Annotated in this window: 109 protein-coding genes, 1 other RNA gene and 1 riboswitch (1 of these 111 cut by a window edge); of the genes, 51 read left to right on the plus strand and 59 right to left on the minus strand. The window is 59.0% G+C overall.

Annotated features, from left to right (window positions below; genetic code table 11):
* Positions 1-371: the 3' portion of an SDR family oxidoreductase gene (locus VHB22_RS07680; protein WP_325456373.1), read on the plus strand. Its footprint begins 271 nt before the window's first position; the window shows 371 of its 642 coding nt (coding positions 272-642); its start codon lies beyond the left edge, outside the window; it ends in the stop codon at positions 369-371.
* Positions 372-438: 67 nt separating this feature from the next.
* On the opposite strand, the gene clpA is transcribed toward VHB22_RS07680, so the two are convergent.
* Both clpA and clpS read right to left on the minus strand, forming a co-directional pair.
* Complete coding sequence (clpA, locus tag VHB22_RS07685) at positions 439-2889, minus strand: ATP-dependent Clp protease ATP-binding subunit ClpA (protein ID WP_325456374.1); 2451 nt, start codon at positions 2887-2889, stop codon at positions 439-441.
* Positions 2890-2896: 7 nt separating this feature from the next.
* A complete protein-coding gene (gene clpS / locus VHB22_RS07690) occupies positions 2897-3262 on the minus strand; it encodes an ATP-dependent Clp protease adapter ClpS (RefSeq protein WP_325456375.1) in 366 nt (121 codons plus the stop codon).
* 656 nt (positions 3263-3918) lie between these two features.
* Between clpS and VHB22_RS07695 the strand changes: the two genes are divergently transcribed.
* The gene (locus VHB22_RS07695; protein ID WP_325456376.1) at positions 3919-5664 is read left to right on the plus strand and encodes a D-alanyl-D-alanine carboxypeptidase; all 1746 of its coding nucleotides are present in this window, start codon (positions 3919-3921) and stop codon (positions 5662-5664) included.
* A 19-nt stretch (positions 5665-5683) separates the two neighbouring features.
* Here the strand turns inward: VHB22_RS07695 and putA are convergent, their stop codons facing one another.
* Positions 5684-8860, minus strand: coding sequence for a bifunctional proline dehydrogenase/L-glutamate gamma-semialdehyde dehydrogenase PutA (putA, locus tag VHB22_RS07700; RefSeq protein WP_325456377.1), 3177 nt, complete (start codon positions 8858-8860; stop codon positions 5684-5686).
* A 170-nt stretch (positions 8861-9030) separates the two neighbouring features.
* Here putA and panC point away from each other — a divergent pair, with 170 nt between their 5' ends.
* Both panC and parE read left to right on the plus strand, forming a co-directional pair.
* A complete protein-coding gene (gene panC / locus VHB22_RS07705) occupies positions 9031-9891 on the plus strand; it encodes a pantoate--beta-alanine ligase (protein ID WP_325456378.1) in 861 nt (286 codons plus the stop codon).
* Between the two features lie 162 nt (positions 9892-10053).
* Complete coding sequence (gene parE / locus VHB22_RS07710) at positions 10054-12063, plus strand: DNA topoisomerase IV subunit B (protein WP_325456379.1); 2010 nt, start codon at positions 10054-10056, stop codon at positions 12061-12063.
* 30 nt (positions 12064-12093) lie between these two features.
* Here parE and VHB22_RS07715 read toward each other — a convergent pair whose 3' ends face one another.
* Positions 12094-13527: a fatty acid desaturase family protein gene (locus tag VHB22_RS07715; RefSeq protein ID WP_325456380.1), complete on the minus strand. Its 1434-nt coding sequence runs from the start codon at positions 13525-13527 to the stop codon at positions 12094-12096.
* 313 nt (positions 13528-13840) lie between these two features.
* Here VHB22_RS07715 and VHB22_RS07720 point away from each other — a divergent pair, with 313 nt between their 5' ends.
* Entirely contained in the window at positions 13841-14515 is a 675-nt protein-coding gene (locus tag VHB22_RS07720) for an aquaporin (protein ID WP_325456381.1), read from the plus strand.
* A 328-nt stretch (positions 14516-14843) separates the two neighbouring features.
* Positions 14844-16460, plus strand: a complete 1617-nt coding sequence (locus VHB22_RS07725; RefSeq protein WP_325456382.1) for a DEAD/DEAH box helicase — start codon at positions 14844-14846, stop codon at positions 16458-16460.
* A gap of 56 nt (positions 16461-16516) precedes the next feature.
* Here the strand turns inward: VHB22_RS07725 and VHB22_RS07730 are convergent, their stop codons facing one another.
* From VHB22_RS07730 to VHB22_RS07760, 7 genes are all read right to left on the minus strand, one after another.
* Positions 16517-16903 (minus strand): HesB/IscA family protein, encoded by a 387-nt coding sequence (locus VHB22_RS07730; RefSeq protein WP_414652719.1) that lies wholly within the window; start codon positions 16901-16903, stop codon positions 16517-16519.
* Positions 16904-16972: 69 nt separating this feature from the next.
* On the minus strand, positions 16973-17431 hold the full coding sequence (locus VHB22_RS07735; RefSeq protein WP_325456514.1) for an SUF system Fe-S cluster assembly protein: 459 nt from the start codon (positions 17429-17431) through the stop codon (positions 16973-16975).
* A gap of 23 nt (positions 17432-17454) precedes the next feature.
* Entirely contained in the window at positions 17455-18738 is a 1284-nt protein-coding gene (locus VHB22_RS07740; RefSeq protein WP_325456383.1) for a cysteine desulfurase, read from the minus strand.
* 9 nt (positions 18739-18747) lie between these two features.
* Positions 18748-20082, minus strand: a complete 1335-nt coding sequence (gene sufD, locus VHB22_RS07745; protein ID WP_325456384.1) for a Fe-S cluster assembly protein SufD — start codon at positions 20080-20082, stop codon at positions 18748-18750.
* A 1-nt stretch (position 20083) separates the two neighbouring features.
* Positions 20084-20839, minus strand: a complete 756-nt coding sequence (gene sufC / locus VHB22_RS07750; protein ID WP_325456385.1) for a Fe-S cluster assembly ATPase SufC — start codon at positions 20837-20839, stop codon at positions 20084-20086.
* Positions 20840-20878: 39 nt separating this feature from the next.
* The gene (sufB, locus tag VHB22_RS07755) at positions 20879-22348 is read right to left on the minus strand and encodes a Fe-S cluster assembly protein SufB (RefSeq protein ID WP_325456386.1); all 1470 of its coding nucleotides are present in this window, start codon (positions 22346-22348) and stop codon (positions 20879-20881) included.
* A 59-nt stretch (positions 22349-22407) separates the two neighbouring features.
* A complete protein-coding gene (locus VHB22_RS07760; RefSeq protein WP_325456387.1) occupies positions 22408-23976 on the minus strand; it encodes an aminotransferase class V-fold PLP-dependent enzyme in 1569 nt (522 codons plus the stop codon).
* A 269-nt stretch (positions 23977-24245) separates the two neighbouring features.
* On the opposite strand from VHB22_RS07760, the gene VHB22_RS07765 reads away from it, so the two are divergent.
* Positions 24246-25028, plus strand: a complete 783-nt coding sequence (locus VHB22_RS07765) for an alpha/beta hydrolase (RefSeq protein WP_325456388.1) — start codon at positions 24246-24248, stop codon at positions 25026-25028.
* A 12-nt stretch (positions 25029-25040) separates the two neighbouring features.
* Here VHB22_RS07765 and VHB22_RS07770 read toward each other — a convergent pair whose 3' ends face one another.
* Positions 25041-26183, minus strand: a complete 1143-nt coding sequence (locus VHB22_RS07770; protein ID WP_325456389.1) for an anhydro-N-acetylmuramic acid kinase — start codon at positions 26181-26183, stop codon at positions 25041-25043.
* Between the two features lie 65 nt (positions 26184-26248).
* Between VHB22_RS07770 and tyrS the strand changes: the two genes are divergently transcribed.
* Positions 26249-27502 (plus strand): tyrosine--tRNA ligase, encoded by a 1254-nt coding sequence (gene tyrS, locus VHB22_RS07775; RefSeq protein WP_325456390.1) that lies wholly within the window; start codon positions 26249-26251, stop codon positions 27500-27502.
* A gap of 3 nt (positions 27503-27505) precedes the next feature.
* Here tyrS and VHB22_RS07780 read toward each other — a convergent pair whose 3' ends face one another.
* The gene (locus tag VHB22_RS07780; RefSeq protein WP_325456391.1) at positions 27506-31306 is read right to left on the minus strand and encodes an AsmA-like C-terminal region-containing protein; all 3801 of its coding nucleotides are present in this window, start codon (positions 31304-31306) and stop codon (positions 27506-27508) included.
* 167 nt (positions 31307-31473) lie between these two features.
* On the opposite strand from VHB22_RS07780, the gene bcp reads away from it, so the two are divergent.
* The gene (gene bcp, locus VHB22_RS07785; RefSeq protein WP_325456515.1) at positions 31474-31974 is read left to right on the plus strand and encodes a thioredoxin-dependent thiol peroxidase; all 501 of its coding nucleotides are present in this window, start codon (positions 31474-31476) and stop codon (positions 31972-31974) included.
* Between the two features lie 188 nt (positions 31975-32162).
* Positions 32163-32684: a polymer-forming cytoskeletal protein gene (locus VHB22_RS07790; RefSeq protein ID WP_325456392.1), complete on the plus strand. Its 522-nt coding sequence runs from the start codon at positions 32163-32165 to the stop codon at positions 32682-32684.
* Between the two features lie 79 nt (positions 32685-32763).
* On the opposite strand, the gene VHB22_RS07795 is transcribed toward VHB22_RS07790, so the two are convergent.
* The 3 genes from VHB22_RS07795 to VHB22_RS07805 all read right to left on the minus strand — a co-directional run bounded on the left by VHB22_RS07795 (position 32764) and on the right by VHB22_RS07805 (position 34519).
* Entirely contained in the window at positions 32764-33306 is a 543-nt protein-coding gene (locus tag VHB22_RS07795) for a GNAT family N-acetyltransferase (RefSeq protein WP_325456393.1), read from the minus strand.
* Between the two features lie 53 nt (positions 33307-33359).
* The gene (locus tag VHB22_RS07800) at positions 33360-33773 is read right to left on the minus strand and encodes an adhesin (RefSeq protein ID WP_325456394.1); all 414 of its coding nucleotides are present in this window, start codon (positions 33771-33773) and stop codon (positions 33360-33362) included.
* Between the two features lie 113 nt (positions 33774-33886).
* Positions 33887-34519, minus strand: coding sequence for a MarC family protein (locus VHB22_RS07805; RefSeq protein ID WP_325456395.1), 633 nt, complete (start codon positions 34517-34519; stop codon positions 33887-33889).
* Between the two features lie 202 nt (positions 34520-34721).
* On the opposite strand from VHB22_RS07805, the gene VHB22_RS07810 reads away from it, so the two are divergent.
* A complete protein-coding gene (locus VHB22_RS07810; RefSeq protein WP_325456396.1) occupies positions 34722-35009 on the plus strand; it encodes an usg protein in 288 nt (95 codons plus the stop codon).
* A gap of 290 nt (positions 35010-35299) precedes the next feature.
* Positions 35300-35623, plus strand: a complete 324-nt coding sequence (locus VHB22_RS07820; protein WP_325456397.1) for a cupredoxin family copper-binding protein — start codon at positions 35300-35302, stop codon at positions 35621-35623.
* 13 nt (positions 35624-35636) lie between these two features.
* Here the strand turns inward: VHB22_RS07820 and VHB22_RS07825 are convergent, their stop codons facing one another.
* Positions 35637-36650 (minus strand): sensor histidine kinase, encoded by a 1014-nt coding sequence (locus VHB22_RS07825; RefSeq protein ID WP_325456398.1) that lies wholly within the window; start codon positions 36648-36650, stop codon positions 35637-35639.
* A 56-nt stretch (positions 36651-36706) separates the two neighbouring features.
* Here VHB22_RS07825 and VHB22_RS07830 point away from each other — a divergent pair, with 56 nt between their 5' ends.
* Positions 36707-37207 (plus strand): DUF6790 family protein, encoded by a 501-nt coding sequence (locus VHB22_RS07830; RefSeq protein WP_325456399.1) that lies wholly within the window; start codon positions 36707-36709, stop codon positions 37205-37207.
* 20 nt (positions 37208-37227) lie between these two features.
* Here VHB22_RS07830 and VHB22_RS07835 read toward each other — a convergent pair whose 3' ends face one another.
* Together VHB22_RS07835 and VHB22_RS07840 are read right to left on the minus strand one after the other, a co-directional pair.
* Entirely contained in the window at positions 37228-38478 is a 1251-nt protein-coding gene (locus VHB22_RS07835; protein ID WP_325456400.1) for a sodium:proton antiporter, read from the minus strand.
* 466 nt (positions 38479-38944) lie between these two features.
* Positions 38945-40189 carry a hypothetical protein gene (locus tag VHB22_RS07840; RefSeq protein ID WP_325456401.1) on the minus strand — a complete coding sequence of 415 codons (1245 nt, stop codon included), beginning with the start codon at positions 40187-40189 and terminating at the stop codon, positions 38945-38947.
* Between the two features lie 556 nt (positions 40190-40745).
* Here VHB22_RS07840 and VHB22_RS07845 point away from each other — a divergent pair.
* Both VHB22_RS07845 and VHB22_RS07850 read left to right on the plus strand, forming a co-directional pair.
* Complete coding sequence (locus VHB22_RS07845; protein ID WP_325456402.1) at positions 40746-40955, plus strand: cold-shock protein; 210 nt, start codon at positions 40746-40748, stop codon at positions 40953-40955.
* Positions 40956-41081: 126 nt separating this feature from the next.
* On the plus strand, positions 41082-41273 hold the full coding sequence (locus VHB22_RS07850) for a hypothetical protein (RefSeq protein WP_414652720.1): 192 nt from the start codon (positions 41082-41084) through the stop codon (positions 41271-41273).
* Between the two features lie 36 nt (positions 41274-41309).
* Here VHB22_RS07850 and VHB22_RS07855 read toward each other — a convergent pair whose 3' ends face one another.
* Positions 41310-41891: a DUF1285 domain-containing protein gene (locus VHB22_RS07855; protein WP_325456403.1), complete on the minus strand. Its 582-nt coding sequence runs from the start codon at positions 41889-41891 to the stop codon at positions 41310-41312.
* A 198-nt stretch (positions 41892-42089) separates the two neighbouring features.
* Between VHB22_RS07855 and VHB22_RS07860 the strand changes: the two genes are divergently transcribed.
* From VHB22_RS07860 to VHB22_RS07915, 12 genes are all read left to right on the plus strand, one after another.
* Positions 42090-43088 carry a MoxR family ATPase gene (locus VHB22_RS07860; protein ID WP_325456404.1) on the plus strand — a complete coding sequence of 333 codons (999 nt, stop codon included), beginning with the start codon at positions 42090-42092 and terminating at the stop codon, positions 43086-43088.
* A 6-nt stretch (positions 43089-43094) separates the two neighbouring features.
* Positions 43095-44066 carry a DUF58 domain-containing protein gene (locus VHB22_RS07865; RefSeq protein WP_325456405.1) on the plus strand — a complete coding sequence of 324 codons (972 nt, stop codon included), beginning with the start codon at positions 43095-43097 and terminating at the stop codon, positions 44064-44066.
* Positions 44063-47047, plus strand: coding sequence for a DUF4159 domain-containing protein (locus VHB22_RS07870; RefSeq protein WP_325456406.1), 2985 nt, complete (start codon positions 44063-44065; stop codon positions 47045-47047). Before VHB22_RS07865 ends, VHB22_RS07870 begins: the two co-directional genes overlap by 4 nt.
* A gap of 9 nt (positions 47048-47056) precedes the next feature.
* Positions 47057-49192, plus strand: a complete 2136-nt coding sequence (locus VHB22_RS07875; RefSeq protein ID WP_325456407.1) for a hypothetical protein — start codon at positions 47057-47059, stop codon at positions 49190-49192.
* A gap of 24 nt (positions 49193-49216) precedes the next feature.
* Positions 49217-50014 carry an NAD(P)-binding domain-containing protein gene (locus VHB22_RS07880; protein ID WP_325456408.1) on the plus strand — a complete coding sequence of 266 codons (798 nt, stop codon included), beginning with the start codon at positions 49217-49219 and terminating at the stop codon, positions 50012-50014.
* 89 nt (positions 50015-50103) lie between these two features.
* Entirely contained in the window at positions 50104-51741 is a 1638-nt protein-coding gene (locus VHB22_RS07885; RefSeq protein WP_325456409.1) for a DUF4332 domain-containing protein, read from the plus strand.
* A gap of 287 nt (positions 51742-52028) precedes the next feature.
* Positions 52029-52138, plus strand: a riboswitch (TPP riboswitch).
* The gene (locus VHB22_RS07890) at positions 52131-52523 is read left to right on the plus strand and encodes a response regulator (protein WP_325456410.1); all 393 of its coding nucleotides are present in this window, start codon (positions 52131-52133) and stop codon (positions 52521-52523) included. Its footprint overlaps the riboswitch before it by 8 nt.
* Before the next feature lie 24 nt (positions 52524-52547).
* Entirely contained in the window at positions 52548-54467 is a 1920-nt protein-coding gene (gene thiC / locus VHB22_RS07895) for a phosphomethylpyrimidine synthase ThiC (RefSeq protein ID WP_325456411.1), read from the plus strand.
* A gap of 7 nt (positions 54468-54474) precedes the next feature.
* Positions 54475-55185 (plus strand): hypothetical protein, encoded by a 711-nt coding sequence (locus VHB22_RS07900; protein ID WP_325456412.1) that lies wholly within the window; start codon positions 54475-54477, stop codon positions 55183-55185.
* Between the two features lie 121 nt (positions 55186-55306).
* Positions 55307-55717 carry a hypothetical protein gene (locus VHB22_RS07905; RefSeq protein WP_325456413.1) on the plus strand — a complete coding sequence of 137 codons (411 nt, stop codon included), beginning with the start codon at positions 55307-55309 and terminating at the stop codon, positions 55715-55717.
* 5 nt (positions 55718-55722) lie between these two features.
* Entirely contained in the window at positions 55723-56178 is a 456-nt protein-coding gene (locus VHB22_RS07910) for a hypothetical protein (RefSeq protein WP_325456414.1), read from the plus strand.
* Between the two features lie 110 nt (positions 56179-56288).
* Positions 56289-56915 carry a hypothetical protein gene (locus tag VHB22_RS07915; RefSeq protein WP_325456415.1) on the plus strand — a complete coding sequence of 209 codons (627 nt, stop codon included), beginning with the start codon at positions 56289-56291 and terminating at the stop codon, positions 56913-56915.
* A gap of 652 nt (positions 56916-57567) precedes the next feature.
* Here VHB22_RS07915 and VHB22_RS07920 read toward each other — a convergent pair.
* A complete protein-coding gene (locus VHB22_RS07920) occupies positions 57568-58929 on the minus strand; it encodes a polysaccharide deacetylase family protein (RefSeq protein ID WP_325456416.1) in 1362 nt (453 codons plus the stop codon).
* A gap of 225 nt (positions 58930-59154) precedes the next feature.
* Between VHB22_RS07920 and VHB22_RS07925 the strand changes: the two genes are divergently transcribed.
* Together VHB22_RS07925 and VHB22_RS07930 are read left to right on the plus strand one after the other, a co-directional pair.
* Positions 59155-59487: a hypothetical protein gene (locus VHB22_RS07925; RefSeq protein ID WP_325456417.1), complete on the plus strand. Its 333-nt coding sequence runs from the start codon at positions 59155-59157 to the stop codon at positions 59485-59487.
* Between the two features lie 216 nt (positions 59488-59703).
* The gene (locus tag VHB22_RS07930) at positions 59704-60114 is read left to right on the plus strand and encodes a polymer-forming cytoskeletal protein (RefSeq protein WP_325456418.1); all 411 of its coding nucleotides are present in this window, start codon (positions 59704-59706) and stop codon (positions 60112-60114) included.
* Between the two features lie 90 nt (positions 60115-60204).
* Here the strand turns inward: VHB22_RS07930 and VHB22_RS07935 are convergent, their stop codons facing one another.
* Positions 60205-60519 carry a hypothetical protein gene (locus VHB22_RS07935; RefSeq protein WP_325456419.1) on the minus strand — a complete coding sequence of 105 codons (315 nt, stop codon included), beginning with the start codon at positions 60517-60519 and terminating at the stop codon, positions 60205-60207.
* A 196-nt stretch (positions 60520-60715) separates the two neighbouring features.
* Between VHB22_RS07935 and VHB22_RS07940 the strand changes: the two genes are divergently transcribed.
* From VHB22_RS07940 to VHB22_RS07950, 3 genes are all read left to right on the plus strand, one after another.
* The gene (locus VHB22_RS07940; protein WP_325456420.1) at positions 60716-61684 is read left to right on the plus strand and encodes a magnesium transporter CorA family protein; all 969 of its coding nucleotides are present in this window, start codon (positions 60716-60718) and stop codon (positions 61682-61684) included.
* A 483-nt stretch (positions 61685-62167) separates the two neighbouring features.
* A complete protein-coding gene (locus VHB22_RS07945; RefSeq protein ID WP_325456421.1) occupies positions 62168-62752 on the plus strand; it encodes a septal ring lytic transglycosylase RlpA family protein in 585 nt (194 codons plus the stop codon).
* A 121-nt stretch (positions 62753-62873) separates the two neighbouring features.
* Positions 62874-63455 carry a septal ring lytic transglycosylase RlpA family protein gene (locus VHB22_RS07950; protein WP_325456422.1) on the plus strand — a complete coding sequence of 194 codons (582 nt, stop codon included), beginning with the start codon at positions 62874-62876 and terminating at the stop codon, positions 63453-63455.
* Positions 63456-63457: 2 nt separating this feature from the next.
* Here the strand turns inward: VHB22_RS07950 and VHB22_RS07955 are convergent, their stop codons facing one another.
* Positions 63458-63841: a hypothetical protein gene (locus VHB22_RS07955; protein ID WP_325456423.1), complete on the minus strand. Its 384-nt coding sequence runs from the start codon at positions 63839-63841 to the stop codon at positions 63458-63460.
* Between the two features lie 213 nt (positions 63842-64054).
* On the opposite strand from VHB22_RS07955, the gene VHB22_RS07960 reads away from it, so the two are divergent.
* Entirely contained in the window at positions 64055-64843 is a 789-nt protein-coding gene (locus VHB22_RS07960) for a helix-turn-helix transcriptional regulator (protein ID WP_325456424.1), read from the plus strand.
* Here the strand turns inward: VHB22_RS07960 and VHB22_RS07965 are convergent.
* The 3 genes from VHB22_RS07965 to VHB22_RS07975 form a co-directional block, all read right to left on the minus strand.
* Entirely contained in the window at positions 64840-65376 is a 537-nt protein-coding gene (locus VHB22_RS07965; RefSeq protein WP_325456425.1) for a DUF3280 domain-containing protein, read from the minus strand. The two genes, VHB22_RS07960 and VHB22_RS07965, sit on opposite strands and share 4 nt — an antisense overlap.
* Before the next feature lie 78 nt (positions 65377-65454).
* Positions 65455-66540, minus strand: coding sequence for a patatin-like phospholipase family protein (locus tag VHB22_RS07970; RefSeq protein ID WP_325456517.1), 1086 nt, complete (start codon positions 66538-66540; stop codon positions 65455-65457).
* Between the two features lie 399 nt (positions 66541-66939).
* Positions 66940-67845 (minus strand): metallophosphoesterase, encoded by a 906-nt coding sequence (locus VHB22_RS07975; protein ID WP_325456426.1) that lies wholly within the window; start codon positions 67843-67845, stop codon positions 66940-66942.
* 116 nt (positions 67846-67961) lie between these two features.
* On the opposite strand from VHB22_RS07975, the gene VHB22_RS07980 reads away from it, so the two are divergent.
* The 4 genes from VHB22_RS07980 (at position 67962) to VHB22_RS07995 (ending at position 71684) form a co-directional block, all read left to right on the plus strand.
* A complete protein-coding gene (locus VHB22_RS07980; protein ID WP_325456427.1) occupies positions 67962-68387 on the plus strand; it encodes an NUDIX domain-containing protein in 426 nt (141 codons plus the stop codon).
* A 33-nt stretch (positions 68388-68420) separates the two neighbouring features.
* The gene (locus tag VHB22_RS07985; protein ID WP_325456428.1) at positions 68421-68936 is read left to right on the plus strand and encodes an N-acetyltransferase; all 516 of its coding nucleotides are present in this window, start codon (positions 68421-68423) and stop codon (positions 68934-68936) included.
* 244 nt (positions 68937-69180) lie between these two features.
* Positions 69181-71316 (plus strand): DUF1217 domain-containing protein, encoded by a 2136-nt coding sequence (locus VHB22_RS07990; RefSeq protein ID WP_325456429.1) that lies wholly within the window; start codon positions 69181-69183, stop codon positions 71314-71316.
* Between the two features lie 164 nt (positions 71317-71480).
* Positions 71481-71684: a histone deacetylase gene (locus tag VHB22_RS07995; protein ID WP_325456430.1), complete on the plus strand. Its 204-nt coding sequence runs from the start codon at positions 71481-71483 to the stop codon at positions 71682-71684.
* Positions 71685-71696: 12 nt separating this feature from the next.
* On the opposite strand, the gene VHB22_RS08000 is transcribed toward VHB22_RS07995, so the two are convergent.
* Entirely contained in the window at positions 71697-72593 is an 897-nt protein-coding gene (locus tag VHB22_RS08000) for a polysaccharide deacetylase family protein (protein ID WP_325456431.1), read from the minus strand.
* A 152-nt stretch (positions 72594-72745) separates the two neighbouring features.
* Here VHB22_RS08000 and VHB22_RS08005 point away from each other — a divergent pair, with 152 nt between their 5' ends.
* From VHB22_RS08005 to VHB22_RS08015, 3 genes are all read left to right on the plus strand, one after another.
* Positions 72746-73195, plus strand: a complete 450-nt coding sequence (locus VHB22_RS08005) for an NUDIX hydrolase (RefSeq protein ID WP_325456432.1) — start codon at positions 72746-72748, stop codon at positions 73193-73195.
* Positions 73196-73357: 162 nt separating this feature from the next.
* Complete coding sequence (locus VHB22_RS08010) at positions 73358-74011, plus strand: DUF47 domain-containing protein (protein WP_325456433.1); 654 nt, start codon at positions 73358-73360, stop codon at positions 74009-74011.
* Positions 74011-75003, plus strand: a complete 993-nt coding sequence (locus VHB22_RS08015; protein ID WP_325456434.1) for an inorganic phosphate transporter — start codon at positions 74011-74013, stop codon at positions 75001-75003. Before VHB22_RS08010 ends, VHB22_RS08015 begins: the two co-directional genes overlap by 1 nt.
* Before the next feature lie 10 nt (positions 75004-75013).
* Here the strand turns inward: VHB22_RS08015 and VHB22_RS08020 are convergent, their stop codons facing one another.
* The 7 genes from VHB22_RS08020 to glmM all read right to left on the minus strand — a co-directional run bounded on the left by VHB22_RS08020 (position 75014) and on the right by glmM (position 84051).
* Positions 75014-75664, minus strand: coding sequence for an N-acetyltransferase (locus tag VHB22_RS08020; protein WP_325456435.1), 651 nt, complete (start codon positions 75662-75664; stop codon positions 75014-75016).
* Positions 75665-75784: 120 nt separating this feature from the next.
* The gene (locus VHB22_RS08025) at positions 75785-77074 is read right to left on the minus strand and encodes an adenylosuccinate synthase (RefSeq protein WP_325456436.1); all 1290 of its coding nucleotides are present in this window, start codon (positions 77072-77074) and stop codon (positions 75785-75787) included.
* Positions 77075-77164: 90 nt separating this feature from the next.
* Positions 77165-78859 (minus strand): mucoidy inhibitor MuiA family protein, encoded by a 1695-nt coding sequence (locus tag VHB22_RS08030; protein ID WP_325456437.1) that lies wholly within the window; start codon positions 78857-78859, stop codon positions 77165-77167.
* 142 nt (positions 78860-79001) lie between these two features.
* The gene (locus tag VHB22_RS08035) at positions 79002-80180 is read right to left on the minus strand and encodes a phosphoserine transaminase (protein WP_325456438.1); all 1179 of its coding nucleotides are present in this window, start codon (positions 80178-80180) and stop codon (positions 79002-79004) included.
* Between the two features lie 275 nt (positions 80181-80455).
* Positions 80456-81328 (minus strand): outer membrane beta-barrel protein, encoded by an 873-nt coding sequence (locus VHB22_RS08040; RefSeq protein WP_325456439.1) that lies wholly within the window; start codon positions 81326-81328, stop codon positions 80456-80458.
* Between the two features lie 252 nt (positions 81329-81580).
* Positions 81581-82393, minus strand: a complete 813-nt coding sequence (locus tag VHB22_RS08045) for an outer membrane beta-barrel protein (protein ID WP_325456440.1) — start codon at positions 82391-82393, stop codon at positions 81581-81583.
* Between the two features lie 311 nt (positions 82394-82704).
* Positions 82705-84051, minus strand: a complete 1347-nt coding sequence (gene glmM / locus VHB22_RS08050; protein ID WP_325456441.1) for a phosphoglucosamine mutase — start codon at positions 84049-84051, stop codon at positions 82705-82707.
* A 316-nt stretch (positions 84052-84367) separates the two neighbouring features.
* Between glmM and VHB22_RS08055 the strand changes: the two genes are divergently transcribed.
* A complete protein-coding gene (locus VHB22_RS08055) occupies positions 84368-85276 on the plus strand; it encodes a ParA family protein (RefSeq protein WP_325456442.1) in 909 nt (302 codons plus the stop codon).
* 25 nt (positions 85277-85301) lie between these two features.
* Positions 85302-85751: a hypothetical protein gene (locus VHB22_RS08060; RefSeq protein ID WP_325456443.1), complete on the plus strand. Its 450-nt coding sequence runs from the start codon at positions 85302-85304 to the stop codon at positions 85749-85751.
* Between the two features lie 2 nt (positions 85752-85753).
* Here VHB22_RS08060 and VHB22_RS08065 read toward each other — a convergent pair whose 3' ends face one another.
* The 12 genes from VHB22_RS08065 to tolQ form a co-directional block, all read right to left on the minus strand.
* The gene (locus VHB22_RS08065; RefSeq protein ID WP_325456444.1) at positions 85754-86356 is read right to left on the minus strand and encodes a glutathione S-transferase; all 603 of its coding nucleotides are present in this window, start codon (positions 86354-86356) and stop codon (positions 85754-85756) included.
* Between the two features lie 3 nt (positions 86357-86359).
* Complete coding sequence (folP, locus tag VHB22_RS08070) at positions 86360-87463, minus strand: dihydropteroate synthase (RefSeq protein ID WP_325456445.1); 1104 nt, start codon at positions 87461-87463, stop codon at positions 86360-86362.
* Between the two features lie 83 nt (positions 87464-87546).
* Entirely contained in the window at positions 87547-89502 is a 1956-nt protein-coding gene (ftsH, locus tag VHB22_RS08075; RefSeq protein ID WP_325456446.1) for an ATP-dependent zinc metalloprotease FtsH, read from the minus strand.
* 159 nt (positions 89503-89661) lie between these two features.
* The gene (tilS, locus tag VHB22_RS08080; protein WP_325456447.1) at positions 89662-90987 is read right to left on the minus strand and encodes a tRNA lysidine(34) synthetase TilS; all 1326 of its coding nucleotides are present in this window, start codon (positions 90985-90987) and stop codon (positions 89662-89664) included.
* A 12-nt stretch (positions 90988-90999) separates the two neighbouring features.
* A complete protein-coding gene (gene ybgF / locus VHB22_RS08085) occupies positions 91000-92025 on the minus strand; it encodes a tol-pal system protein YbgF (protein ID WP_325456448.1) in 1026 nt (341 codons plus the stop codon).
* A 169-nt stretch (positions 92026-92194) separates the two neighbouring features.
* Positions 92195-92998 (minus strand): OmpA family protein, encoded by an 804-nt coding sequence (locus VHB22_RS08090; RefSeq protein ID WP_325456449.1) that lies wholly within the window; start codon positions 92996-92998, stop codon positions 92195-92197.
* 162 nt (positions 92999-93160) lie between these two features.
* A complete protein-coding gene (gene pal / locus VHB22_RS08095; protein WP_325456518.1) occupies positions 93161-93673 on the minus strand; it encodes a peptidoglycan-associated lipoprotein Pal in 513 nt (170 codons plus the stop codon).
* Positions 93674-94185: 512 nt separating this feature from the next.
* On the minus strand, positions 94186-94320 hold the full coding sequence (locus tag VHB22_RS08100) for a hypothetical protein (RefSeq protein ID WP_325456450.1): 135 nt from the start codon (positions 94318-94320) through the stop codon (positions 94186-94188).
* Positions 94321-94576: 256 nt separating this feature from the next.
* Positions 94577-95935 (minus strand): Tol-Pal system beta propeller repeat protein TolB, encoded by a 1359-nt coding sequence (gene tolB, locus VHB22_RS08105; protein WP_325456451.1) that lies wholly within the window; start codon positions 95933-95935, stop codon positions 94577-94579.
* Positions 95936-96005: 70 nt separating this feature from the next.
* The gene (gene tolA / locus VHB22_RS08110; RefSeq protein ID WP_325456452.1) at positions 96006-97166 is read right to left on the minus strand and encodes a cell envelope integrity protein TolA; all 1161 of its coding nucleotides are present in this window, start codon (positions 97164-97166) and stop codon (positions 96006-96008) included.
* A 2-nt stretch (positions 97167-97168) separates the two neighbouring features.
* Positions 97169-97621 carry a biopolymer transporter ExbD gene (locus VHB22_RS08115; protein WP_325456453.1) on the minus strand — a complete coding sequence of 151 codons (453 nt, stop codon included), beginning with the start codon at positions 97619-97621 and terminating at the stop codon, positions 97169-97171.
* Positions 97622-97625: 4 nt separating this feature from the next.
* Positions 97626-98342: a protein TolQ gene (tolQ, locus tag VHB22_RS08120; RefSeq protein ID WP_325456454.1), complete on the minus strand. Its 717-nt coding sequence runs from the start codon at positions 98340-98342 to the stop codon at positions 97626-97628.
* A gap of 703 nt (positions 98343-99045) precedes the next feature.
* On the opposite strand from tolQ, the gene VHB22_RS08125 reads away from it, so the two are divergent.
* From VHB22_RS08125 to VHB22_RS08150, 6 genes are read left to right on the plus strand one after another with little or no spacing between them, the layout of a single operon-like run.
* Positions 99046-99348, plus strand: a complete 303-nt coding sequence (locus tag VHB22_RS08125; protein ID WP_325456455.1) for a hypothetical protein — start codon at positions 99046-99048, stop codon at positions 99346-99348.
* Between the two features lie 11 nt (positions 99349-99359).
* On the plus strand, positions 99360-99746 hold the full coding sequence (locus tag VHB22_RS08130; protein ID WP_325456456.1) for a hypothetical protein: 387 nt from the start codon (positions 99360-99362) through the stop codon (positions 99744-99746).
* A 9-nt stretch (positions 99747-99755) separates the two neighbouring features.
* The gene (locus VHB22_RS08135; RefSeq protein ID WP_325456457.1) at positions 99756-99941 is read left to right on the plus strand and encodes a hypothetical protein; all 186 of its coding nucleotides are present in this window, start codon (positions 99756-99758) and stop codon (positions 99939-99941) included.
* Positions 99938-101323 (plus strand): APC family permease, encoded by a 1386-nt coding sequence (locus VHB22_RS08140; RefSeq protein WP_325456458.1) that lies wholly within the window; start codon positions 99938-99940, stop codon positions 101321-101323. The genes VHB22_RS08135 and VHB22_RS08140 overlap by 4 nt, the downstream gene beginning before the upstream one ends.
* Before the next feature lie 59 nt (positions 101324-101382).
* Positions 101383-102063, plus strand: a complete 681-nt coding sequence (locus tag VHB22_RS08145) for a hypothetical protein (RefSeq protein WP_325456459.1) — start codon at positions 101383-101385, stop codon at positions 102061-102063.
* Entirely contained in the window at positions 102060-102350 is a 291-nt protein-coding gene (locus VHB22_RS08150; protein ID WP_325456460.1) for a hypothetical protein, read from the plus strand. Before VHB22_RS08145 ends, VHB22_RS08150 begins: the two co-directional genes overlap by 4 nt.
* On the opposite strand, the gene ybgC is transcribed toward VHB22_RS08150, so the two are convergent.
* The 7 genes from ybgC to VHB22_RS08185 all read right to left on the minus strand — a co-directional run bounded on the left by ybgC (position 102347) and on the right by VHB22_RS08185 (position 108715).
* Positions 102347-102826: a tol-pal system-associated acyl-CoA thioesterase gene (gene ybgC / locus VHB22_RS08155; RefSeq protein ID WP_325456461.1), complete on the minus strand. Its 480-nt coding sequence runs from the start codon at positions 102824-102826 to the stop codon at positions 102347-102349. The two genes, VHB22_RS08150 and ybgC, sit on opposite strands and share 4 nt — an antisense overlap.
* On the minus strand, positions 102823-103758 hold the full coding sequence (locus tag VHB22_RS08160) for a metallophosphoesterase (RefSeq protein ID WP_325456462.1): 936 nt from the start codon (positions 103756-103758) through the stop codon (positions 102823-102825). The genes ybgC and VHB22_RS08160 overlap by 4 nt, the downstream gene beginning before the upstream one ends.
* 107 nt (positions 103759-103865) lie before the next feature.
* Complete coding sequence (ruvB, locus tag VHB22_RS08165; protein ID WP_325456463.1) at positions 103866-104912, minus strand: Holliday junction branch migration DNA helicase RuvB; 1047 nt, start codon at positions 104910-104912, stop codon at positions 103866-103868.
* Between the two features lie 100 nt (positions 104913-105012).
* Positions 105013-105438: a hypothetical protein gene (locus VHB22_RS08170; protein WP_325456464.1), complete on the minus strand. Its 426-nt coding sequence runs from the start codon at positions 105436-105438 to the stop codon at positions 105013-105015.
* Positions 105439-105477: 39 nt separating this feature from the next.
* Positions 105478-106092 (minus strand): Holliday junction branch migration protein RuvA, encoded by a 615-nt coding sequence (gene ruvA / locus VHB22_RS08175; RefSeq protein ID WP_325456465.1) that lies wholly within the window; start codon positions 106090-106092, stop codon positions 105478-105480.
* The gene (gene ruvC, locus VHB22_RS08180; protein ID WP_325456466.1) at positions 106089-106616 is read right to left on the minus strand and encodes a crossover junction endodeoxyribonuclease RuvC; all 528 of its coding nucleotides are present in this window, start codon (positions 106614-106616) and stop codon (positions 106089-106091) included. Before ruvC ends, ruvA begins: the two co-directional genes overlap by 4 nt.
* Positions 106613-108715, minus strand: coding sequence for a hypothetical protein (locus VHB22_RS08185; protein ID WP_325456467.1), 2103 nt, complete (start codon positions 108713-108715; stop codon positions 106613-106615). The genes ruvC and VHB22_RS08185 overlap by 4 nt, the downstream gene beginning before the upstream one ends.
* A 176-nt stretch (positions 108716-108891) precedes the next feature.
* Between VHB22_RS08185 and VHB22_RS08190 the strand changes: the two genes are divergently transcribed.
* Positions 108892-109194 (plus strand): hypothetical protein, encoded by a 303-nt coding sequence (locus tag VHB22_RS08190; RefSeq protein ID WP_325456468.1) that lies wholly within the window; start codon positions 108892-108894, stop codon positions 109192-109194.
* 23 nt (positions 109195-109217) lie between these two features.
* Here VHB22_RS08190 and VHB22_RS08195 read toward each other — a convergent pair whose 3' ends face one another.
* The 6 genes from VHB22_RS08195 to VHB22_RS08220 all read right to left on the minus strand — a co-directional run bounded on the left by VHB22_RS08195 (position 109218) and on the right by VHB22_RS08220 (position 112301).
* Entirely contained in the window at positions 109218-109967 is a 750-nt protein-coding gene (locus VHB22_RS08195) for a YebC/PmpR family DNA-binding transcriptional regulator (protein WP_325456469.1), read from the minus strand.
* An 88-nt stretch (positions 109968-110055) separates the two neighbouring features.
* Positions 110056-110871, minus strand: coding sequence for a TIGR00282 family metallophosphoesterase (locus VHB22_RS08200; protein WP_325456470.1), 816 nt, complete (start codon positions 110869-110871; stop codon positions 110056-110058).
* Between the two features lie 12 nt (positions 110872-110883).
* A complete protein-coding gene (locus VHB22_RS08205) occupies positions 110884-111474 on the minus strand; it encodes a 5-formyltetrahydrofolate cyclo-ligase (protein WP_325456471.1) in 591 nt (196 codons plus the stop codon).
* An 18-nt stretch (positions 111475-111492) separates the two neighbouring features.
* Positions 111493-111653: non-coding RNA, 6S RNA (gene ssrS, locus VHB22_RS08210), on the minus strand.
* A 105-nt stretch (positions 111654-111758) separates the two neighbouring features.
* Positions 111759-112064: a cell division protein ZapA gene (locus VHB22_RS08215; protein ID WP_325456472.1), complete on the minus strand. Its 306-nt coding sequence runs from the start codon at positions 112062-112064 to the stop codon at positions 111759-111761.
* Positions 112065-112079: 15 nt separating this feature from the next.
* Complete coding sequence (locus VHB22_RS08220) at positions 112080-112301, minus strand: hypothetical protein (protein WP_325456473.1); 222 nt, start codon at positions 112299-112301, stop codon at positions 112080-112082.
* A gap of 289 nt (positions 112302-112590) precedes the next feature.
* Between VHB22_RS08220 and gap the strand changes: the two genes are divergently transcribed.
* Entirely contained in the window at positions 112591-113598 is a 1008-nt protein-coding gene (gap, locus tag VHB22_RS08225) for a type I glyceraldehyde-3-phosphate dehydrogenase (protein WP_325456474.1), read from the plus strand.
* Positions 113599-113681: 83 nt separating this feature from the next.
* A complete protein-coding gene (locus tag VHB22_RS08230) occupies positions 113682-114716 on the plus strand; it encodes a class I fructose-bisphosphate aldolase (RefSeq protein WP_325456475.1) in 1035 nt (344 codons plus the stop codon).
* The last annotated feature ends 60 nt before the right edge of the window (positions 114717-114776 follow it).

Here is a 114776-nt window from a genome sequence, read left to right on the forward strand (position 1 = left end):
CCCGCGTCCTGGTCGACGCCATGCAAGATGCGAGGGTTCGCCGCTTGCTGATGGTGACGGGCGCTGGAGCCGGAAACAGCCGTGGCCGCATCAACGTCCTCTACGACAATCTGATTTTTCCGCTCATGCTGCAGCGGGTCTATAACGACAAGGATGTGGCTGAAGACATGGTGATGAAGAGCAATCTCGACTGGACCATCGTCAGGCCCGGCCTGCTCACAAACAAACCGGCTACGGGTCGCTATAAGGTCCTGACTGAAATGAAGGACTGGTGCGGCGGCTTGATTTCGCGCGCCGATGTCGCCGATTTTCTCATCAAGCATTTCGACGATCCGACATTGATCGGAAAGACTCCGCTGCTGGTCGATTAGCGCACCAAACGAAAAGAGCGCGGCTCACGCTGCGCTCTTTCCAGTTCAATCACATTCGTCGGTTTCGCTACTCGTCTTTCTTTTTGCGCGGCACGCTTGGAACGGCGCCCGATTCCTTCGGCTTGTCGCCCTTCTCCTTCGGACCCGGCAATGCCTTCTTCGGCGTTGCGTCGGCGAGGACAGGCTGCGGACCATCGTCGTCCGTATCCTCTTCCTCCGGCGACTTAGCCCGCTTCGACGGATCGAGCGGGAGGAAGTCGAAGGCAAGCGCGCGATCTTCTCCCTTGCCCTTCACGAGCACTTTCACCGTGCCGCCGTTTTCAAGCTTACCGAATAGCAGCTCCTCAGCGAGCGGCTTCTTGATATGCTCTTGAATTACACGTGCCAGCGGGCGGGCGCCGAACTTTTCGTCGTAACCCTTCTCCGCCAACCAGCGCGTCGCCTCATCCGACAACTCGATCGAAACGCTGCGATCGGCAAGTTGCGCTTCGAGCTGGAAGATGAACTTTTCGACGACCTGCGCAATGATCTCCGGCGACAAACCAGAGAACGGGACGATCGCGTCGAGCCGGTTGCGGAATTCGGGCGTGAAGAGCTTCGTCACCGCCTCGGTGTCCTCGCCTTCGCGTTTCGAGCGATTGAACCCCATCGGGGGCCGGGCCATGTCGGCAGCGCCCGCATTCGTCGTCATGATCAGGACGACGTTGCGGAAATCCACCGATTTGCCGTTGTGATCGGTGAGCTTACCGTGGTCCATGACCTGCAACAGGATGTTGAACAGATCCGGATGCGCCTTCTCGATTTCATCGAGCAGCAGCACGCAATGGGGGTGCTGATCGATGCCGTCTGTCAGCAGGCCGCCCTGGTCGAAACCAACATAGCCTGGCGGCGCACCAATAAGACGCGAAACCGTGTGCTTCTCCATGTATTCCGACATGTCAAAGCGCAGAAGCTCGACGCCGAGCAGGTTCGCGAGTTGTTTCGCAACCTCGGTCTTGCCGACACCGGTCGGACCCGAGAACAGGTAGCAGCCGATCGGCTTCTCCGGCTCGCGAAGTCCGGCCCGCGCGAGTTTGATCGCGCTCGAAAGAGCCTCAATCGCCTTCTCCTGCCCAAACACCAGCCGCTTCAAATCGCGGTCGATATGGGCAATGACCTCGGCATCGCTCTTGGTGACCGTCTTCGGCGGAATCCGCGCCATTACGGCGACGGTCGCCTCAATTTCTTTAGTCGTGATTTTTCGCTTCCGCTTGCCCTCCGGCAGCAGCATCTGCGACGCGCCCGTCTCGTCGATCACATCTATCGCCTTGTCGGGCAGCTTGCGGTCGTGGATGTACTTAGCCGATAGCTCGACCGCCGCCTTGATGGCTTCGTTCGTGTACTTGATTTTGTGGTAATCCTCGAAGACGGACTTCAAGCCTTTCAAAATATCGATTGCGTCCTCGACAGTCGGCTCCTTGACGTCGATCTTCTGGAAGCGACGGACGAGCGCCCGGTCCTTCTCGAAGTGCTGGCGATACTCCTTGTAGGTCGTCGAACCGATACAGCGCAGAGTGCCCGACTGAAGCGCGGGCTTCAGGAGGTTCGACGCATCCATCGCCCCGCCGGACGTTGCCCCAGCGCCGATGACGGTGTGGATTTCGTCGATGAAAAGCACCGCGCCCGGGAAGGCCTCTATTTCCTTCATCACGGCTTTGAGGCGTTCTTCGAAATCGCCGCGGTAACGGGTTCCTGCAAGCAGCGCGCCCATATCCAGCGCGAAGATCGTTGCGCCCTTCAAGACGTCGGGAACCTGGCCACCGACGATTTTGCGCGCCAAGCCCTCGGCGATGGCCGTCTTGCCAACGCCCGGATCGCCAACGAACAGCGGATTGTTCTTCTGGCGGCGGCAGAGCACCTGCACGGTGCGCATAACCTCCTGCTCGCGGCCGATCAGGGGGTCGATCTTACCGTCTCGGGCCTTCTTATTGAGATTGACGCAGTAGGTATTGAGGGCGTCTCCGGGCTTTCTCTCTTCGCCTTCTGTTGCGTTGACGTCTTCATCGACACCGCGGACGGTCCGCGGTTCAAACATGCCGGGACGCTTCGCGATACCGTGCGCGATGTACTGCACGGCATCGAAGCGGGTCATTTCCTGCTCCTGCAGGAAATAGGCGGCGTGACTTTCCCGCTCGGAGAAAATGCCGACAAGCACGTTGGCGCCGGTCACTTCCTCGCGACCCGAGGTCTGCACGTGAACGATCGCGCGCTGAACGACGCGCTGGAACGAATTCGTCGGGTGGGCATCGCGCGCCGACTTGGAGATAATGGGTTTCAGCTCGGTGTCGAGATACTCGATGAGGCGGGCACGCAGCTGTTCGAGATCGACAGAGCAAGCACGCATGACCGCCGCCGCGTCGCGATCATCGACAAGGGCCAGCAGCAAATGCTCCAGCGTCGCGAATTCGTGGTGGCGCACGTTGGCGTACTGCACCGCACGGTGCAGCGAGGCTTCAAGATTTTTGGAGAGCGATGTCAATCGAGTCCTACTCTTTCTCCATGGTGCACTGTAAAGGGTGGCCATGCTGGCGCGAAAAGTCCATGACCTGCGTCACCTTGGTTTCAGCGACCTCGTATGTGTAGACGCCGCAGATTCCGACACCTTTGTGGTGAACGTGCAGCATGATCCGCGTTGCGTCTTCTTGGCCCTTGTTGAAGAAGCGTTGCAGCACGAGCACCACGAATTCCATTGGAGTGAAGTCGTCGTTGAGAAGCAGAACCTTATAGAGGCTTGGCTTCTTCGTTTTTGGGCGCGTCTTGGTGACGATGCCGGTCTTGGAATCGCTGTCGCCGTCATCCCGGCGTGGCCCGTTCGGCACATTGTTTCCTGCAAGCCGAATAAGCGCTGCCATGCGCAATTTTTTATGCTCCTCCGCCATCCTACGCCTCGACGAAATCCCGAATCCTTCCCTTCTCCGGAATCTAGTCGGCATCAGGGACGCGCGGGAGGCAGAAAAGCTACGCTCCACTGCCCAAATGCGCGTCCAAACAGCCACTAGCGCGTTTCGCCAAATATCCAAGGGAACGCCCACACCAATCAGTCTCGTAATATAGGCACGGACCGGAACAAAAAACAGAACGACCTGAACGACGGGGCGTGCCCACGCAAAAGAATTTCTACGGTACTCGCTGGTCCCGTTCATCTGAACTCGTCCGACGGGCGTTGCGCGAGCGGCGCTGCTCGCCCCCTCAGCAGCCTTGATGCTTCATGCGCCAGGAAGCTTCTCAATCGGCGGCATGATTTTCGCCACAATCGCGCCTGGGTACCAAGACAGCGCGTAACCCCATATTTACCGGTTTTTTTAACGCTAATGCAGGCCCTCGCCGGTAGACTTTCGGCCAGCACCGAAGGACCGGCTCAACTGTCGGCGCCTAAAAGGTGCCTAAAAACAATGCTCTGCTCGTCAGGTGACGGGCCGGGGACAAGTTGCGGGAGCCGACAAGGCAAACCTGCGGCATTTGGGCAGTCAAACGAACCGCTTTTCTGGCGGTCAGAGGGAATGTCGCCGTGTTGCGTCGGGCGTTGGCGTTTACGCTCCTTGGTATGACTTTAGCCGCCGGATTTTCGGCGCAGGCTTTTGCTCGTGTCGAAAAACATGCCGCGCTGGTGATCGACGCGAATACGGGCGCGGTTCTCCATAACGACGACGCCGACGCACTTCGTCATCCGGCCTCTCTCACCAAAATGATGACGCTTTATCTGACGTTCGAGACACTCCAAAGTGGGCGTCTCAAGATGTCGGACATGGTCCCAATCTCCAAGAATGCGGCCAGTGTCGCCCCATCAAAGCTCGATCTCAAGCCGGGCGAACAAATCTCGGTCGCGGATGCCATCAAAGCGATCGTTACTAAGTCCGCCAACGACATCGCCGTCGCCCTCGCGGAAAAAGTCGGGGGCACCGAAGCCAATTTCGTTCGGCTTATGAACACCCGAGCCCGCGAACTCGGGATGATGAAGACGCACTTCGAAAATCCGTCGGGTCTTCCGAACGACGATCACGTCTCCACGGCGCGCGACATGGCGACATTAGCGCTGCACCTAATGGACGACTATCCCCGCTATTATCATGTGTTTTCGACCCACACGTTTAAATACAGAGGGAAGTCGTACCGCAACCACAACACGATGCTGAATACGTTCGCAGGCGTCGACGGTATCAAGACTGGCTATACGCGCGCATCGGGCTTCAACCTTGTAACATCGGTGCGGCGGGGCCGGCGGCATTTGATCGGCGTCGTTTTCGGCGGCCGCACGGCTGCTTCCCGAAATTCGGAAATGCGTGTCCTCCTCACCAAAGCATTCACGCGCGCGTCAACCCGCGTAACTCGCCGGCCCATGCTCGTTGCACGATCAGGGACGGGACCAAGACCCGCTCCCGCGCGCGCATCACGCTCTTCTAACGTCTCTAATATTGCTGCGGCGTCGGCCAGAAGGGCTCCTAGCGCACCTCAGCCGTCCCAAGTTGCTGCGGCCGAAGCCCGCGAAACGCCGGTCCACATTTTCAAGGTGCGGCACGTGCCCATCTTGATGAAAGCGCCTGCCGCCTCTCCCGACCAGACTACGGATATGGCAGATAGCGACGCGGCGCCCGATGGTGAAACGGTTCAAACCGCGTCCGCAGGCAATTCGCATGCCGCTTTCCTCGCGGCCGCCGAGCGGCTTGGCAAACGCGCGGAAATGTTGGGCGCATCCGACAGGGTTCCCGAAACCCCTCACCCGGCCCCCGCGGCTGGTCCCGCCGCATTTGCTCGGGCGCGCGAAATGGCAGCTTACGTGCCACCCATTCAGTCGCAGCCACAACAGCGCTTTCAACCGCCGCCTCCGGTCCAAGCTCGGACGGCTCCGGGAGGACAGCCCGCCGGCGGCTCTCAGCCTCGCCAGTTAGGATTGCCGCCCTCTACGTTGAATGCCCAGGCTTGGGCAATCCAAGCGCGGTCGAACCCGTCACCAGCGGCAAATCCGCAATCACGATATCGTCAGCCGCAAATGGCGGTTCGAGCATCGGCGGGCAACTACGAGGTTCAAATCGGCGCGTACGGATCAATCGCAGACGCCCAGCGTGCGCTCAATTCCGTACAGGATCGCGCCCAGCGCCTTCTTGCAGGCATGCCATCGGTTACGCATCCGGTGATGAAGAATGGGCATCAAATCTTCCGGGCACGCTTTGCCGGATTCGATGCAGATCGTGCCGCATCGACCTGCACGGCCCTTCGCAGCAAGGGCGTCGATTGCTTCGTGATGGCCGGAGACTAACGGCTTTCGTTGCGAGGTCTTACGCTTCGCCGCTCAGGAGCGTGTAGTTGCCGCCGGTCGCCGTAATATCGATTGATCGCGTGCGTTCTGTCGCGAAGCGCATCAGATAGTTTGGTCCGCCAGCCTTCGGCCCCGTACCCGAGAGTCCTTCTCCGCCGAATGGCTGCACGCCGACGACGGCGCCTATCTGGTTGCGGTTGATGTAGAGGTTGCCGACTCGGGCGTTCTCGGCGACGTACTCGGCAACGCTTTCGATCCGGCTGTGCAGACCGAGTGTCAAACCGTAGCCTGTCGCATTCAAGGCTGCGACGACCTTGTCAAGATGACCGCGTTCAAAGCGGATCAGGTGCAGGATCGGCCCGAAGACCTCGTGATCGACCTTTGCGAGACGATCGATCTCGTACAACGCGGGCGTAACGTAGGTTCCGACGCGGCATCGCTCGGGCATGGCGAGATCGATGATTTCACGCGCCTCGCGCTGCATGCGGACCTTATGGCTTTCGAGCATGTCCTGCGCAGTTTCGTCGATAACAGGACCGACGTCTGTTGCGTAATCGAGCGGATCGCCGACATCGAGCGCTTCGATGGCACCTGCGAGCATCGACCGGATCCGGGGAGCGCTGTCGTCTTGTACGAATAGAATGCGCGCTGCAGAGCAGCGTTGTCCGGCGCTATCGAACGCCGACCTGACCGCGTCGCGCACAACCTGCTCGGGAAGCGCGGAGGAATCGGCAATCATCGCATTGATGCCACCCGTCTCGGCGATAAACGGCACGATCGCACTGCGACGGTCGGCGAGGGCGCGCTGGATTGCCCATGCCGTTTCGCCCGATCCCGTGAAGGCGACACCTGAGACGCGTACGTCCTTTACCAGTGCTTCCCCAAGTTTACCACCTCCGGTGACGAGGTGGAGAACGTTTCGCGGAATACCTGCCTGATGCAAAAGCTTGACCACCAGAAACGCCGCAAGCGGTGTTTGCTCGGCAGGTTTCGCGATGACCGGATTTCCGGATGCGAGCGCGGCTGCGATCTGGCCGGTAAAAATCGCGATCGGAAAATTCCATGGCGAGATGCAGGCGAACGGCCCTCGTCCGTGAAGGGTCAGGATGTTTTCCTCGCCGGTCGGCCCACGCAAAGAAAGCGGGCTCGAAAAGATCCGCCGCGCTTCGACGGCATAGTAGCGCAAATAATCGACGGCTTCGCGAAGTTCGGCCTGCGCCGCATCGAGCGTCTTGCCTGCTTCGCGAATGAGCACCGCCAATAGTTGCGGCCGCTGCGCCTCGAACAGATCGGCGGCCGCTTCCAGAATGCGCGCGCGCTCGGCGACGTCCGTTCTCTCCCATCCTGCCGCCACTTCACGAGCTGACGAAATTGCGTCCTCAAGGTTTTGCGGAGTCGCAAGCCGTACCGTGCCAATGCGTTCGCGATTGTCATGCGGGGAGACGGCGATTTTCGCAGCGTCGCCTCCCGTCGTCGGACTGCCGTTGACGATCGGACCGGCGACAAACGGCGTCTTTAGCGTTTTTTGAACCTCGGTGAGCAATGCGTTTCGCACTGTTTCGTCGGTAAGAAGCGCGCCGCTACTGTTCTTTCGCTCGGGCAGGAAGATGTCTCGCGGCCGCGTGATCAGAGAGGGACGTTCTCCCGCAGTGTACTCGCGATCGGCGATTTCAACGGGATCGGCAATGATCTCGGAAACCGTCATTTCATCGTTGCCGAGCCGATTGACGAACGACGTGTTGGCTCCATTTTCGAGCAGGCGACGGACGAGATAACCCAGCAAATCCTCATGTCCGCCTACGGGCGCATAGATGCGGCACGGATGGTCGGACCGTCCGTTATCCACAATCTGTTCGTAAAGCGCTTCGCCCATTCCGTGAAGGCGTTGATATTCGAACTCGACCGAACCTCCGGCGACCGTCGCCGACGCAACGGTGTGCGCGTTATGCGTGGCAAACTGCGGGAAGAAGAAGGCGGGCTCCGAAATCAGCAGACGCATCGCGGCGAGATAGGATACGTCAGTGTGCAGCTTGCGCGAGAATACAGGATAGTCCTGCAGCCCGCGCTCTTGGGCCCATTTGATTTCGCTGTCCCAATATGCGCCTTTGACGAGACGCACCGGAATTCGCTTTCCGGTCTGCTCCGCAAGACGTCTCAGCCAGCGGAGCAACGGGATTGCTCGTTTTCCGTAAGCCTGGACAGCAAGACCGAGACCGTTCCAGTTTTCGAGTTGCGGATTGACGAGTGTTTCGCCGAACAGCTGCGCCGTTATATCGAGGCGATCCTGTTCCTCGGCATCAACGGTCAGGCCCAGCCCTTTCGCCCGCGCAGCGCGCGCCAACGTCAGCAGCCGTGGCGCAAGCTCGGTGTGTAACCGCTCTTCCTTGCCGGGCTCGAAGCGCGGATGGAGCGCGGAAAGCTTCACCGATAATGACGTACGATCAAAAATTGCGTCGGCATTGGTTGCCGTGAATGGGCCGGATGCCGCGCCGACCGCGTCAATCGCTGACATATAGCGTTGGAAGTAACGTTCTGCGTCGCGTTCCGAGCGTGCCGCCTCGCCCAGCATGTCGTACGAAAAGCGGTAGCCCTTCTCCTCAAACGCGCGCGCCCGAGACAACGCGCTTTCGATTGTCGGACCGAGGACGAATTGCTCGGCAAGCAGACGAACGGCCTGGCGGACGGCAAGACGAATAGTCGACTCGCCCGATCGCGCGACCAACCTTTTCATGACCTGCAGCGGGTTGGCGCCTTTTGCCTCCTTGAGCTTCATGATGCGGCCGGTGAGCATCAGACCCCAGGTCGACGCATTGACGAAGGCGCTATCGGAATGGCCGAGGTGTTTTTCCCACGCGCCACCTGCGATCTTATCGGCGATGAATGCATTCGCCGTTTCCGAATCGGGAATCCTGAGGAGCGCCTCCGCGAGGCACATCAGAATAACGCCTTCTTCCGTCGCAAGCCCGTACTCATGCATGAAGGCATCGACGCCGGAATGTTTGGCTTTATCGGCGCGCGCGGTCAGAACCAGTCGACGGGCGAAATCGGCAATGCGGCGGCGCTCGTCCTCGGTGAAAAATGCGCGCTCGATCAGGGCGCCCACGAGCCTATACTCGTCGGTCAAATATTGCGCGGAAAACTCATCCCGGGGCGGGAGAGCGTGCGTTAGATCTTCACGCCGCAAAGCCGCGACCATGTCCGTCCTGCTCTGTCTGGGCGAAGTCCTACGATTCGCCCGCCTGCTGAGAATAGCAGATTGTGAGCCTTTCCGCCGCCCCGTGCTCTGCGGCCGGGCGCCTTATCCCCTTGACGGGTTGCCTCGTCTACCGGCAGGAACTTCTTCGATTTTCCGTAAGGGCGCAATTTGTGAAACACTCCGCCAAAGTCATTCGCACCGTTCGGGATCTGCGACAGGTCACAGCCGGCTGGCGCAGCGACGGCAAGACAATTGCCCTCGTTCCGACGATGGGCGCTTTGCACCGCGGCCATTTGGCTCTGGTCGAGCGTGCCCGGAAAAGCGCCGACAAGGTTGTCGTCTCGATTTTTATCAATCCGACCCAGTTTGCACCACATGAAGATCTGGCGCGCTACCCGCGCGACGAAGCCGGGGACTTGGCAAAGCTTCAGGATGCACAGGCGGACATTGTTTGGAGCCCCGGAGTCGACGAAATGTACCCGGCGGGCTTTTCGACCGGCGTGAAAGCCGGCAGTGCTGCCGCCGACCTCGAAGGGGCGTTCCGGCCGCACCATTTCGACGGGGTCGCCACCGTCTGTTGCAAGCTGTTCAATCAAGTAACGCCCGACTGCGCGGTGTTCGGCGAAAAGGATTATCAGCAGCTCGCGGTCCTGAGGCAATTGGTTGACGATCTCAACATGCCGTTGACGCTTGTTGCCGCTCCAACGGTTCGCGAGAGAGACGGTCTAGCGCTTTCTTCGCGCAATGCCTATCTCTCGGAGCGCGAGCGCCAAATCGCGCCGGCGCTCTATGCAGTTATTACCGATGTTGCCGCCAAGGCTGCCACCGGTGCTCCATTCACGGTCATAACGGCGGACGCCACTGCAGGTCTCGCGGAAGCAGGATTCACAAAGGTCGACTACGTCGAAATTCGCGATGCCCAGACGCTCAGCGCATCCGTTTCTCCCGGAAAATCGATGCGCGTTCTTGCCGCCGCGTGGCTTGGAAAGACGCGGCTCATCGACAACGTGGCCGTCGGAACCCAAGACTAAGTGGCGCTTCGGCCACAAAGGTCATTGTGCGTGGTGGCGTGCTGCCCGGCGCGGTTTATAAGGACGACTTCAAGATTCGCCTCAGCGGTTCTGCTGTCGTGCGTCAGGCCGCTTCGGATTTCGGTGCCGTGCCTGCCGGCGCGACATGATTGAGGGCTGCCCATGGGCCGATCGCAAATTGATCTGTTTTCGGAATTCGACAACGACATGACTGAAAAATCGGCGCGCGCGCGTAAGGCGGCGGATAGCTCGGGCTACAGCGAGCACCACATCGAGGTGTTGGAGGGGCTGGAGCCCGTGCGCCGTCGTCCCGGCATGTATATCGGCGGCACGGACGAAAAGGCGATGCATCACCTCTTTGCGGAGGTGATTGACAACTCCATGGACGAAGCCGTCGCTGGCCACGCGACGTGGATCGAAGTTGAGCTGACCGCCGATGGGTTCCTGAGCGTCACGGACAACGGGCGTGGTATTCCGATCGGTCCGCACCCGAAATACAAAAACAAAAGTGCCCTCGAAGTCGTCATGACGGTGCTTCACGCAGGCGGTAAGTTCGACTCAAAGGCATACAATACGTCGGGCGGTTTGCACGGCGTCGGCGTGTCGGTCGTCAATGCCTTGTCGGAGACGCTCGAAGTGCAGGTCGCGCGCGACCAGCAGCTTTATCGAATGGTGTTCTCGCGCGGCGAACCCCAGACGAAGCTCGAAAAGCTCGGCTCGATCATGAACCGGCGCGGCACGAAAACGCGTTTCAAGCCGGACGAAAAGATTTTCGGCAAGGGCGCCGCTTTCAAGCCTGCCCGCATCATGAAGATGTCGCGTTCGAAGGCCTATCTTTTCGGCGGCGTCGAAATCCGCTGGAAGTGCGCGCCGGAATTGATCAAGGACGACACGCCCGCGCAGGCTGTCTTCCACTTCCCTGGCGGTCTTAGCGATTATCTTACGTCCTCGATCGAGGGCCGGACGCGTGTTACGAAGGATATTTTTGCAGGCCGGATCGAGAAGGACGGCGGCCACGGCTCGGTCGAATGGGCTGTCGCCTGGATCTCGGACGAAGATGGTTTCTCGTCGTCGTACTGCAATACCATCCCGACGCCAGAGGGCGGCACCCACGAAAACGGACTGCGGCAAGCGCTTTACAAAGGTCTTCGCGCTTACGGTGAACTGGTCGGCGCGAAAAAAGCGCAGCAGATCACGTCCGAAGACGTGATGGGAACGGCGGCTTCGATGCTCTCGGTCTTCATCCGCGAGCCCGAATTTCAAGGTCAAACGAAAGACAAGCTCGCGACAGTCGAGGCGACCAAGATCGTCGAGACTGCGGTGCGCGACGCCTTCGACCATTGGCTTGCTGATTCTCCGCAGCAAGCGACGAAGCTGCTCGAATGGACAATTGATCAGTCCGAAGAGCGCTTAAAGCGTCGCCGCGAGAAAGAGATTGGACGGCAGTCGGCAACACGAAAACTCCGTCTGCCGGGAAAACTTGCGGACTGTTCTGTCCAGCAGGCTGCGGGGACCGAAATTTTCATCGTTGAAGGCGACTCGGCAGGCGGCAGCGCCAAGAGCGCGCGCGATCGCGAAACGCAGGCGGTTCTCCCCTTGCGCGGCAAGATCCTGAACGTCGCTAATGCGTCATCCGCTAAGCTTTCGCAAAATCAGCTGCTCGCCGACCTCATCCAAGCGCTCGGCGCGGGCACGGGAGCCAAGTATCGCGACGATGATCTGCGCTATGAACGCGTGATCATCATGACGGATGCCGATGTTGACGGTGCGCATATCGCGTCGTTGTTGATCACATTCTTCTATCAGGAGATGCCGGAGCTGATCGAGAACGGCCATCTCTTCCTGGCGGTTCCGCCACTTTACAAAATTGCCGATAAGGCCGACGTCGCCTACGCGCGTAATGAACCACATCGTGATCAGCTTCTGGAAACGCATTTCAAGGGCAGAAAGCCCAAGGTGACGCGCTTCAAGGGTCTTGGCGAGATGGACTTCAAGGACCTCAAAGAGACGACGATGGATAAACGGCGGCGCATGCTGCTCCGCGTCGCACTTGGCTCAGACGAACGCCGTGATCTCGCTGACGTTGTCAATTCGTTGATGGGATCGAAGCCGGAGGCGCGCTTCCGCTTCATCCAGGAGCGTGCGGCGTTCGCCAAGGATCTGGATATCTAAGCTGGGCGAAGCCGCTGGCTGTTTGAGATGTTAGCGGCCTTCGCGGAGTGAATCCTGATTCTCGCGCGCGATCGCGTCCGGGTTTTTGATCTTCGCATATTCAAGCGTTTCGGTATCGACAAAGACGTCGCCGGAACTTTTCGGCGCGTATTTCTCGCCGAGCACCTCAACGACCGTCGGATTTCGTGGAGCGGCATCGTCTCCGTGCGGCGAGTAAAAGTAGCCTTCGACGACAACCCCTTTCTCTTTGTATTCCGGATCCTGCAGCAAAAGCTCGTGGAGACCCTTGAGTTTGTAGTGCGGCACCGACGCATAGATGTGATGTGGAAGGTGATAGTCCATGCCGAAAGGAAAGACGGCGTAGCGGATGAAGGGATTTACGAGAAAAACGCGCGAATTCGTGTAGCGGCCGCGATCGGCGTTTCCGTGCTGCACCCACTGGCGCATGATCATGAACAGAGGGAACGTCGTGAATAGCGGCACGACCCACAGCAGCGCGAAATAGTGCCAGGCCGGTCCCCAGCCTGCAACCTGAACGGCGGACAACGCGGTATACATGATGGCCATGTAAACGACGCGGCTGATGTTTGTCGTCCGGTGGGAGATGACCGTCTCGACATGCGCGTGCGGGAGTTTGTCTTCGTCGAGGCGCGCGAAATACGTGATGACAAGTGCAGTCAGTAGGCCGAGCGCAGCAAACGCCAAGCCGCCGTGGTTCGTTTGAATTAATGGAATGACGATCAGCGGCGCACCGACTGCGTAAAGAATACCGGCAAGAGTCGGCAATCTCTCGCCGCGACGTTCGCGATCGACATAAGGATTGTTGACGGTGCCGAGGGCGCTGTAGCGCGCCCGCGCCAGCGTGTAGCGGAACAAATTGGGGAGCCAAAGCTGCTTTCCGAGTGCGGCAAGCATCTCGAAATGGGTGATCGGGAAATCGAGATCGTGGCCGCTATCGTGCAGTTGCGCGAAATCAGGGTCACGCACCGGATCATTGATGAACTGATGATGCGCGAGGTGATGCAGCCGGAAATGAAAGGTTGAGGTATAGATCGGAAACGCCGCTAGCCAATCGGACGCGAGTTCATTAAGTATCTTGTTCTCAAAGAGAATAAAATGGGTTCCCTCGTGAATGACGCCGCCGAATTGATGTTGCGACGCGCCAATCGCGGTGATCGCCGCGAGCGTTGTGGGAACATCCCACCACCAGCTCAGGCCGTTTGCGGCGACGAGGTGATAGCTCCAAATGGCACCAGCGATCGACGCCACGATCACGATGTAGACAACGGCTATGTGAGCAAAATTCGTATAATTATCGCGTTTCTTTAGCTCACGGATGGCCGCGCCGCGCCGCACACCCTTACGTGGGCCCGTTTCCGGAGTGTTCGCACTGGCCGCAGGATTTGGCGCGAGCTGTGAAACCGCCTCGGATTTTCTTAGGGCGGAGCCGGCATTTACAGTCATTTCGTGCCTCGATATTGAGCCTGCGAATGCGTTCGCAGTAACGCGATGCGTCTCGGCTTATCCAGACGATATCCTGGATATCAAAATACGGCACCAACTATCATTCAGAAAATCAAATAAGCTAATAAGACAAATAAGCAATTCGCGGCTTGTGACGCTTCGGTAACGCTTTTTTACCAACGGGCGCCCGACGTTCGTGCCTTTCCCGCCTCGCTCGTATAGCTGCCCTTCGGTACGATCAATTCGCTCGCCAAAGTGATTCGCAAGCGATGCGAATCGGCGCGCGTTGATAAACGAGGAGGACCGTACTCGGATGAATTACAAGGCGCTCGCGGCTGAAGCATTCGGCACTTTCATGCTTATGGCATCCGTTCTGGGTGCCGCCTTCTACTCTTTCGGTGCGCCCGCGGGCGCGGCCGGAATTCTCGGCGTGGCGTTGTCGATCGGTTGTACTGTTATGGTCATGGCCTATGCCGTCGGCCAGATTTCAGGCGGACACTTTAATCCGGCGGTTACGCTCGGTCTCGTCGCCGGGGGCCGTTTCGAGGCCGGTAAAGCAGTCCCGTACATCATCGTGCAAGTCATCGGCGCCTGCGCGGCATGTGGAATTTTCTCACTCGTCGGCCATACGGGTGCAAATTTCGCGGCCAACGGCTACGGCGACCTTTCCATGCTCAAGGCTACGTGGTCCCAGGTCTTTGTTCTCGAAACTGTGCTGACGGCGTTCTTCATCCTGGTCATCATGGGCGTAACCCGAGAGAATGGACCGAGCCTGCTCGCGCCACTCGCGATCGGCCTTACGCTCACCGCGATCCACCTCATGGCCATTCCGATCTCCAATGCCTCCGTTAACCCTGCTCGCAGCCTCGCAGCAGCGCTCTATGCAGGTGGGGAGGCACTGTCGCAGGTTTGGCTGTTCTGGGTTGCCCCGATCCTTGGCGGCATTATCGGAGGCCTCTTCGGCAAGTGGCTGCTCGACGAATCATGACTTCTGTCGAGAACGGTGGCGGGATATCAGTCCCGCCATCAGCTCTAAATTCTCCTTTCGAGTCGGAGCCGAGCGACGATCCCGTGACAGAAGCTCGCGGCTCAAGCTGTCGAAACCGCCGGGTTTTCCTTGCGCTCGGCCAGGATGTGTGCGAGCACGCGGGCGTGCCGGAGCGCAGGGGATCGAATTTGCGCATTTTTTGATGCCTTTTTGATCTGCACCATATTTAGCTTTGGACCTTTTCGGCACTTTCCCCCTGCGCTCTTGATCGACTGTCTGGCGCCCCAGCGCCGGACCATCAAACTTGTGCAGATGGAGACTACATCTATTGGAAAGCAAGACGTTCGCTGACCTAGGGCTTTCGCCCAAGGTTCAGGCAGCAATAACGGCCGCTGGGTACGTCAACCCGACCCCTATCCAAGCCGCCGCAATTCCGGTTGCCGTAACCGGCCGCGATGTTCTCGGCATCGCTCAGACAGGAACCGGTAAGACCGCTTCCTTTACACTCCCGATGATTACGCGGCTCGAAACAGGTCGAGCCCGGGCGCGTATGCCGCGCTCTCTTATTCTCGCGCCGACGCGCGAGCTCGCGGCGCAGGTGGCGCAGAGTTTCGAAAAATACGGCATCAATCACAAACTATCAGTCGCGCTCCTTATCGGCGGCGTATCGATGGACGATCAAGTCAAGAAACTGGACCGTGGCGTCGATGTGCTGATCGCGACACCCGGGCGCTTACTCGATCATTTCGGACGCGGGCGCGTCATGCTGATGGGCGTCGAAATTCTCGTTATCGACGAAGCCGACCGCATGCTCGACATGGGCTTCATTCCCGACATCGAGAAAATTTGCAAACTGCTGCCCCCGCGGCGACAGACGCTGTTCTTTTCTGCAACGATGCCTCCGGAAATCACGCGCCTCGTCAATCAATTCCTGAAAGATCCAGTGCGGATTGAGGTCGCCAAGCCCGCGACGACTGCAAAAACAATCACCCAGCGCTTCGTTTACTGCCAAAACGGTGAAGACTGGGCGAAGCGCGAGATCCTCCGCGAGCTTATCCGTGATGGCAACGTCAAAAACGCGATCATTTTCTGCAATCGCAAGCGCGACGTTGCGGTGCTCTATAAATCGCTGACGAAGCACGGGTTCAACGCCGGCGCATTGCATGGCGATATGGATCAGACGAGCCGCATGGACACGCTCGATAAGTTCCGCAACGGCGAAATCATGCTGCTTGCGGCTTCCGACGTTGCGGCGCGCGGCCTCGATATCCCGGACGTTTCGCACGTCTTCAATTTCGACCTACCCTGGGCCGCTGACGATTACGTGCATCGCATCGGCCGAACGGGCCGGGCGGGACGCGAGGGGTATTCTGCTTCTCTCGTCAGCCCCGACGATTTGAAATTTGTCGCCGACATCGAGAAGGTGACGGGCGAAGCTGCCGTCTGGCTCGGCGATCCCCCGACCGACGAAGACATTGCCGGCGCGGGTAAGCGACGGCGAGGACGCGGCGGACGTGCCAGTTCCGGACGCGGAGCCTCTCAAGGAAAATCCGCAAAATCTCGTGGCGCCGGCGGCGAGCATCGCGCGCCCGAGTCGCGGGCCACCAATGGGGCCCAGCGGCGAGCTTCGACGGGCACGAGTGACGAAAGCGCCCAAAAAGCGCAACGGCAGCAAGCTAAGCCGGAGCGTCAACAGAAAAACGGGCGGCCGCAATCTGGAGCGGCGCAGACTCCTAAACCCGTCCGGCGTCAGCGGGCCGCCGACAGCTGGACGGATGAGCCAAAAACGCCGCGGCGCGAACCGGCAGAGGAACGTCCGAGCAAGGACCTGCGGCACAAACCGCAACCTGCCTCGCGAAGCGACGAACGGCTCGGGTTCGCTGAAAACGTTCCGGCATTTATGCGAAGGCCGGTACGTCCGGACAAAGTTCGAGGTCGGGGCTAGGGTTCCCGATTTCACTCAAGCTCGCACCACGACCGCGGTGATTTGGCTTTTGGGCGTCAGCGATCCGCAGGGGCGAAACCCGGCGGGACGGCTGGTTCGAGGTTAACGCTCTCTCCGCAGCCGCAAGCGCTCTTCTGGTTCGGATTATTGAAGACAAACTGCGACGAGAGCTTATCGACTTTGTAGTCCATCTCGGTGCCGAGCAGGTACATGATCGCGGCAGGATCGATGAGCACGACGGCGCCCTTATCTTCGACGACCTCATCGAACTTGCCGATCTCATCGGCCCAGGTCATCGTGTATTCCATGCCCGCGCAACCGCCCTTCTTGACGCCGATCTTCAGCGCCTTGACGCCCGGCTTCTGGGCGATCAGTGCCGCGACGCGCGCAGCTGCGGCGTCCGTCAATGTCATGACCTTTGGCATCATTCTAAGCGACGGCACCTAGGCCTCCGTGGTTCGAGTCGTCTGGCGACGAATATATGGGAATTCGAATGGCAAAAGCGAGATGCCTCAAAACATGCCAAGGGCCAGTCGCGCTTCGTCGGACATCCGGCTTTGATCCCAAGGGGGATCGAACACGATATCGACTTTCGTCTGGGCTACGCCGGCGACCGCCGATACCGCATTTTCGACCCATATCGGCATTTCTCCTGCGACCGGACACCCCGGCGCAGTCAAGGTCATCTCAATGGCGACGTTGCGATCATCGTCGATCTCGACCTTGTAGATGAGGCCAAGCTCGTAGATGTCGGCGGGAATCTCGGGGTCGTAAACGGTCTTCAGGGCGGCAACGATATCGTTCGTCAGCCTCTCAATTTCTTCCGGCGGCAACGGAGGTGAAGTTGACGCGGTTGCAGCTGCTTCGACGGGAGGAGCCAACGCAACGTTATCCTCCGAGGGCGCGTCAAGTGACTCGACCGCCGTCTTCAGCGCTTCGCGCTCTTCGGTTTTCTGCTTCCCATCATGCATCGGAAGCTCCTGGGGCAATGATGTCATGTAAAAAGGTCGTGGGCTTTGGTCAGCGCAGTGACGAGCGCATCGACTTCGCTCTTGGTATTGTACAACGCAAATGATGCGCGGCAGGTTGCGGTGACACCCAGCCGCTCCATCAATGGCTGCGCGCAATGGTGCCCGGCGCGGATCGCAACGCCTGAGCGATCGATGATTGTCGAAACGTCGTGCGGATGGAGACCATCGACAGCGAACGAGAAAATCGCACCTTTGCCGGGCGCCGTGCCATAAAGCTTGAGCCACGGAAGCCCAGCCAAACGCTCCGCCGCATATGCTCCGAGTTCCGCTTCGTAGCGCGCGATTTTCTCACGCCCGATCTGCATCATGTAATTGAGCGCGGCGCCAAGACCGACCGCTTCGACGATGGCGGGCGTCCCTGCTTCAAAGCGATGGGGTGGCTTATTGTAAGTAATCCGGTCGAGCGTAACGCTCTCGATCATATCGCCACCGCCTTCGTAGGGTGGCATAGAATCAAGATGCTGCTTCTTGGCGTAAAGGACTCCGATGCCCGTGGGGCCATACGTTTTGTGACCCGTAAAGACATAGAAGTCGCAATCGAGATCGCGGACGTCGACGGCCATGTGCACCGCGCCCTGGCTGCCGTCGATCAGAACGGGGACACCTTTGGCATGCGCCAGCCGAACGATCTCCTTCACTGGATTGATGGTGCCGAGGACGTTTGACATGTGCGTCACGGCGACCATCTTGGTGCGTTTGGTGATCAGCTGATCGATCTTGTCGATCATCAGCTCGCCGCTGTCGGTCATCGGCGCCCATTTCAGCACCGCGCCGTTGCGCTCCCGCAGAAAATGCCAAGGTACGATATTGGCGTGGTGCTCCATGATCGTAATGACGATCTCGTCGCCTTGACCGATCATCGGCTCTCCGAACGAGCGCGCGACGAGGTTGATGGCGCTCGTCGCGTTGCGCGTAAAGATAATCTCATCGGCGTGCTCGGCATTGAGGAAGCGCCGAACCGTCTCGCGCGCGGCTTCGTAGTGATCAGTCGCAACATTCGACAGATGGTGCAGACCGCGATGCACGTTAGCGTATTCGAAGCGATACGCGTAATCCATCGCGTCGATGACGGAACGCGGTTTCTGGGCAGATGCGCCGTTGTCGAGGTAGACCAACGGCCGGTCATGAACCTCACGGAAGAGGATCGGGAAGTCCGTCCGTATAAGATAGACGTCGTATGGCGCGGCAGTCAGACCCGCTTGTGAACCCGCACTCCGCGCCGGAGAAATTTTTGTTTCACTTCCCATCTTGGGTTCCTATCCACGCGTTGAATCAGCGAGCCAGTTCGTCGCCAGCGTCATCAGCGCCGTGTGAATTTCAGGATTTTCGACCTTGTCGATCGCTTCGCCGATGAACGATTCAATCATCAGGGCGCGGGCTTCTCTTTCCGGAATTCCGCGCGAGCGGCAATAAAAGAGCAAATCCGGATCAAGTTCGGCCGAGGTCGTACCGTGCCCGCAGACCACGTCGTCGGCGAAGATTTCGAGCTCGGGTTTCGAGTCGAACTCGGCATCTTCGGATAGCATCAACGCCTGCGACATCTGTTTGCCGTCCGTCTTTTGCGCATCCGGCCGGACGATGATCTTGCCCTGGAACACGCCGCGCCCATGGCCGTCGAGAACGCCTTTGAACAGCTCGCGGCTTTCGCAACCCGGCACCGCGTGATCGACCACAAGCGTGGTGTCGACGTGTTCATTGGTGCGAGCCATGTAGGCACCGGACAGATCGAGCTTACCACCCTCGCCCGTGTAAAGGATGTTGATCTCGTTGCGCGCGAGACCGAGTCCTGATGAGAACTGAAAGCCGTGGTACGTTGCGTCAGCTCCGAGCGAGACATCCCAATTGGCGAGATGCACGCACTTGCCTTCATCGACCGCGGCTTTGACGTGGCTCAGCTTTGCGCCGTCGCCGACGGTCACTTCCGAAAATGCGTTGCTTTGGGCGTCTTTCGCAGCGCCTGGAACGGTAACGTAAGCCTCGATGATCGTCGCCGTCGCTTCCTTGCCGACCGAAATGACGTTACGCACAGCGACCGAATTCTTTTCGCCGCCCGCGCGCGCGAAAACAACCAGCAGCGGTTTTGCCAGTTCGACCTTGTCAGAGATCCGAACGATCGCGCCATCGGTCATGAAGGCCGTGTTGAGTGACGCTATAGCCCCGCTCGCTTCGACATTCGCCAGTCCATCGGCAACCTTGTCGGGGGCGGATGCCAGCGTATTTCCAAGCGACGCAACGTCGAGACCGGGGGCATCACCGACATCGTCCAGCTCCGCACGATGCCGACCGTTAACGAACGCCACGCGATGGGCGTCGATATGCGCGAGCGGGCCGAGAGCGACAATCAGCTCGGCGATCGTCAGCGGCGTCGCATCATCGACGGCTGGCGGAAGCGCTTCCTTTAGGTTGGCCCGAAGATCGGTGTACTTCCATTCCTCGATGCGCCGATGCGGAAGCCCAAGCGAACCGAATGTACCGATGGCCTCGGCACGCTTTGCCTTTACTGCTGCGCTTCCCGGAAGCTTCGCGACCGTTGCCTCGAATACTTCGGTCAGAGCCTGCTCGGCCTTCGTTTTCATAACTGCTACGTTCATGTCACGCCGCCTTGCCGGTGTAGTCCGCGTAACCCGACTTCTCTAGTTCGAGAGCGAGTTCCTTGCCGCCGGTTTTCTGAATGCGTCCATCGGCCAACACGTGAACCTTGTCAGGTACGATGTAATTCAATAGCCGCTGATAGTGCGTGATGACGAGAAATGCCCGATCCTTGTCGCGAAGCGCATTGACGCCTTCGGCGACAATACGAAGCGCATCGATGTCCAGGCCCGAATCCGTTTCGTCGAGTACGCAAAGCGTCGGTTCGAGCAAAGCCATTTGCAAAATTTCGGAGCGCTTTTTCTCGCCGCCGGAAAAGCCGACGTTGACAGGACGCTTCAGCATCTCGACGTCGATGTTGAGCTTCTCGCCCTTTTCCTTGACGAGTTTCATAAAGGCCGGCGTCGTAAGCTCGGGCTGGCCACGCTTCTTTCGGAGCGCGTTGAGAGCCGTACGCAGGAACGTCAGACCTGCGACGCCCGGGATCTCCATCGGATACTGGAACGCAAGGAATACGCCCTTGGCGGCCCGTTCGTCGGGTTCCATGTCGAGGATCGACTCGCCATTCCACAGGATGTCGCCTTCGGTCACTTCGTAGCCGTCGCGGCCTGCGAGGACATACGCGAGCGTCGACTTGCCCGAGCCGTTCGGGCCCATGATGGCGTGCACTTCACCCTTCGGGACCGTTAGTGACAGACCCTTCAGGATTACGCGGTCTTCGTCCTCTAGCTTTACGTGTAGGTTTTTGATCTCAAGCATTTTTTATCCACTGAACTGATGTGACGTATAACGGTGCCGTTAGCCGACCGAACCTTCGAGCGAAATGCCTATTAGCTTCTGAGTTTCGGCCATGAATTCCATCGGTAGCTGCTGCAGCACGTCACGCACAAAACCGTTGACGACGAGAGCAATCGCCTCCTCGGAAGAAAGTCCGCGCTGCTGGCAATAGAAGAGCATGTCGTCGGATATTTTCGACGTCGTCGCTTCATGCTCGAAATGGGCGCTCGAATTCTTGGCTTCGATGTAGGGCACGGTATGCGCACCGCACTTGTCGCCGATCAGGAGCGAGTCGCAGTTCGTGAAATTGCGGACGCCCGTGGCCTTGCGATGCGCCGAGACGAGTCCGCGATATGTGTTCTGCGAAAAGCCTGCTGCGATGCCCTTGGAAATGATGCGGCTCGACGAATTCTTGCCTAGATGAATCATCTTCGTGCCGCTGTCGACTTGTTGATAGCCGTTCGAGACGGCAATCGAATAAAACTCACCGCGCGAGTAGTCGCCGCGCAGGATGCAGCTCGGATATTTCCATGTGATCGCAGAGCCGGTTTCGACCTGCGTCCACGAAATCTTCGCGTGATGGCCTCGGCAATCGCCGCGCTTCGTCACGAAGTTATAGATTCCGCCCTTGCCCTGCGCATCGCCGGGATACCAGTTCTGGACGGTTGAATATTTGATCTCGGCATCGTCGAGCGCGACAAGTTCGACGACAGCGGCGTGCAGTTGATTTTCGTCGCGCGTCGGCGCCGTGCAGCCTTCGAGGTAGGATACATAGGCGCCCTTGTCGGCGATGATCAATGTGCGCTCGAACTGTCCCGTCTGCTTCTCATTAATGCGGAAGTATGTCGAAAGCTCCATCGGGCAGCGGACGCCTTCCGGCACGTAGACAAACGAGCCGTCCGAGAAGACAGCGGAGTTCAACGCCGCATAGAAATTGTCGGACTGCGGCACGACGGAGCCGAGGTACTTCTTCACCAGTTCCGGATGCTCACGCACGGCTTCCGAGATCGAGCAGAAGATGACGCCGGCTTTCGCCAGTTCTTTCTTGAATGTTGTCACGACCGAGACGCTATCGAACACCGCATCGACCGCAACGCGCGAGGACTGCACTCCAGCAAGAATTTCCTGCTCTTTAAGCGGAATGCCGAGCTTCTTATAGGTTTCGAGCAACTCGGGATCGACTTCGTCGAGCGACTTCGGGCCTTCCGTCGATTTTGGAGCCGCGTAGTAATAGAGGTCCTGAAAATCGATCTTTGGGTAGTGGACGCGTGCCCACGTCGGCTCGGTCATCGCCTTCCAGCGCTGGAAGGCTTCAAGACGCCAATTCAAAAGCCATTCCGGCTCGCCCTTCTTGGCCGAGATATAGCGCACGGTCGACTCGTCGAGCCCTTTCGGGGCTTTGATGCTCTCGATGCGTGTCTCAAAGCCGTACTTGTACTGGTCGACGTCGATCTTTTTGACTTGCTCGATCGTCTCCTGAACAGCAGCCATTTCCTCATCTCTCTTTCAACTGTCGCCGCAGCGCGGCACTTCAACTCTTCTGCCGAATCCTAAGCTGCAATTGCGGGCGCTCCGGCAATCTGCCGCCAAGCTTCCGCGAATGCTGCAATCTCTTCTTTTGTCGTCGCCGGTCCGAGGCTGATGCGGATCGCGCTTGTGGCGATCTCCGGGCCAAGACCCATCGCTTCGAGGACATGGCTTGCGCCGACTTTGCCCGACGAACATGCCGAGCCAGCACTGACCGCAATGCCTGCAAGATCGAGGCGGATCACCAACGTCTCGGCAAGTTTGCCCGGCAGCGCCACCGAAATGGTGTTCACGAGCCGGGGCGCCGTTTCGCCAACGATCACCGCTTGGGGACTGACCCGCCGGATGTGCGCTTCGAGGCTGCCACGCAGTTTCTGAACTGCGTCGATTCCATTCAATTCAGCCTGAGCCGCTTCTGCCGCAGCGCCGAAACCAGCGATCGCTGCGATATTCTCAGTCCCGGCCCGCCGCCGCCGCTCCTGACCTCCGCCACGCAGCAGAGGCACAAGATCAAGATGGTCACGAATAACCAGCGCGCCAACCCCTTTCGGTCCGCCAAATTTGTGCGCCGAGATCGCCATCGTATCGAGGCCAAGTGCCGTAAAATCAATCGGTAGCCGGCCTGCTGCCTGGACTGCATCGGAGTGAATGGCGACGCCGTATGCCCGCGCAAATTCCGCGACTTCGGCGATGGGCTGAATGACACCGGTTTCGTTGTTTGCCATCTGCAGAGCAACGACAGACGGGCCGGCAATGCCACGCTTCAGCAGGTGCTCGGCAATTTCCTCGACACGAACCACGCCATCCTGGCCTGCTGAAAGCATGACAATGTTCGCTTTCGCGCTACGTGCCAGCGCGAGCACCGAATCGTGCTCGATGCTACTTGCAAGAATTGTCGTCCATGGCTGCGCCATGACCCATGCGTTGGCTTCCGAAGCTCCGCTCGTGAATACGATCTCCGATGGCTTCGCGCCGACGAGCCGCGCAACGCTTTCGCGCGCAGCTTCAATGACTGCTCGGGCTCGGCGACCTTCGGCGTGAACAGAAGACGGATTGCCGACGACATCGAGCGCTTCAACCATCGCGGCCTTGGCTTCCGGGCGAAGCGGCGCGGTCGCGTTGTAGTCGAGATAAACGCGTTTCGGTGCGTGCGCTGAAACTGGCGCGGATGCCGACCGGGCTGCGTATTTTCCGCCAGCAACAATGTCAGCCAAACTGACAGACGAAAGGAAGGCCGTCGTTGCTTCGCTCAGGGCGCTCCACAATCCATGCGTCAGACACGGGGTCGCAACTGAGCAACGTGGATCGTTATCGGAACAGCGCGTGAAACGGGTCGCTTCTTCGACCGCAGCCATGATCGCTGCGATGGAAATCTCCGAAGGAAGCTTGGCGAGCCGATAACCGCCCGTCCGGCCGCGCGCGCTCTCGACAAGGCCGGAACGGCGCAGCGGTACGAAGAGCTGCTCCAGGTAGGGCAACGGCAGGTGCTGGCGTTCCGCGACCAGAGACAGGGGAACCGCCGTCTGATCGGCGCGACTGGCGAGGTCCGCCATCGCCATGACCGCATATCGGCCCTTCGTTGTCAGTTCCACGTCTTGTCTCCGGACTAAAGCCGCCTCAAGTGACGGCAAAATCCTTGCCTTGCGCTCGATACCCCCGTCTGTGCTAAGAGAGCCGCCCTGAACAGCGGCGCGCGCTTAACCAATTGCGAGGTATGTTTCGAACTGTTCTAAGTTTATGGAAATCCTGAGCGGACAAGTCAAGGTTTGAGATTTCGAGCACGAGGATTTGAACATCCTAGCCGTCTCCCCGAAGCTCCGGCTGCGCCTGCAGCCCATCACCCGAACCAGAGAAAGTTCTTATGCCTGAACTCATTATCAACGGTCCCGGCGGTCGCCTGGAGGCCCGCTACCACCACGAAAACAATAGCGACAGCCCGATTGCGCTGATCCTGCATCCCCACCCGCAGCTTGGCGGGACGATGAACAATCAGGTGGTCTACACGCTCTATCACACCTTTGCGGCTCGGGGATTTTCGGTCCTCCGCTTCAACTTCCGCGGCGTCGGCCGCAGCCAGGGCGTCTGGGATAGCGGCCCCGGCGAGCTTGCGGACGCCGCGTCGGCGCTGGATTGGCTGCAGCTCGTCAAGCCGGATGCCAAGACCTGCTGGATCGCGGGCGTGTCGTTCGGTACCTGGATCGCGATGCAGCTTCTGATGCGCCGTCCGGAGATCGACGGATTTGTCTGCGTCGCGCCACTTGCCAACCTTTACGATTTCAACTTCCTCGCGCCGTGCCCCTCGTCCGGCCTGCTCATCAACGGCGAACTTGACCGCGTCGTGCCGACGTCGGCGGTTGCTGAAATGTCGGTCAAGACGAAGGTGCAGCGCGGCATCAAGATCGCCCACGAGGTCATTCCCGGCGCCAACCATTTCTTCGAAAACAAGACAGAAGAGCTAGGCGACGTCGTCGGCAAATATCTCGACGAACGGATGATCCAATTCGAGGAAGATCGCGAGCGTAACAAGGAGCGCGAACGTGAGCGAGAGCGCGAACGGCAGCGTCAGCGCGAGCTCGAACGCATGGAAGCGCAGAGCGCGCCTGCTCCCGGAGCCGGTGGCGACGACGATAGCGACGAGGAATAAGAGCCGCGCCGATCACGACGGCATGCGCGCCGGGGCGGGATCGGCGCGTACGCCGCCCGTCAGCGGTTTGGATACGCCTGTCGTACCGGGAAAGGTGATCGGCAGGCCTTTATCGGAACGGACGGCGAGATAGGCCCAAGCTTCCGCTTCCAAGCTATCGCCATTGATATTTGCCGCTTCGGCCGGGACAACGGCGTGATGCACACGCTCGGCCAAGCATCCCATGATTGCGCGATTGAGTCGGCCGCCGCCCGCGACGATCCATAACTCAGGTTCTTGCGGCAGGAACTCGCGTGCTTTGGCAATCGTCTGCGCTGTGAATGCTGCGAGCGTCGCTGCACCATCTTCCGTCGAAAGCTCGGCAATGGCGTCGAGCGTGAAGGCGTTGCGATCTAGCGACTTGGGCGGCGGCTTCGCGAAATAGGGATGGCTAAGAAGAAACCGCACGGCATTTTCATCGACGGTGCCACGAGCTGCCGCTGCGCCGTCATCATCGCGAGCAGCACCCGTTCGCCGCTGCATCCAATCGTCGAGCAAAGCGTTACCAGGACCTGTATCGTATGCGATCAAGTCTCCGTCGCGACCGATCCAAGTGATGTTGGCGACGCCGCCGATGTTGACGATTGCGACCGGGCGCGACGGGAGTTTTTCGATCAGGGCGCGGTGATATACCGGGACCAACGGCGCACCCTGCCCGCCAGCCGCAACATCAGCGGCGCGAAGATCATAGATCACCGGACGGCCCGTTGCGTTCGCAAGCACATCGCCGAGACCGAGTTGCACGGTCAAACCGGCTTCCGGCCGGTGCAGCACCGTCTGCCCATGGAAGCCGATCAGCTCGATCGTTGCGTTGTCGATCCCATTTTTCTTCAGGAATTGCGCAACGGCGGAAACATGGCGGTCGGTCAATTCACGTTCCGCCCCGGCCAGCGAACCTGGGCGTTCACTGCGCGACTGCAGCGTTTTGGCTTCTGCAGTGGCCGCGATCAACATTTGGCGTATTTCGTCATCATAAGGACAGATCAGCGCCGGACCGCGTTTGACGACCTTTTCGCCATCGGTTTCAAGCAAGGCTACGTCGATCCCATCGAGCGAAGTGCCGCTCATCAGCCCGAGCGCGCGCATCACCTTGCTCATCATCATCTTCCCGTGCATGTTGCCGCCGCCGCGACGGCCGAAGACGGCCGTCCGCGGAAAATTGGATCAAGGCCGACGCATCAATGACGACACTCAAGTCCGACTTTCTTAAGATTATGACCGAGCGCGGTTTCGTGCACCAGTGCTCGGACCTCGAAGGGCTGGACAAGCTCGCCTCGGACGGACGCGTCATTGCGTACGCGGGCTACGATTGCACGGCACCGTCATTGCACGTCGGGCATTTGATCTCGATCATGATGCTTTCATGGTTGCAGAGGTCGGGAGGTAAGCCGATTGCACTGATGGGCGGGGGGACAACGCGCGTTGGCGATCCGTCGGGCAAGGACGAGACGCGTCAGCTCCGCTCGGTCGAAGAGATCGACGCCAACAAGGAAAGCATCAAGCGTGTCTTCTCGAACTTTCTGACATTCGGAAGCGGCAAGACCGATGCCGTCATGGTCGATAACGCGGAATGGCTGGCGCCGCTCAACTACATCGAATTTCTCCGCGACGTCGGACGGCATTTTTCTGTCAACCGCATGCTGACAATGGACAGCGCAAAGCTTCGCCTCGATCGCGAGCAGGAGCTGTCGTTCATCGAATTCAATTACATGCTGCTGCAGGCCTACGATTTCGTCGAACTCAATCGGCGTTATGGCTGCAACCTTCAGATGGGCGGCTCCGATCAATGGGGCAACATCGTCACCGGCATCGACCTCGGCCGTCGCATGGGTGTGAAGGAACAGCTTCTGGCGCTGACCTGCCCGTTGCTGACGACGGCGTCGGGCGCGAAGATGGGGAAGACGGCAGCCGGCGCGGTGTGGCTCAACGAGGCGCAGCTTTCGGCTTACGACTACTGGCAGTTCTGGCGGAACACCGAAGACGCTGACGTTTCGCGTTTCCTGAAACTTTTCACGATGCTGCCGCTCGACGAGATTGCGAAACTTTCGGCCCTTGGCGGCGCTGAGATCAACGAGGCCAAAAAGCGGCTCGCGACAGAAGCCACCGCGCTTGTCCATGGGAAAGAAAAAGCAGAGGCTGCCGCCGAGACGGCGCGCAAGACCTTCGAGCAAGGCGCGCTGGCGACGGATCTTCCGACCGTCGAAGTCGCACAAGCCGAACTCGATGCGGGGCTCGGCGTTTTGACGGCGTTCGTTCAAGCAGGGCTTGTTACCTCGAACAGCGAGGCGAGGCGGCAAATTCAGGGTGGCGGTCTTAAGGTCAACGATGCGCTCGTGACAAGCGATAAGGCCGCTCTGAAATTAAGCGACATGCAGGGCGGCGTCATCAAGCTCTCGCTCGGAAAAAAGAAACACGTGCTTCTGAAGCCGGTCTAAAGATCAATTTCCGCGCGACGTCGTCGTCGAAGACCAGCCGTCGATGGCGTCCGCCTGTGCGCGCCCCGATTTCTTTGATTTCGCCTTCGTCTTTTTCGACTTCGATTTAAAGTTTGCCTTCGAACGCGGTTGCGCGGGAGTCCGGGCCGAAATCGATGGCGCCTGCTCGTCGCCGCGCACCTGTACCCTTGGATCGGACGCTGTCATCTGGAACATTTCGCGGAAAATGCCCGGGGCGACGAGCGACAATGGATTGACGATCACTTGCGGACTGGACGTCGGTCCCTGGACTGCGAACGTCATTCCGAAAATGCCTTCGCCCTGCGTCCCCGAGATAATCTGACCGAGGACAGGGATACCGCCAAGCGCTCCGTTCAGGCCCTGCAATGGAATATACGTGCCGCCGAAATTGACGCGCTTGGTCTTGAAATCGACCTTGCCGCGCAGGTTAGCCCCAAGCAAAGGACCTTTGAGATAGGCTTCCTGAAGCACGAACTGCCCATAGCCGACCGAGAACGGCGCGCGCATTTTATCAAATTCGAAGATCTCGCGCGTCACGTTGCGATGGCCCTCGATGGCCGGGCGTCCCTGATCGGCACTGCTGACGACTTCGCTAACGATCGGGTCGCCGAGCACTTTGAAATCTTCGACCCAAAGGGTGCCCGTTTTTTCTGCCGGGCCCGTTCCGTCGAGATTGACTTCGAGGCGCATGCGCCCGCCTTCCATGTTCGGATAGAAGTTGACGAGCTTCATCACTCGTCCCGCGTCAGTCGAATCGACGAGCAAACGCCGCGCGCCACCGCTTGTGTCGATCTTTGCGACCAGCGGCGCGCCACCGTCGAGCGTGCCCTCGGCGTTCAGCCCCGTCAAATTGCCGCCGCGCGTATCGAGCTGCATTTTCAGCGCGCGAAGCGAGACATCGGAACCGCCGAGAACGTTGTCGATCGCGACGGTTACGTGTGCGCCTTTCGCAGAGCCGGGCGGCGTGCCTTTGCGCTGCGGCCCGTTACCAACGTTAAAAAGCGAGCGAAAGAAGTTGCGGCCGTCGAAGGTCGTTCCCGAAACATCGATCGTCCAAATGTCGTCCTTGCTGCGCGAACCCCTAACATCCAATCGAGATACGACGTTGAGCATCAAATCCGGAAATTCGAATTTCTTGATCTTGTTGTCTGCGCCAACGACGATCTTGCCGTCAGCGGCGATATCATCGCTCGTTATCTTGAAGTTCTGCAGCTCCGTATCGTGGTTCTGATCGCCGACTATATCGGCATCCACAGAAGCGCTCCGACCTGGAGCCTTACGCCATTGCAAACGGTCGAGAGTCAATTCCGCGTCGGTCAGATCGCCATGTAATTTAATCGCGAGCGGCCCGGTTTCGCTTGGCTCAAGTGATACTTCGATCGGTATGACGCCGTGAACGATATCGTTGATGTTGAGACCGAGCTGCGTACGGTCGGCATCGTCGAGCTTCGCCACGATCTTAACCGGCGGTTGACGCCCGGCATCGGGTCCAAGCAGGCGTTGGGCGGCGATCTTCGCAGGGACACCGTTGACGAGAAGATCGCCCTTGGCGTCGAGGGACTTTTCGGTCAGGTCGAGGTTCAATGTGAAGCCCTGGACATCGAATCTGCCTGCAACCTTTCCGAAACGGCCATCGCTGATGCGTGCCTTGCCGGTGACCGCGATGTCGTCGCCGGAGACATTCGGAACGAATGGCACCTTGATGTCGAAGTGGGCATCGACCTTCCCTTCGCCGGCCTTCGGAAGTTTCGGCGCGTCGCGGAGGGTGCGGATCGGCAGCGCCTGGATCGTTTCGATGAATGGTCCCAGATCGCCGGAAGTAGAAAACCCGATCTCGCCATTCGGGCGCGCGGCCATCACATCGTCGGTGCGGATGCTGCCGCCCTTTAGAGTCAGGCGCTGGCCATCGCCAAGGGTTGTCTCACCGGCCGGCATGGTGATTTCAAGCGCATTGTCCGCCAGCTTGACGGACATCGCCGGCGCTGTGATCGTCGGCATGCCTGGCAACGGCTGAAACGTTATGTTGTCGGCATCGAAGTTCGCCGAAACGCGTTCAAGATCGGTCGATACCGTTCCTGCTTCGATGCCGCCGACGTTACTGTTTGTAAAGCGCAACGTCCCGCCCTTGAAATCGACACCCGAAACGTTCTTGCCGACCCATTCGCGCGTGCCGGTCGCCAGAGCGCGCGGCCAGAGCGCTTTCAGCGTGTTCAACGGCATCGGCGAGACGGAAAACTCGGCCGACATGCTCTGCCCTTCGGAACCGGCCTGCGTTGTCGCTTTCACGACAGCAACGCCGCCGCCGCCAGCGAGGCGGAACTGATCAATATCGACGCGGCCGCGGCTCGGAACGATGCTGCCCTTCGCGGTCCAGCTATCGATGGTGACGGGCGGCACGCCGAATTCCGGCGCCTCGAAAATTCCCTTCTTGCCGTCGAGTGCGAACTGCCATTGCGGCGGTTCGGTAGGTTTCGATATATCCTCCATACTGCCAGAGAACATGATCGCGCCGTCGGCCCATTTGACCGGGCTCGGCTTCAAATCCCAGCGCCGCTTCCTGCCGTCGAAGTCGAGCTTGAAGAGACCCGCCGTCACGTCCATCGGCTGAACGAGATAGGGGAGACGAACGCGGCCCTTGCCAAGCTCCAGCGCGATCTCGCCGTTTTCGACTTCACCCGCTCGGGTCAGCAACACGGTTGCATCGGCGGCAACAGGAAATTCAAACATACCGAGAAGCGCTAGGGGTGGCGCTGCGGAGGCAAGCGTCGACGGAACAAGATCGCGTACCGTCGCCTTAACTTCGAGTTTATCGGTCGCCTCATGTTCATCGGTCAGAAACGAAACGGCCCACGGCCCATTCTTCGAGGCTACAACAGCGCGGCCCGAAATCACGCTGCGTTTTCTGCCGTGATTGAAATCGACGCTCGCTTCGTCGATTCGCCAGGAGCTGCGTCGCCCTTCGTAGTCGACGATGACGCTCGCGTTCGAAAGGCCGAACTCGGTCAGGTAAGAAGTCGCATCGAGCCGCTGGCGCGCGCGATGTGACGAGTCACTCAGCATTTTCGCCAGATTGACCTTGTGGCCGGTTTTCACAGTCCGCACAGCCACGGTGGTGTGGGACGCGGCCGGAGGCGAACCCGGAGCTGCAACAGGTGGTGTGGCAAGAGCTGACGCTCCGGCGCGGGCTGGCGTCGGCCTTGGGATCGCACGCTCGAAGACGAAGCCGCCCTCCTGAGAATAGGCGAGCGCGATAATCGGATCGATCAACTCGATCCTTCGAGGGACGACGCGGCCGCGCGCGAGTGCCGCCATCGAAATATTCACGGCAGCGAGCGGTGACGACAGAACGACATCCCCGCCCGGCTCCAAAACGCTAACATCACGCAGGCGGAATTCGAGTTCGCCCGATTTCCCGAGCCGCAGCTCGGCGCCATCGATTTTCACCGAGCTTGTGGTCAGTTCGGCATTAATGCCGCGTTCGATCGGAGCGACGACGAAATCGAAGCTGATTGGACCGTGCCGCAGCCGGACGTAGAGAACGCCGACCCCGATCAACGTCAACAGCGTCAGCGGCATCACGACATAGAACATCACGCGGCAGCCACGGAATACGCGCCGCATGTTGCGCGACACGACAGACTCGTCGAACTCTTCGGGCTCGTCTGGCGGAAGCTGATGCGCGCGCGATTGCAGCGTCAGCGTGCGTGGCTGGCTGGATCGTTGTGTCGTCTGATCGGCGCGGCGTCCTTCAGTCGGCCGCGCGCCGGTTACGGATCTCGTCAACGCCGCTCCTCAAACCCCCGCGGACGGCAACAACGGCCGACTGGTCCGTGCCCGATATCGGAGACGGACAAAACTCGTTACCAGAGGTGTTCCTAAGCTTCTGGTGTGCATTCGTGCAAGCAAAGCAGGTACAGGTGCAAAAGCGACAAAAGAAAGGCACTTTCAAGATGGTCCAAGACGGCGAAACAGCACCCGATTTCGTGTTGCAGGATGACACCGGTTCGCCGGTGCGACTTTCGGAATTCAGAGGCCGGCCCGTGGTCGTCTATTTTTACCCGAAAGACGACACATCGGGCTGCACCCAGGAGGCCAAGGACTTTTCTTGCCTCGCGGACGATTTTTCCAAGGCAGGCGCCGAGATCGTCGGCATCTCGCCCGATAGCGTCGCTCGCCACCAGAAATTCAAAGACAAATACGATTTGTCGGTGAGGCTTCTGTCCGATGACACGAAGACGGTTGTAGAAGCGTATGGCGTCTGGGTCGAAAAAAGCATGTATGGCCGGAAATACATGGGCGTCGAGCGTTCGACATTTCTCATTGATGCCAAGGGCAAGCTCGTCAGGAGCTGGCGCAAGGTCAAGATCCCCGGACATGCGGAGGACGTTCTCGCTGCGGTCAAAGCATTAGGCAACCTGAGTAAAAAATCCGCCCGCAGGCCGGATCGTTGATCTTCCGCCACAGTGTCCCCCTAAGATTGTAGAGGCCGCGCACAAATCTGGGGATTTACGGTGGATTTGCTTTGGGTCTAGGCTGAATCCTGGCGGCAAAGGTGTTACGCGAATCATATCGCTCTTCCGCCGTTCGCGGCCAAGTCGAGTCCGGCGTTGCTTAAGTTGTGTCAGAGGAAAGATTGCCGATGTTGCCGAATTTTCGTCGCTCAGACTCCGAGACGTTGAAATCGCAGACGACGGCGTCAGCCTTGGAAACAAAGTCGCCGCCTCCCGCGATTAAGCCCCGCTCCTTTCTTTCCGTGCCGCAGCCCGAAATTGCTAAGTCGGTTTCGATCATCGGCAGTGACCTTACGATTGCAGGTAATCTGATCTGCAAAGGCGAGGTCCAGGTTGATGGCATCGTCGAAGGCGATATCGAAGGCAGCCATGTCGTCGTCGGAGACGGCGCGACCATAACGGGCAGTATCTCTGCCGAGGAAATCGTCATTCGCGGTCACGTCGTCGGCTCAGTGCATGGACGCCGCGTCATGCTTCAGACGACGAGTCAGGTCGAAGGCGACATTTATCATCAATCGCTGTCGATCGAGCAGGGCGCGATGTTCGAAGGCAAGTCGCGCCGTACGAAAGAAGATCCGCGCACGATGGTGAAAAAATCGGAGCCAATCGGATTCGTCGTGCCGCCGCAGCTCCCGGAACTCGCAAACTGAGTTTTCTTTTGTCCTAGACGACCCCAAGCACCTTTCCGGCCGTTCGTTTGTAAAAATTTTCGTCGGCGGCCGGACTATTTCAAGCGAGCTTCCGCGCGAGAAACACCAGCGCGTTGTTCGGCCCTCCTCTTCCAGCTTCACAGAAGCCGTTGCGGTTATAGAAGCGCACGTTGTCCGATGCGGCGCTTGTGACGACATGAACGCCGGACGCGCCTGCCTGTCGGGCATCCGCAACCAACGCGTCAATCAACCGTCCTCCGATGCCGAGACGACGGTACGGCGGGGCGAGATTGACGTGCAAATGTGCCGGATAGTGTTTCGCCAGATCGCGGAAGTCCGCGAGGTAACCTGTTTCGGCGAGGCGTATGCTCGATGCCGGGTCAGCAAGCGATCCGACAAGGTAACCCGCCACCTCGCCCGCGCCCGTCATTGCGAGATATGTGAATTGCGGATCGTCGCGAAGATATCGTCCGAGCCATCGGTCTCGAAAAGCAATGCGTGCGTGATCGCTTTCAAAAGACTTCGTGCTGCTCGCCTCGAAGAAAATCTCGTCTATCGCATTGTCGCGCGCGGGCGTCGGGGGGACGTCGAGGTAACGGCGGATCGAAACGCGGCTGGGCATGCTTCCGCTTAGCACGACACCAAGCATCGGACGATGGGCCTGTTGCTTATCAGCTATTCGATAACATATCCGGCTTGCGCCAGCTGCCTTCGGAATGCAGGCGGCAAGTCGGCGGGAATCGCAGGCTGCGGGGCGGTCATTTTCGCCTCTGCCGTCGCGTCAGGCTTCGCCGTCACAGATGCGGGATTCGGTCCGCCGTAATTGCGGCTGAAGGGTTCCGAGGGATCATCCGGCATCTGACGTATGCGCGCCGACGGGGCTGGTTGCGAGGGCAGTCCGTCGCTCTCAACCTGCACAGCGGCTGCGACCTGTTGCGAATACGCTGCGACTGCGGGAGCTGTGGCGTACTGCGCCCCATTGTCGGCCGCGCAGCCGCCTTGTCCTAACGCCGCCACTGCAAAAAGCAGCGGCACGATCGCCGCACGAGCGACTTCAGCCGGCGATCGGCCGGCAGCAAACGCATACATTTTCACGCCTTCAACGCTACAAGAACGCAACGAAACAGAATCCGATGTGCCGGATTGAAACATCGAGGCGTTAAGGAGCCACTAACGGCCGTTCAATAATTGCGGGGCTGCATTCAGGTGGGGATCAGGCCCGAGGCTTTGACGCCGTTAAACAACGCTTGCATTGCAATTGCGGCCAGCAGAATTCCGAAGACGCGGATCAGCACGCGCTGCGCGGTAATGCCAAGGATCCGATTCAGTTCCTGTGCAAGAAGCAGGAGCACGAGCGTCACCCCCATGATGCACACGAGCGCGCCGGTGACGATCGCGAGGCCAAACGGTTCGCCGCTGGCATTCGCTGCTAACAGAATTCCGGCGCTCATCGCGCCGGGTCCTGCAAGCAACGGCGTTGCGAGCGGAAATACAGCAAGATCGTCGCGCGTTTGTGCTTCGGCACCTTCGGATGGCGTCAACTTGATGGCGCCGCCGGGCCGCGCGAAAATCATATCGAGCGCAATCATCAGCAGAATTATGCCGCCGGCTGCCTGTAGCGCCGCAATCGAAACGCCAAGCTCGCTCAAGATCGGACCACCGAGCAGCGTAAAGAATGCAAGAATCGCCGACGCGATGATTGTGGCCCGCACCGCGATCATCTGACGTTCGGGCCGCGGCATCTTCGGCGTGAGCGTCGCGAACAGAACAGCCGCCTCGATCGGACCGATTGTTGCGAAGAATGTCGTCAGACTTTTGAGCGCTGTCTCAAGCATCACGCGAATATCCGACCTGGCAGAGCTGCGCGACACGGCGAGCTTGCGAACGGGATACCATCAAGCCCATCCCAGCACTCATCAGCATACGGTGCTAACAAACTGAAAGCCTTCATCTTTCGTCTGGACAAGAAACGATTCTCGTTTGATCATCATCATTCTAGGGGGGCGCCAATCACTCTTTTTGAAGGGAGATTGCTCAGTGACCAACAGGGAAGTTGCCTACGATCGGGGATTTCAAGCCCAACTCGCCGGCTTCAGTCTTACGACTGCAGAAATTCTCTATCGCCTTCCGGACCATCCGTCACTTTTGCAAAGTTACATCTGGCAAGAGTACGACTGCGCACCGCGCTTTCCGAAGCTCAAATCGTTTCTGGACTTCTGGACCGCGAAACTCGACGGCAAGCTCTTTCGGGTGACGGTCGCACACTCGGAACTCATTCGGCCAGCAGAGCTGAGGCTGATCGGCAGCGAATTTAAAGTCCATTAGTTTCCGCATCCAAGGCTTCGGAAAAGCGGTAAATTGCCGATTGCTGCAAATTCCGGGAACCTTTGGCGATACGTCGCATCCAATGGCTCACCCAGTGAAGCAGGAGGATGTCGGGATGGCTCAATCGTTGCCGGAGGCAGCTTCTCGACCGGCGGACGCCGACCTTATTCGGCGGGCTTCGCAAAAGGACGAGGCCGCCATTCGTTCGATCATTCAAATTCATAACCGCCGCCTTTACCGGGTCGCGCGCGGTATTGTACGCGACGACGGAGAGGCCGAGGATGGTCCCGATGCGAACTTTCATGTGGCGAGCAGCGGTGCTTCTCGTGCTGCAAATCGTGGGCGCTCGCGCCGGGGCCGCGGGCGAGACCGTGCAGGTCAAAATCACTGACCTCGCGTTCTCGCCCGCCAAGATAACGATCAAAGCGGGAGATACGGTGGAGTGGGTCAATGGGGACTTTATCGACCACACCGCGACTGCGGCCGACGGTGGTTGGGACATCCTGATCGGCGCCGGCAAGTCGGCCAGGCTTCAATTTACGAGCACGGGCACAAGCAAATGTTATTGCCGCTTGCATCCCAATATGACCGGGGTCGTTCATGTGCGGCCGTAGCTTTCGGCGCCCATCATTTCGCGGTTTTCACGGCAATGGTCACGACGACCGAGGTGCCGGGATTACGCTGTTCGATAATGACATGACTTCCGAGTTGCGCAGCGAGCATCTGCATCAACCGGCTGCCCATGCCGCTTTCCGTCCCGGCCGTTCCGATTCCGATACCGTCATCGGTGACGGTTAGGACATAAGCATTTTCGCCGCGCACGAAGCGCACGGCGATTGTTCCTCGACGTTCGCCGGGAAATGCATGCTTGGCAGCGTTTGTTACCGACTCATTGACAATGAGGCCGAGCGGAACGGCTTTCTCGATGCTGATCGAATGACTTTCCGCTTCGCATTCGAGAGCGATCGGTCGCGATGCCAGGCGTGACAGCTTTAGATCGCCGCAAAGCTCGCCAATATACGATTTCGTATCGACGACGACACGATCGTTATGAATTTCGAGACGTCTGTGCATTCGTGCGATGGTCTGTACGCGATCGGCCGCCGAAATAAGCGCCTCTCGCGCGGCGCCTTCGGACGTGCGCGCCTGCAAATTCAACAACGTCACGACGTTGGCCAGATCGTTGCGCGTGCGATGCGCAAGCTCTTCCAACAGAAGATCACGCTCATTCAGAGCGGTTTGCGCGCGCTCATGCTCAATCGCGAGGTCGACCAGCCCCTTGTGCAGTGCCTCCACAACAGCCGCAATAAGCATTCCGACCACAACGAACAGAGCCAGTGCGATTTGGTCGTCGCCGTTAGCGATGGTCAGCGAGCCGACCGGCTCCAGTAAGAAGTAATCGCATAGCGCAGCGCTCAGGATGGTCGCGAGAAAACCGTTGCCGCGATCAAGAAACGCGCCGCAAGCGAAGATGATGGGAATGAAAGCCAAAAATGGATAATGTTGGGCGTGCGAGCCTGTTTGCACCCATGCCCAAATCACAATGGCGACGGCCGCTATCGTGACTAGATAGCGGACCCATGCCGGTACTTTTCTGGATGCCAGCGCGATATCGTGTAAACTGCCAATCCAACCGTTCATCGACCTTTAACGCGCATCTGTTCGCCTCGGTTCAATTGCTTACCATGGCTCGGATCATGCAGGATCTTATTCGGTTTGTTCTCGTCAATTTCACCCTTACGTTTCTCGTTCTTGGCCTGATCGTCGCGGTCGTTGCGCTGTGGCGGAGTCGCGAACCTCTGACCAGTTCTATCATCGTTGAGGCGTTGTTCTCTTATTTTCTGCTTTTCTCGATTGGCGTGAGCTTCCTTTACAATTTCGTGCTGCACGCGTTTTTCGGTGAAATGACGGCGCGGGTCATCGGCTGGGCCGACAGTCCTTTTCAACTTGAGGTCGCTTTCGCAAGTCTCGGATTTGCGTCACTCGGTTTTCTCGCCTGGCGTGGCAGTTACGATCTTCGCCTCGCCGCGGTCATCGGAAGTGCCTGCTTTTTGCTCGGAGCGGCGGGAGGACACGTCTACCAGATGGTGACGGCGCACAATTTCGCACCCGGCAATGCGGGCGTGATTTTTTACACCGACATTCTCATTCCAATCATCGGTTTCGTCTTCCTCTGGCTGCAGCGAGGGCGCGGGTAAAGATCTATCCGGTCGAAGCATTACACACCCTCCTTATAGAGTGCCGCGACGACACGCGGCGTCAGAAGGCCTTGGACGACGACGGTGAAGATAACGACCGCGTAGCAGACTGCATCCAGAATATCGTTATAGGGACCGGCGGGAAGGCTCAGAACCAATGCGACGGAGATCGCACCGCGCAATCCGACCCAGGTGAGAAGTGAGGTCGATCGAAGGGTATCGCCCGGCGTCAGTCGCAGAAGCCACAACGGAAGCCCGACGCTTATGAAGCGCGATATCAAAGCCACCGGGATGGCCGCTATCGCCGCGAACATCGCTAGCATCGACATATTCATGGCGAGAATCTCGAAGCCGAGCAGGACGAAAAGCAAAGTGTTAAGGAAGCTATCGATCATTGACCAGAATACATTGATCTTGCCGCGGCGGTCTCGTTCGCCGCCTCGCGCTATTTGACCGTTTGCGAGAACGATGCCGCAAACCACCACAGCCAACGGACCCGAAAGTCCGAGGGTGAGCGCAAGCCGATATGCTCCGAGTGCTAAAGCCAGCGACGTGAACACTGCGATTTCGTCGTCCCTGATGCTGCGCATCACGAAGCATGCGAGAAGTCCCGTTGCGAGACCGACTGCAATACCGCCGCCGCCTTCAACAAGCATCGCCCATAGCACGCGTCCGTGCCCGAGGACGTTGTGCTCGCCAGCGATTGCGGCAAGTGCCGACAGAAATACGACCAAAGCCGTGCCGTCGTTAAACAAGCTTTCGCCAACGATCATCGCCTTAAGTGAGGCCGGTAAGGGTATGCCTCTCAACAAACCTTCGACGGCCACTGCGTCGGTCGGCGCCAGTATCGCGCCCAATGCGAAGCACCACGCGATCGGCACCGCCAGTCCACACGCGTGAACCACGCCCCAAATGGCGAACGTGAAAATCGCGGTCGAGATAAATACGCCGATCGTCGCCAGGCAGAACACCGCCACCGCATTGACGCGCAGATCGTGAAGATTGGCCTGCAAACTGCTCGCGAATAGCAGGAGTGCGAGGATGCCGCCGAGCAGGATGCGATGCAGGTGAGCGTTGTCAACTCGCCTTTGCAATAGCCCTTCAAATTGGAAGCCGCCGACGAGATGGCTGGCAACGATCACAGTCAGCGATAGCAACAACGACCCGAGCAAGAGCGCGATAACCCGGGGCAATCCGAAATAGCGTTCATTGATAATGCTGACGACAGTTGCCAAGACCAAAATGATGGACCCGACATCGAATACGGACACTGACGATCCCTTGGCTTGTTCGGCGTATTGTCGTCATACGAAGGTGAAGCAAATCTATCGTCAATAGCCTACATGGCGACGCTACTGCGCCAGCGGATTTAAGGTTAGGATGCTCACTGGGCCAGGTCGCCGGCGGCTTCCGGAGACATTCCATCATCTCGACGCGCACTTCAGGGAAGCTGGCGACTGGGGCTGTTAAGGGACCATTTTCGCAGCGTCTCCTGCGAATTCGCGACCAACCGCCCAGGCGCCGAGCTCATTGTCTGCGTCGGAAGCGCCGCCCATACCGATGCGCTTTGTCCCGCCGCGCGGCACGCCTATGCGATGCCTGCATTTCTCACCGTGTTTGAAACACGCCCTTGCAGACCGCGTGGGAACGAAGTGAGCCCGCGGGACATTGGGCGGGGATAATTTCGCTACCGCGGCCAAGAGCCGTTGCTGACTGACGCTCTTTGCAGCTTCGTGCTCAGTTTCGATTACACGCATATGCGCTTATACATCGAACGTAATCGCCGGTGATCTCAAATCCGCTGTCCAAAAACCGAACGGAATTCGTATTGCGCACTTGTATATGTATGTTTTTCTTTTCCGGATCGTAGTCTTTGAGGCGGCATGACGTTTCGACGTCGAGAACATCTCCCACCTTTTTTACGTTCGAGGCGTCGCAACTAAAGGCCCTTTGAAGATATTCAATTCCGCCGCCGCAAATTCCTACGACCTGATAGCGCTTGGAATCGAAGCGGCTCATCTTGTCGAGCGCGCCGCTATTGGCAAGTTTGCAGTCTGCGGATGAATGCGCCCATACCCCGATCAGATCTGACAAAGAACCGGCAGATTGTTGCACGTCGACAATCCCTGGCGGTTTGGCGCGCCCCTCCGGATCAAACAATTTAAATTTACGCGCGACGAGGGTCTTGCCATTGACTGCCAAGCCCACCTCCCACTCTCCCAGATGTTCGGTGTTCTGCGGGCCACGAAACTCGGTAAAGAGCGTTCGAATGGATCCCGAATAGGACGAATCGAATATCCAGGGCGCATCAATATCTTCCCAGGCTGTCCCTCCATTGGCCACTTCGTAAGGACGTGAAGTCTTATAATGCACCACCAGCCGGTCGCCGCGGAGAATTCTGGGTAATCGGAATTCGTAACCAATGGTGGCCCCCTCCTGCTTGGGCAGCCTGTTGGCCGGGTCGATCCGGTAAGTCATCCGGTACTCTCGAATGTCCTCGTTGGTGGTGTCTTTGCCTCTCGTTTTCCGAAGCCGTTTCGACAGGGAAACGATCCTTCCGAATTTCGTAACGCGAAGCCGGACACGGCGACCCTTTTCAGTGACGACGGAAAAAGTTTTCGGTAGGCCTATTTCCCGAATTGCGGGCGGGCTGGCGCTCTTTTCCGTCGGCTCAGCATCGACCCGTTCTATTCCCTCGGTGACCTCTTCGCCGGCCTCGGCGCAATTCCATTCCGAGAGAAGGACGTAAACGTCTTTTTGCGCTATGCCGCCTCGTGTCCCGTGCAAATTACCCTTTGCGAATGTGCCCGTTTGCGATTGGATATTTTGCTTTACATAGAACGACCATCCCGTTCCGATATAGTTATCGCCAGTCCATTGCGTATCAATTGCATTGGGTTTCGGCGCGCTCAGGATGCGTGCGTTGTTATCCTTTGGAGTGCATAACAAACCTGCGCTGCAGCTTTCCGACAGCACCAGCATCGATACGATTATAATTGGAAGGCGTTTCATTTTTTGGGACCCCGCGAATTCCGCAGGATTATCCTTCAGCCCGCGGAAGAAATAAATATATCTGTTGCGGGTATGTTAATTGGCGAAATCGGCCCTCGGACGAGTCGGAGTATTTCGATAGGCCTAGATTGATACCCGGCATGCGAAGGCTTTATCTTAATGCCACTCCTACATTCTCCCCCGACACCCTCCCCCGGTCGGTTAGCGCAGGCGACCGTACGGGCTCCGCACTTCCCTGTGCGCGTGAGCATTGCGCACGCCCCCTTTTTTCACGAAAAAGATGCCCGCCTTTTGCATCGGCGGGCTCGAACCAAGTGAAATGTGGCGCAATTTATCCCGTTCGTAACGACAGAACTTGCAATAAAGAACGGCCTTCACTATGCTGGGCGTGTTCGAGCTTCGCTGAAAACGACTTGGCCTCGCCGCGAAGTGCGCGCCTGACCGACGACCTTCCAAAAAATCTCGACTGTCTTTCCCGGCACTCGTCGGAAGGCAAAAGCGCATATCTAATCGAGGATACTTCTCTATGCAGACAGGAACCGTGAAGTGGTTCAACAGCCAAAAAGGCTTCGGATTCATCCAGCCGGATGAGGGCGGCAACGACGTTTTCGTACATATCAGCGCCGTCGAGCGTGCTGGCATGCGCAGCCTCAACGAGGGCCAGAAGATTTCATTCGAGATCGTCGCTGACCGCCGCAGCGGCAAGTCTTCCGCGGACAATCTGCGGGCGGCGTGACCTTAATTTTGAACTGACGTATTTGGCTTGACCCCGGTTCTGCCGCGGAACAGCCGGATCGACGAACCCGCGCCCGCTTCGTCGGCCGCGGGTTTTTATTTTCATTCGGACTTGAAGGATTTTCGCTTGGCGATTGCATCCAAACACGTGTCGACCGCCGCCGCCATCAAATTGCGCCGGGCGCAAGAGGCGTCGCAGGCGATGAAGGATCATGAAGCGGAAAGATTGGCTGTTCGCGCCAAGACGGAACGCCTTCGCGCCGAGCGGCTGGCACGAGAGGCCGCCAACCCGCCGCAGCCGAAAAAAAAGAAACGCTGACGGAAAAGCCGCGTGGCGCTTCAAGCCCGATGCGCGTCAGGCGGATGCGGCGATCTCCCACCATAGCCCGCCGCTCCAAAGGCCGATGACCTCGCCCATGGCGTCCTCCGGCTTGGCCAGTTCGACAAGTTCAGCGTAAATCGCGCGCGTGCAGAGCGCTTCCAGGCGTCCGCGCACAAGGACGTAGGGTTTGAGGCCGCCCTCGGGTTTTGTCTTTTGGAAGCGCAGCGGATGCGCGGCATCGACCGTTACCACATCATCGACGTTGGTGCGAAACGTAAGCATCTGGTTCCGGCCCTCGCCCGACACGGCCATCTCTACAGCGAGAAACGGAGCATCCTCGACTTCGACATCGACTTTCTCGGCAGGCGTTACCAGATAGGTCTTGCCGTCTTCGTCCTTCCTGAGGATCGACGCGAATAGCTTGACGAGTGCGATCCGTCCGATGGGACTTTCCTGATAGAGCCAGACACCGTCACGGCGGATCTTCATGCCGATATCGCCGCAGTAGGGCGGATTCCATTTCTCGACGGGACGAGCGCCCGCCTTGTCGCTTTCGGCCGCGGCCCGCGTCAATGCTTCCAGACCTGTGGATGATGTTTTGGTACTGTCGGTCATACCGGCTTTTTCATGAGTATTATCGGGCATCTGCGTCCGGCGCTGCGATCCGTCGAATTGGCGCCTTATCCTAACGTAACCTTCACTTGACCCTATGAGGACCGGGCGGGATCGTCTAGGCTCAAGGCGCTGCCGGGAACGCCATAGCTCGGCCCTTTGTTTCCAATACGCTATTTGCCGAGCGAGGCCATTCTGTCCATGAGCAATGTCGTCGAAACCCATACCGATATCGTGCCCAGGCTCGAAGCTGCCGCGGAGCGCGTGCAGCGCGCCCACAAAGCTGCGGCGTCCGTCATTTTCGGACAAGACGAGGTCATCGAGCGGACGCTGGTCACGATCCTGTCGGGCGGACATGCGTTGCTGATCGGCGTGCCCGGACTGGCCAAGACGCTGCTAGTCGAGACTTTGGGCAAGGTTCTTGGGCTCGATGCCAAACGCATTCAGTTCACTCCCGATCTGATGCCGTCGGACATCATCGGCTCGGAAGTTTTGGAAGAAGAACCTGGCCGCGGGCGCTCGTTCCGCTTCATCAAAGGTCCGATCTTCACGCAGCTTCTGATGGCGGACGAAATCAATCGCGCCTCGCCGAAGACGCAGTCGGCGCTGTTGCAGGCGATGCAGGAGCATCACGTCACCGTTGCCGGGCAGCGCCATGACACGCCGGCGCCGTTCCATGTGCTTGCGACCCAGAACCCCCTCGAACAGGAAGGCACGTATCCGCTGCCCGAGGCGCAGCTCGACCGCTTTCTGTTGCAGATCGATGTCGGCTATCCCGATCTCAATGCAGAGCGCCGCATGCTCTACGCGACCACCGGCACCGATTCCGCAAAAGTCGAAGCCGTGATCTCGGCGCAAGATCTGATGGCGACGCAACGGCTCGTGCGGCAGATCCCGGTCCCCGATAAAGTCGTCGATGCGATTTTGAAACTTGTGCGCGCGGCGCGCCCGGGCACCGGCGCCAATCCAGAGACCGATCGCTTCGTTGCATGGGGTCCAGGCCCGCGCGCCAGTCAGGCCTTCATGCTTGCCGTGCGCGCCAAGGCGATGATCGACGGGCGCCTCGCGCCTTCAGTCGACGACGTGATCGCGCTCGCCGAGCCAATCCTGAAGCATCGCATGGCCTTGACGTTCGCGGCGCGCGCCGAGGGCGAGGATCTCAATCATATTATTGCGCGCCTCGCTTCGTCGGTGGAGTAATCGCGCATGGCGGGCCCACGAGGGCAACGATCCAGCGTCGGCACCGAAAGCCGTCACGTCCTGGCGCTGGAGCGCGAGGCGGTCGGACTTGTCGATCGCATGCCGGAGCTTTTGATGGAAGCAGCCCGGATCGCCTCGACCGTGGCGCAGGGCATTCACGGACGCCGCCGCGCGGGTCCGGGCGAAACGTTCTGGCAGTTCCGCCAGTATCAAGCGGGCGAGAACGCGACGCTTGTCGACTGGCGGCGGTCGGCGAGTTCGGATCATCTTTTTATCCGCGAACGCGAGTGGGAGGCGGCGCACACGCTCTATCTCTGGCCGGACATTTCGCCATCGATGAACTTTCAGAGCCATATCGCGCCAGTTTCGAAGCGCGATCGTGGGCTGGTGCTGACACTTGCTGCGGCCGAGTTGCTGGTACGCGGCGGGGAACGGGTGGCGCTACTGGCGCAGACATCCCCAACCGCCAATCGCAACGCCGCAACGCGTATCGCCGAGACGATCGTCGCGAACGCCGAGTCCGATTTGGCGCGCTCGGGCCTGCCGCCCAAAGCGGCGCTTGGCCGTTTTTCAGGACTAATTCTGATCAGCGATTTCTTGACACCCACGCGCGAGATTCGTGAACGGCTGGAAGGTTTCGCCGGTCATGGCGTTGCCGGACACATGGTGCAGGTCATCGATCCGGCCGAAGAAACGCTGCCCTACTACGGGCGCACGGAATTTCTAAGCCCTTCAGGCGAGCAGCGGTGGGTTGCAGATCGCGTTGAAGCATTGCGGCCGCAATATCGCGCACGCTTCGAAGCGCATCGCGCCGAGCTTGCCGAAATGGCGAAGCGGTTCGGCTGGTCGTTCCTGACCCATCATACCGATCGTTCCGCCTCCGAACCGCTCCTGTCACTGCTCATGCGCCTGCAGGGTTCGGCCAGCGGCTATAAGTGGATGTCCGCCAGCTCCGATGTGACGGAGCGCGCATCATGAGTTTCGGCCCCCTCGCCTTTCTCAATCCGTGGCTTCTCGCCGCTCTCGTGACGCTGCCGATTATCTACTGGCTCTTACGCGCGGTGCCGCCGCGTCCGACGCAGGTCGAATTTCCTCCGACGCGCATTTTGGTCGGCCTCGAAAATGAGGAAAAGACAGCGGAAAAAACGCCGTGGTGGCTGACTTTGATCCGGCTGATCGCGGCGACGCTCGTCATCCTGGCGCTGGCGGAGCCGGTACTCAATCCATCGCGGGATGCAGCGCTTTCGGGCGACGGGCCGGTGGTTGTGTTTGTCGATAACGGCTGGGCCGCGGCTTCGCGTTGGCCCGAGCGCGTCAACATGATCGACCGCATCATCGGGCAGGCCGAAAGCAAGGGGCGGCCGGTTATAATTGCCGGAACGGCCGCTACGATGAAGTTGCCCGTCCTCAAAATTCAATCACCTGCCGATGCCCGAAGCACCGCCGCAGCGCTGACACTCGAACCGTTCGCGCCGAACCGCGAGGCCGCCGTCGCTGCGCTCAAAACGACCCTCGATCAGGCGGGCGCAAAAAATCCGAGCATCATCTGGTTGCCGGACGGCATCGATCATAAGTCGGATGTGAGCGATATCGCGATGAAACTCGCGAGCCTCGCCGGCAACGGCACGTTCGCAGTGCTCGATGAAACCAAGGGGCGCGAAGCACTTGGGCTTGCGGCGCAGCTCGGTGAAAAAGGCAAACTCGAAGCGACCGTGTTTTCGCCCGGCGATGCTGCCAGGCAAGGCAGCGTCTATGCCTACTCGGCGCGCAGCGAACGGTTGGGCGAAGCACCTTTCAAACTCGCGGCGGGCCAGCGATCGGCGACGGTGGCATTCGATCTACCGCTAGAACTGCGCAACCAAGTGGCGCGGATTGAAATTGCCAACGAGCGTTCCGCAGGCAGCGTCAGTCTCATCGACGCGGCCACGCAATGGCATCGCGTGGGCCTTCTCTCAGGCGAAAGCCGCGAAGAGGCGCAGCCTTTGCTTGCGCCGCTCTACTACATCGAGAAGGCGCTGAAGCCTTATGCCGATTTGGCGATCGCAAAGAACGCCAATCTCTCCGAAGGGCTCGACACCGTCTTCAAGCAGAATATCTCAGTCTTAATGCTTGCCGACATCGGAACGTTGACGGGCGATACCGCGAAGAAGATCGACGACTTCGTAAAGCGCGGCGGACTGCTCGTTCGCTTTGCCGGCCCGCGGCTCGAAAAGTCAGGCGACGAGCTGTTGCCGGTTGCGCTACGCACCGGGGGACGCTCGCTCGGCGGCGCGTTGTCATGGTCGACACCGCAACCGCTAGCGGCGTTCGACGAGAATAGCCCGTTCTCGGGTTTGACAATTCCGAAGGACGTGACCGTCAACCGGCAGGTGCTCGCCGATCCGGCCGAGCTGACACCCGAGGTCGAGATCTGGGCGCGGCTTAAGGATGGCACACCGCTCGTCACCGCGACGAAGCACGGCAATGGACGGCTGGTTCTTTTCCACGTCACGGCGAATTCAGATTGGTCGAACCTGCCGATGTCAGGCCTGTTCGTCGATATGCTGCGCCGCCTTTCGACGATGGGCGCGATCGGCGCCTCCGTCCAGCAGGGGAAAGCATCGGCCGAAGCAACTGCGAACGGCGCAGCGAATGCCAACAGCGACGCCAATGTGCTTGCTCCTTTGAAAACGCTCGACGGACTTGGGACGCTGCGCGCGCCGCCGCCGACAGCGGAGCCTGTTAAAGCATCGGAACTCGAAAAAACCGAGCCGAGCTTCGATCATCCACCCGGCTACTACGGACAGTCGGCGAGCCCTCGCGCGCTCAACGTGCTGACGCCGAAAAGCACACTTACTCCGTTCCCCGCTCTGCCGGCATCGGTGACGCGGCTTTCATACGAGAATGCGGCGAGCACGCCGCTGAAACCGACGCTGCTTGGCATTGCTCTCGCGCTGTTGTTCGCGGACATTCTCGCGGTTCTCGTTTTGCAGGCGGGCGGCTTGGCAGGAGTGTTCGCGCGGCGCCCTCGTTCGCGTACGAGGACCGGCGCGGCTGCAGCCATCATGTTTGCGACACTTGCTTATGCCGCATTCCCCGGCACCGCAAAGGCGCAGGAATTCTCGCCGGAGGATTTTCAGCAACCGGAAATCCAACAGCTCGATAACTTCGCACGGCCCCAGTCGCCGAACGGCATCGAGATCGTGCGGCCAGGCAACCTATCGGAGAAAGACAAAGCGGCCATCAAGGCGACGAGCAAAGTAACGCTCGCCTACGTTCTCAGCGGCGACCGCGAGACCGATGAAACCAGCCGTGCCGGCCTGCAGGGCCTCGGTCGCGTGCTCGAAACGCGAACGGCCGTCGAACCGGGTGAGCCCGCGGCCGTCGATATCACAAAGGACGAGATTGCGTTCTATCCCGTTCTTTACTGGCCCGTGCTTGAGTCCGCCGAAGCGTTGCCCGATCCAGTCATCGCCAAGATCGACGCTTACATGAAGGAAGGCGGGCTCATCATTTTCGATACGCGCGACTACGGACAGGGCGGCAGCAACACCTTGCCGCTCGCAGGCAAAGGGGGCTCGGCGTTGCAACGGCTCTTGGGCAAGCTGGACGTGCCGCCGCTCGAACCGGTCCCAGAAAATCACGTTGTCACGAAGTCGTTCTATTTGCTCAGGTCGTTTCCCGGCCGATGGGACGGCGGACAGCTTTGGGTCGAAGCCACGCCGCATAACGACAACGAGACGCACAAGGCGCGCGTATCGGACGGCGTCACTTCTATCATGATTACGTCGAATGATTTCGCAGCCGCATGGGCGCTCGATGATCGCGGGCGGCCGCTCTATCCCGTCGTGCCGGGCGGCGAGATGCAGCGAGAGATGGCGTTTCGCGGCGGCATCAACATCGTCATGCATGCGCTGACGGGCAACTACAAAGCCGACCAAGTCCACGTGCCAGCATTGCTCGAAAGACTAGGTCAGTAGAGGTCAGATTTGAACTGGTCGATCACATTCGCGCCACTCGTTCCGATGCCCGTGCTGATCGCGCTCACGGTGGTCGCTCTCGGCCTCGTTGTCGTGCTGCTGATGCGCCGGTCACGCGGCGCGTTGCTCCGGCTTGCGGCGCTCGCGGCGTTAATCGGCGCGATTTTCAACCCGATCCTGAAAGAAGAACAGCGCGAGGGCCTCGCCAACGTCGCGATCGTCGTGCTGGACGAAAGCCCAAGCCAAAAGCTTTCCGATCGGACGCAGCAGATGCAGGCGATCCGAGACGATCTCGAAAAGAAGTTCGCGAAGATCCCGAACCTCAAGATCAAATGGGTGACGGGCGGCGTTCCGGGCGAGCAGGCGGCTCCGGGCACCAATCTCTTCACCGATCTCAATTCGGCGCTCAACGACACGGCGCCGGACCGGATCGCGGGCGTGCTCTTCGTTACCGACGGACAGGTGCACGACGTGCCGAAGTCGGCGGCGTCGCTCGGATTCGATGCGCCGGTGCATACGCTGCTGACAGGCAAGCCCGACGAATTCGACCGCCGCATCGAAGTGATGGAAGCGCCGCGCTACGGCCTTGTCGGGCAGTCGCGACCGATCGAGCTGGCGGTGCGCGAGACGGGTAAAGCGCCGACGGCGGAATCCGGCGCCGTGACACTTAAGGTTCGCCGCGAAGGCCTGCCGGACGAAACGGTCCGGACCGAGATCAACAGGAAGGTCAAGATCGACATGCCGATCCCTCATACGGGGACGAACATCGTTGAGATTGAGCTTCAACCCACTCCCGGCGAGCTGACGACAGCCAATAATCGCGCCGTGGTCGCCGCCGAAGGCGTGCGCGAAAATCTGCGGGTACTGCTCGTTTCGGGTGAGCCGCACCCCGGCGAACGCACGTGGCGAAATCTTTTGAAGTCGGATGCCGCGGTCGATCTCGTGCATTTCACGATTTTGCGGCCGCCGGAGAAGCAGGACGGAACGCCGATCAATCAGCTGTCGCTGATCGCATTTCCGACACGCGAGCTCTTTTCCGAGAAGATCAACCAGTTCGATCTGATCATCTTCGACCGATACGAGCATCGCGGTATTTTGCAGCTGCTCTACTACGACAATATTGCGAAGTATGTCACCGAGCACGGGGGCGCACTGCTCGTCGCGGCGGGCGACGACTATGCAAGTGCGTTCAGCATTTATCACACGCCTCTGGCGCCGGTTCTCCCCGCAGCGCCGACCGGGCGTGTGCTGGAAATGCCATTCCGCGCCAAGGTTACGCCGGAGGGGCAAAAGCATCCGGTCACGCGTGGCCTTCCAGGCTGGAATTCGGCAAACGTCGCCGATGCCTCGCCGAAGCCGACGTGGGGAAAATGGTTCCGGCAAGCGGAGGTCACGCCGAAACGTGGCCGCATTGTCATGACGGGGGCCGAGGACAAGCCGTTGCTCATTCTCGATCGCAACGGCAAAGGCCGCGTCGCGCTGCTGACTTCGGATCAGGCGTGGCTGTGGGCACGCGGATACGATGGCGGCGGGCCACACACCGATCTCCTGCGGCGGCTTTCGCATTGGCTGATGAAGGAGCCCGATCTCGAAGAAGAACGCCTGATCGCGACGTCCAAAGGCATGAAGCTGACGCTCGAACGCCGCTCGATGGAGGACAAGGTCGGACCGGTGAAGGTTCTCGGCCCGGGCGGTGATACGACCGACGTCACGCTCAAGCCCGTGACGGGCCAGCCGGGCGTCTGGCGATCCACAGTCGACGTCAAACTGCCTGGTCTTTACAAAGCCGAGACGTCGGCGACGACAGGTCAACTGACGGCCGTCGCCAACGCGGGCGTCGAAGATCCGCGCGAAATGAGCGAAGTCACGGCGACGGAAGACAAAATGAAACCGATCGCCGATACGACAGGCGGCGGCGTTTTCTGGACGCGGACCCAGAACGGATCGGCGACCAACGTCGATGTTCCCCGTATTTCGATGATGTCGGCTGCAAAGGTCATGGCAGGCTCCGGCTGGCTCGGCCTTAAAGATCGGCAGGCTTACCTAACGCGCGGCGTGAAGCTGACGCCGATGTTTACCGGCTTTGCGGCGCTTTCAGCTTTGCTTGCATTGATTGCGCTCGCGTGGTGGCGCGAAGGGCGTTAGCCTCGGCCGCAAGCTGGAGTTTCCATGGGCAATCCTGATCTTTCGTACCTGAAGCCGGTCGGCGTCATCGGCAACGACGATTACGGCCCGGCCATCGCGCGCCGCATTGCAGCTTGCGGGTATCGCACACTTTATACCGGGCTTAGCGGTTCGCCCGTGGTCGCGAGAGGCGAGCGGATCGAACCAGCGCCGACGCCGACCGATATCGCTGCCGAATGTGCGATCGCGCTGGTCGCCATCGACGACACCGAAACGCTGCGCGAACTGCTTGTCGGCAACAACGATCGCATGGGTTTTGGCGCTGAGATGGAGCCGGGCTCAGTTGTCGTCGATCTCGGCGCCCGAACGCCGCGCGAGTTGCAGGCGTTGCTGGGTTTGCTCGGCACGCGGGGTGTCGCCGTCGTCGACGGGGCGCTTATCGGCGGTGTGGATGCCGCCGGCGAAGGGCGCGCCAAGATTTTCGTCGGCGGTTATCCCGATGCCGTTGACGTTGCGGAAAAAGTGCTTGCGTTGCTCGGAAGCGTAGAGCGCACCGGGCCGCTCGGCAGCGCGCATGCCGTCGCTGCACTGATGGGCTATGTCGAAGCGGCGCACGCGGTGGCGCGGGAAGAAGCTATCGCACTCGGTAACGCTTGCGGGCTGACGCCTGCCGTGCTGACGCGAATGCTTTCCGATACTTCTCTACTTCGGGAGCCTAACGTGACCTGGCTTAGCCAGCGCGCCGAACTCGCTCGGCGCATAGCGCATGACCGTGGGCTCAGCGCCGATATTATTGATCTGGCCTCGGAAAAGCGGGCCAGGCAAAAAAGCGAAAATCGTTGATGACTGCTTTGGCGGTCCACGGAGCAATCGAGGCAAGGCTGCGACTCGCGTAGCTTGAGGTCGATATACCGGCCACCTCCGAGGCAGTGATGTCCGCGCTTTTTCGAATTGTCTATGCCACGCACGCCAATGGCACGCACCACAAGCTGGCGCTCGATGCGCTCAATGCGATGCCGCGCGCCGACAAGGACGACTGGACGCGCGTATTCCTAAAGTACGTCGAACGCTATCTCGAAGGCTCGAAAGCGCCGGACAAGACGTTCAAGGATTTCAAGAACCACGTGCTGCATGTTTCGGACAACTATTGGGGTGGCGCGCCGGAAAAAGCGCACGAGTGGTATGGGCAGACGGTTGCAGAGCTGAAGGCGGGCAATTGGGCCGAGGCGGCTTATGCAGCCGGAGTGCTTAGCCATTATTTCACAGATCCGGTGATGCCATTCCATACCGGCCAGACCGAGGCCGAGAACGCTATCCATCGCGCGACGGAGTGGAGCATCAACCGGTCTTACGATGGGTTGCGGGCAATCGGTGAAAAACGGTTCGCGAGTCTCGAAGCTCCGCGGCCGACCGGTCCGAACTGGCTGAAAGACTACGTTTGCGACGGCGCGGAGTTCTCGCATCGCTATTACGAAAAGCTGATTGCGCATTACGACATTCACAAGGGATCATCGCACCCCGAAGAAGGTCTCGACGATATCGCGCGCAATCTCGTCGCCGAGTTACTGATTTACGCGTCCAAGAGCTTCGGCAATGTCCTCGATGCTGCGATCTCGGAATCTGGCGTTGCAGCGCCGGATGTATCGCTGACCGCCGAAACGTTTCTGGCGATGACGCAAATTCCGCGGAAGTTCATCGAGAAGCGGCTGACCAATGCCGAAGACCGCAAACTCGTCGCGGCGATCTACGACGAGCTGATGACGACCGGGAAAGTCGAACATTCCTTATCCGAAGACGACCGCACTATTCGCGACTTGCATCGTGAGGAGGTCTTGGCTCCAAAGCTCGCTCAACAGAAAGCGGCCCGCGCCGATCGACTTTCCGCCGGCAGCGATCAGGCAAAAGCCGCGCCGCCCGCGCTAGCGACGTCGAAACACGTCACATCGACGCCCGACATGACGGCGCTTGAAATTGCGGTGGCTAAGTCGTCGGGCATTGTCTCGGACGTCGCGCAGCGCCCACCCGCGTTGCCGCACGATGGGTATGAGGTCGTTCCAGATGCGGTTCCGCCTACCATCGTGACGCGGATTCCGCAGCCGCCGCCGGTGCCAGAGCGTGTACTCAACCACGGGAATGAACCTTCAAAGAAATATCTGTTCGCCAGCGACGATCTCGAAGCTGCACCGTCCATTGGGCCGAAAACGGCAGAACGCTTTGCTGAAGTCGGCGTGCATACGGTCGGCGATTTTCTCGATTCCGATCCGCACGAGCTTGCCGATCAACTCGATGATCCGCATTTTGATGCCGAGACGCTGACGGACTGGCAAGACCAGGCGCAAATGGTGATCGATGTGCCCGGACTTCGCGGCACGCATGCGCAGCTTCTGGTCGGGGCCGGATACCGCACAGCGGAGGCGGTGGCACAGGCCGATGCCGTTATACTTTCAGCAAATGTTTTGAAGTTCGCGGCAACCTCTTCCGGCAAACGGGTGTTGCGCGAAGGCCGCCCGCCGGACATCGAGAAAATCAAAGGCTGGGTCGACGCTGCGAAACACGCGGTTGCGGCTTAGCAAATTTGTGGCATCGGGGTTCTCGTCGGACATAACATCCCCAGTCGGCCAATTTTCTGACGTCGTCCCGGCCCCTTTGACGTCATGTCGACGGAGGTCGGCACCCAGACAGTAATCCACATCCGTCATGTTCACGTTTGGCTGGACCCGGCCTGCGCCGGGATGACGGTTTGTTGATCTAATCCCTCGCGCCACACACACGGAACGACGCCGGGGTGGCGCCGCGACGTTCGAGAGTTCGACGCACAGCTACGCTTGCCATTTCCAAACATCGGCGCAACAATAGCTGCGTTTCCGAGGGGCGCCGGTTGTCCGGCTGAGATCACGCAAACAAGCGCGAGCACCCTTTGAACCTGATCCGGATCATGCCGGCGAAGGGACGGAGAGTTATGGCATCCTATTCAAGTTATATTGCCGACCGTCAGATGCTGGTCATTCACGACGACTTGGCGCGGCAGATCGCATTGATGCTGCGCCAGGAAGGTAGCGGACGCGTGGACATCGCGCTCGATGGGCTAGAAGGCATCGAATGCCTCTCTCGCCAGTCGTACGACATCATCCTTCTGAACTACAAAATGCCCAGGATGAACGGCGCGGAGATGTTGCGCCGTATCCGGCAGCGCGGAGATCGCACGCCGGTCATTTTCGTATCGGCATGGGATGAATACGAGATCCCGGAGAAGATCTCCGATCTCGCCTACGACGCCTGGATCAACACACCGTATTCGCATCGGCATTTCGTCGAAACCATCGCTTCGACTCTGCACAAACATGGCCGCTAGCCTACTTGTACCACGGAGATCCTTATGAATAAGCCCACGCGCGCCGCCGATATCCAGACGCCAAAAGTGACTGTCGGCCCACTAAGCGCTTCGACGAAGGTTTATTCTTCGCCCGAAGGACATGACGATCTCAATGTTCCTTTTCGTGAGATCGCACTGACCGACGCAAACGAGCCATCGTTCCGCGTCTATGACTCGTCGGGTCCCTATACGGATCCTTCCGTTACGATCGATGTCGCGAAGGGGCTGCCGCGCATTCGTGACGCGTGGATCGTCGAACGAGGCGGCACCGAAACGTACGATGGACGTGTGATCAAGCCGGAAGACAACGGCAACGTCTCCGGCGCGCATGCAGCGCGGGTGTTTCCCACCGTGCGTCGGCCGTTGCGTGCCACTTCTCCCCAGCCGGCGCGCCCCAGCCCTAACCGCTCCCCGCAAGGGCGAGGGGAATTTCAGAGCGGCAAGGCGACGCCGCTTACCCAGTTTGAATATGCGCGAGCGGGAATCATCACGAAGGAAATGATCTACGTCGCGCATCGGGAGAATCTCGGCCGCGAGACTGCGCTCGCGCGAGCGAAAGAAGCGCTTGCCGATGGCGAGAATTTCGGGGCTGACATACCTGAGCACATCACGCCGGAATTCGTGCGCAGCGAGATCGCGCGAGGTCGTGCGATCATCCCAGCGAACATTAATCACGGCGAACTGGAACCGATGATCATCGGCCGCAATTTTCTTGTGAAGATCAACGCCAACATCGGCAACTCCGCCGTCACGTCGTCGGTCGAGGAGGAAGTTGAAAAGATGGTGTGGGCGATCCGCTGGGGCGCCGATACCGTGATGGATCTTTCGACGGGCCGCAACATTCACACGACGCGCGAATGGATTATCCGCAATTCGCCCGTGCCCATCGGCACCGTGCCGATCTATCAGGCGCTGGAAAAATGCGGAGGCGATCCGGTGAAGCTTACGTGGGAGCTTTATCGCGACACACTAATCGAGCAGTGCGAGCAGGGCGTCGATTATTTCACGATCCATGCGGGCGTGCGGCTGCCGTTCGTACCGCTGACCGCCAACCGCGTTACGGGAATCGTTTCGCGCGGCGGCTCGATCATGGCCAAGTGGTGCCTGGCGCATCACAAGGAAAGCTTTCTCTACGAGCGCTTCGACGAGATTTGCGATCTGATGCGGAAGTATGACGTGTCGTTCTCGCTCGGCGATGGGCTGCGTCCCGGCTCGATTGCCGATGCCAACGACCGTGCGCAATTCGCCGAGCTTGAAACGCTGGGCGAGTTGACCAAAGTCGCCTGGGACAAGGGATGTCAGGTGATGATCGAAGGCCCCGGCCACGTGCCGATGCACAAGATCAAGGCCAACATGGACAAGCAGTTGAAAGCGTGCGGCGAAGCCCCGTTCTATACGCTTGGACCGCTGACGACCGACATTGCACCGGGCTACGACCACATCACCTCCGGCATCGGCGCGGCGATGATCGGCTGGTTCGGGACCTCGATGCTTTGCTACGTCACGCCGAAGGAACATTTGGGGTTGCCCAACCGCGACGACGTGAAGGTCGGCGTCATCACGTACAAGATTGCAGCGCATGCGGCCGATCTTGCGAAGGGACATCCAGCGGCGCAGCTTCGCGACGATGCCCTGTCACGCGCGCGCTTCGAGTTCCGCTGGGAGGATCAGTTCAACCTGTCGCTCGATCCCGACACGGCGATGTCATTCCATGACGAGACACTGCCGAAGGACGCCCACAAGGTCGCGCATTTCTGCTCGATGTGCGGTCCGAAATTCTGCTCGATGAAAATCACCCAGGACGTGCGGGACTACGCGGCGACGCTGAACGATAAAGAGACCGGGATGCTGGAGATGAGCGCGAAGTTTAGGGAGATGGGCGAGCAGTTGTACATCGAGAGAGATCGCGAGGAAGCGGGTTAACGTATCTATGGAAGATAACGAGCTTCGGCAACGACTAGCTGAAGGGGCTAAGATTTCCAAACGGCTCGAAGACGAAGTCCGGTCAGCCACCCGAATTTGGTGCATCGTTGAAGCGTTCAACGGACGCGACGAGGAACACCGTTCCCAGTTACGTGACAGCATCAGACATTTCGGTCTGGGAAAAACCGCAAATACCCTAATCAAAGGATTGGTACGAGACACGTTATCAAGCCTTCTGCGGATATCTGACCCACCGGGCGAAAAAGAAGATCGCCAAACATTTTGTGTGTTGGCCAACTTTCTTGAACACGAAGACGTTATCTCTGCGCTCGTAGAACGCGCGCTGAATTGGCAACCAGATTGGGATGACCAGTGGAAACAACGGAACGCCGAGTTGGTCAGAAAGAGGGTAGAATTTATTAAAAGCTTGGTGCCCAAGAACTGGACGGGACCGGTACCTATTGACGACAGACTCCTTCAGTTCCGCCAGCAATTGCGGCCTTTGCGAAATTCATTTCTGGCGCACGCTGAAGATTATGATCAAGTCCCTCAACCCACCTTCAATGAAACACGCAGCTTCCTCAAGCTCTCGTCTGAAATCGAAGCTGCATCCAGCTTGGTATTCTTAGGTAGCTCTGACGATTTGCAAGATCGCTGGGATACTTACCTGCGCGAGGCCAACGAATTCTGGGATCACTTAATTTTCGATGACACCTAAAACCCGTCCGTCAAAACACAAAAATCATAGTCAGAGGACACCTTTTTGGTAGGATCGCGGTAGACACGCAGACGAGAGGTATTCGGGCACTCCTCGTCCAAACCAGCCAGCGGGGGACGCCATGGGGTTCAGGTTTTATCAGCTTGGTGAATTGATTGGGATTGCGCTGCTGCTTGGATCGACGGCGACGCAGATGTTCTATCTCGATCCGTTGAAGCGCGAGATTGAATGGCGGCTCGCCGCCTTCAGCATTCAGCAATCTGCGCAAGTTCAAATCAAAGCCGTCCACGATAATCGAATTATCCTATTGCAGGCACTGAATGTCCCGGCCGAGAAAATCAAGGAAGCCGAGACTGCGCGCGACGAAAGCCTGAACCGCTTCAAGACGGCGGATGCGAATATCTCCGATTTCATGATCGCCAAGGAAAGCGTCGAGGATAACCTGCAATACATCGTGCTTGCGTTGTTCGCGCTCGGCACGCTGCTCGCCGGTTTCGGCCGCGCGATGGAGATGCGTACACATCGGGATTGACGCAGATGTATTTCATTATCATAGCGCTTCTACTCTTCGTACTTCCGTTTGCGAGCGTCGTCATAGAAGCGATGTTGTCGGCAGGTGTCGACGTTTTGTGGCTTGTCGGGAAATGGTTTGTCTTTTGGGCCTGTGGCGTCCGCCTTTTTATCGCCGGAATGAAGCAAACGCTTCAACCGGCGTTCACCGCGAAGTCTATTTTCGAGATCGATGCTCCCGCGGCGTATGCCATCGTGCGGGAGGTCGGCTTTGGCAATCTATCTATGGGGGCGCTATCGCTTGCCACGCTGGCCGAGCCAAGGTGGCTCGTGCCGGCGGCAATCGTCACAGGGCTCTATTATGGGTTGGCCGGTCTCGGGCACCTTTTCCGGGAAGGCAACATTAAAGAGCGCGTCGCGCTGTGGACCGATCTTTGGGCATTCGCCATTCTTGCCATCTTCGTCATTCATCAGTTGACATGACCGCGGCTTCGCGGCTGTTGCCCTTGTTGAATTTCGACGTTTCTATCAGACGGACCTGGTCTTGACGTATTACGTCCGTCGCGACGCCCGGAAGCGAAAGGTCTTTGCCCATGCGTATTCCCTTGCCCGCCATTCTTTTTACTGCGGTTCTCGCGTCGATCTCGACCGCGGCTTTGGCGGCTGCCTCGTCATCCGCATTTATCGAGCCGGTGCTCGGTCAGCTCGTCGGCTTCACTCTGCCCTCCGGATTCGAGATGAACAAAGCAAATACGAGCGCCGGTCAGTATTTTCGCGACGCCTTTCCAAAAGGCGAAACGACGAAGAATTGGTCGCAAATGATCACAGTAAGCGGTGCCAAAGACGAAAACGATACGGCCAAATCGGCGCAATTCATCGCTGCACATATATCGGACAGCATCCAGAGGCAGTGTCCGGACACTTTTGCGGTCAAGCCGCTAGGACCAACGAAGATCGATGGCCAGGACAGCTTCGTCGCCATCGCAAGCTGCGGAAAAGTAGGGCCGGACAAACATAGCGAGACGGCATTGATGTTGGTGATCAAAGCGCCAAAAGCCGTCTACACGATTCAGTGGGCGGAACGCACGCCATCGAGCGCCGAAAATTTGACGATTGACGAAGCCAAGTGGAAAGGTCGCCTCAAGCAGATGGTGCCGTTTCGCGTCTGCCCCGTCGTGGCAGGAGAAAAGCCACCTTATGCAAGTTGCGGAAAGAAATAGGCCATATCCGGAACCCTCTTTCCAAATCGCGCGAACAATGCGAGCCTCTTCTCATCAGCAACAACCGAGAGGAGGTGATCCGATGTCGAGTGGGATCTTGAGGCGGTCGATGTCGTGGTCGCTCAGGCTTACATCCGGAAATCTCCCGGATTGCAACTGAGGCTATAGACGCGGATATCGCACTCCGCTTTCATGACGAACGATCTCACGGGGCCGCCGAAAAGCGGCCCTTTCTCTTTGCGCGAAGCACCCCGAATAGTCGACGTGCGACGCACGTCCCAGGCTTTTGCTCAAAAGGTTTTGTTGTAACCAAAACACCACACGTGCATCGAATCATCGCGCGGTGATTCGCTTTTCTGTGGAAGAACCCGGATCTCTGACATAGCCTTTTGCTCGTGGGACAGCTGATCGGGGGATTGGCTGGGGGGAGAAATACCCACAAGCAGCCGTAACGCTTTGCATGAGTTTCATGGCTCACGCATCGCGCACGCCCGAAGAAAGCCAGTGCGCTGTCATGCGCTACGGTACTTTATGTTGGTTTGCGGCGGGTCCGGGGGGGCCTCGCAGGGCGTCCAAAAAGAAATGGGTGGCACACTCTGCCACCCATTTCTTTTTTGTCTCGATGCATGCGGAGTTGCGGGTGCTTGGCCCTTCATTCGCCGAACCACAATTTCCACGTCTCCTTGGCCCGCTCCATCAGCGATTTATGCGGCGCCTTAGGCGCTTCGTGCGCGGTGACAGGAGCCATATTCCCCGGCGAAGGCTCGGCGGCCGCCTGGTTTCGAACTTCATCGGCCGACACCGTGCGTACGACGGACGCCGCCTGTGCCGGTGATGCCGGTGCCGTTGAACCCGGAGGCGCGGACGCCGAGTCGGCCGTGTGCTGTGTCGCAAGCCGCGATGACATTCCGGCAGCGGGCACCGCTGGGTCATTCGTCGCGCTGCCGGAGTCCGGCGCACCGTTTTCGGAATGTTTTTCGCTATCCGGTAGAGAGCCCGATGCGGGCGGCGACGGAGACGATGCATCGGGCACCGTCGCAGGCGGTGCAGCCGACGGGAAGGCCGGAAGCGACGACGCAGGCATCCCCTCAGGTTCGGACTCTTCATTTTCGGTTGACGCGGAGTCGGCCGCTTCGTTTTTCGGAGGTGTTCCGCCGACCGTCTTCACGATACTCGACAACGGGCGCTCGGCGCCGACCTGCGGTAATCCCTTTGCTTCTTTCTCGATGGTCTCGTCATACTCGGCAAGCGTGACAACGGGCGCTTTCGGCGTCATGTGCACGATCTTGTAGCCCTTGGCTTTCAACTGCGCGAGGATGACCGGCAGCGCTTTAGCCGTTCGCTTATGAATATCGTGCATCAGGATGATGCCTTTGCCCCGCTTATCGAGCTTTTGCATCACCGACTTGATCAAATGGTCCACCGACTGACGGCGATAATCGACGCTGTCGATGTCGGCCGAAAACATCGCGATGTTTCGTTTCCCGAGATACGCGACGGCTTCCGGCGTATCGACGAGTGTCGGAAAGCGAAAGAAGGGCGCGATCGGTCCACCGACGGCACGATGAACGGCACTGATGCCGCGTTCGATCTCGGCCCTTCCATCGTCGAACGTCTTCAGCTTGCCTATGGCTTTGTGGCTCCACGTATGCGTGCCGACAGTATGACCCGCTTTCGCGACCTCTCGAATGATCTCCGGATAGCCGAGCGCCATTTTGCCAATAGAGAAGAACGTCGCCTTCACGCATTCGTCGGCGAGCGCTTTCAGAACCGCTTCGGTCGAGTATTTTTGCGGCCCGTCATCAAAGGTCAGCACGACCTCCTTGTCCTGCAGAAAGTCGTAGGCCTTGTAATGCTCTGTCCCAAATCCGGGGCCGCCTGTCGTGTCGATTTCGACGGTACGCGAGATGCCGAGCGTTCCGGCTCTGGGACAGGTTTCGTCCGCGCCCGCCCACGCTGGCGGAAAGATCAGAAACGCCGATAGAATGAATCCAATCCGCGCTCGCATTCCCATGGCGTCCTCCCCATCATCAGACGTCGGATGGTATCAGTTTGGTAAACGCGTAACAGCCTGCCCATGCGCCTTGCTAAGCCGCTGTGGCTTTGACGCGTCCGGGAATACCTCCCAATTCAGCATAAGTGTCGCATGAGTCGTCTTTGGACGCAGCTGTGGTTGCGAAACCATGGGCGACTACCGTAGTTGAAATGACGTTATAAAGCGCGTGGAGTTTGCCGCCTGATGTTTGCTTTTTTCCGATCCTCTATTGCCGTCGCATCCGCCTTTTCTTGCGTGCTGTCGAGCGCGGCTCTCTCAGCCGCAGAGGCATTGCCAGCAGGCGACAACGTCGTGACGGCGGGAGCATCCGGTATCGTCAAGGTCCGCGATTACCGTTATCACGACCGACACCACCGTCACTCTTATCGCCGACACTATCGCGGTCACATCGTCGACGCGCCATTCGCGCATGTCGAAAGCGGTAGACATACCGTTGTCGATGCGCCCTTCGTGCACGTCTATAGCGGACGACACGGGCGGCACATCGTGGCGCCGTTCGTCGATCTTTGGCGGTGATCGGCGGGGACGGATGCGCTCGACAGGCGCATTTTACCTGGAGAAGTTTTTTTCTTGGACATAATGTGCCCAAAGTGAGGTGGTCTATTGTTCGTCGCGGGACCGGCGACAACCGACGTCATTTGGGGGGTAGAGTATATGTTCAACCGCGTATCGACGCCTGATTCGCGTAACGTGGAGCCAATAAGGTCCGCTGCACCGCCATCAATCGCACCAATGAAAACGCCTGCTCCGCCGCTTTTCGGCGCTCCGCAGCATCATTCGGGACCGGCAATCGAAGCGCCTACTTCGGTCCTTGGGCAAGACATCACCATTGCCGGCCAGCAGCTCGTCATCAAAACCAAGGGTTCGCTGCTCATCGCCGGACACATCCAGGGCGACGTGCACGGTGAATCCGTCACCGTCGGTGACACTGGCAGCGTGGTCGGAACCATCACCGCGCGCATGATTATTATACAGGGCGAAGTCAACGGCGCCTTGAAGGGCTCGTCGGTCAATCTCAACGCTACGTCGCGCGTCGAAGGCGATATCGTCAAGCAGACATTGTCTATCGACGAAGGTGCCCAGTTCGACGGAAGCGTGCGCCGGGCAAAGGACGTCGGTGAGGTTACGCCCGATCTCGGCTAATACGACTAGCAGAGACTATCTGATACGATCATGCCGGTGACGTTTGCCCAAGGCGAACGTCACCTCATTTTTGTCCGAGCATTCTCGAAATCAAAAACGCCCGCGCGCCGACGGAGTGACTTGGTCACACGTCTCTTTGATGCGGATATCCTGGCCGATCAGCCGACAGACATGCCGCTTAAAATTGGGATTGTTGCGGATCTTATCGGCAGGCGCGTAGACGCCATACTCGCGGGCGACAGTGGAGACGAATTGGTCCTGGCAATACGGCGTCGCAAGCAATGCGCCGTTGACGTCTTGATATCCGTCGGCCGTGCATTTGATTTTAGCAGACGCGGATTGCGTCCATGTGACAGCGGCACACGCGGCTACCAGATAAATCGCCGCTGAATTTTTTTGTCTCATCGTGAGTCCTTAATCTGTTGCCGTGCCGCCAGCCGCCGCAAAATGCGCACTCGCAAAGTGCCGGTTTCGAGCTTAGCAGCTTGCCTTGCCGGAGCCGCCATGAAAATGGTCTCGACGGTTTACGCACTCCTACGCTGGAATGTCGGGGCGTTTTTGCGCCAGCTTGGAAATCGACCGATTCTCATGAGGGACGCCAATGATTACTGTGTATGACGCAGTCGGCGGCAAACTGGTCCCGCGCCTGGAACCGGGAAGCCTTGGGAGCGCCGTCTGGATTGATCTTCTCAACCCTGCCGAAGACGAAGACAAGACGATCGAGCAGGCGCTCGGCATCGAGGTTCCGACTCGCTCGGAAATGCGCGAGATCGAGGCTTCGAACCGTTTCTATACCGAAAACGGCGCGTACTATATGACCGCGATCATCCTGCACAACAGCTCGCAAGACGTGCCGATGACGTCGGTCATCACATTCATTCTTTCAGGCCCGCACCTTATCACGGTTCGCTACGCCGATCCTCGAGCATTTCCCCTTTATGTCACTCGGGCAGGAAAAGGCGACCCGGCTTGCGCATCGGGGCCCGGCATCATGATCGGCCTTACCGAAATGCTGATCGAGCGCGAGGCCGACCTCATCGAGCGCGTGCAGGATCAAGTCGAACGCATGGCGCCGATCGTATTCGGTCAGAACGGGTCGCAGAATTCGCGCGACCGGCGGCTCGACGTCCTCTTGAAGACGGTTGGCAAAGAGGGCGACATCACCGCCCGAGCGCAGGAAAGCGCCATGTCGATCCACCGGCTGCTTCTCTACTTTGCGAATGCCGTCCGCGAGCGAAAAGACGATAAGCGGATCATGACGCGTATTGAATCCGCAAATCACGACATCACGTCGCTAATGGAAAGCCTGCGGTTCCTATCGTCACGTACGAGCTTTCTGCTCGATGCGACGCTTGGCATGATCTCGACCGAACAGAACCAAATCATCAAGCTGTTCTCGGTCATGGCCGTGATGCTGATGCCGCCGACGCTGGTTGCGTCGATCTACGGAATGAACTTCAAATACATGCCGGAGCTCGCGGAATCCTGGGGCTATCCGCTAGCTCTCGTTCTCATGTTTGTGTCGGGGCTTTTGCCGTTCCTCTATTTCCGCAAGAAAGGCTGGCTCTGAGCCGAAAACGACGTGGCCGGACAGAAAAAGCTTCTGCCATGCGGTAGTCGGTTGATCATAAAAGAATAGTCGCCTTGGCGGGGGACGGCGCTCAGTTAACGGATGAACACCATCCGTTCTGCGACCGGACGTCACGCAACCTAAAGCTGCGCGTATAAAAGCCTATATTTTTCAAAAGTTTAATTAATATGGTTAAAATGTGGTATCAGCAATGGGTTGACCACATGGAACTCCAGTGCTCGTTGTGCGGCGCCAGGACGGGGAAAACCCCACTCATCACGGGTAGCAGTACGAGCCAGGTTCTGGGGTTCGGTTACGGGTCATCAGAGGGATTGTTCTCAGTGAGTCACTTCTCCCAACATTAATGAAAGTGCCGCCACGTGGCGGTTGCCCTGCGCCCTCTCCTCCCGCGGCGCAGGCGGGGGAAATTGCTCAATTCGACCCGGAAACGCTGCTGCTTCTATGAAGAAGAAGGAGTGCACTATGCGTTCGTTTATCGCTGTTGCCGCGTTCGGCGTTGCAGCCATGACGGCCAGCGCAGTTCCCGCTGATGCAGCTTGGCGCTGCCACGGGGCGGCGTATGTTTGCGGATCTTCCTCGCACAAGGCGGTGAAGTCGCGCGTTTCCTACCGGGCCTCTCACTCGAAGCATGCCTACGCTAAGAAGCGTTATGCCCACCGCGCTGTAAGGCATTCGCGATATGCCTACCGGACGTCGCGGCGGCACTATGCTCAGGCTCCGGCACGCCGGCATCACGCGACCCGCGTCGCGGCGAGAGGCGGCGCTTATAGCGGTATGGCGTCCTATTACTGGCAGGGTCAGATGACTGCATCCGGCGCTCGCTTTAATCCAGGCGCCCTTACTGCCGCGCATCGCACATTGCCTTTCGGCACGCGCGTTCGCGTCACCAACCGCCGCAACGGGCGTTCTGTCGTCGTTATCATCAACGATCGCGGACCCTTTGTCGGCGGCCGTGTCATCGACCTTTCTCGCGCAGCTGCTCAAGCGATCAGCATGACCGGCGCGGGCGTTGCTCCGGTGTCATTGGAAGTTCTCGGCCGAAGCTGAGCACTTTTGACAAATCTGAAATAACAAGAGGCGCTCGGGGACCCGGCGCCTCTTGACGTTTTTTTGCCTTGCGAATCGGGATAATCAGCGTGATTCGGGGATGGTTCCGGGGGGAATTTGCGTGCACCGAAGCACTCGCGCCGGTTTCGTGCTTGCGCTCAATCTTGCTGCCGTCGCATCAGCCAGCCCGCTCAGGGCTGAATACCTTGTCGATGGATTGGCGGGACCGGCGAGCCGAGCGTTAAAGATGGCGACTTGGACAGTCAAAACGGCCCGGCGCCCGATCCTTGGATCGTGGCGTCCGAAGGTCAGCGTGACGCTGACGGTGCCCAAACGGCGGGTCGTAGCGGCGGCCGCCGTCACCCACATCCCGCAACCCTACGGGCTGCACGGCCCGCAACCGCCGCAGACCAGCCCTGCGATGACGGGCCTGGCCTCCTATTATGGCGCCAGCGCCGGAACGGTAACCGCGACGGGCGAGCACTTCGATCCGTCTGGGCTGACGGCAGCGCACCGTACGCTTCCTTTCGGAACCCGCGTAAGGGTCACACGTGTTGATACGGGACAAAGCGTTATCGTCCGCATCAATGATCGGGGTCCGTTCAAGCGGGGACGTGTGATCGACCTTTCCGAAGGCGCAGCGCGCACTCTCAAAATGACGGACGTCGGTCTGACGAACGTTCGTCTCGAAGTTCTCAACTGATCTCAACGTTCTTCTGCGCGATACCTACGATCCAACTGCGCTTCCAGCACGCTGATCTGATCGAGGTACGCTCCTTTGATACACTCGGTATCGTGGCCACAATCATCGCGCGCATCAAGGAACTGGCGCTGATATCGCTTCAGTCGATCGCGCTGGCTCGTACTGCGGTAAGACTGCTTTAGCTCGCCATAGAGATTGCTTGCCTTCTCATCGAGTGCAGCCAGCACGTCATTCCGGCAGATCGTGCGCTCGGACGCCAATTCCGCCTTGCGGCAATCGAATTCCTGTGCCGACGCTTCTCCAGCCTGGAGCGCCAAAAGGCCGAGCGCTGCGAGCGCCGCAGCGGAGACTGCCGCCGCAAATTTCAAAGTGATCTCATCCGACATGGTGCCTATACCGATCTCATAAGTGTCCACCCCAGCGGCAGACTCACTGAAATAACGATGCTGGTTTGCGGGCAGAAAGATCAGCCCGCTGGTGGTGAATGGGCGACACGCGCCGGAAGCTCGAACTTAGCTCCGGATTCCGATTGCCAACGAGAGATAAAAATCGGTATTTTTACGCAACAGCAAAGCCTCCTTTCAGCCGACGCGTGTTTGATGAAGAAACCCTCCGTCCAGACACCCATCACCACCCGCGGCGAAGCTCTCGATCGCATCAAGACAGCGATGGTCGAGAAGAAGCTAACGCAGGCCGAGCTTGCCGATGCCTCAGACTGTCACGAAAAGACGATTCAAAATCTTCTTGGCGGGCGCTCCGTCCGCGACCAGACGCTGTTCGACGTCTGCATGGTGCTCGGCCTCGATTTCCATGGGTTAAGAGATGCGTGGCACGGCGAGTCCGTCGCCGTGGAAAACGGTCAAACGAATGGAGCGGGCCATGAGGGCGGCGTCGCGCCGCTCTACATGGGAGCTTACGCGCGGGTGGCGGTCGATCATTACATCGGCAGTTATCTGACGCTTCGCCGGTCCTTCTCGCTGCCGGAGACCGTGGTTGCCTATCGCACGGACATAACCTGGGATCCGGAGTGGCCGAGCCTTTTGTTTCAGGAACGAGACAGGCCGGATGCCCCCTACGCGCACCGCGGTCGCCTTTATATTCCTGCATCGTCCAGCTTCATTCACTTTGTTTCGCTGACCAAAGGCGCCATGCGCATGATCGTGGTTTCTCAGATCGACCGCGCGGGCGAGATGCGTGGCATCATCACGACCCTCAACAAGCAGCGTGCGACGTTCATCCCGGTGGCAACGCCGATTCTTTATGCGCGCCGTGAAAATTTCGATGGAGACGCGTTCGGCGAGATCACGCCTAAGAACAAAGCGTACGGGAAATACAAGCGCCTGCTCGACGAGACGATCGAAGAAGGCTATGCGCGTCTGATCAGTTAGCCGCTGTTCGGCTGGCCTTTTGGCAAAAAGTAATTCTTCAGCAGGTAATTCAGACTTCGCGACCAGGATTCATCGGTGTTGTCGCGGATATCGACGCTCTTGATGAACGTGAACTTGTCCGTTTGCGGGTCCGCTACGTACAAATTCATATTGAGAATGAGGTTCGAGACCTTTTGCACGGTCATCCATGCCACACGATCGGCGTGGAGTTCCTTGCCATATGCGGCTTCGCATCCGCCGCAATGCCCAATCGGCTGGCCATCAGCGATTTTACGACGCACCGCGCCGGTCAATGGTGTGATGCGATAAGCTCCAGAATTGGCGACCGTCCAGATGAATTGTTTCTCAGTGTGTGCGATGCGGGTACGCTCTTGCGTTGTGGTTGGTTCAAGATTCTCGTTATCGTTCATAAACCGAAGGCCCAAAAACGCGAGATGCGGCGGGTTCACTTTGGCATTCGCGCGCTGAACCGAGAGGACGGCCAAGAGCAGAGCCAAAGAGATCTTGATGACCCTGTTACGCAAAGCATGCATCGCCATACCCCTTTCACATAAAAACATGGGAATGGCGTTTATGGTTGCAAGTCAGAGATCGCGCTGACATCTACACGTCTATTTCGCGCGTTTTGCGCTGGCGCCGCGCTTGATCGCCGGTTTCTTCGGAGGCGCGGGCGAGCGAAAGAGGACGCCGTCTTCCGATGGCGGGAAGAAATACTTTGCGAGATCGACTGTTTCGAGCCGGCCGACGGCTGAGCGCGCGACTGCCATCCATTTTTCGGCGTGGTCGCGGCCGGCGCCGTGCAGATACGTAATCATGTCCCAATCGGGCTTCAGCGAGGTCTCGGGATTGAGCGTGCCGGTGATGGGCCCACCGTCGATCAAGTGAAAGCGATGGCGACAGAGCGGCGCCAGCCGACCCTTGGCCAGCAGAGCCCCGGCGCAAGTCTCTCGCACGGCGGTGATCACCTCGATATCGCGGAGCAGCGGAGCATTGAATGTCAGCCTGTTGGCATGGTTGGAAATATCGCGCGCGGTCGTCGGTAGCTTTTCGTTGACACGAGGTGCGACCATGACCAGGAGCGTATCGCCGACCGGGCTCTCGCTACCAAGCGTCACAAGGTCCGGGTTAGCGGAGAAGCCTCCGTCCCAGTAGGGGGCTCCGTCTATTTCGACAGCGTGATGCAGGACAGGCAGGCAAGCCGATGCGAGCACCGCTTCGACGGTGATTTCATCGTGGCGAAAGAGGCGTGCGCGGCCTGTAGCGACATGCGTCGCCGCGATCAAAAGCTCGATCGGCGATTTCGCGCGCACGAGATCGAAATCGACGTGATCGGTGAGGACATGGCGCAGCGGATCGAAACCGAGAGGATTAAATTCGTACGGCGACAGCATCGTCGCGATGTGGGTCGTCAGCTGCGACGGGCGCACCATTCCGTTAAGAAACGGATTGAGTCGGGTCAGATCCGGAACGCCGGCCTGATAAATGGCCTGCCAGATCTTGAACATTTTTTCGCGGGCCTTCTCGCGCGAACCTTCCGCAAGTCCTGCAGCAAGCGCAACGGCGTTTACGGCGCCAGCGCTCGTGGCGCTGATCCAGCCGAAGCGCAACGTCTCGTCTTCGAGAAGACGATCCAGTACCCCCCACGTGAAGGCACCATGTGCCCCGCCGCCCTGAAGGGCGAGATTTATATCGGCCACTTTCGCCAAATTTTACTGCTCCCCGCACGCCGCACGAGAACCGCCTAGCCCGCGCATATCGTGGTTATCATTAAATCGTTCCGCATGCTTGTGTCATCGGAGACGCGGCACAACGCTCGCTCTTTCCAAAGCTTCAGCCGCGCCAACGCAGCGAATAGGTGCAATCTCAACGTGTCCGAGCGTCCCGTCTCGGCCGCGAAGACATGGATCTCATCGCGAGTTACCGTCGCAACGCTCGCATCTTGCGCCGTCTTGCTCAGCATCTGTGCAGACAGTCTTTTCGCTTCCAACAATTTGCCTCGAAAGCGCGCGCCGAATGTGACCCCGGAACGCGGTCAGACGACGCGCCTTCGCGTGGCAATTGGCCGCTGCGTTGACACACGCATCTGTCGCAATCGCTCAATCGAGTTTTTCAAGCACGTCTTCGCTGAGCTTCACGACCGGGCCTTCCGGCGTTTCGAGACCTCGTACGACGTGACGAATGCGGAGGCCGTTCGGCGTATCAAAGAACGTGAAAAGATTGTACCGGGCCAGCGGTTCGTCGCCGAGGGCCGCACCCGCCGAGGCGGATGCCGCCGCGACGAGCGGCACGGGTTTCTCGCGCGCGGGAAGCCAATCCACGGCAGGCGTGTGGTTGTGGCCGTAGATGACAAGTTCCGCGCCTTCGCGTTCAAGCAGATGCACAAAATGCGCAGCGTCTCTCAGACTTCGCCGCGATGTCGTCATGCCAGCGAGCGGCGGATGATGGATGAGCACGACGCGAACGGCCCCTTCTTGACCGAGCCTTGCTAGCTGCTCTCGGGCGATTTCGATCTGGCGCGCGCCAAGCAGTCCACTGGCAACGAATGGCGGCGTCTCAACCGCCGAGTTCAATCCGATAAGGGCGAGCGAGCCGATACGGCGTACGAATGGAAACGCTAACGTCTCTTCTTCGGCGTCCATATATTCGGCCCAGCGCGCAACGCCGCGATCTCCGTGCATGTGCGAATAAATATCGTGATTACCGGGAATGACGGTAACCCGGCCAGGAGGCCCGACGCGGCGAAGCCAGGCGAGCGCTGCTTCGTGCTCCGCCGGAAGACCGAGATTGACGAGGTCACCCGTAATGACAATGTGGTCGGTTCGAAGCGCATGTGCGTCGGCGATCAGACGGTCCGCGACCTCAGCAAAATGGACGTGACGGCGCTTCCTCTGCCAGTTGAGATAGCCTAGTAGGCGCTTGGCATTCCAATAGCGCCACGTGAACCCCGAAACCGGAGGCAGGTGGACGTCGGAAAAGTGGGCGAGCGTGAAAGTTGCGGTCATCGGAGAAGCGAGGCCCACTGCGGGCGCGCGCAATCCAGCATGGTGTGCTAGCAAACGCCCTGCGCGTTCGTGGCCCGGGGGGTGTGGAGAATTTGGCGTTCCTGAGCAAGATAGTCGTGCGCGGTCTGCAAAGCTACTGGCGGTGGGCCCGTGGGCTTAGGCTTGTTGCTCAGGCGTGTCTATTCGACACGACTGGCCGCGTCGGACTCGTCAACGCAAGTTCTGGCGACGGCTGGCGTCTTCCGCGAACCGGGGTTCGCCGCGGGGAAGCGCTGGAGGACGCTTTAAGCCGACTCCTGGGCGACGATCTTGGCATCGATATCGGTTCACGCCAGGAGCTTTTCTGGATGTACACCGAAGTTAATGGAGCCTTGGGGGGACAGACGGGATTGTTCGTGGTCAGAGCCTGGATGCAAACGTCGCGCAAGCCGCCGACTCTGGTCTTCTTCGGCCTCGATGCCTTGCCGGCGGCGCTCGATGCTGATGATGCTGCGCGCATCTGTCAGGCCGCCGAGGGTCGCGCGCCGTTCGAAGTGTGCTAGAAGCCGCCCGTTCGAACTCTCGGAACCCGCCTCATGTCCCCGCCTCTGGTTATCCGTAAAGCTCTCCCCGGCGATGTTGCGGAAATCTCGCGACTGCACGCGCACGTCTTCGGGCCAGGGCGCTTTGCCCGTTCAGCCTATCGCGTGCGCGAGGGTAAAGGGCACCTTTCGAGATATTGTCTGGTCGCGTATCTCGGCGCCGAACTCGTGGCGTCGCTTCGGATTACAGAGATTACAATTGGCGGCCGGGGCGGCGGAGCCTTGCTTGGACCGGTTGCTGTCGATCCCGGGCATCGGGGCCTTGGCCTCGGGACGAAGCTGATGACCGAAGCCATGGCGGCCGCGCGCGCGGGCGGCACGGCGCTCATACTGCTCGTCGGAGACGTTCCCTATTACGGCCGTTTCGGCTTCAAAGTCGTCCAGGCGGGACAGATTGTTTTTCCGGGACCGGTCGATCCTGCGCGCATTCTGGCGTGCGAGTTGAAGGACGGCGCGCTCGCTGAGTACCGCGGCCTCGTTGTTGCCATCCCCTCGAACACTGTGGCGTGATTTCTGCCGACGCCCGGGCAATCGTAAGTTTTCGGTAACCAATTCACCGGACCATCATGCGGGCTGCGATGCCCGTTGCCTTGCATGCACATTTTGCCCGTTGGGCGGAGCCCACAGCGGCAAAGCCCGGCTTCGGCAGGTTCATGCAAGTTGTCCATTTTAGCGTTCAACGGCCGCTTTTATGGTCGAAATAGCAATTCATAGGAGCACTGCCTTGGGCTCGCCCCGGGCGTGAAGGACTGCGATGGTCTCGACGTACATTCTGTATACGAGCTACGCATCCGATATGTCGAAGTCGTTGCAGCGCGTCTCTTCGGAGCCCAGCGTCGAGAACGACACAAAGTATTTTGAAGATAATATCGGCCAGGTGAAATCGGTCGACGATTTCCTCAACAACACCCGTCTCTTCTCCTACGCGATGAAAGCCTACGGGCTTGAAGACATGGCGTACGCCAAGGCCTTCATGAAGAAGGTTTTGACCAGCGATATCAGCACGTCCGACAGCCTCTCGAAAAGTTTCGTCGGCAAGCTCACCGATCCGCGCTTCCTGACATTCGCCAAGGCTTTCCAGTTTTCAACCGACGGCTCGGTTGCTCAGCAGCCCGTTACTGCCCAGGACACCGACGACCAAACGGACCTCATCAATCTCTATACGCAACAGCAGGTCAACCTCGGCGCAAAGGCAGCCGACGACGCAGCCTATTACCAGGCGAATATCGGCAACGTGCATTCGGTCGACGATCTTATAAGCAATAAACGCCTGCTCAACTATGCGTTGACGGCATATGGCCTCGATCCGAACATCACGTCGGACACCACGATCAAGGCTGTCTTGACTAGCGATCTTTCGGATCCATCGAGCCGGGCGAACCAGCTCCCCGCCCCTTATCAAGCCTTGGCAGAGGCGTTCTCCTTCGCACCCGATGGAACTGTCGATGGCGACGCGGCGCAATCGAGCGGCCAGATCGCCAACACGGTTTATCAATACTATGACGCCAACGGCACGGGCTCCAGTGCTCCTGGGGCGGCGTTCAAAACGCAGTATTATAAAAACGCTATCGCGAACGTGACATCCGTAGATGATCTGCTCGGCAATGCGCGGCTTGTCAGCTATCTCGAAACCTCATTCGGATTAGACCCTTCAGAGCAATCGACGGCGTTGCTGCGCAATGTTCTGACCAGCGATCTCTCCGACCCCGATAGCTTTGCCAATCAGCAGAGCAACGCCGCATATCGCAAGCTCGCCGCAGCCTTCAATTTCAATACGGATGGAACGATCAACGGCGGCGCGGCGCAATCCGACGATCAGCTTAACGATACGGTCGACGATTTTTCGGCTAACAACGATGCTGCCGTACAAAAATATCAAACGACCGAAATCAACTTTTACAAAACCGATATCGCAAAGATCGGAAGCGTTTCGGATTTCATTAAAGACACCGGGCTCTACGATTTCGTGTTGAGCGCCTTTGGGATCGATCCCAGCAAGACGTCATCGTTGACGATCGAAAAAGTTTTAGAGAGCGATACGAGCAATCCGAGCAGTTTCGCGAACATGTCGCACAACGCGACCTATGCGAAGTTGGCCGCCGCCTTCAATTTCGACTCCGATGGAAACGCGAAGACCGCAAGCGTTGCGCAAGTAAATGCGAGCCTGACATCGACTATTCAGCTCTACAATGAGCAGGCGGACGATCCCACGGCACAAAACGCGCAGACAGCCGCAGACGACACCTATTACGGCAACACTATCGGCACCATTAAGACCGTGGACGATTTCCTCAAAGATAAGCGTCTCGTCAGCTTTGTGCTCGATGCTTACGGCTTGCAGAAATCGAATCTTACCGACGACGATCTACGCAAATTGCTGACGAGCGATCCGCTCGATCCGAGCAGCTACGTCAACAAGCCGGAAAACTCGGCCTATCGCCAGATGGCCTTGGCATTCAATTTCGATTCGGATGGCAATCGCCTGCCGACGCCAACCCAGCAAGTTCAGTCACGGGGCCAGATCGTCGCGACAACCGATCTCTATGCGCGCCAAACGCTGGAAGAGGAAGCGGGTGATCAGGACGAAGGCGCGCGCCTCGCGCTCTATTTCCAGCGCTTCGCGCCGACGATAACGTCGGCCTATTCTATCCTTGGCGACAAGGCACTTCTCCAGGTCGCGCAGACCGCTCTCGCATTACCCACCGCTATGTCGGACGCCGATATCGACGTGCAGGCGAAGATGATCACGGATAAACTTGACCTCGATGACTTGAAGGACCCGGATAAGCTCAACAAGTTCCTGGCGCGTTTTTCGGCGCTTTACGATATCAATAATTCCGACGTCACCACGACCAATCCGGCGCTCGCCATTCTCGGCGTCGCTTCATAAAGGCGCTAAAATCGCGCGTTTTTTCCTAATTTCGGCCCTGTGGTTGGAACCGAGCGCGAGCGCAGATCGTTCTCCTCTGACAAAATCGTCAATCGTCAGGAGCCCGGCAGATGGCGATCTTTCACGACACGCGATGGAGGAGGTCGAGAAGCCTCGACGCGTCCATGCGATCCACGGACAATGCGCTGAATATTTTGATCGTCGCGCTTCTCATCGGCTTCGGCTTGGCAACTTGGTACGTCCACACTAATCCCGGGGGCGAACAGACCGACACTGGCCAACCGACAATTACGGCGCCGGTCTCGACGCCTTCGTCGCCGAACGTCAGCCCGGCCCATCCCGCACACTCGCCCAATCCCGGCCCGTGATGCGAGACGAAGTTAAGCCGGTGGTTTACGGTAGCGAAGGGCCATTTTGCGGCGTCGCGCTTTCCACTTCCAGGCCGTTGCCTTGGAGCGTTTGCGCGTTGCCCGGTGTTGGGGCTTCTTTACGGGTGGCGAGACATCGGCGATCAGTTCGACAGGTGTCTTCGCCTTGAGTTGCACTACTTTATACCCACCCGCTTTAAGCCGTGCGAGCAGTGTCGGCACGGCATCAGCGCTCCACTTATGGATATCGTGCATCAGAATAATGCCACGCCCTCTCGCTTTGAGTCCAGCCATCACCCGTGCAACGACCGGCTTCGAACTTCGGACACGCCAATCCTGAGAATCGATATCAACAGCGAACTGAGCGATATTCCGGCTCTTCATATAGTCGACGGTGGTCTTGCTGCTGCTGAGATAGGGATAACGGAAGAATGGTGCGATTGGCTCGGGGCTCGCTTTCTGGGCCGCATCGAACGTCGCCTCAACCTCGCGCTTCACGTCATCGAGAGATAGTTTCGCGAGATTGGGATGCGACCAGGTATGAGTGCCTATCGTGTGCCCTTGCTCCGCCACTTCTTTCACGATTTCCGGATGCAGAGCGACCATCTCGCCGACTACGAAAAACGTGGCTTTGGTGCATTCCTTTGCAAGGGCTGCGAGGACTTCCCGTGTATCTTGGGGAGAGGGGCCGTCGTCGAAGGTCAGGACGACTTCCTTTGGTGCGAGGAAATTCGGGTCGCCCTTCGGCGATCCGAACCACGGTCCGCCAGTCGTATCGACTTCAACGACTTTTGACACACCGAGCGCGCCCGCTGGACATGCTGCATCTGCTGCCCACGTTGGATTTGCGAAGACGGCTGCGGATCCGGCTGCGAGCGCGGCGAACACCAGATTGCGTACGGCGTGCATACTTATTCCCTCGCGTTCTCTCGCACGAATCCCCTTATTAGCGAGAGGCTCGCCGCGAAGCAAAGTCTGCATTCCAATCCGGCTGCGCCGGGAGCCATCCAACGGCGATGAAAAAGTCGTCATTATTCCCATACACATGATGCTTTCCGAATATGCTTTTCTTCGCGGGGGTAAGCACCCATCATAAGCTCATGCCATTGCTAAAACAGGTCGGCGCTATCCCGTTGCGCAAGACACCTCATGGGACACTCGAAGTTCTCCTCGTCTCCTCCAGAGACACAGGCCGATGGATCATACCGAAGGGCTGGCCGTCAAAGCGGATGAGTGACAGTGACGCGGCCGCGCGAGAAGCCAAGCAGGAAGCGGGTGTCACTGGAAAAATCGCGAAGAACCCATACGGCAACTATCGCTATCGGAAAACCGAAAAAACGAGCGTCAGATTAATCGACGTCGAGGTTTATCTGCTTTGGGTAAAGAAAGAAAAAAAGAAGTGGCGCGAAAAAGCCGAACGACGGCGTATCTGGTTCGACGTAAAAACTGCGAGCCGGAAGGTCCGAGAACCGAAATTGCGCACTTTGCTCTCAGCATTGAGCGATTCCTGAATCGCTGACATTTTTTGATTCAATGTGCAATTCGATAATTCGGACTGTGCAGATGCGAGATGCCCGTGACGAAGAGGCTCGCGACTCAGGTATTTCATCGCGCGGTTCCGATGATTTATCTTGCGCACAAAGGTGCAATCCGAGTCTCGAGGGAATTCTCGCGTGAAAAAGCCATCCGGCGCGGTCGCCCGCCTCTTCGGCCCCTCACAAAACGACGAGTTTGCCAGGCTTCTCATCCAACTTGCGAATGTTGGAGTTGAATGCGCAGCGCATTTTCGCGTGACCGAGGGGCAGGACTTACCCGGAATCATCGTCTTCGAACGGCGCGCCGATAAGCTCGTCGATCAAATTCACGAGTTGCTCGACAATGCCTTTATTATGCGCTTCGACCTTCCGGATGCGATGCGCCTTACAGATGAAATCGACGACGTCATCGATGGCATGCGTGGCGCAGCGGCGCACATCGATATCTATAAGCAATATCTCTCGACCCTTCGGCCGGAGGCGCGAGAGCTGCTCGTTACTTGTGAACGTTCGATCCAGGCGCTCCGGAATCTGGTTGAGACGCTTGGAAACCGGAAACTCTCTCTGACGGCGGTGCGCGATCTGACACGCGCCATAAACGAAGCGGAATCAGATGCCGATCAGATCATCGCACGCGCGGAACGCGGGCTTGTCGCCGAATTCTCGGCGCCCGGCACGCGCACACTCGAATTCATAGCGCTCGAAAAGCTTTATGCGATGCTCGAAGAAATGACCGACGATGCGAAGCGCTGCGGCAAGCTGATCATCTCGCTGGCGCGCAAGGAGGCCTGATGAGCGCCATTTCCCTCGCGCTCATTTTCGCTCTCGCGACTATCCTGATGGCGGAATTCGTCAACGGCTGGACGGACGCGCCAAACGTCATCGCAACCGTCGTCGCGACCGGCGTGATGTCGCCGAAGGTCGCGATCCTGATGGCGGTGATCATGAATACGCTTGGCGCCATGTCCGGAACGGCCGTCGCGGCAACCGTCGGCAAGGGCATCGTCGATCCAAGCTCGCTAACGATACCGGCCATTACCGCGGCGATGCTCAGCATCGTGGCGTGGGGGACGTTCGCCGCGCGCGCGGGCTTGCCCGTCAGTAAATCGCACGCACTGCTTGCGGGCCTCGCCGGTGCTGCCTTCGCAAAGGATGGAATCGGTGCGTTACAGTGGGTCGGGTGGGAGAAGGTCATCATCGGCATGATGCTCTCCGTCGTTCTCGGATGCATCGCCTCGTTTATCGTGGGGCGGCTGATCGTTTCGCTGGCGGGCGCTTCGAAACCGATGCGTACAAAACGGGCTTTTGACAGGCTTTCTGTCGTCGCGGCCTGTTTTCTCGCCTTTAACCACGGCCTCAACGACGGACAGAAGTTCATGGGTGTCTTCGCAACGACGTTGCTGACGGGCGGCGTTCTCTCGACATTCGAAATTCCGTTTTGGGTGATACTGCTTTGCGCCTTGACGATGGCGCTCGGAACATCCGCGGGCGGCTGGCGCATCATCCAGACACTCGGCTCGCGCATGACACGGCTCCAGTCGTGGCAGGGCTTCGCAGCTCAGGCGGCGGCCGGATGTACCATTTTCGGGGCTTCGTCTTTTGGCGTGCCGCTATCGACAACGCACACGATCACGAGCGCCATTGTCGGTGCGGCGGCAAGCAGGCGCATGTCGGATATCCGTTGGGTCGTCCTGCAGCGCATCGTGCTTGCGTGGCTGATTACGTTTCCGGTTTGCTTCGTCGCCGCTTTCGCCGCCGCCCGCCTGGCAGCGGCGCTGTTTTGAACAGCTGCAATCAATCGTCGCGCGTCGGCGTAAATTTCAAGCCCAGCCATTGGCTAATGGTTGAAAACTTCTTCAAGAATCGGCCGGTACCTAGCGCGCCGGCCGGCGCATTACGAAACCCCTTGCGCGAAAATTCTTCATTGAAAAGTTGTTCGAATTCGCGGCGGGGCTCAAGCCCCAAGCGTTCGCGATGTGGATAATAAAATACAAGAGCAGGCGACCGGCGCCACCAGACTTTGAACTCGGGTTCCGTCATTCGTGATGGCGAAACGGGCCACAGCAGCACGCCAGCTTGGCCCATATCTTTGGCAATGCAATCGTAAACGGCGGTCGCGATTCCCTTACGCTGGTGCTCTTCGTTCACCGCTGCATCAACGATGGTAACTATGCCGTTGACTGGCCTGCACAGGTGGCAATGGCCGACATCATTCTCTCCGCCATTTGCCGATGTCTCGTCGACGAATACTTGATAAATAATTAGGGATTCGTCGCTGCTGGTGAGATGTCTTCGTACGAAAAATGTGTGGTCGCTTTCGGTGAGGATTTTGATGACCGGTTGCGCCTTAAAGAGAGCATCTATCGCTGCTTCGCTGGCGGCGACATTAAAACTGCTATCACTTCTTAGAGTTGTCAGACGTTCATAACGCGTTGCCGCGTTCATCGTTAGGGCTCCCTCTCCTCACGCGACGCCTCGTTCTAGTAACAAAGTATTTCCTGATTGGTCTATTCTTGAATTCACTCCTTCCCGACCGTTATTTGCGAAAAAACGCGAAACGTTTCTTCACTCGAATGGATCTTTCATCAGAATGGTGTCGTCGCGTTCGGGGCTGGTCGAGAGCAGCGTCACGGGGCATTCGATCAGCTCTTCGACACGCCGCACATACTTAACGGCCTGAGCCGGCAGCTCCGCCCAGCTCCGCGCGCCTTGCGTCGACTGAGACCAGCCTTCGAAATCTTCGTAGATCGGGACAATTTTCGCCTGCGCCGTGGCACTTGCAGGCAAGCGATTGATCCGCTCGCCGTCGAGGTTATAGCCGACGCAAATCCTGATCGTGTCGAAGCCATCGAGCACGTCCAGCTTGGTAAGTGCGATGCCATCGATGCCGGAAACTTTTGCGACCTGCCGAACAAGTACGCTGTCGAACCAACCACAACGCCGCTTGCGCCCGGTTACCGTGCCGAATTCCCGGCCACGTTCGCCAATTTTGTCGCCGATTGCGTCCATCAACTCTGTCGGAAACGGACCGGCCCCCACTCTGGTTGTGTATGCTTTCGCGATACCAAGAACATATCCAGCAAAACGCGGACCGATACCCGAACCCGTCGCGGCTTGCGCTGCGACCGTATTCGATGAGGTGACGAAGGGATAAGTGCCGTGGTCGACGTCGAGCAGTGCGCCCTGAGCGCCTTCAAACAGAATGCGTTTTCCCTGACGGCGCGCCGTGTCGAGCAACTCCCATGAGACGTCCAGGTATGGCAGAACTTGCGGAGCAATGCCGGTGAGTTCTGCGATCAATACGTCTTTGGCAACCTCGGGCTGGCCAAGTCCGCGACGGAGCGCGTTATGGTGCGCAAGAATGCGATCGATCTTTGGGCCGAGACTTCCGAGAGACGCCAAATCCTGGAGGCGGAGTGCGCGACGTCCGACTTTGTCTTCATAGGCCGGGCCGATACCGCGTCCGGTCGTGCCGATTTTCTCAGTTCCCGCGGCTTCCTCGCGAAGCTGATCGAGCTCACGATGCAGGGGCAAGATCAGGGTCGCGTTCTCTGCAATTCTAAGGTTGTCGCGAGTTATCGCGACGCCCTGCTTGCGCAGCTTCTCGATCTCATCGACGAGCGCCCATGGATCGACGACGACGCCATTGCCGATGACCGACATCTTGTCCGGCCGCACGACACCAGACGGAAGCAGCGACAGCTTATATGTCTGATCGCCAATCACGAGTGTGTGGCCGGCATTATGGCCGCCCTGAAAGCGCACGACGACATCGGCGCGCTCCGAAAGCCAATCCACGATCTTGCCTTTACCTTCGTCGCCCCACTGGGCGCCGACCACCACGACGTTCGTCATTCTCTCACCTTCTCATGACTTGGCCCCGACGTCGGCCGGGGCCATGCGGTAGAACCGCTCGTTCTCAGGAGCCCGATTGCGGGCGGTAGCTCAAGGGCCGTACACGATCGACTTGGCCGCCGGCCAGGTAATTCGATATCCGTATTCGAGTATCTTTTCTTCATCGGGATCGAGCTTGGCCTCGAATGCGATAACGCCACGCTTGTCATCGACATTCTGTTTTGTCGGCGTCGAGTTCCCCGTGTACTCGACCTTGATCTCGTCGTTCTGCGAGACGGGAATGCGATCGAGGATCGTCACGTTGATCGGCCGCTCGTGCAGATTTTTCACGTTGACCCGGAAATTGTGGCTATCAACGTGCGAGGTCGAGATAAGCCCGCTTTCGCCGCGCTTTTCCTCAAGGACGACGTGCCGAACCTTTACCTGATCATCGATCCCGAAGCCAAGGTCATGATCTTCGCCCGGCGGCAAAAGCGGCATGTTGCCGGTGCCGACGAACGTGCCGTCCCGAAACAGATAGACGACACCGGGAAGCAGCGGCGTGCCTTTTGCGATTTTGATCGTCGCGTAGAGATATGCGTTGCTGTCGAGCTTCGGCACCGAGCGGCTACTAAGCACCGGGGTGATCTCCTCGGATGTCAGCAGCACGCGCTTTACATCTCCGTTGCCGGCGATCGTCGTGCGGCCCGGGACCGAAAATGTCGCCTCGAACGGCGCGTTGTCTATCTGTGCCACCTCTTCTTCGGCGGCCATTGATTGGGCTTCGGGGGCCGGCGCCTCTTTCAAGAGGCCCGCGAGCGGGCGACCGGCGCGCGCCAGTCCTTTTCTCGCGAGATCCATTGCAGGAGACGGCGGCGGGGCTGCGGCGATGGGCTTAGGTTCCGGCTCGTAATCCACGATCTGCGTGTCGAGCGCCGGCGCGGATGCGCCGTCCGATGGACGCGCTGTAGACAGTTCGAGGTCAACGCCGTCCCAGTCTTCGCCTGATGTTTGTGTAACTGCTGCGCGTCGAGCGAGCGTCAGTTTCGGCGGTTCCGTCTTGGTACCGGTGGTCAAGCGCGCATCGTAAATCGGAGTCCAATGCGCGTTGGGGACCTGGTATCGGATTGTGAGGTCGGCATCCAGCGGCATTTGCGCAGAGACATACACCCGAACTTCAGTCTGCTCCGTCTTTGCAGGCGCCAACGAGGCAAGCTGTGCTTTGACGTCCGCGATGTTGCGGCTGATCGTGCGAATTTTCTGCTGCGCGTCGAGTGCGAGCTTGCCGGCATCACTTGCCGCCTGCGGAATAAGGGCGAGGATTTTGGACCAGTCGTCACTCGTTGGCGGTGCGCTACCTGTCGCGCCCGATAAGGGCCTCGTTGGAAGTTCCGCCAGATTCGCGACGAGCTTTTTCTGGGTCGCGGCCGCCTGCGCCTCGGACTCAACTGTCGTCCGTTGATCTCTCAACTGCTCAAGTTGGTCTTCGAGTGTTTTGCGCTTGCTGTCGGCGGCCTGGCTTTCGGCGCGCTGCAAGAACTTGCGCGCGGTATCAACGGAGCCGATGTCGAGCTTTCCAGTCGCCTTGCCTTCGACGCGGATCGATCCGGGAATGGCGCTCGCAGGAACATCGCTGAGGATAATCGTGTGCTCGCCCTTGTCGAGCTTCACCTTGGCAATGCGCGTGACCTCAGCGCCGGAGAGAAAGACCTTCACCGAGTCCACGGTCGATGTGGCGGAAATGTCGGCAGCAAACGCGCTCAAGGGCTGCGCAGCCAGGAGTACAGCCGCAAGGGCAAAACGCATCTCGCTTAGACCTTCGCTATTGTTTCGGATATTGACCAAAGCGCCGCCTTCCAGGCCATGGGCGCACGTCCATTATGGCCGATACGTCGGTTGAGAAAAAGCATTGACAACCCGCTGCGGTTAACTCGTTTTCGGGCTCGAATTATGGCCCTTCAGGCTCGCTTTTGCGGCGCGCCTCAGCGTATGCCCATTCGAGCCAGGGCAACAAGTTGAGAATGTCCGCCGTTTCAACCGTCGCTCCGCACCAGATGCGTAGTCCAAGAGGCATTCCTCGGTATGCCGCAATGTCGAATGCCGCCTGCTCAGCTTCGAGGAGACGTACTAGGTCGCGCAGCAGGACGAGCCCGTGCGACTCGCTAAGCGCCAGCACATCCGGTTCGACAAAACGCATCGCGACCGAGGTTTGCGACCGCGTCGCAGGATCGACGGCAAGAGGTTCAACCCAGGGCGTGCGCTCAATCCAGGCGTAAAGCGCGGCGGCGTTTGCACGCGTCCTGGCGATGGTGCCCTCCATCCCGCCGACCTCTTTCGCCCAGCGCAAGCCGTCGAGGTAGTCTTCGACACAGAGCATCGACGGCGTGTTGAGCGTCACGCCTTCGAAGACGTCACGGTTGATGCCGTCGTTTGTCGTCAAGCGGAAGAGCTTCGGCACTGGCCAGGCGGGGCGATAGCTCGCGAGCCGGTCCAGCGCGCGCGGGGACATGATCGCCATGCCGTGCGCGGCCTCGCCTCCAAACGCCTTTTGCCAGGAATAGGTGAGCACATCGATTTTCTTCAGGTCGATGTCTTCGCCCATCAGCGCCGACGTTGCATCGCAGATCGTGAGACCTTGGCGATCGTCCGGTATCCAATCCGCGTTCGGAACTTTGACGCCTGTCGTCGTGCCGTTCCAGGTGAAGATGACGTCGCGCGCGAAATCGACTTTCGAGAGATCGGGCAAGTGTCCGGGCTCGGCATCCATCGTGCGGGCGCGGGGAAGCTTCAACTCATCGACGACATCGCGCAGCCAGCTGCGCCCGAACACGTCCCAGGCGAGAACATCGACGCCGCGCGGCCCAAGCAGATTCCACATCGCAAGTTCGATGGCACCAGTGTCGGAGCCCGGCAAGATCGCGACCTCATAACCTTCAGGCACGCGCAAGACGTCATGCGTCAACGTGGTTGCGAGTTTCAATCGCTCGCGACCTTGGACGGACCTGTGCGAGCGGCCGGTGAGCGCATTGCTCAGTACACCCGGGTGCCATCCCGGCCGCTTGACGCAGGGACCGGATGAAAAGAAAGGACGGCTCGGTTTGGTCTGGGGTTTTTGTGGTGCAGACATTTCTTCCCGTGCTTTCGGCGGCGCTTCGATGTGCCGGGCCTCTTAGCGTTTTTTGCCGGAAAGCGAAAGCGTACCGAGGGGTTCCGCGTCGCTAACGCCATCCCGGGCGAGCCGCTTACTGGGCTCAAGACCTGGCACCGTGAGATTGGCGCCAAGTTCCGGGTACGGGGTCCGGTTCTCCGCTTCGCTTTGGCCGGGATGACGGGGGGCTGGAATGAAAAAGGCGGCCGAAGCGACCGCCCTTTTCGAGCACCGACAACGAAGGTGCGCACCTTTCAGTCAAACCGGATGCGGATACCGGAACGGAATTGCTGGAGGACTGCGTCCTTGTAGATGACGGTATTGTCGCCCGATATCGAGGGCAGGGTTGTCGAAATCGCATTGCCCTCCCAGAGCATCTGCCAGCCGTTGTCCCAGATGATCTGATCGGTGATGTTGTAGGAAATACCGGCCTGAACAGCGGCTGCGAAATCGAATTGGTTTTTGGATGTCGAGCCGCTTGCTGATGCGCCGGTAGGAACATCGGGTCCGCACGTCAGACCGGGAAAATTGATTGAGTCGACACACGTTGCGACTTCTGACGCACTCCTGCGCATCCGCCGCCACGTAAAGCCAACGCCCGCGCCAACGTAAGGGGTGAAGCGCGTGCCGGTCGGGATATCATAGAGAAGATTGAACAACGCCGTCGTGCGCGAGAGCTTAACTCTGTCCTGTCGCAGCACGCCGTATTCCTGACCTTGATAACCCGTACCAGGCGCACCCAATGTCGTATATTTCAACGTGCCGTTGCTGGTGAGATTTTCGTCCGGCGAATAATCGATCGCAACCTCGGCTCGCAGCGACGGCGTGATGTAGCGTCCAAACGTCAAACCGAAGATTGGCGATGCGCCGATATCGCTGTCGTCCTTGATCGGCATGTTGATATCGCTGTCCCGGATCGTCGCGCTTTGCGAGATGTTGGCGCCGAGCGCAAGGCCGACGTACCAATCCGAGTCGGCGTCGAATGTCGGGACGGGTGCGGGCGCGGGAACCGGAATGGCGACACCGCCGCCCATATCTCTGATGGCGCCGAAATCGGCTGCCCACGCTGGCGCCGTTCCCGCGGCAAGCGCAAGACTCGCCCAAACCAGCACTTTCGAAAACGTCATAGCCGTCTTTCCCCGCTTGCAGGCGCGCATATGCGCCGCTTTGGACTCTGTTCAACGCTACGCGTGCGCTAACCGAGCCGTCGGAGGGAAGGACGGAGTTTCCAATCGAGCCGTCGCGCAACCCGCGCGAGAGTCAAATGTGAAACGCCGTGGTACAGACCGCACCTTTGGCATTACTCTCGGAGAGCAAGCGCATGCGGCCCCTGCTCTCCATGATCTCCTGGGTGCGCGCGGCACCCGAAAGTTCGTTTGTCAGTTCAGGTCGTAACGCAGACCGACGCGGATCTGATGAGCCGTAATGTTGTTGACTCTCGGCTGCGTAATCTCGGAAGGATAATCGAAAGTCATATCTCCCGTCTGGGCGTCGCCGAGATAGAGGAAGCGGTATCCGACATCGAGGTAGAGCGCATGGCCGTTATTGATTGCAACGGGTTCGTCTTTCATGCCGCCGACGTAAGTCGTTCCGCCGCCGCGAATGCGCCACGAGAAACCTGCCATTGCCGCTGCAGCGAAGTTGTTGCTGGAGCCTTTTGCGATTGAGCCTTCGCAACCGCAGGCGACGTCGACGGTGCCGGACGATGTTTCATTGTGCGCCCAGCCGATGCCTGCACCGATGTAAGGGACAAAGCGGCCGCCGCGATTGAAATCGTAATAGAGGTTCGCCAGGAGAACCGTGCTGCTGAAATCGAATTTTGCGTCACCGAGGAAAGTACCGCATTCGCAGTACATCGAGCCCTCTGTCGTTGCATCAAACAGATGATCGACGGTAATGTCGCCTCTGAAACCGCGACCGAAGTAGCGACCGATACCGCCGCCGACGCTCCAAGCATTATCGATGCCGGTGTTCGTCGTTCTGGTGATCGTTCCGCCTGCGTCGATTGTGGGATCGGTAAAGAGCGTGTATCCGCCGTCAACCCGGGCGTACCAACCTGCCGATGGAGCCGGCATCGGCGCCATTTGAGGCGCTTCGTTGAGATTTCCGCCAAGATCTGCAGCCGACGCGTTCAGGGCGCTCCCAAGAACGAGGGCCGCGCCGAGAAGCAGCACTTTCTGCACATTGAACATCTGTCATTCCCCATTGGCCGGCTCTAGCGCTCCCCGCTGGCCGGATACTGAACTGCTCAGACAATGAAGAAGAACGCTTAAGGGACACTTAATCCGCGTCGGGAATTGGAACGCGGCGGCGTGCCACCGTTCACCCGAGCTGTCATCCCCGCTGGAGGGCAACGGAGCACAGGGCCCGCGGCAGCGCCTCCGTAGAAAACCAGGCCCCCTTGATCTCGCAAGTGGGCTCGTCCGGGATGACGTTGTGGTGGCGGTGCCAGAATGACGACATGGGAGTAATTGTGGCGACGGCCACAGCGGAAGCTATCGGTCTACGCTGCGGCGGTTTTGACGGCATCGACAATGTCGCCGACGATGTTCGATACGATTTGCTCGTCGTCGCCTTCGGCCATGATGCGGATAACCGGTTCGGTTCCGGAAGGACGAATAACCAGACGGCCATTTTCTCCGAGCTTGGCCTTGGCGCCTTCGATGGCTTTCACGACACGCTTGTCGTCGAGCGGTTTGCCGCTGCCATAGCGCACGTTACGCAGGATTTGGGGAACGGGGTGGAAACGACTGCAGACTTCGGACACGGGCTTTCCGGTCGCAACCACGCACGCCAGGATCTGCAGCGCCGAGACAAGGCCGTCTCCCGTCGTGGTGAAATCCGACAGCACGATATGGCCCGACTGCTCGCCGCCGACGTTAAAGCCGTGCTTGCGCATGTGTTCGGTGACGTAGCGATCGCCGACAGGCGTACGAGCGAGCGAAAGATCAATTGATTTCAAATAACGTTCGAGACCCAGATTGCTCATTACGGTTGCTACGATGCCACCGCCGGTCAACTGGCCGGAGCGCAGCCAGCTTTCGGCGATGACCGCCATCAGCTGATCGCCATTCACGATCTGACCCTTCTCGTTGACTATGACGACGCGGTCCGCGTCGCCATCGAGGCCGATGCCGATATCAGCGCGGAATTCCTGCACTTTCTGAACAAGGAGCTCAGGCGAGGTCGAACCGCAATTGAGATTGATATTCTGGCCATTCGGCTCGACGCCGATCTTGATGACCTCGGCACCCAATTCCCAAAGTGCCTCCGGAGCAACCTTGTAGGCCGCCCCATTTGCGCAATCGATGACAATGCGAAGACCCGCGAGGCGCAGATGCTTCGGCATGGTGCGTTTCGCAAATTCGATGTAGCGCTCCTGTGCGCTTTCTACCCGCGTGGCGCGGCCGATGTGCTCGGCTTCGACGAGCAGTGTTCTGGAGTCGGCGTCGATCAAATCTTCAATCTGACGCTCCATCTCGTCGGAAAGCTTGTAGCCATCAGGATCGAAAAGTTTGATGCCGTTGTCGTTCGACGGATTATGCGACGCCGACAGCATGACGCCGAGATCGGCGCGCAGAGACCGGGTCAACATCGCGACTGCGGGCGTCGGCATCGGCCCCAAGAGAAACACGTCCATGCCGACCGACGTGAAGCCCGACATCAGCGCCGCTTCGAGCATGTAGCCCGAGAGGCGCGTGTCCTTACCGATGACGACGCGGTGGCGATGCGTGCCCGAGCGGAACACGGTTCCCGCGGCCATGCCGACTTTCAAGGCGATCTCCGAGGTCATCGGATGCCGGTTGGCGAGCCCACGAATACCGTCCGTCCCGAAATACCGGCGTGACATCTTATCTTCCCCGTCGCTGCGTGAGGGGATCGACAATCCCCTTCACTCGAATTCCTCGAAAACCATGAGCGGGCTGCCGGCGTTGAATTTGCGCCACGTCGCCCCTTGAACAGCCGATCATGCCATTTGGAAGTTGAGCTAAGGCAAATTTCGAACCATTTTCCCCATGTTGTACTAGCATATTTGTGCGGCTGAGGTAGATCTCGTGCGGGGTTGGATCGGGCCACGGAATCGGCCCATAGGTTGGCTACGCATCAGGGTGCCATGCCGGCGGGGGCAAGAAGGCTAATCCGGCACATCGAGGGGTAATCGGTTTATGGCGGTGTTTCTGGCGGTGGCTAACCGCAAGGGTGGCGTGGGCAAATCCACCGTCGCCGTTATGCTGGCACATGCGCTGGCGGTCCATGGCGGCAAGCGTGTGCTGCTTATCGACTTGGATTCCCAGTGCAATGCTTCGTTAATCCTTCAAGGCGGACAGGGCTGGAACGAGGCGCGCAAGGCGGGAAAGACGATCGCCGACTATTTCTACGACCTGTTCGATGGCGTGCCGGCGAATGCGCGAGACTATGTATCCAAGAACGTCGGGGACGTGGCAGCGGCGAACGGTAAGCCCGCACCCATCTCGCTCGTGCCCGGTTCGCTGCTGCTCGAAGACATCCAGGGCGAGCTTTATCTGAAGCAGGCAAGCCAGAGCAATATCCCCGACGTTGTTGCCAATCGTGTCCGGGGACGGATGGAGAGCCTCATTCGCCGGTTCGAGGGCGACTACGACGTTGTCATTCTCGACTGCGCTCCGGGGCTATCGTTCGCTGCACTGGCGGCTCTCAAGACGGCGGATAAGGTGATCGTGCCGTTCCGGCCGGACTACGTTTCCCAGTTAGCGGTCGATCGCGTCGCCATGCTGATCGAGGAAACCCGCAACCTGGACGATCTCTCGGAAATTCCGATGGACGAGCGGCGCTATGTCTGCCTCGCGAATTACGTGCGCAACGACGACAAAGATTATATGATGATCGAGGAAATCAGCCTCGTGCATCCGGTGCTGGAGACGTTCCTGCCGCAGCGTAACGGCATCGCCAACGCATTCGACTACATCGGCCAGCTTCGCCCGATCGATACCAAGTATTCGGACGCCGCCGGCGACGTGAAAGAGCTTTACCAGGAAATTGCGCGCATGATGGACTCGCCGGCGATGAAGAAGAAGTCGAAAGTTCCCGTTTCCTAACAAAACAGTTCAGAGCGCATCGATCATGAGCAAAGGCACACAGCTCTGGCCCGGCGACAGAATGCGCGAGTTTTTCAGCGCGCACATTCGGCGTGAGACTTCGCTCGACGAGGTTGGAGCGAAGCGGCTTGCCGAGGCTCTGACGAAGGCCGTCAATCGCATGCTGGTGTGGGAAATGCCCGCGGCTCCGCAACCCGCGGCAGCCGCTGAAAAAACCGAGGTCACCAAACGCCACGCGCGGGCGGAAAATTTCAATCCGTACCTTTTCTCAGCCATCGTCGTGCTTGCGAAGCAGGGCCGCGAAGGACTTATCAAGCGGCTGCAGGAGATTAAATCTGCCGAGCATTTGCGCGCGTTCGCCGAAGCGCAACATGTTCCTGTGGATGCCAAGCTTCGCAAGCTCGATGATATCCGCAAAGCGATTGTTGCCGCCGTGGAGCAACGGCTCGCTGACCGCAAGGCGGCCGCGAGCTGAGCTTACGTTTCGGTGATACCCGGCATGCCAATAAAGTTTGGTAGCGCTTTGATGCGCCCGATCCAGGTTTTCACCGCCGGATAAGGCTCCAACGATATGCCGCCCTCGTGGCTCAGCGCGATGTAGGGCATGCACGCGACGTCGGCGATTGTCGCGCGTCCGAGTGCCAGCCAATCGTTCTTCGCTAGGTGACTGTCCATAATGGCGAGCACACGGTTCGCCTTCTCGCGCGCCAAGGCGACATCGAGATCGATCCCGAACTTGTCATGCAAACGTGCATCGGCAAATCCGCGCGCGATCTCGTTTTCCGCCACCATCAGCCACTGAGCGACTTCCGCGAGAGGTGCAGCATCCGACGGGCACCACGTTTCGCCGCCCCACTTTCTTGCAATGTAAATCAGGATGGCTTGGCTATCGCGGATTATGCGGCCGCCATCATCGAGAACCGGAATTTGTCCGAAGGGATTACGCGCAAGGTGGGCGCCGCCTTTGTGTTCGCCGCCCGGCAAGTCGACATTCGCCAGTTCGACCGGCACACCGAGAAGCGCACACAACAGGCGTACTTTATAGCTGTTTCCGGAAACCTCACGCCCGTAGAGCTTCATTGACTAGTCGAGCCCCTTTTCGGTTCCCGCGATTGAGGCGCGCCAGACTTCGACCGCCTGCTTCGTTTCTTTGACGTCGTGCACGCGCAGCATCTGAACGCCCGCAGCGACGCCTGCAATTGCGCAGGCAAGAGATCCCGGCACCCGGTCTTTCGCATCATCGACGTTGCAAAGCTGGCCGATCATTTTCTTGCGGCTTGCACCGAGCAAAAGCGGCACGCCGAGACCGTGATAAAGCGACAGGCCCGCCATCACCGCGACGTTGTGATGGAGGTGCTTGCCGAAGCCGACGCCCGGGTCAGCGATGATCTTCGTCTTGGGAATTCCAGCAGCGACGCAGGCTTGCACCCGGCTTTCGAGATAATCGAAAACGTCCAGTACGACGTCGTCATACTGAGGATTGTCGTTCATCGTCTTCGGATCGCCCTGAGCGTGCATGACAATGACCGGCAGTTCGGTTTCCGCCGCTACAGCGAGGGCGTCGGGATCGTGAGTGAACGCCGACACGTCATTTAAAATATCAACTCCCGCTGCTGCAGCGCGGCGCATGACTTCGGCTTTGCGCGTATCAATCGAGAGCACGGCTTCGGTTTTGGCTCGCAAGCCTTCGATCACGGGGATGACGCGCTTTAGCTCTTCTTCGACGCCGACGTAATCAGCTTGCGGACGCGTGCTCTCGCCACCGATGTCAAGGATGTCGGCGCCTTCCTCGATCAGTTTCATCCCATGCGCAATTGCGGCCTCGGTGTTGGCGTGATCGCCGCCGTCCGAGAAGCTATCCGGCGTTACGTTGATGATGCCCATAATGCGCGGGCGGTCGAGCGACATGCCAGCGATACGTGGACGGGAAGACGACAGCTCGTCGAGGATATCGGCAGCCGCGAGGGCCTCGCGGCCCCAGTCGCCGCTGAAGGCGTCGCCCAGCACGACGGTTCGCCGTTTTGTTTCAGGCGACGCGCGCGTCAGGACGTCGAGAGCCGCGAAAGACAGACGGCCGCCTGCGAGCGGCAAGCCTTTCCACTCGGGAATTTCTGCTTCGTCTACGGCGCGGCGCTGCGAGCGATCCCAAAAGATTGCTGTGGGTTGCAAATAAATGGAGCGCTTCATTGGGGATCATTCCGGCAGAAGAAAAGCGGCCGCGAAGGGTATCGCGACCGCTCGGTCATTCTTGGCACGCGAGCGCCAAAGCCCTAGCCCTGTGGCTGCGGCTCGGGGCCGATGTCGATGCCGCCTTGCGGCTCGCCGCGCGGACGCGGCGGCTGCCGACCCGCCGACGGGACGGCGGACCCGGCCGGCCCCTTCGAGCCATCGTCGTCATTGCGCCGGACGATTTTATCGCCGCGCATGATCGCCTGACATTCGTCACCGGTGATGGTTTCGTATTCCATCAACGCCTGCGCCATGACTTCCAATTCGGCCTTGTGCTTGGTCAGCACTTCCCAGGCAGTCTTTTCGCCCGTCGTTACGATCCGCCGCGTTTCCTCATCGATGAGCTTGGCAGTTTCCTCGCTCATGTTCTGCTGCTGCGTGATCGAATGGCCGAGAAACACTTCTTGCTGGTTTTCGGAATAGAGTAGCGGTCCGAGCTTGTCGCTCATGCCCCACTCGGTCACCATTTTCTTGGCGATGTTCGTGGCCTGGCTGATGTCGCTCGATGCGCCGGTATTCAGATGTTCGCGGCCATAGATGATCTGCTCGGCGACACGGCCGCCGAAAGCCATCGCTATCTTGCCTTCGCACCATTGCTTCGAATAGCTGAGGCGATCGCGCTCCGGCAAGCTCATGGTGACGCCCAGTGCGCGGCCACGCGGAATGATGGTCACCTTGTGCAGCGGATCGTTGCCCGGAACCACGAGATTGACGATGGCATGGCCCGCCTCGTGATAGGCCGTCGCGAGCTTCTCTTCCTCGGTCATTGCCATGGTTTTGCGCTCGGCGCCCATCATGACCTTGTCTTTGGAATCTTCAAACTCAGCCTGCGTCACGAGCCGCTTGTTGCGGCGCGCGGCAAGCAGAGCCGCCTCGTTGACGAGGTTCGCAAGATCGGCGCCCGAGAAGCCGGGCGTGCCGCGCGCGATCACCTTCGGATCGACGTCCGGGGCGAGCGGCACCTTCTTCATGTGCACGCGCAGGATCTTCTCGCGGCCGACGACGTCCGGATTCGGAACGACGATCTGGCGGTCGAAGCGGCCGGGACGAAGCAGCGCCGGATCGAGCACATCGGGACGGTTCGTCGCCGCGATAATGATAATGCCCTCGTTGGCTTCGAAGCCGTCCATCTCGACCAGCAACTGGTTGAGGGTCTGCTCACGTTCGTCGTTGCCGCCGCCGAGACCGGCGCCGCGATGACGACCGACGGCGTCAATTTCGTCGATGAAGATGATGCATGGCGCGTTCTTCTTCGCCTGCTCGAACATGTCACGAACGCGGCTGGCGCCGACGCCGACAAACATCTCGACGAAATCGGAACCGGAAATCGTGAAGAACGGCACATTGGCTTCGCCGGCAACGGCGCGGGCGATCAGCGTCTTGCCGGTACCGGGCGGGCCAACGAGGAGACAGCCGCGCGGAATGCGTCCGCCGAGGCGCTGGAACTTTTGCGGGTCGCGAAGGAATTCGACGATCTCTTCGAGGTCGGCCTTGGCCTCGTCGACACCGGCAACATCCTCGAATGTCACGCGCCCATGACGTTCAGTCAGAAGCTTTGCACGCGACTTGCCGAAGCCCATCGCGCGCCCGGAGCCGGACTGCATCTGGCGCATGAAAAAGATCCATACGCCGATGAGCAGCAGCATCGGAAACCAGCTCAGCAGGATACTCGTGATCGACTGCACTTCGTCCTCTGAAGGCCGAGCCTTGAACTTCACACCCTTTTCACGCAGCCGGGTAACGAGGTTGGGATCTTCCGGCGCGTAGGTCGAAAATGCGGCCTCGCTGCCCGACGCATCGCGTTTCGTTCCGGTAATCCGGTTTCCGGATATGACGGCTTCCGACACAGTACCTTTATCGACCGCGTCAAGGAATTCCGAATATTGAATCTCGTTAGTATGCCGTGACTGGCTGGGATTGCTCACCAAATTGTATAGGGCGAGCAGCAGGACGAACAGCGCCGCCCAGATCGCAAGTTTCTGATAATTAGGGTTCATTTGGTTCCCTGCTAACGCCGGTCACGCCGGCACGCGGACCGGGCTCGGCAGCGTCTGGCGCTCCGATTGCGTGCTTAACATAGGGGGCTCGCCACATCCGCACAAGTTTAGGCATTAGCTCCGTAACGGCTACCCCGGCGGTAGCATGCCGTTAAATCCTTAATAAGCAGCCGAAAGCGCCAAAACCTTGAGGCTGCAACCAGCTTCGACAAAAGGACGCTGCCTATCCACCGCGAACGGGGCGAGAGACGGGACGGCAACAAGATCCTCTCCGATCCAAAACGACGGCAAGGCGTGAGACGCCCGAGAAGGCGGGCGGCGGTCGGGGGCAAGACGACCGGCAATTTCCGAATAAGGCCGTGACCCCAGCGGTCGCACAATTACAATGCCGGACGTTTCCGGCGTCCAGTGAACGAGGAAGCGCTCATCCCAGGCCCGGCTTTCGCCCGGCGCAAGCTCGACGTCGTGCTCGTCAAGGCGTCCGGCCTCGCGCCAGAGGCGAACAAATCGGTTACCACTGGAGATCATGACGCCGCCAAGTGTGACGGTAGAGCTTGTTTCCTTGTGCAGGCGCGCCGTCAGATCTTCGACCTCGGAAAGCTCTGGCCGGGGGCTTTTTCCGCCGTAACGAGCGATCAAGCGCGAGAGCAGTCGCTGCCGGAGAATGGGGGGCCCATCGTCGAAGGCGCGGCGGTCGAACGAGGCAAAAACTTCATTGCCGAATGAAAGGCCGAGCGAATCGGTAAAGCGGCTTTCGGCGTAGCGAAGCCCGGCTTCAGCGTCAGCGAGACGGCGCGCGGAGGTTGCCATCGCTGACGCTGTCAGTCCGGCAGAGTCGAGCGCAGGACGGTGCTTACGGATACGCGCGCGCTCATAGCGTTGGTCGCAGTTGGTCGGATCTTCGACGAAACGGACATGCCTTTCTTCGAGCGTCGAGATGAGGCGCGATTTCGGAACGTCGAGCAAAGGCCGGACAAGGCGGACGGGTGAGCCTTCAAAGAGCGGACGTTCGGCACGCATCGCAGCCAGTCCGGACACACCGGAACCGCGCGCGAGACGCATGGCAAACGTTTCGGCCTGATCACCCTGATGGTGCGCGGTAACGATGGCGACTTTTTTTGCTCCGAGGCTTTCCGCGTATTTTTCGAGCAACCGATAGCGCGCAGTTCGCGCTGCATCGGGGATGCCCGTTGCAGGCTTGTCGCCAAGCCAGTGTAGCGTGGTGTGCTGAAGTCCAAGACGCTGCGCTTCGCTTCTAACGAAATCGACCTCGGCAGCTGCTTCTTTGCGAAGACCGTGATCGACGGTCACCACCGAGATCGATGGGGTAAGCTCGCCTTTGCGCGCACGCCATTCGGCGGCGAGAACCAGCAGCGCCATACTGTCGGGGCCGCCCGAGACGGCCAAGACGATATGATCAAACGAGGTGAAATGTTCGAATGCGCTGTCGGCTTCGTTCGGCGCAACGGGGGACTGCGCTGCCATCGCACATTTTACCTATTGGCATCCAACGCGCTGGCGTTCGGTTTGCGCACGCGCCTTTACGCTCTGAGGTGCGGTTGGAAATTTACTCAACAATTCGCCGAACGAAGCACACGCCGCATCCTTCTGCCCAAGCCGATCAAGCGACATAGCGAGTTTCAAAAGGCTATCCGGTGCTTTCGGGCTTTGCTTGTATGTCTGGTAGCCTTTTAGGAAAGCGCTTGCGGCCGCTTTATATTCGCCGCGCACGAAATGCGTTTCGCCGAGCCAGTACTGGGCATTTCCGGAAAGCGAGTCATTCGGAAATTTTTTCAGGAACTCGTCGAATGAGGTTTCGGCGGCGCCATAGTCGCGTTGAAGGAGATATCCGTAGGCGGTTTCATAGAGCTGCTTCGGATCGTTGCTCGTCTCGCTTGCCGGCGCCAATGCGGCAGTCGCAACCGGCGCTGCAGCGGGGGCACCGGGCGCAGGCAGAGTGGTGGATGCCTGCCCCTGTTGCGCGCCATCGCTATTTAAGAAACCGCCAATGGCATCGTTGCCGCTTGAGACCGTGGTCGACCCAAAGCCTGGCGTTGCCGTGCCGGCGGAAGGCTGCGCTTGCGGGTAAGCTCCCTGACCATTCAATGCCGTGTCCGACGACGGCGCGATTTCCGACCGGCGAGGCGTGCCGCCGAGGCTCCTCACCTGATCGGAAAGCTGCTGGACCTCCGTGGTCAGCGCGCGTACCTGTGTCTCGAGACCTTCGATCCGCGCGGCGTCGCCATCGCCACCCGAAGACGATGCGGGAAATGGTGCGGGCGCCGAACCACCGTTCTTTGCGAGCGTCTCAAGTGTGCCGACGATGACTTGCATGTCGACGAGTTGCTCTTCCAGCGATTGAACGCGGGCCTGCAATCCAGCGTCTCCAGCCGCAGGCGCCGCAGCGCCGGACCTCGCCGCTTTCCCCTTCGATTGGGCGTATGCAGGCGCGACGGCCAGAACGAGCACAAGCGCTGCTACCGAAAGTCCATGTCCCGCTGAAATCCGCATAAGCTTAGCCATGCCCCGGCTTTGCTCCGTCATAATCCACTCTTCTCACATTCGATTGCCGACGCCGCTCCAGATTGGAGCCAAAGCCGCCGGACCTTCTCGTGCGCCCCCTCTTGGGCAAAATCAACCGAAGAATCGTGCCCTTCCCCGCCCGGTGATGCGTTAATGAGAGCCGGACGCGCTATTGCGGTATCTGGTCCGATAGACTGCTTTCAGCCGCAGGCGCCATTGACGTCTTCGCGCCCCCTGTATGCCGCTTCTCCGCGCTCAATCGCCGCTGTTCCTGATCCCGCAAATCATTGATGAAAACTTCTGCATTGCGATTCTGTGCCTGACATAATGGCGACGAACAGAGCGCAACGCGGTCATCGTTTCCGACCGGCCGGATCTGGATACGGCTCGGGTCAAGCCCAGCTGCGATCAGACGCTCGCGGACGACTTCCGCACGCTCGCGCGACAGCATCTCCGCGGCGCGGCGGTCGCCTCCATCGTCGGACCGACCGATAACCGTTACCGTCAAGCCCGGACGTGCTTTCAGCCAGCGCGCTTGAGCTTCGATAATGCTGCGAGCGCGGCCACCGATCTTCGAGCTGTTCTCGGCGAAGAAAACGCGATCGCCGGCGTTGATCAGAAATGCGTGGCGGTATTCGAGCGTGCGCTCGGCTTCGTCCGCGCGAATCGCGGCGCGCTCGTCATCGTCGTCGCCGTTGTCGAGTGCCGTTAATGCGATCCTGGCTCGTGCGGCCTCGGAGGATGCCGGAAACAGTGCAATAAGCTTTTCAAAAAGACGCCGTGCCGAATCGTCGGCGTGATCGTGGAGAGCATCAGTACCGTCAATGAGAAGTTCTGCCGGGGTTTCCCCGTTGGCGCCGTCATCGTCCTCAGCACTGGCGGTCAAAGGACAGGCGAGCATGACCGCGAATGCTGCCGCCAAGACGCCATGCACGAACTTTGAAGACCGCAATTTATACATTTGCAGGGGCACGGAATTAGACCTCGTGCTCCTTATGGTGCTCCAATTGGGCTAAACTTTGCCGAATTATGGCAGGTCAAAAGGTATTCGCGCGTGTGGCTAATTTGAGCCAACCCGCCGTCGCAAGTTGGAAAATCGCATGGAATTGCAAATAGCAGCAGACGACCACCAGACTTAACGCTGGCTCACAACTCCGCCGCTATTCAACACGGTTTGCGCCCGGCGATTCTGCGACCAGCATGAAATGTCGTTGCAGACTGCAACCGGCCGCTCCTTGCCATAGGAGATCGTCCGAATGCGTGCTCCGTTGACGCCATGCTGGGATAGGAAGTTGCGTACGGTCGTAGCGCGACGCGCACCAAGCGCAATATTGTATTCGCGCGTGCCGCGCTCGTCAGCGTGACCTTCGATCGTGATCGCGTATTGCGGGTACTGTTGCAGCCATTGGGCTTGCTTGGTCAGCGTCTGCTGTGCCTCTGGCGTCAGGTCGATCGAATCGGTCGAGAAATAGACGATATCACCCACGTTCTGAGCGAAGTCGCGCTGCGATCCGGGCGTCGCGGCGCCGTACTTACCGCTCAACGCGTCCGGTTGCATGTCCTTATTTCCGGCGCACGCACCGAGAGTTGCCGCAAGAATCGAAACGGCGGCGAGGCGCAGACTCAACCGCGCAATCGGTGCCAGCATTTCGTTTGTCCCTTTCGTCTCGACCGCAACTCTCAGGCAAGCCACATATAGTCTCATTCGCTCGGCGAGAGGCAGTCGCTTGTGCATCAGCACTTAGTGGAGCGTTCAGCCGAAAATGTGGCCGAAAGCGCGGATTCACAGCGAATTTCAATCCATCGTACGAACGAACAGACGCCTCCGCGACGACACCTTCAGCCTGCCGACGATTGATAGCATCGCCCTATTATCGTGCGTGTGCGACCAATTCGAATCTGGCGAGATTATCCCAGCCTCAAAATACGGCCAGCCAATGTACACAATTCCGGCGGAGTTTTCCTCGATATTCACGGCCTCGATGGCATGGGCCCTAAAAAGCTCAAGACCGAGGTGATGGCGAGAGAATCGCCAGCAACTCGGCCTTGAAGATAGACACGAAAAACGCAGCCCCCAGATCCGCAGCTAGCGCTTGCGCACAGCCCAGGCTGAAACGGTTACGTTCTTCATGGTAGTCCTTTGAATCAAGCAATCCGCTATTAGCGAACAGCCTGGCTGCTAGCGGTCGGACCGCCGAGCTTCAAAGGAACATGCTCAGCTTCGCGACGGCATGCGCCAACCGCAATAGCCGCGACAACCGCTGACAAAAGGATCAGCCCCTTCACACCCTGCATGGTCATATCTCCTGATACGATTCCGGCAAAAGCCGTACTCTGGGGTACCGGCAGGCCGTGCGGCGATCAAGGTGCGAGGCAACAAACGTCAAGTTTTCCAACCTAATAGATGCGAAAATGCAACGACGACGCGTGTGAGAAAGTCAACACTTTTCGGGTCGATAATTTGCCATCCAAGTGTTTGTTTTAACCATGTTTTTTACCCGCAACCAACGCGCCCTGACTCACCTTCGGAGCAGCGTTCGTAAACAAGGTGTTAATTCAGAAGCGGTGACCAGGCCGGGTCAGAGGCGAAGGACGGCGTCTTCACCTCGCGCTCGTTGTAGCCGGTGATGTCGACGGAAAATATGTGAGGCCCGCCGTTGTTGGCTTGCGAGTCGCGCCAGAACATCAACACGCGGCCATTCGGAGCCCAGGTCGGCCCTTCATTATGGAACCCTTCCGTCAGAACCCGCTCTCCCGATCCGTCCGGCTTCATGACGCCGATCAGAAACTGGCCGCCGGTCTGCTCGGTAAAGGCGATATAGTCGCCGCGGGGCGACCAGACGGGCGTCGAGTAGCTTCCGCCTCCTTGCGAGATCCGATGGGCACCCGACCCGTCTGCGTTCATCACGTAGATCGCCTGAGATCCATCGCGGTCGCTCTCGAAGACGATCTGGTTTCCGTCAGGCGAATAGCTCGGGCTCGTATCGATGCCGGTCGACTGGGTGAGTCGCCGCGGCTGACGCGTCCGAAGGTCCATCTCGTAGATGCTGGAGCGACCGTCGGGTGTTCCGAGACTCATGACCACCTTTTGCCCATCGGGTGAAAAACGCGGAGCGAAGGTCATACCGGGGAAATCGCCGACAAGCTCGCGGCGGCCCGTCTCAAGGTTCATGATGAAGACTTTGGGCTGGTCGCTCGTGTACGACATGTAGGTGATTTCCTGGTTCGTCGGCGAAAATCGCGGCGTCAGCACCAATTCCTTGCCTTGCGTCAGCAGACGAACGTTGGCGCCATCCTGATCCATGATCGCGAGACGTTTCGTCCGATTCTGGGCCGGGCCGGTTTCATCGACGAACACGATGCGCGTATCGAAATAGCCCTTCTCGCCGGTCAGCCGCTCATAGACGCTATCCGCAATCATGTGGGCGATGCGCCGCCAGTTCTGCGCGGACGTCGAAAATCTCTGACCCGCGAGTTGCTTTCCCGTGGCCACGTCCCACAAGCGGAACTCGGCACCAACACGCCCGTCGCCACCGTTGACGACACGTCCCACCACAAGCGCGTCAGCTTGAATCGAACGCCAGTCGTTGAAGCGAGGGGCGGTGTTGACGTCTCTCACCTGCTCAAGGAAGGAGGCACGATCGAGCGGACGAAACAATCCCGATCTTTCGAGGTCGGCCTGCAACACGTCCGAGATGTTGTTTGCCATCTGCGGATCGTCTCCGAGGAAGACGGGTATGGCGATCGGAATCGGCGCGATCGTTCCTTGCGTTTGCGTGCCCTTGAGCTGCGCCTCCGCCGTGGTCGTCAAGCCTGCGGCAAAGAGCAAACTCAGAATCGACAGACCGAGGAAGGCTAGCGTCCGCTTCGGGCCGTGGGTCCAGATCATGCGCGATATCTCATCTGTCATTCGTTGGCTCAGGCTCTCGGTACGGTGTGGAAACTTCGCATCGCGGTGGATTGAAGCAACTTTTGGGCGATTACAACATTTGGCGCGGATCGAACGTCCAGTCGATGCTTCTCCACGCGTTGTATTTGTCGGGCGGCAACCTGAAGGGCGAGCACATCTTCACGGCTCTGAGCGCGGCTTCGGCATAAACCTGGCCTGCTGTCGTCGGGGGGGCCGAGGTTACGCGTGGCTCGCCGGCGACGCTGCCGTCGGGGTTCATCGTCCAGTGCAGTTCGACGACAGGCACTTCCTCGCCGCCGCCCGTTCCCGGCGGCCGCCAACAGCCGTTAAGCTGCGATTTAAGCATGCCCTTCAGCATATCCTGCTCCCGCAGCGATAAAACGGTGTCGCGTCCAGTCGCTGTTCCGGCTTCCTGGCCGAACTCGTCGCTGGTCTTACTCGATCCCGACGCCTGCTGGCCTTTCTTTCTCGGGTCCTTATCGATGAGCGCTTTCGGCGGCGCGTCATCGGGAGACTTGTCGAGAATGGACGCTATCCTGCTCGGATCGAATTTTTTCTTCGCGGCCTCGGCCCTTTTCCTAGCTTCCTCGCGCTTCTTTTTCTTTAATTCGGCGAGGCGCTTCTTCTTCGCGGCCTCCTCGGCTTTTTTCTTCGCCTCGGCTTTCTTTTTGGCTTCTTCCTCAGCCTTTTTCTTCGCTTCTTCCTTCGCTTTCTGTTTTGCTTCTTCTTCGGCCTTCTTCTTGGCTTCGTCTGCTTTGCGCTGCTCTTCGAGCTTTTGCTCCAAGAGCTTTTTGTCGTCCGGAGTCGGCCCGGGCTCAGGCTTCGGAAGCGGCGGTTCCGCCAGCTTCTTCGCGATAGGATCCGGGGATGGAGGTGGCTTCGGTTGGTCGTCCGCCTTCTGAGGCTCGGCAGGCTTCGGCGGTTCTGCTTCCGGCGGCGGCTCGGCCTTTGCGACCTCTTCCTCGGGCGGTGGCGGAGGAGGCGCAGCGTTGCTGGGCTTCTTCGTATCGTTCTTGCTGTCGTCGGGCTTGGGTTCGTCCTTCGCCTTTGTTTCGAGTTTCTTGGCGTCCTCGCTTCCCTGTTTCAGACGCAGAAAGTCCGACGGCGTGATGATGTCGGCCGAAATCGCGGGCGTATCGGGCGTGAGCGGCGGGACAGTGCGCATGGAAAATAGCGCCCACCCGAGCAGCGCGGCGTGGAAGGCCAAGGACAGAACAAGTCCGAAGGGCACGGCTAAGTGCCTCCCTTCTCCTGGTCGAGAACAAACGACAGCTTTTTGAAACCGCCGTCGTTGATGCGTCCCATCACCTTCATGACAATGCCATAGGGAACGCCTCTATCGCCGCGCACGAAAATCGTCTCGTCGTAGCCATTCTTGGCGATGGCCTTGAGCTTGGTCGCGATGTCGTCGAGCTGGACCTGACTGTCGCCGATGAAGACGTCGCCATTGACCTTCACCGTGACGGCGACGGGTTCCTGTTTCGGCGTCGGGATCTGCTGCCCCTTCGCTTCGGGGAGGTCAACAGGAATGCCGACCTGCAACAGCGGTGCTGCGACCATGAAGATAATCAAGAGCACAAGCATCACGTCGACCATCGGCGTGACGTTGATCTCGCTCATCGGCGCGTGACGCGCGCGGCGACGGCCGCGTCCACCGCCACCACCCATCTTTACGCTTGCACCCATGGGATCAGGTCCTCACGTCGATCTGGCGCGATACGATCGCGGCGAACTCATCGGAAAACGCATACAGACGCTGTGAGATTGCAGAGGAATCCGCGGAAAATTTGTTATAAAAAATGACGGCTGGAATGGCTGCCATCAGGCCCAGCGCCGTAGCGAACAGTGCTTCGGCGATGCCCGGCGCAACGACTGCGAGAGAGGTGTTCTTCGAGACAGCGATCGATTGGAAACTCGTCATGATGCCCCATACCGTTCCGAACAAGCCAACGAACGGCGCGGTCGAGCCGACGGTCGCGAGGAAGAGAAGACGTCGGTCAAGACGTTCCATCTCGCGGCTGATGGTGACGTCCATCACCTTTTCGACGCGCAACTGAATACCGCCGAGTGCGCGAATGCTTCCTTCGACCGACCGTTTCCATTCGCGCATCGCGGCCACGAATAATGCCGCCATCGTGATCGTGCGGCCGCGCGAGAGATTAGCGTAGAGCTCATCGAGAGATTGGCCAGACCAGAAGAGCTGCTCGAAGCGATCGCTTTCGACGCGCGCGCGCCGGAACGCCAAGAGCTTCTCGAAGATGATCGCCCAAGACCAGATCGACGCGAGTCCAAGCCCCGTCATCACGACCTTAACCACAATACTCGCCTGTAGAAACAGCTCGACGAAGGAGAACCCGGCCGCATTGACCGGGGCAACGACGCCTTGAGCGACATCCGCGGGATTCATTTCACCATCCATGTCGAAGAACTGCAGCGCCGGTGAGGCGCGCACAAGATTTTACGGTCGGCCCGCAACTGAGATCGCGCGCCGCGGGTTCACGCGCGATAGCGTTTGTCGGTGTAATGACGTTCACCCCGGCAGCCATGCCCCGCCGCATGTGCTTCTCTCTCTGATCAGAGCTTTCGCCGCGCAATATGACCAAACAAGGGCTCAGACACTGCCGCTGTAGTGGCGCAGCCCGTGGTTTATCCACGCAAAATGTCGGCGTTGCCCTCAGCGAGAGCTTTGGAAGGGAAGAAATTCCCTTTCTAACGGCGCCATCGATCGCGTGAGCGCCGAGTCGCCTAAATACTATGCCTAAAATTTGCGCCCCTGTGCGCTGCGCAATTAATGGGCTACGAGCCTAAAATCTGTGCATCTCGCAGCGCATTATTTGATATAACATCCTACGTTATATAGAAAAATCCGTATTTGATGCCGCTCACTATGATGCGTCGCGTCATCGATTTTTGTTTTCATGCTACGAAAAAAAGTTGACTAAGAGCCAACTCCTGCGTGAGTTGGTGTGGGGTTAAGAAACGCTTCGGCAATCGGGCAAAGTGACACATTCCGAGCCGCCCGAGCTCAGCTCCACGTCGAAAAAAAAGAGGGTTTCACCGCCCATCATTTCCAACGTGCAAATCGATAAAAATCCCAAAGGGAAACGCCAATGCAAAAGCAAATCCTTCATGACGATCCACGAATAGGAAAGCTGTTTTCGGGCGACCGGAACTGGTCGTTCGTCGCTGTTATCGTCCTGTGGGCTCTTTATGCCTTCGTCTTCTACGAGGTGAAGAACTATCTCGGGACGCCCGAAGTCACATGGACGCTCGCAGCATTCGGAGCGCTCGTCCTTCTCTTCAACACCGCCGCAATCCTGGCGATGGTCGCGCATCTCAGCGAGGAGCGCAGCGAAATCTATGGGCTCGATCTGCACTACGTCGATCTGGCCAAGAAAAAATCCCGTAATTGAGAGGTAGCACCGTGGAAAAGCCGCATTACGAACCTCCCAAACAATCTGCTGCCGGCCAGCTTTTCGACAGTCTGTTCCTGCTCGTCCTTGTGCTAGCTGCGTTGTTCACTCCTCTTTATCTCAAGCTTGCCGGCGGCGGAAAAATCGAACTTCCGATTGCCGACAAATCGACGTGGGCCGGCCTCGGACAGAATGCAGTTCAAGCCGCGCAATGGGAGAAACTTGGTTTTCACCCAGATACCGCTGCTCCGCTGATCACGTCGCGCTTCGACTACAGCTTCAGTCCGCTCGAACTCGCGATCACCGCCGCCGTGGTGATCGGCTATTTCGTGCTGCTGTTTGCGTTCTCGAAGAAAGAATACATCGAAGTCATCGAAGAACGCTTCGGCAGAAAGTGAGTACCCGCGATGAACAATTGGCAAATCCTTGAATACGCGGCTTGGGCTTTATCCTTTGCGCTCGGCCTCTACATGCTCATCGATATGGTCATGACCAATCATAAGTACAGCGAAGACCTTCTCACGTCGTCTCGGGAAGGCGACATCGACGATGCACTCGTTATCGATCCACCACACCAAGGGGGCCACCTGTGAGTCAAGCTACAGCTGTCCATGGGGAGAAGATCTCACTTCTCCGCGTTCTCGGCCCGGCACACGTGTGGGCCTTGGGTGTCGGCATCGTGCTCGTCGGCGAATACATGGGTTGGAATTTCGCCGTCGGCAAAGGCGGCGCAATCGCAGCTCTCATCGCTTGCTGGGCCGCCGGCCTTCTTTATACCTGCGTCGCGATGATCGACTCGGAAGTGACGTCCACCGTTGCTGCCGCCGGCGGGCAATATGCCCAGTCAAAACACATCATCGGTCCCTTGATGGCGTTCAACGTCGGACTCTATCTCGTGTTCGCCTACACGATGCTAGAAGCTGCGAATGCCATCACGCTCGGGTATCTCGTTCAGACCGTCGGGCAAATGGCTGGCTTTGCAGAAGCTCACGACAAGCCATTCATCGTGTTGACCATCATGTTTCTAGCGTGGCTCAACTATCGCGGCGTCTATGCGACGCTGACGGTGAACCTGGTCCTGACAGCGATTGCGTTCATCGCGGTCGTCGTCCTGTTCCTTGGCGTCAAGCCTTGGTCGACGGAGCTGCTCCATCATAAGGAGATTCTGAACGGCTTGCCCTATGGCTGGATCGGCGTGCTCGCGTCGTTGCACTTCGGTCTCTGGTATTATCTCGGAATCGAAGGGACGTGTCAGGCTGCAGAAGAAGTCCGGTCGCCTGCGCGGTCTTTGCCGCTCGGCACGATGACGGGCATCATGACGCTGCTCATCGCGGCAACGATGACGTGGTATCTATGCTCCGGCCTGATGCCCTGGGAATACCTCGGGCAGGCGACGACACCGCTCTTCGATGCCGCACGGCTGACCAGCTCGACACCGCTGATGGTCCTGCTTTTCATCGGAACGATGTTTTCGACGCTCGCGTCGGCTAATGGCTGCATCAACGATGCTTCGCGCGCTTGGTTCTCGATGGGCCGCGACCGCTATCTGCCGACATGGTTCGGCGCGGTGCATCCCAAGAACAGGACGCCGTTCCGCTCGATCGTGTTCCTAGTGCCTGTCGCACTGATCTTCGCGTACTTTGCGCCGCTCGATCAGGTGATTACGTTCTCGATCCTGTCGGGTCTGCTTGAATACACCTACATGTCGATCCAGGTGATCTTCTTCCGGCAGAAATGGCCGCTCGACACGATCAAGCGCGGATATGTGCATCCGTTCCATCCATTGCCGGCGCTCGTTCTGCTGGCGATTTGCTCCACGACGTACTTCGCGGTGTTTCTCGGTTATGGCACGCAGCTCGTTGCAATGATGGTGTTCTTCATCGTCGCCTCGCTCTGGTTCCATTTCCACCGTTACAAGTACGTCCGAAGAGGCGATCAGTTCACGATGAACTGGCCGCGCCCTGTAGGCTACTGAAGTCCCCAAAACTCAAGTGGCGCTTCCTCCCGAGGCGCCACTTCTTTCGGAGATGACCGATGCCGCTGGCTCTTGGATTTCTCACCTGCACCGGCATTGCCGCGATTGCGGCGCTGGCACGCCATGAGGCTCGCGCCGCAGCGGAGGCGCGACACTCGATTCTCGATCCGGCATTGAGCGTACTCGATACGGGTAAGATCTCTATCGAACCATCCGACTTTCCAAAGATCGAAGGGACCCACCGCGGTCGCGCATATCGGGTCACCCTCATTCCCGATACGCTAACTTTCCGCCGACTGCCGCAACTCTGGTTCGACGTGACGCTGAAACGCGATTTGCCGTCGGTCTGCGGCAGCGTTGGTATCCTCGTCCGTCCTTCCGGCGCCGACTATTACTCGCTGACCGATCGTTTGCGGGACCAGATTCCAATACCTGCAGATTTTCCTGAGGCGTGCTTAATCAAAGGCCAGGGGGCAGCGTCACGACGAACTCTCGAACTTATCGCTCCCGACGTCGCCGCACTGCTTCGCGATCCCAAGATCAAGGAGGTTGTCGTTTGTCCTCGCGGCGTGCGGATCGTGCGCCAGCTGTCACAAGGAAGCCGGGGACAACATCTCATTCTTCGCCAATCCGTTTTTGAGAACGCGAGACTAGAGGCTCAGGAGTTGAAAAACGCCATTGATGAAATCTCGCGCATTGAAAGCGCCGTGCTTGATCTCGATCTGGTGACTGCTGCATGAATGCGTCCCCCGCGGAGCGCAAGCCGCTCAACCCATATCTGGTTCTTGCCATTGCGATCGTTCTTCCCGGCATGGGGCATGTCGCGGTCGGGCAACCGCAGCGCGGATTCATGTTTGCGATGTTCACGTTACTTTTATCGCTGCTCACATGGCAGATCTCGGCGCCGGAGCGCTCGTTTATCGGACGTACGGCTATCGGACTTTTCGTGTGGGCGCTTTCCATTCCGGACGCGTATCGAATTGCGCGGACGCAGTGGGAAGTCTGGAAGCGGAAGCATCCGTCCTAGTCGATACGCGTGTGCGCACGGAAGGCACCGCGTACGGCGTCGCTTAAGCGCAACGGCTTGCCCGACATAGATACAAGAACCACCGTCACCTCGGCTTCGACGATACGTTTGCCCTCGCGCATCACGGTTTGGATGAGTGTGACGCTCGCGCCGCCGATTTCCTTGACGCGCGTTTCGATCTCCAGCAAATCGTCCATGTGTGCCGGGCGGAAGAAATCGAACGACATGCGGCGAACAACGAACGCCGCAGGCTCTCGGCTGTCGGAACCGTCGATTAGACGGCGCGCGTCGGTTCCGAGCAGGCGCAGAAAATCTGTACGGCCGCGCTCGCAAAAGCGCACGTAAGATGCGTGATAGACGACGCCGCCAGCGTCAGTATCTTCGAAATAGACGCGAACCGGCAGGATATGGCGTTGGCCGCCGTCGCCGTCTCGAACGATGCGCCCCGCGAGATCCGGCCACTTGTGATCGCTCACCCCTCGCCTCCATCGCCAAGTTCGATCATGACGATTTCAGGTGGCGAACCCAAACGGACAGGCAGCGAGGAACAGCCCAAGCCGCCCGAGACGATCAGATGGCGGTCCCGCTCGATCTTATGTCCGTAGACGTAACGGTTTCCGAAACGGGAGGGGACAACCGGCGCATATCCAAAGATGCGAACCTGCCCGCCGTGCGTATGCCCCGAGATTGTCAGCGAAACGCGGTCGGGCACCTTCGGAAAAATGTCCGGCTCATGCGCCATCAAGATGACCGGCGCCTCGTCCGATACCTGCGCCAACGTGCGCGGAAGATCGTCGGTGCCGATGCAGCCGAACAGATTAGACTTCGCCATTTCGTCATCATCGTCGTTTGTCTGGAACGAGAGCTGATCTCCAAGGCCCGCCAGCCAGAACGGCCGGCCATCCTTTTGCAAACGCACGACGGCGTTCTCATAGACCGGTATGCCGGCGGATCGCAGCGCGCGTCCAGCGCGAGGCAAGCCGGAGCGTTGTTGCTGAACTTCGGAGTCGGCCCACCAATCGTGATTACCGAGGACCGCATGTACGCCGAGCGGCGCTTTGATATCCACCAAAACCGTCGCCCATCGTTCGGCGGCGACTGACGTTGATATGCTCCCGAGTGTCCGGCCGACGACATAATCACCTAGCAATAGCACCGCGTCGGGTTGGAGACTGTTCGTCTGCTCGACAAGCGCACGGACGCGGTCGATCGACATCCACGGTTCGCAAATATGAAGATCGGCCAGAACAGCCAATTTAAGATTCAAATCTTTCGGCCAACGCGGAGGCGACAGCCGGTAATGCGTTACGCGCTCCCGGAACGATTCCGCGACGGCATAGCTGCTCAACGCCGTGGAGCCTACCCCTAAGGCAGCGAGCATCTTCAGCATGTCACGGCGGCTAATCATCTAGGAATTCCTGGAGTGGGGCAGCGCACTCTACGCATTCAGCCCGAAAGTTCTGCAATAAGCTGGCCAAACCGTGAATTTCTCGGGGGAATGTGGCTGGAGCGTCGTTAAGTCTCGTCCCGGCCGTCATCGAAGATCGGCAAGTCGGGGGTTGCGGAGCGCGCCGGGCCGCTGACGCCGAGATGGCGGTATGACTTTAGCGTCAGAACGCGGCCGCGCGGGGTTCTGCTGATGAAGCCTTGCTGCAGGAGATATGGCTCGACGATTTCCTCTAGTGCGTCGCGCGGCTCGGAAAGCGCGGCTGCCAATGTCTCGATGCCGACCGGGCCGCCTTCGTAATTGTTAAGGATGCATCCGAGATAGCGATGATCAAGCGCGTCGAGACCCTCGCCATCGACCTCCAGCATTTTCAGCGCCCTATCGGCGACGGCGGCATTGACGACGGCCGCGCCTTCGACTGCCGCAAAATCGCGCACGCGGCGCAGAAGCCGACCGGCGATGCGGGGCGTACCGCGCGAGCGCTTCGCAATTTCATGAGCACCATCGGAAGCCATGCTGGCGCCAAGCACGCGGGCGCCGCGCGCGACGACCTGCTCCAATTCCGGAATGGAATAAAAGTTCAGACGGATGGGTATGCCAAAGCGATCGCGCAGCGGATTGGTCAAAAGGCCAGCGCGCGTCGTTGCTCCGACGAGCGTGAATTTCGGAAGATCGATGCGCACAGAGCGCGCAGCAGGACCTTCACCAATCATCAGATCGAGTTGGAAATCTTCCATCGCGGGATAGAGGATTTCTTCGACGGCCGGGTTCAGGCGATGAATTTCATCGATGAAAAGAACATCGCGCTCTTCGAGGTTCGTCAGAAGTGCCGCGAGATCGCCGGCTTTAGAGATCACCGGCCCCGAGGTCGCGCGAAACCCGACGCCGAGTTCCTTGGCCATGATCTGCGCAAGCGTTGTTTTGCCGAGGCCCGGCGGTCCGGCAAACAGGACGTGATCAAGAGCATCGCCGCGTCCGCGCGCCGCCGCAATGAAAACGCGCAGGTTGGCACGCGCCTGTTCCTGACCGATGAATTCGTCGAGCGACTGCGGGCGGATCGTCGCCTCGAAGGCGTCCACTTCCTTGCGCGCGCTGCTGACGAGGCGGTCGGTCATGGTTTGTTCGTGGGGCTATTCGGCCGTCGCGTCAAGCGGAGTGCGCCGAGCCCCACGGGATAAAGGCGCATAACGCGGCGACTCGATTCGCCTCCTGCGCTCACCCCTTTGGGGCAGGGAGCAGGATTCCCCCACGGATCAACATCGCCCGGATGCCGATGGAGATCAGGCCAGAGAGAAAGGCGAGAAACGGCAACGCGCCTTCAATCGGGAGCGGAAAGATGATCGCGGCGGCCATGAACGCCAAGACCCCCGCGACCGCAGCGTGCAGCCAAGAATACGTTCCATGTTGTAGGACGAACGGCGAGAGTGCGATCGCGCCGACCGTCGAAGGCAACGCGGCCCAGGCAAAAACATCGACGGCAAATTCGCCCAGCGGTCCGGCAACCGGCTCCGGCATCATGAAATCCGTCGCGGGTCTTACGAGCGCAAGAGCAATGCAGATGAGGCTCGCAAAAAACGGCGTCGCGAGCGACGTGATCAAAACCATCCAGATCGCGCGTTGACCGTTACTTACGTCTTTCACGATTTCTTCGACCTCTTTTCAGTGCGCATCGGCTTCGCCTTATCGCGCCAGCTCTTTGAGCGCACGCTTTATCAATGCGGCGGTGTCGGCCGACGCACCTAGCTCACGCGATCCGACTGCGACGGCAGCGTTTGCCTGCGCCGGGTTATAACCAAGGTTGGCCAAGGCTGAGATTGCTTCTGCGGCCGCAAGTCCTTCCGGCGGCATCGGTGTGGCAACCGTGCCTCCAGACGCGGAAATTCCTGCGACCGCCAGCGAAGGCGCTTTGTCCTTCAGTTCCGCGACGATGCGCTGCGCCAGCTTCTTACCGACGCCGGGCGCTTCCTCGACAGCCGCCCAATTGCCGAGGGCGACGGCATTGGCAATATCTTGCGGTCCTAGGATGCCGAGCACGCTCAGCGCGACCTTGGCGCCGACGCCCTGAATAGTCTGCAGCGTGCGAAACCAACTACGCTCGAATTCGCTTTGGAATCCGAAAAGGCGGATCGCGTCTTCACGCACATGCGTGTCGATCGTCAGGGTGACGTCGTCGCCCGGTTTCAAATTGCGTAGCGTACGCGACGACGCCTGAACCTCGTAGCCGACACCGTGGACATCGACGATGAGGAAGCTCTCGCCGATGGCGTCGACCTTGCCTTTGAGCTTGCCGATCATGTTCCGACGACTTTCGCCGAGACCGCCGCGAGCCTTTGGCGGCTAGCGCGATGATGCGCGTGTGTGATGGCAATCGCGAGCGCGTCGGCTTCGTCGGCGCATCCGAACGTCGCTTTCGGCAATAGGAACGCAATCATTGCCTGGATCTGCTGCTTTTCGGCATGGCCTGTGCCGACGACCGATTTCTTGATCAGGTTTGGCGTATATTCGGCGACACGCAAGCCGAGCCGCGCGGGCGCCAAAAGGACAGCGCCACGGGCTTGCCCAAGCTTCAGTGTCGACCGCGGATTTTCGTTGACGAAGGTTTCCTCAACGGCCGCCTCGGACGGGCTGAAGCTCTGGATGACCGTTGTTACTTCTTCAAAAAGTGCCGAGAGGCGATAGGCAAGATCGTCATCCTTCGGCGGCGTGATGACGCCCGAGGCGACGTAGATCAAGCGGACACCGTCGCTTTCGACGACGCCCCAGCCCGTGCGCCGAAGGCCGGGATCGAATCCGATAATGCGAATCGCTCGTGCAGTCATGCATTTCGCATAGCATGAACCGCGTAGGAGACCGATGGCGGCGTCAGCATCGGCGGCAATGGCGGCGGACGTGTTGCGTCGGCGACCTTGCCCGTCATGATGGCGTCCAACGCTTCCGCCACGTCGGGTTCGCTCCAGTATTTCGTGTGGCCGCCCAGCCCCATGACGTAATTGTCGATCCGCAGTCCCGGCGGCGCAGTGATCGCACCGCCGATGTAATCGTCGACGCGGTATAAGTTGATCCAGCACTTCAGGCGGGCGGCGATCCCGAGCGGGATGGCGCGCGAGACCGCATATTCGTGAAAATATCGCTGGTAGATTGTGCCAAGCGGCGAACCGAACGTCAGGAGCGCGGGGGATGCTCCACCGAGCTCGGCGTAGTCCGGTCCGTTGTCTCGGAGATAGTCGTAGGCAATGACTGCGCCTTGACTATGGGCAACGAAGACGACGCCGTCGTAGCCCTGATGCTGAATGAAGGTCTTCAGGACAAGGCTCAAGCGCTCCTGGATGCGCGCCCGACGAGGCCGTTCCGCAATCGGACGAAACCGTGTGGGAACGAAAAGGAACGCGGCTTCCAGGCTTGGACGGTAATTGTGATCAATCAGGTCGCGGGCGATCTGGATGATGTTCGCCACGCGTTTTCCGAAAGAGAGCGGAACGATAAGTGCCGCCAGCGCCGCTAACGGCAGGACGAAGCTGCGGAACGTTACGAACGCGGGATTGGATTCCATTTCCGGCTGGAAAAATACAAACGTGATTACGACCACGAATGCACAAATCAACAGCGCGACAAGCCAGGGATTAAAAAGAAGGCGTGGCAGCGATCGCGCCGTTTGCTCAAGATTGTCGAGCCCTTTGCGCGCGCGATACCGCCTGATCCGCATCAGCAGCCAGGCACCTACGAGGAAGGCTATGACCGTCAGCGCGGCTGCGGCGTAAATGAACTTGAAGCGCGCGATCCATTCGAGCTTCAGGTCGGGGACCTGCAGATACTGGACAATCGGGTTATCGAGCGCGATCTTTTTGTCGTGCACGGCGTCGAGTACCGAGTTTTTCAGAACGTGAAGCGACGAGCCGGTCTCTGCGCGCGTCAACATCGTGTAGATGATCGATACAACGAGTGTCGTCCAGAGTAGAAACTGCATGATCAGAATGCCGACGCTGGTCGAGAGCGCACCGAGCCGCGATGGATCCCCGAATTTCCGCGCACGACCGACGGCGGTCAATAGCAGACAAGTCGCGATCAGGATCAGGGCGCCCCACAAGCGCCAGCCGTAGATGATCACACGATAGAGGCCGTTGACGTAACATGCCGCTAGCGGATCGGTTGAGAGACAACTGCTTCCGTGCGCCGCTGCGATTTGAGGACCACGTGCTTGCAGCGGAGGCAGCAGATCGGTCGCCGGGATCAGCGCTCCGTTCGCAGCCAGCACGACGAGCGCGGCGCTCGTCAGCACAAGCCACGATGCAGCATCGTACCAGGAGAAGTCCTGACTCTTGACGATGCGATAGCCGAGATAGATCGCAACACCGCACAGGAGCGTTTGCACGATGATGAATTGCGCACCCGCATCGATACGATCGATGCCGAGCCATTTGGGTTCATAAAGATAGATCGCGCAGATGAGCGAGGTCGCGACGGTGAGCGCCGCGATTGGTCCGCGCAAGAGCCACGCAGCGAGCCACAAAATCGCGCGCACGATGACTGCCACCAGCCCAAGTGTTCGGTCGAGCATGGCATCGACGAGGTGATGCGATTCAAAGATTACGCGAAAGAGCCCGAGCAACGTATTGAGGCGTCCCGGTCCCATCGCCGTAAGATCGGCCCAATGGACTTCGACCGCTTCGATGTCAACGCCGCTTTTATGGCGCGCGGCTCTGCGGATGACCGGAAAGACGGGCGCCGGATCTTCGACACCCGGCTCTGCGACGCGATTGAATTCGTTCGCCGGAAAGACGCTATAGCCCGGACGCGTCGCAACGAGCGTATCGAGGAGGGCGTTTACACAATAACCGGGTTCGGTGTCGCCGACGCCATGGACAACAACGAGCCCAAGGCGTGTTCGCCCGCTGCCCCCCACTCGTCCCTCCACCGACATGCCCGACTCCCACGCGACCGGTACACATTTCAATCATAAAGCGTTTTCGCCACGGGGTGCGAGCCAAAACGCCTTCGATCGACCTAGGGCTCGTCAGACGACGTTAACGGCCTTAAATGTGGGCCTTGAGACGGAGCCGAAGCATTCCCGCATCAGATGATCATTGGAGGGATGAAATGGAGCCGACCTTTGGGCATCCGCTTTGGATCTCGTCCGGCATTTTGTTGTTGATCTTTGGCGGCCTGCTCTTTCGCTGGGCGCGCCGGGATAACGCCGGGGAGCGGATTGCAATTGCCACGCGCGAATCCGCCGTCAATAAGCTTTTTAAGGGCGGTGATACCCCCAGGGCTGCAGCGCAGCCTCTCGGCAGGCATTATTTCCGCAGGGCCATGGCGCAGTTCTTTGGAATTGCCGGATTTCTGCTGATCATCGCCGGACTGATGGCAACTGTCCTTGGGATATTCTACGTTGGAGGATAGCCTTCGCCGTATCAGCCTAGGTGTCAGGCGGCGGTCAGTCTCTTCATCACCTCGTCCGAGATTTCGAAGTTGGCGTATACATTCTGCACGTCGTCGTCATCCTCCAGCGCGGCAAGCATCTTCATGATGGTCTGGGCATTGTCCTCATCAACCGGGGTTGTGAGGTTCGGCTTCCAGACCGCTTTTACGCTTTGTGCTTCGCCGAGCGATTTCTCCAAGGCCGCCGCAACGGAGCCGAGCGACTCGAAACCGCAAACGATGGCGTGCCCATTATCATCGGACTGAACATCGTCCGCGCCGGCCTCGATGGCGGCTTCCAGTATGGCTTCCGCCGAGCCCGTTTCGGGTTTGTAGATGATCTCGCCGATATGGTTGAACATGTGGCTGACGGAACCAGTGGCGCCGAGGTTGCCGTTGTACTTCGTGAAAACGCTTCGGACGACACCGCCGGTACGGTTGCGATTGTCGGTCAGCGCTTCGACCATTACGGCGACGCCTCCGGGAGCATAGCCTTCATAGCGGACGGCTTCATAATTCGCGAGATCGCCGCCCTGCGCCTTCTTTATCGCGCGCTCGATGTTGTCCTTGGGCATGTTCTCGGCGCGCGCTTCCTGAATGGCGAGGCGAAGACGCGGGTTCATGTCCGGGTCGGGCGTACCAGCTTTGGCTGCGACGGTGATTTCACGAGCGAGCTTCGCAAAGAGCTTGGCACGCATTGCGTCCTGCTTGCCCTTGCGGTGCATGATGTTCTTGAATTGCGAATGGCCGGCCATTGGTCAGTCCGTCGTACGTTCGGTTTCTGCGGATTGCCGCTCCTTTTCGCGGCTCTGCCTGCCACGGTCAAGCCTTGCAGCCGCCGCGTCAGCCTTCGGGCGTGGCCGCCTCCAGGTGGGGGCCTTGCCGTAAGGACTGGACCCGCACTGCGAGGCCAGTCGCGTCGTCGATATCGACAAGGAGGCCTGAAATCGTGCCTGTGCCGGTTGCGGACTCGTAGCGGCTACGGGCAATCTTGCTCAGAAAGCGATTGATCGGTTCTTCGGGGTCCATTCCCAAGACCGAGTTGTAATCACCGCACATGCCCGCATCCGTCATGTAGGCGGTACCGTTTGGGAGCACCCGCGCGTCGGCTGTCGGAGTATGAGTGTGCGTGCCCACAACGACGCTTGCTCGGCCGTCGAGGAAAAGGCCCATGGCCTGCTTTTCGCTTGTTGCTTCGGCATGAAAGTCGATCAGGATGACGTCGGCGCCGTGCTTCAACGTGCATGCCGTCAATTCCGCATCGATGGCGCGGAACGGGCAATCCAGATCCGGCATGAATACGAGACCCATGGCGTTGATCACAAGAACGTCCGCGCCGTTCTTGGCCTTCAGCAAGGTCGCTCCTTTGCCAGGGGTGCCCTTGGGATAATTCAGAGGACGGATCAACCGGTCGTGACGCTCGATGAAAACGAGCGTGTCCTTCTGGTCGAATGCATGGTTGCCGAGCGTGACGCAATCGGCGCCTGCGTCGATCAGATCATTGAGGATCGCTTCGGTAATGCCGAATCCGCCGGCCGCGTTCTCGCCGTTAATGACAACGAAATCGATGGAATAGCGCGCGATCAAGCCGGGAAGCGCATTGCAAACCACCGTTCGGCCCGGCCGACCGACAATATCGCCGAGAAACAATAATCGCATCAAACATCCGAATTAAGAATCGAGGCAGTGCACCGGGCCCGATGGTGTCAGAACCCAATCCAATCGCTCGTCATAACTTTCAGCCGGTACTGCGTCGACCTTTAGTTCGTCGTAGGCGAGACCCACGGCGACAACCGGTTTCAATTTTCTTAACCGTTGCAGCGTGCGGTCGTAGAAGCCACCACCGTACCCCAATCGGTAGCCGCGCGCGTCGAAGGCGAGGAGTGGAACGAGGACGATGTCCGGATCGACTGCCGGCTTGTCGTCGAGTGGTTCGGCGATGCCCCAGGCAGCAGTCTTCATCGCGTCGCCCGGCGTCCACGTCCGCATAACCAATGGCTTGCCTTTCCCCTCCATTACCGGCAGGGCCAGACGGAAACCTTCGGCCTGCAACCACGTCATCAGAGGGGCTGGATTGATCTCGTCGTTGATCGCCGCGAAACCTGAAACGATCGCACTGGGAGTCGTCGCGAGAAAATCGAGACCGTGGGCGGCAATTTTTCGGCTCGCCTCGCAGCCATGGCGGTCGAATGCCGACTTTCGCCGCTCAAGTGCCTGCGCACGCATTTTCTTCTTTTCGTTGAGCTTCGTTTCGTCAGTCACCCTGTGCAACCTTGTAGGAATAGTGCCGCGAAGGCCGTTGGGATCATGAACCCGCGTGGTCCCTACGAGCGTAGGTGGGCACCGTGTATCCGAAGCCACGGCTCCGGTCAGGGACAGCGCCCGTGCGGATCTTATAGGCCCCCGGGTCATATTGTCCCTAACGAGCCCCGCAGCATTGGAACAATTAGGCGACGGCGCCCGAAAAATCCAGGGCCTTCCGCTTGTTATGTGCAAACGTAGGGGGTTAACAGATTGATTTTAGACAATCTGGAGGGTTTAGCGGGCTAGGCGCTGTGCCGACGCGCCGCGACGGCCTGAGCTTCTTCTGCGCTCCCCTCCAGAAGGTCGTCGATGTCTGCGCGCGCATCAAACAGCTCGTCAGTGACCATCAGCGCAGCCATAAGCATCAGACGCTCATCGCCGACGTTGCCATGCTCCCGCGCAAGCTCTTCAAGCTTGGCCGTCAGATATTTGCCGATTTCTTCGAGCCGTTGAACCTCGTTCTCACCGCAGGAGAACCGAAAGCTCCGCCCGTTGAAGTTGATCGCAACGTGAGCCAATTGTTGCCGACGGCGCAGCCGTCCTCCCACCGAACGACGCGCACTTCATTCGCTTTGATTGTGGTTATGAAGCGAATCGAGTGCCCAATCAATCCGGTTCAGGGCGTCCGCCGTGCGCTGTTCCAGCTCGGCTATACGCTGCCGGGCGGTCGCAAGCTCTGCTCTGAGCCGCACATTTTCCGCCCGCATGTCGTTGTCGACGACGGGCTTGCGAGCCGGTTTCATATCCTCGGCCCGCTTGATCTTAGCGGTGTTGCGTACAGTCATGGCCTCTCTACGCCCTCTCGGGCGACACGATCGACGCGCGTATCACCAAAAGTCTGACGGTACGTTACGTGCGTATCGTAAACGCCGTCAATAAACGTCAGCGTGTTTCCGCACCCTCCTGCGAAAAATTGAAGACGGAACACTCCTCACTGGCCCGTGCCACATTGACAGAGTCCCATTCCGTCACGTTAAAGACCCCTTAATTGTTACGAGAACGAAGCAAGGTCCGGCGGCAAACTTCTGTGCGTTGGCGCCGAAGTCCAGTTTTTTATCCGGAGGACTCCCGATAATGACAGTGAAGGTGGCGATCAACGGTTTCGGCCGCATCGGTCGCAACGTGCTGCGTGCGATCATCGAAAGCGGACGCAAGGATATCGAGGTCGTCGCCATCAACGATCTCGGTCCGGTAGAGACGAATGCGCATCTCTTACGGTTCGACAGCGTTCACGGTCGCTTTCCGCAGGAAGTGAAAGTTTCCGGCGATACCATCGATGCCGGCCGCGGCCCGATGAAAGTGACAGCCATCAAGAACCCCGCCGAGCTGCCGCATAAGGCTCTCGGCGTTGATATTGCACTCGAATGCACCGGCATCTTCACGGCGAAAGAGAAGGCGAAGGCGCACCTCGATGCCGGCGCAAAGCGCGTTCTCGTATCCGCACCCGCGGAAGGCGCCGACCTGACCGTCGTCTTCGGGGTCAATCACGATAAGCTCACCAAAGAGCATCTGGTCGTGTCGAACGCTTCGTGTACGACCAACTGCCTAGCGCCGGTCGCGAAGGTACTGCACGATTTCGTCGGCATCGACAAAGGCTTCATGACGACAATCCACGCCTATACCGGCGATCAGCCGACACTCGATACGTTGCACAAGGATCTCTACCGCGCCCGCGCAGCAGCGATGTCGATGATCCCGACGTCCACGGGCGCGGCGAAAGCCGTCGGCCTGGTACTGCCTGAGCTCAACGGCCGCCTCGACGGCACGTCGATCCGTGTGCCGACGCCGAATGTCTCGGTCGTCGATTTCAAGTTCGTTGCGAAGCGCGAGACCACCAAAGACGAGATCAACGCCGCAATCCAGCGCGCAGCGTCGCAGGAACTCAAGGGCATCCTTGGGGTTACAGACCAACCGAATGTCTCGATTGACTTCAATCACGATAGCCGGTCGTCCATCTTCCATCTTGACCAAACCAAGGTCTTGGACGGCAAACTGGTGCGCGTGTTGTCGTGGTACGATAATGAGTGGGGCTTTTCGAACCGCATGGCCGATACGGGCGTTGCGATGGGAAAGCTTGCATAACGCAATATACCGCGGGCGCCACATTGAACGGCGCCCGTTTTCGTTAGTATGACTGGGTACGAACGGCCATTCGGAGGCAAATCATGAGCGAAAAACTCGAAGACATCGCCCGCGCTCTTGTTACGCCCGGCAAGGGCATCTTGGCCGCGGACGAAAGCACGAGCACGATCAAAAAGCGCTTCGATACGATCAATTTGACTTCGACCGAAGACGCGCGCCGTGATTATCGCGAGATGCTGTTCCGCGCGACCGACGCCATGAAGAATTACGTCTCAGGCGTCATTCTCTATGACGAGACGATCCGGCAGAACGCTAAGGACGGCACGCCGCTCGTCGATATCATGAAAGCGGCAGGCTCGATCCCCGGCATCAAGGTCGATCTCGGCGCCAAGCCCCTTGCTGGTCCAACGGCTAAAATCGAGACGATCACTGAAGGTCTCGACGGCCTTCGCGAGCGTTTCGCTGAATATTATAAGCTCGGCGCGCGGTTCGCGAAGTGGCGCGCCGTCATCACAATTGCGGATGGCTGCCCGACGTGGAACTGCATCAAAGCAAATGCTCATGCTCTCGCCCGTTACGCCGCGTTGGCGCAGGAAGCGAATATCGTGCCCATCGTCGAGCCGGAAGTCCTGATGGACGGCGCACATGCTTCCCATGATATCGACACCTGCTATCGTGTGACGGAATGGACGCTTCGCACGGTATTCCGCGAGCTTTATGATGCGCGCGTCAGCCTGGAAGGCATGGTGCTTAAACCGAACATGATCATTGCGGGTCAGAAATGCTCGAAGCAGGCGAGTGCTGCTGAAGTTGCCGAAAAGACTCTCAAGTGCCTGAAGGAGACGGTTCCTGCAGCGGTGCCTGGAATTGCTTTCCTCTCCGGCGGGCAATCGGACGAGGCCGCGACCGAACACCTTTCGCTGATGAATGCAGCCGGGCCGTTGCCTTGGTCGTTGACGTTCTCCTACGGGCGCGCCTTACAGGCCGCGGCGATCAAAGCCTGGGGCGGCAAGGCCGAGAATGTCGCCGCCGGTCAGCGCGCATTTACGCACCGCGCCAAGATGAACGGCCTCGCCGCACTCGGCAAATGGGATCAAAAGCTTGAGAAGGCGGCATAGCGCGGATTCTCCAGCATGAAACAAAAGGGCGGCTCGATGGCCGCCCTTTTTATTTATCCA

The organism is Hyphomicrobium sp., from assembly GCF_035548195.1.
Taxonomy (GTDB): Bacteria; Pseudomonadota; Alphaproteobacteria; order Rhizobiales; family Hyphomicrobiaceae; genus Hyphomicrobium_B.

What these genes read in the sequence shown, in the direction of transcription:
- VHB22_RS07905 (WP_325456413.1), top strand. Translation starts at nt 55,307, where the DNA reads ATGGGGTTCAGGTTTTATCAGCTTGGTGAATTGATTGGGATTGCGCTG.
- VHB22_RS07945 (WP_325456421.1), top strand. Translation starts at nt 62,168, where the DNA reads ATGCGTTCGTTTATCGCTGTTGCCGCGTTCGGCGTTGCAGCCATGACG.
- putA (WP_325456377.1), bottom strand. Translation starts at nt 8,860, where the DNA reads ATGGTCGCGGCTTTGCGGCGTGAAGATCTAACGCACGCTCTCCCGCCC.
- VHB22_RS07860 (WP_325456404.1), top strand. Translation starts at nt 42,090, where the DNA reads ATGAGCAATGTCGTCGAAACCCATACCGATATCGTGCCCAGGCTCGAA.
- VHB22_RS08220 (WP_325456473.1), bottom strand. Translation starts at nt 112,301, where the DNA reads ATGACTGTACGCAACACCGCTAAGATCAAGCGGGCCGAGGATATGAAA.
- VHB22_RS08025 (WP_325456436.1), bottom strand. Translation starts at nt 77,074, where the DNA reads ATGACGAACGTCGTGGTGGTCGGCGCCCAGTGGGGCGACGAAGGTAAA.
- VHB22_RS07790 (WP_325456392.1), top strand. Translation starts at nt 32,163, where the DNA reads ATGTTGCCGAATTTTCGTCGCTCAGACTCCGAGACGTTGAAATCGCAG.
- sufD (WP_325456384.1), bottom strand. Translation starts at nt 20,082, where the DNA reads ATGAACGTAGCAGTTATGAAAACGAAGGCCGAGCAGGCTCTGACCGAA.
- VHB22_RS07740 (WP_325456383.1), bottom strand. Translation starts at nt 18,738, where the DNA reads ATGGGAAGTGAAACAAAAATTTCTCCGGCGCGGAGTGCGGGTTCACAA.
- VHB22_RS07720 (WP_325456381.1), top strand. Translation starts at nt 13,841, where the DNA reads ATGAATTACAAGGCGCTCGCGGCTGAAGCATTCGGCACTTTCATGCTT.
- VHB22_RS07820 (WP_325456397.1), top strand. Translation starts at nt 35,300, where the DNA reads ATGCGAACTTTCATGTGGCGAGCAGCGGTGCTTCTCGTGCTGCAAATC.
- VHB22_RS07795 (WP_325456393.1), bottom strand. Translation starts at nt 33,306, where the DNA reads ATGCCCAGCCGCGTTTCGATCCGCCGTTACCTCGACGTCCCCCCGACG.
- tolQ (WP_325456454.1), bottom strand. Translation starts at nt 98,342, where the DNA reads ATGAATCCCGCGGATGTCGCTCAAGGCGTCGTTGCCCCGGTCAATGCG.
- glmM (WP_325456441.1), bottom strand. Translation starts at nt 84,051, where the DNA reads ATGTCACGCCGGTATTTCGGGACGGACGGTATTCGTGGGCTCGCCAAC.
- VHB22_RS07985 (WP_325456428.1), top strand. Translation starts at nt 68,421, where the DNA reads ATGTCCCCGCCTCTGGTTATCCGTAAAGCTCTCCCCGGCGATGTTGCG.
- VHB22_RS08160 (WP_325456462.1), bottom strand. Translation starts at nt 103,758, where the DNA reads ATGATTAGCCGCCGTGACATGCTGAAGATGCTCGCTGCCTTAGGGGTA.
- bcp (WP_325456515.1), top strand. Translation starts at nt 31,474, where the DNA reads ATGGTCCAAGACGGCGAAACAGCACCCGATTTCGTGTTGCAGGATGAC.
- VHB22_RS07975 (WP_325456426.1), bottom strand. Translation starts at nt 67,845, where the DNA reads ATGACCGCAACTTTCACGCTCGCCCACTTTTCCGACGTCCACCTGCCT.
- VHB22_RS07990 (WP_325456429.1), top strand. Translation starts at nt 69,181, where the DNA reads ATGGTCTCGACGTACATTCTGTATACGAGCTACGCATCCGATATGTCG.
- VHB22_RS07960 (WP_325456424.1), top strand. Translation starts at nt 64,055, where the DNA reads ATGAAGAAACCCTCCGTCCAGACACCCATCACCACCCGCGGCGAAGCT.
- pal (WP_325456518.1), bottom strand. Translation starts at nt 93,673, where the DNA reads ATGCTGGCACCGATTGCGCGGTTGAGTCTGCGCCTCGCCGCCGTTTCG.
- VHB22_RS07915 (WP_325456415.1), top strand. Translation starts at nt 56,289, where the DNA reads ATGCGTATTCCCTTGCCCGCCATTCTTTTTACTGCGGTTCTCGCGTCG.
- ruvA (WP_325456465.1), bottom strand. Translation starts at nt 106,092, where the DNA reads ATGATCGGCAAGCTCAAAGGCAAGGTCGACGCCATCGGCGAGAGCTTC.
- VHB22_RS07865 (WP_325456405.1), top strand. Translation starts at nt 43,095, where the DNA reads ATGGCGGGCCCACGAGGGCAACGATCCAGCGTCGGCACCGAAAGCCGT.
- ybgF (WP_325456448.1), bottom strand. Translation starts at nt 92,025, where the DNA reads ATGGCTAAGCTTATGCGGATTTCAGCGGGACATGGACTTTCGGTAGCA.
- VHB22_RS07715 (WP_325456380.1), bottom strand. Translation starts at nt 13,527, where the DNA reads ATGACTGTAAATGCCGGCTCCGCCCTAAGAAAATCCGAGGCGGTTTCA.
- VHB22_RS08190 (WP_325456468.1), top strand. Translation starts at nt 108,892, where the DNA reads ATGGAGCCGACCTTTGGGCATCCGCTTTGGATCTCGTCCGGCATTTTG.
- VHB22_RS08150 (WP_325456460.1), top strand. Translation starts at nt 102,060, where the DNA reads ATGAATGCGTCCCCCGCGGAGCGCAAGCCGCTCAACCCATATCTGGTT.
- VHB22_RS08200 (WP_325456470.1), bottom strand. Translation starts at nt 110,871, where the DNA reads ATGCGATTATTGTTTCTCGGCGATATTGTCGGTCGGCCGGGCCGAACG.
- VHB22_RS07845 (WP_325456402.1), top strand. Translation starts at nt 40,746, where the DNA reads ATGCAGACAGGAACCGTGAAGTGGTTCAACAGCCAAAAAGGCTTCGGA.
- ftsH (WP_325456446.1), bottom strand. Translation starts at nt 89,502, where the DNA reads ATGAACCCTAATTATCAGAAACTTGCGATCTGGGCGGCGCTGTTCGTC.
- VHB22_RS07840 (WP_325456401.1), bottom strand. Translation starts at nt 40,189, where the DNA reads ATGCTGGTGCTGTCGGAAAGCTGCAGCGCAGGTTTGTTATGCACTCCA.
- VHB22_RS08005 (WP_325456432.1), top strand. Translation starts at nt 72,746, where the DNA reads ATGCTTTTCTTCGCGGGGGTAAGCACCCATCATAAGCTCATGCCATTG.
- VHB22_RS07805 (WP_325456395.1), bottom strand. Translation starts at nt 34,519, where the DNA reads ATGCTTGAGACAGCGCTCAAAAGTCTGACGACATTCTTCGCAACAATC.
- VHB22_RS07830 (WP_325456399.1), top strand. Translation starts at nt 36,707, where the DNA reads ATGCAGGATCTTATTCGGTTTGTTCTCGTCAATTTCACCCTTACGTTT.
- tilS (WP_325456447.1), bottom strand. Translation starts at nt 90,987, where the DNA reads ATGGCAGCGCAGTCCCCCGTTGCGCCGAACGAAGCCGACAGCGCATTC.
- VHB22_RS07770 (WP_325456389.1), bottom strand. Translation starts at nt 26,183, where the DNA reads ATGCACGGGAAGATGATGATGAGCAAGGTGATGCGCGCGCTCGGGCTG.
- VHB22_RS07925 (WP_325456417.1), top strand. Translation starts at nt 59,155, where the DNA reads ATGTTTGCTTTTTTCCGATCCTCTATTGCCGTCGCATCCGCCTTTTCT.
- VHB22_RS07920 (WP_325456416.1), bottom strand. Translation starts at nt 58,929, where the DNA reads ATGGGAATGCGAGCGCGGATTGGATTCATTCTATCGGCGTTTCTGATC.
- VHB22_RS08145 (WP_325456459.1), top strand. Translation starts at nt 101,383, where the DNA reads ATGCCGCTGGCTCTTGGATTTCTCACCTGCACCGGCATTGCCGCGATT.
- VHB22_RS08030 (WP_325456437.1), bottom strand. Translation starts at nt 78,859, where the DNA reads ATGCGTTTTGCCCTTGCGGCTGTACTCCTGGCTGCGCAGCCCTTGAGC.
- VHB22_RS07890 (WP_325456410.1), top strand. Translation starts at nt 52,131, where the DNA reads ATGGCATCCTATTCAAGTTATATTGCCGACCGTCAGATGCTGGTCATT.
- tyrS (WP_325456390.1), top strand. Translation starts at nt 26,249, where the DNA reads ATGACGACACTCAAGTCCGACTTTCTTAAGATTATGACCGAGCGCGGT.
- tolB (WP_325456451.1), bottom strand. Translation starts at nt 95,935, where the DNA reads ATGACAGATGAGATATCGCGCATGATCTGGACCCACGGCCCGAAGCGG.
- VHB22_RS08045 (WP_325456440.1), bottom strand. Translation starts at nt 82,393, where the DNA reads ATGTTCAATGTGCAGAAAGTGCTGCTTCTCGGCGCGGCCCTCGTTCTT.
- VHB22_RS07995 (WP_325456430.1), top strand. Translation starts at nt 71,481, where the DNA reads ATGCGATCCACGGACAATGCGCTGAATATTTTGATCGTCGCGCTTCTC.
- VHB22_RS07880 (WP_325456408.1), top strand. Translation starts at nt 49,217, where the DNA reads ATGGGCAATCCTGATCTTTCGTACCTGAAGCCGGTCGGCGTCATCGGC.
- VHB22_RS07965 (WP_325456425.1), bottom strand. Translation starts at nt 65,376, where the DNA reads ATGCATGCTTTGCGTAACAGGGTCATCAAGATCTCTTTGGCTCTGCTC.
- VHB22_RS07825 (WP_325456398.1), bottom strand. Translation starts at nt 36,650, where the DNA reads ATGAACGGTTGGATTGGCAGTTTACACGATATCGCGCTGGCATCCAGA.
- ruvC (WP_325456466.1), bottom strand. Translation starts at nt 106,616, where the DNA reads ATGACTGCACGAGCGATTCGCATTATCGGATTCGATCCCGGCCTTCGG.
- gap (WP_325456474.1), top strand. Translation starts at nt 112,591, where the DNA reads ATGACAGTGAAGGTGGCGATCAACGGTTTCGGCCGCATCGGTCGCAAC.
- VHB22_RS08230 (WP_325456475.1), top strand. Translation starts at nt 113,682, where the DNA reads ATGAGCGAAAAACTCGAAGACATCGCCCGCGCTCTTGTTACGCCCGGC.
- VHB22_RS08135 (WP_325456457.1), top strand. Translation starts at nt 99,756, where the DNA reads ATGAACAATTGGCAAATCCTTGAATACGCGGCTTGGGCTTTATCCTTT.
- VHB22_RS08020 (WP_325456435.1), bottom strand. Translation starts at nt 75,664, where the DNA reads ATGAACGCGGCAACGCGTTATGAACGTCTGACAACTCTAAGAAGTGAT.
- VHB22_RS07900 (WP_325456412.1), top strand. Translation starts at nt 54,475, where the DNA reads ATGGAAGATAACGAGCTTCGGCAACGACTAGCTGAAGGGGCTAAGATT.
- VHB22_RS07800 (WP_325456394.1), bottom strand. Translation starts at nt 33,773, where the DNA reads ATGTATGCGTTTGCTGCCGGCCGATCGCCGGCTGAAGTCGCTCGTGCG.
- VHB22_RS08185 (WP_325456467.1), bottom strand. Translation starts at nt 108,715, where the DNA reads ATGTCGGTGGAGGGACGAGTGGGGGGCAGCGGGCGAACACGCCTTGGG.
- sufC (WP_325456385.1), bottom strand. Translation starts at nt 20,839, where the DNA reads ATGCTTGAGATCAAAAACCTACACGTAAAGCTAGAGGACGAAGACCGC.
- VHB22_RS08125 (WP_325456455.1), top strand. Translation starts at nt 99,046, where the DNA reads ATGCAAAAGCAAATCCTTCATGACGATCCACGAATAGGAAAGCTGTTT.
- VHB22_RS08195 (WP_325456469.1), bottom strand. Translation starts at nt 109,967, where the DNA reads ATGGCCGGCCATTCGCAATTCAAGAACATCATGCACCGCAAGGGCAAG.
- clpS (WP_325456375.1), bottom strand. Translation starts at nt 3,262, where the DNA reads ATGGCAGCGCTTATTCGGCTTGCAGGAAACAATGTGCCGAACGGGCCA.
- folP (WP_325456445.1), bottom strand. Translation starts at nt 87,463, where the DNA reads ATGAAGCGCTCCATTTATTTGCAACCCACAGCAATCTTTTGGGATCGC.
- VHB22_RS07870 (WP_325456406.1), top strand. Translation starts at nt 44,063, where the DNA reads ATGAGTTTCGGCCCCCTCGCCTTTCTCAATCCGTGGCTTCTCGCCGCT.
- VHB22_RS08055 (WP_325456442.1), top strand. Translation starts at nt 84,368, where the DNA reads ATGGCGGTGTTTCTGGCGGTGGCTAACCGCAAGGGTGGCGTGGGCAAA.
- VHB22_RS08060 (WP_325456443.1), top strand. Translation starts at nt 85,302, where the DNA reads ATGAGCAAAGGCACACAGCTCTGGCCCGGCGACAGAATGCGCGAGTTT.
- VHB22_RS08100 (WP_325456450.1), bottom strand. Translation starts at nt 94,320, where the DNA reads ATGCAGGGTGTGAAGGGGCTGATCCTTTTGTCAGCGGTTGTCGCGGCT.
- VHB22_RS08040 (WP_325456439.1), bottom strand. Translation starts at nt 81,328, where the DNA reads ATGACGTTTTCGAAAGTGCTGGTTTGGGCGAGTCTTGCGCTTGCCGCG.
- VHB22_RS07735 (WP_325456514.1), bottom strand. Translation starts at nt 17,431, where the DNA reads ATGCATGATGGGAAGCAGAAAACCGAAGAGCGCGAAGCGCTGAAGACG.
- ruvB (WP_325456463.1), bottom strand. Translation starts at nt 104,912, where the DNA reads ATGACCGACCGCCTCGTCAGCAGCGCGCGCAAGGAAGTGGACGCCTTC.
- VHB22_RS07930 (WP_325456418.1), top strand. Translation starts at nt 59,704, where the DNA reads ATGAAAACGCCTGCTCCGCCGCTTTTCGGCGCTCCGCAGCATCATTCG.
- thiC (WP_325456411.1), top strand. Translation starts at nt 52,548, where the DNA reads ATGAATAAGCCCACGCGCGCCGCCGATATCCAGACGCCAAAAGTGACT.
- VHB22_RS08115 (WP_325456453.1), bottom strand. Translation starts at nt 97,621, where the DNA reads ATGGGTGCAAGCGTAAAGATGGGTGGTGGCGGTGGACGCGGCCGTCGC.
- VHB22_RS07910 (WP_325456414.1), top strand. Translation starts at nt 55,723, where the DNA reads ATGTATTTCATTATCATAGCGCTTCTACTCTTCGTACTTCCGTTTGCG.
- VHB22_RS07765 (WP_325456388.1), top strand. Translation starts at nt 24,246, where the DNA reads ATGCCTGAACTCATTATCAACGGTCCCGGCGGTCGCCTGGAGGCCCGC.
- VHB22_RS07885 (WP_325456409.1), top strand. Translation starts at nt 50,104, where the DNA reads ATGTCCGCGCTTTTTCGAATTGTCTATGCCACGCACGCCAATGGCACG.
- VHB22_RS07940 (WP_325456420.1), top strand. Translation starts at nt 60,716, where the DNA reads ATGATTACTGTGTATGACGCAGTCGGCGGCAAACTGGTCCCGCGCCTG.
- VHB22_RS07855 (WP_325456403.1), bottom strand. Translation starts at nt 41,891, where the DNA reads ATGACCGACAGTACCAAAACATCATCCACAGGTCTGGAAGCATTGACG.
- VHB22_RS08035 (WP_325456438.1), bottom strand. Translation starts at nt 80,180, where the DNA reads ATGTCTGCACCACAAAAACCCCAGACCAAACCGAGCCGTCCTTTCTTT.
- VHB22_RS08065 (WP_325456444.1), bottom strand. Translation starts at nt 86,356, where the DNA reads ATGAAGCTCTACGGGCGTGAGGTTTCCGGAAACAGCTATAAAGTACGC.
- VHB22_RS08000 (WP_325456431.1), bottom strand. Translation starts at nt 72,593, where the DNA reads ATGCACGCCGTACGCAATCTGGTGTTCGCCGCGCTCGCAGCCGGATCC.
- VHB22_RS08015 (WP_325456434.1), top strand. Translation starts at nt 74,011, where the DNA reads ATGAGCGCCATTTCCCTCGCGCTCATTTTCGCTCTCGCGACTATCCTG.
- VHB22_RS07935 (WP_325456419.1), bottom strand. Translation starts at nt 60,519, where the DNA reads ATGAGACAAAAAAATTCAGCGGCGATTTATCTGGTAGCCGCGTGTGCC.
- sufB (WP_325456386.1), bottom strand. Translation starts at nt 22,348, where the DNA reads ATGGCTGCTGTTCAGGAGACGATCGAGCAAGTCAAAAAGATCGACGTC.
- parE (WP_325456379.1), top strand. Translation starts at nt 10,054, where the DNA reads ATGGGCCGATCGCAAATTGATCTGTTTTCGGAATTCGACAACGACATG.
- VHB22_RS07955 (WP_325456423.1), bottom strand. Translation starts at nt 63,841, where the DNA reads ATGTCGGATGAGATCACTTTGAAATTTGCGGCGGCAGTCTCCGCTGCG.